113 protein-coding genes, 4 tRNA genes and 4 pseudogenes (1 of these 121 running past the window's edge) are annotated in these 110,579 nt (G+C 66.1%); 52 read left to right on the top strand and 69 right to left on the bottom strand.

The window, feature by feature from the left end; all coding sequences use genetic code 11:
* The 26 genes from C477_RS12545 to C477_RS12670 all read right to left on the bottom strand — a co-directional run.
* Nucleotides 1-1,028 (bottom strand): thiolase family protein (locus tag C477_RS12545; protein WP_083870289.1); only part of this gene is annotated, 1,028 nt, incomplete at its 3' end.
* A gap of 450 nt (nucleotides 1,029-1,478) precedes the next feature.
* The gene (gene secY / locus C477_RS12550; protein ID WP_008894872.1) at nucleotides 1,479-2,981 is read right to left on the bottom strand and encodes a preprotein translocase subunit SecY; all 1,503 of its coding nucleotides are present in this window, start codon (nucleotides 2,979-2,981) and stop codon (nucleotides 1,479-1,481) included.
* A gap of 3 nt (nucleotides 2,982-2,984) precedes the next feature.
* Nucleotides 2,985-3,488 carry an uL15m family ribosomal protein gene (locus tag C477_RS12555; protein ID WP_008894873.1) on the bottom strand — a complete coding sequence of 168 codons (504 nt, stop codon included), beginning with the start codon at nucleotides 3,486-3,488 and terminating at the stop codon, nucleotides 2,985-2,987.
* 2 nt (nucleotides 3,489-3,490) lie between these two features.
* Nucleotides 3,491-3,958, bottom strand: coding sequence for a 50S ribosomal protein L30 (locus tag C477_RS12560; protein ID WP_008894874.1), 468 nt, complete (start codon nucleotides 3,956-3,958; stop codon nucleotides 3,491-3,493).
* Complete coding sequence (locus tag C477_RS12565) at nucleotides 3,958-4,614, bottom strand: 30S ribosomal protein S5 (RefSeq protein WP_008894875.1); 657 nt, start codon at nucleotides 4,612-4,614, stop codon at nucleotides 3,958-3,960. The genes C477_RS12560 and C477_RS12565 overlap by 1 nt, the downstream gene beginning before the upstream one ends.
* Nucleotides 4,611-5,159: a 50S ribosomal protein L18 gene (locus C477_RS12570; RefSeq protein ID WP_008894876.1), complete on the bottom strand. Its 549-nt coding sequence runs from the start codon at nucleotides 5,157-5,159 to the stop codon at nucleotides 4,611-4,613. Before C477_RS12570 ends, C477_RS12565 begins: the two co-directional genes overlap by 4 nt.
* The gene (locus tag C477_RS12575) at nucleotides 5,159-5,608 is read right to left on the bottom strand and encodes a 50S ribosomal protein L19e (RefSeq protein WP_008894877.1); all 450 of its coding nucleotides are present in this window, start codon (nucleotides 5,606-5,608) and stop codon (nucleotides 5,159-5,161) included. Before C477_RS12575 ends, C477_RS12570 begins: the two co-directional genes overlap by 1 nt.
* The gene (locus tag C477_RS12580) at nucleotides 5,601-6,311 is read right to left on the bottom strand and encodes a 50S ribosomal protein L32e (RefSeq protein ID WP_008894878.1); all 711 of its coding nucleotides are present in this window, start codon (nucleotides 6,309-6,311) and stop codon (nucleotides 5,601-5,603) included. Before C477_RS12580 ends, C477_RS12575 begins: the two co-directional genes overlap by 8 nt.
* 3 nt (nucleotides 6,312-6,314) lie before the next feature.
* Nucleotides 6,315-6,848, bottom strand: coding sequence for a 50S ribosomal protein L6 (locus C477_RS12585; RefSeq protein ID WP_008894879.1), 534 nt, complete (start codon nucleotides 6,846-6,848; stop codon nucleotides 6,315-6,317).
* A gap of 2 nt (nucleotides 6,849-6,850) precedes the next feature.
* The gene (locus C477_RS12590) at nucleotides 6,851-7,243 is read right to left on the bottom strand and encodes a 30S ribosomal protein S8 (protein ID WP_008894880.1); all 393 of its coding nucleotides are present in this window, start codon (nucleotides 7,241-7,243) and stop codon (nucleotides 6,851-6,853) included.
* Nucleotide 7,244: 1 nt separating this feature from the next.
* Nucleotides 7,245-7,439: a 30S ribosomal protein S14 gene (locus C477_RS12595; protein ID WP_008894881.1), complete on the bottom strand. Its 195-nt coding sequence runs from the start codon at nucleotides 7,437-7,439 to the stop codon at nucleotides 7,245-7,247.
* On the bottom strand, nucleotides 7,432-7,971 hold the full coding sequence (locus C477_RS12600) for a 50S ribosomal protein L5 (RefSeq protein ID WP_008894882.1): 540 nt from the start codon (nucleotides 7,969-7,971) through the stop codon (nucleotides 7,432-7,434). Before C477_RS12600 ends, C477_RS12595 begins: the two co-directional genes overlap by 8 nt.
* On the bottom strand, nucleotides 7,968-8,669 hold the full coding sequence (locus tag C477_RS12605; protein ID WP_008894883.1) for a 30S ribosomal protein S4e: 702 nt from the start codon (nucleotides 8,667-8,669) through the stop codon (nucleotides 7,968-7,970). The genes C477_RS12600 and C477_RS12605 overlap by 4 nt, the downstream gene beginning before the upstream one ends.
* Entirely contained in the window at nucleotides 8,666-9,022 is a 357-nt protein-coding gene (rplX, locus tag C477_RS12610) for a 50S ribosomal protein L24 (RefSeq protein ID WP_008894884.1), read from the bottom strand. The genes C477_RS12605 and rplX overlap by 4 nt, the downstream gene beginning before the upstream one ends.
* 2 nt (nucleotides 9,023-9,024) lie before the next feature.
* Nucleotides 9,025-9,423 (bottom strand): 50S ribosomal protein L14, encoded by a 399-nt coding sequence (locus tag C477_RS12615; protein ID WP_008894885.1) that lies wholly within the window; start codon nucleotides 9,421-9,423, stop codon nucleotides 9,025-9,027.
* A complete protein-coding gene (locus tag C477_RS12620; protein ID WP_008894886.1) occupies nucleotides 9,423-9,857 on the bottom strand; it encodes a 30S ribosomal protein S17 in 435 nt (144 codons plus the stop codon). Before C477_RS12620 ends, C477_RS12615 begins: the two co-directional genes overlap by 1 nt.
* The gene (locus tag C477_RS12625; RefSeq protein WP_008894887.1) at nucleotides 9,848-10,315 is read right to left on the bottom strand and encodes a ribonuclease P protein component 1; all 468 of its coding nucleotides are present in this window, start codon (nucleotides 10,313-10,315) and stop codon (nucleotides 9,848-9,850) included. Before C477_RS12625 ends, C477_RS12620 begins: the two co-directional genes overlap by 10 nt.
* Before the next feature lie 7 nt (nucleotides 10,316-10,322).
* Nucleotides 10,323-10,541: a 50S ribosomal protein L29 gene (gene rpmC / locus C477_RS12630; RefSeq protein ID WP_008894888.1), complete on the bottom strand. Its 219-nt coding sequence runs from the start codon at nucleotides 10,539-10,541 to the stop codon at nucleotides 10,323-10,325.
* A complete protein-coding gene (locus tag C477_RS12635; RefSeq protein WP_008894889.1) occupies nucleotides 10,541-11,497 on the bottom strand; it encodes a 30S ribosomal protein S3 in 957 nt (318 codons plus the stop codon). Before C477_RS12635 ends, rpmC begins: the two co-directional genes overlap by 1 nt.
* A complete protein-coding gene (locus C477_RS12640) occupies nucleotides 11,497-11,976 on the bottom strand; it encodes a 50S ribosomal protein L22 (protein WP_008894890.1) in 480 nt (159 codons plus the stop codon). Before C477_RS12640 ends, C477_RS12635 begins: the two co-directional genes overlap by 1 nt.
* Nucleotides 11,977-11,983: 7 nt before the next feature.
* Nucleotides 11,984-12,406 carry a 30S ribosomal protein S19 gene (locus tag C477_RS12645; RefSeq protein WP_008894891.1) on the bottom strand — a complete coding sequence of 141 codons (423 nt, stop codon included), beginning with the start codon at nucleotides 12,404-12,406 and terminating at the stop codon, nucleotides 11,984-11,986.
* Nucleotides 12,403-13,125, bottom strand: a complete 723-nt coding sequence (locus C477_RS12650; RefSeq protein WP_008894892.1) for a 50S ribosomal protein L2 — start codon at nucleotides 13,123-13,125, stop codon at nucleotides 12,403-12,405. Before C477_RS12650 ends, C477_RS12645 begins: the two co-directional genes overlap by 4 nt.
* Before the next feature lie 2 nt (nucleotides 13,126-13,127).
* Entirely contained in the window at nucleotides 13,128-13,382 is a 255-nt protein-coding gene (locus tag C477_RS12655) for a 50S ribosomal protein L23 (protein ID WP_008894893.1), read from the bottom strand.
* Nucleotides 13,379-14,131 carry a 50S ribosomal protein L4 gene (rpl4p, locus tag C477_RS12660; RefSeq protein ID WP_008894894.1) on the bottom strand — a complete coding sequence of 251 codons (753 nt, stop codon included), beginning with the start codon at nucleotides 14,129-14,131 and terminating at the stop codon, nucleotides 13,379-13,381. The genes C477_RS12655 and rpl4p overlap by 4 nt, the downstream gene beginning before the upstream one ends.
* A gap of 3 nt (nucleotides 14,132-14,134) precedes the next feature.
* Nucleotides 14,135-15,154 (bottom strand): 50S ribosomal protein L3, encoded by a 1,020-nt coding sequence (locus C477_RS12665; protein ID WP_008894895.1) that lies wholly within the window; start codon nucleotides 15,152-15,154, stop codon nucleotides 14,135-14,137.
* A 4-nt stretch (nucleotides 15,155-15,158) separates the two neighbouring features.
* Nucleotides 15,159-16,064 carry a putative RNA uridine N3 methyltransferase gene (locus C477_RS12670; protein ID WP_008894896.1) on the bottom strand — a complete coding sequence of 302 codons (906 nt, stop codon included), beginning with the start codon at nucleotides 16,062-16,064 and terminating at the stop codon, nucleotides 15,159-15,161.
* A gap of 267 nt (nucleotides 16,065-16,331) precedes the next feature.
* On the opposite strand from C477_RS12670, the gene C477_RS12675 reads away from it, so the two are divergent.
* From C477_RS12675 to C477_RS12685, 3 genes are all read left to right on the top strand, one after another.
* On the top strand, nucleotides 16,332-19,472 hold the full coding sequence (locus C477_RS12675; RefSeq protein WP_008894897.1) for a PAS domain S-box protein: 3,141 nt from the start codon (nucleotides 16,332-16,334) through the stop codon (nucleotides 19,470-19,472).
* 127 nt (nucleotides 19,473-19,599) lie between these two features.
* Nucleotides 19,600-19,670 (top strand) — tRNA-Gly (locus C477_RS12680).
* 452 nt (nucleotides 19,671-20,122) lie between these two features.
* Nucleotides 20,123-20,193: transfer RNA gene (locus tag C477_RS12685), tRNA-Gly, on the top strand.
* A 292-nt stretch (nucleotides 20,194-20,485) separates the two neighbouring features.
* Here the strand turns inward: C477_RS12685 and C477_RS12690 are convergent.
* Nucleotides 20,486-20,932 (bottom strand): DUF4112 domain-containing protein, encoded by a 447-nt coding sequence (locus C477_RS12690; protein ID WP_008894898.1) that lies wholly within the window; start codon nucleotides 20,930-20,932, stop codon nucleotides 20,486-20,488.
* A gap of 122 nt (nucleotides 20,933-21,054) precedes the next feature.
* Here C477_RS12690 and C477_RS12695 point away from each other — a divergent pair, with 122 nt between their 5' ends.
* From C477_RS12695 to mch, 4 genes are all read left to right on the top strand, one after another.
* Nucleotides 21,055-21,246 carry a DUF7836 family putative zinc-binding protein gene (locus C477_RS12695; RefSeq protein ID WP_008894899.1) on the top strand — a complete coding sequence of 64 codons (192 nt, stop codon included), beginning with the start codon at nucleotides 21,055-21,057 and terminating at the stop codon, nucleotides 21,244-21,246.
* A gap of 394 nt (nucleotides 21,247-21,640) precedes the next feature.
* Nucleotides 21,641-21,988, top strand: coding sequence for a HalOD1 output domain-containing protein (locus C477_RS12700; protein ID WP_008894900.1), 348 nt, complete (start codon nucleotides 21,641-21,643; stop codon nucleotides 21,986-21,988).
* A 119-nt stretch (nucleotides 21,989-22,107) separates the two neighbouring features.
* The gene (locus C477_RS12705; protein WP_008894901.1) at nucleotides 22,108-22,446 is read left to right on the top strand and encodes an MTH1187 family thiamine-binding protein; all 339 of its coding nucleotides are present in this window, start codon (nucleotides 22,108-22,110) and stop codon (nucleotides 22,444-22,446) included.
* A 67-nt stretch (nucleotides 22,447-22,513) separates the two neighbouring features.
* On the top strand, nucleotides 22,514-23,446 hold the full coding sequence (mch, locus tag C477_RS12710; RefSeq protein WP_008894902.1) for a methenyltetrahydromethanopterin cyclohydrolase: 933 nt from the start codon (nucleotides 22,514-22,516) through the stop codon (nucleotides 23,444-23,446).
* Between the two features lie 587 nt (nucleotides 23,447-24,033).
* Here the strand turns inward: mch and C477_RS12720 are convergent.
* The gene (locus C477_RS12720) at nucleotides 24,034-24,603 is read right to left on the bottom strand and encodes a hypothetical protein (RefSeq protein ID WP_008894904.1); all 570 of its coding nucleotides are present in this window, start codon (nucleotides 24,601-24,603) and stop codon (nucleotides 24,034-24,036) included.
* 81 nt (nucleotides 24,604-24,684) lie between these two features.
* On the bottom strand, nucleotides 24,685-26,286 hold the full coding sequence (locus C477_RS12725; RefSeq protein ID WP_008894905.1) for a GTPBP1 family GTP-binding protein: 1,602 nt from the start codon (nucleotides 26,284-26,286) through the stop codon (nucleotides 24,685-24,687).
* Between the two features lie 225 nt (nucleotides 26,287-26,511).
* Here C477_RS12725 and C477_RS12730 point away from each other — a divergent pair, with 225 nt between their 5' ends.
* Together C477_RS12730 and C477_RS12735 are read left to right on the top strand one after the other, a co-directional pair.
* The gene (locus C477_RS12730; protein ID WP_008894906.1) at nucleotides 26,512-26,703 is read left to right on the top strand and encodes a hypothetical protein; all 192 of its coding nucleotides are present in this window, start codon (nucleotides 26,512-26,514) and stop codon (nucleotides 26,701-26,703) included.
* A 5-nt stretch (nucleotides 26,704-26,708) separates the two neighbouring features.
* Nucleotides 26,709-26,969 carry a hypothetical protein gene (locus C477_RS12735; RefSeq protein WP_008894907.1) on the top strand — a complete coding sequence of 87 codons (261 nt, stop codon included), beginning with the start codon at nucleotides 26,709-26,711 and terminating at the stop codon, nucleotides 26,967-26,969.
* A gap of 73 nt (nucleotides 26,970-27,042) precedes the next feature.
* On the opposite strand, the gene pyrF is transcribed toward C477_RS12735, so the two are convergent.
* On the bottom strand, nucleotides 27,043-27,843 hold the full coding sequence (pyrF, locus tag C477_RS12740) for an orotidine-5'-phosphate decarboxylase (protein WP_008894908.1): 801 nt from the start codon (nucleotides 27,841-27,843) through the stop codon (nucleotides 27,043-27,045).
* Nucleotides 27,844-28,077: 234 nt separating this feature from the next.
* Between pyrF and C477_RS12745 the strand changes: the two genes are divergently transcribed.
* Nucleotides 28,078-28,359 (top strand): hypothetical protein, encoded by a 282-nt coding sequence (locus C477_RS12745; protein WP_008894909.1) that lies wholly within the window; start codon nucleotides 28,078-28,080, stop codon nucleotides 28,357-28,359.
* A gap of 60 nt (nucleotides 28,360-28,419) precedes the next feature.
* On the opposite strand, the gene C477_RS12750 is transcribed toward C477_RS12745, so the two are convergent.
* From C477_RS12750 to C477_RS12765, 4 genes are all read right to left on the bottom strand, one after another.
* The gene (locus C477_RS12750; RefSeq protein WP_008894910.1) at nucleotides 28,420-28,839 is read right to left on the bottom strand and encodes a VOC family protein; all 420 of its coding nucleotides are present in this window, start codon (nucleotides 28,837-28,839) and stop codon (nucleotides 28,420-28,422) included.
* A gap of 252 nt (nucleotides 28,840-29,091) precedes the next feature.
* On the bottom strand, nucleotides 29,092-29,925 hold the full coding sequence (locus tag C477_RS12755) for an alpha/beta fold hydrolase (RefSeq protein WP_008894911.1): 834 nt from the start codon (nucleotides 29,923-29,925) through the stop codon (nucleotides 29,092-29,094).
* A gap of 140 nt (nucleotides 29,926-30,065) precedes the next feature.
* Complete coding sequence (locus C477_RS12760; protein ID WP_008894912.1) at nucleotides 30,066-30,344, bottom strand: MarR family transcriptional regulator; 279 nt, start codon at nucleotides 30,342-30,344, stop codon at nucleotides 30,066-30,068.
* 158 nt (nucleotides 30,345-30,502) lie between these two features.
* Nucleotides 30,503-31,195: a haloacid dehalogenase type II gene (locus C477_RS12765; RefSeq protein ID WP_008894913.1), complete on the bottom strand. Its 693-nt coding sequence runs from the start codon at nucleotides 31,193-31,195 to the stop codon at nucleotides 30,503-30,505.
* Nucleotides 31,196-31,333: 138 nt separating this feature from the next.
* On the opposite strand from C477_RS12765, the gene C477_RS12770 reads away from it, so the two are divergent.
* Nucleotides 31,334-32,215, top strand: a complete 882-nt coding sequence (locus C477_RS12770) for a halocarboxylic acid dehydrogenase DehI family protein (RefSeq protein ID WP_049914534.1) — start codon at nucleotides 31,334-31,336, stop codon at nucleotides 32,213-32,215.
* A gap of 37 nt (nucleotides 32,216-32,252) precedes the next feature.
* Here C477_RS12770 and C477_RS12775 read toward each other — a convergent pair whose 3' ends face one another.
* Nucleotides 32,253-33,053: a class I SAM-dependent methyltransferase gene (locus C477_RS12775; protein WP_008894915.1), complete on the bottom strand. Its 801-nt coding sequence runs from the start codon at nucleotides 33,051-33,053 to the stop codon at nucleotides 32,253-32,255.
* A 126-nt stretch (nucleotides 33,054-33,179) separates the two neighbouring features.
* Here C477_RS12775 and C477_RS12780 point away from each other — a divergent pair, with 126 nt between their 5' ends.
* From C477_RS12780 to C477_RS12800, 5 genes are all read left to right on the top strand, one after another.
* Nucleotides 33,180-33,875: an SDR family NAD(P)-dependent oxidoreductase gene (locus C477_RS12780; RefSeq protein WP_008894916.1), complete on the top strand. Its 696-nt coding sequence runs from the start codon at nucleotides 33,180-33,182 to the stop codon at nucleotides 33,873-33,875.
* Between the two features lie 59 nt (nucleotides 33,876-33,934).
* Nucleotides 33,935-34,303: a methylglyoxal synthase gene (locus C477_RS12785; protein ID WP_008894917.1), complete on the top strand. Its 369-nt coding sequence runs from the start codon at nucleotides 33,935-33,937 to the stop codon at nucleotides 34,301-34,303.
* 88 nt (nucleotides 34,304-34,391) lie between these two features.
* Nucleotides 34,392-34,880: a cation:proton antiporter regulatory subunit gene (locus tag C477_RS12790; RefSeq protein ID WP_008894918.1), complete on the top strand. Its 489-nt coding sequence runs from the start codon at nucleotides 34,392-34,394 to the stop codon at nucleotides 34,878-34,880.
* 35 nt (nucleotides 34,881-34,915) lie between these two features.
* Nucleotides 34,916-36,199, top strand: a complete 1,284-nt coding sequence (locus C477_RS12795) for a cation:proton antiporter (protein ID WP_008894919.1) — start codon at nucleotides 34,916-34,918, stop codon at nucleotides 36,197-36,199.
* A 126-nt stretch (nucleotides 36,200-36,325) separates the two neighbouring features.
* A complete protein-coding gene (locus C477_RS12800) occupies nucleotides 36,326-36,985 on the top strand; it encodes an HAD family hydrolase (RefSeq protein WP_008894920.1) in 660 nt (219 codons plus the stop codon).
* Between the two features lie 45 nt (nucleotides 36,986-37,030).
* Here C477_RS12800 and C477_RS12805 read toward each other — a convergent pair whose 3' ends face one another.
* The gene (locus tag C477_RS12805; protein WP_008894921.1) at nucleotides 37,031-38,518 is read right to left on the bottom strand and encodes a flippase; all 1,488 of its coding nucleotides are present in this window, start codon (nucleotides 38,516-38,518) and stop codon (nucleotides 37,031-37,033) included.
* 249 nt (nucleotides 38,519-38,767) lie between these two features.
* Here C477_RS12805 and C477_RS12810 point away from each other — a divergent pair, with 249 nt between their 5' ends.
* The 4 genes from C477_RS12810 (at nucleotide 38,768) to C477_RS23555 (ending at nucleotide 44,163) form a co-directional block, all read left to right on the top strand.
* Complete coding sequence (locus C477_RS12810; RefSeq protein ID WP_008894922.1) at nucleotides 38,768-40,222, top strand: sulfatase-like hydrolase/transferase; 1,455 nt, start codon at nucleotides 38,768-38,770, stop codon at nucleotides 40,220-40,222.
* A gap of 69 nt (nucleotides 40,223-40,291) precedes the next feature.
* On the top strand, nucleotides 40,292-41,272 hold the full coding sequence (locus C477_RS12815) for an alkaline phosphatase family protein (RefSeq protein ID WP_008894923.1): 981 nt from the start codon (nucleotides 40,292-40,294) through the stop codon (nucleotides 41,270-41,272).
* Nucleotides 41,273-41,501: 229 nt separating this feature from the next.
* On the top strand, nucleotides 41,502-43,631 hold the full coding sequence (locus C477_RS12820) for a hypothetical protein (RefSeq protein WP_239641876.1): 2,130 nt from the start codon (nucleotides 41,502-41,504) through the stop codon (nucleotides 43,629-43,631).
* Entirely contained in the window at nucleotides 43,612-44,163 is a 552-nt protein-coding gene (locus C477_RS23555; protein ID WP_152423321.1) for a hypothetical protein, read from the top strand. Before C477_RS12820 ends, C477_RS23555 begins: the two co-directional genes overlap by 20 nt.
* Nucleotides 44,164-44,214: 51 nt before the next feature.
* On the opposite strand, the gene C477_RS12825 is transcribed toward C477_RS23555, so the two are convergent.
* From C477_RS12825 to C477_RS12835, 3 genes are all read right to left on the bottom strand, one after another.
* Nucleotides 44,215-44,619: a hypothetical protein gene (locus C477_RS12825; RefSeq protein ID WP_008894925.1), complete on the bottom strand. Its 405-nt coding sequence runs from the start codon at nucleotides 44,617-44,619 to the stop codon at nucleotides 44,215-44,217.
* A gap of 23 nt (nucleotides 44,620-44,642) precedes the next feature.
* Entirely contained in the window at nucleotides 44,643-45,107 is a 465-nt protein-coding gene (locus C477_RS12830) for a DUF2240 family protein (RefSeq protein ID WP_008894926.1), read from the bottom strand.
* A 74-nt stretch (nucleotides 45,108-45,181) separates the two neighbouring features.
* On the bottom strand, nucleotides 45,182-45,820 hold the full coding sequence (locus C477_RS12835) for a ribonuclease H family protein (protein WP_008894927.1): 639 nt from the start codon (nucleotides 45,818-45,820) through the stop codon (nucleotides 45,182-45,184).
* A 231-nt stretch (nucleotides 45,821-46,051) separates the two neighbouring features.
* Between C477_RS12835 and C477_RS12840 the strand changes: the two genes are divergently transcribed.
* The 7 genes from C477_RS12840 to C477_RS12870 all read left to right on the top strand — a co-directional run bounded on the left by C477_RS12840 (nucleotide 46,052) and on the right by C477_RS12870 (nucleotide 53,874).
* Nucleotides 46,052-47,617, top strand: a complete 1,566-nt coding sequence (locus tag C477_RS12840) for an ABC transporter substrate-binding protein (RefSeq protein ID WP_083870284.1) — start codon at nucleotides 46,052-46,054, stop codon at nucleotides 47,615-47,617.
* A gap of 71 nt (nucleotides 47,618-47,688) precedes the next feature.
* Complete coding sequence (locus C477_RS12845) at nucleotides 47,689-48,678, top strand: ABC transporter permease (RefSeq protein ID WP_008894929.1); 990 nt, start codon at nucleotides 47,689-47,691, stop codon at nucleotides 48,676-48,678.
* Nucleotides 48,675-49,670, top strand: coding sequence for an ABC transporter permease (locus tag C477_RS12850; protein WP_008894930.1), 996 nt, complete (start codon nucleotides 48,675-48,677; stop codon nucleotides 49,668-49,670). Before C477_RS12845 ends, C477_RS12850 begins: the two co-directional genes overlap by 4 nt.
* On the top strand, nucleotides 49,667-50,950 hold the full coding sequence (locus tag C477_RS12855) for an ABC transporter ATP-binding protein (protein ID WP_008894931.1): 1,284 nt from the start codon (nucleotides 49,667-49,669) through the stop codon (nucleotides 50,948-50,950). Before C477_RS12850 ends, C477_RS12855 begins: the two co-directional genes overlap by 4 nt.
* Complete coding sequence (locus C477_RS12860; RefSeq protein ID WP_008894932.1) at nucleotides 50,947-52,260, top strand: ABC transporter ATP-binding protein; 1,314 nt, start codon at nucleotides 50,947-50,949, stop codon at nucleotides 52,258-52,260. Before C477_RS12855 ends, C477_RS12860 begins: the two co-directional genes overlap by 4 nt.
* A gap of 180 nt (nucleotides 52,261-52,440) precedes the next feature.
* Nucleotides 52,441-52,806: a DUF7344 domain-containing protein gene (locus C477_RS12865; protein WP_008894933.1), complete on the top strand. Its 366-nt coding sequence runs from the start codon at nucleotides 52,441-52,443 to the stop codon at nucleotides 52,804-52,806.
* A gap of 135 nt (nucleotides 52,807-52,941) precedes the next feature.
* Nucleotides 52,942-53,874, top strand: a complete 933-nt coding sequence (locus C477_RS12870; RefSeq protein WP_049914525.1) for a DMT family transporter — start codon at nucleotides 52,942-52,944, stop codon at nucleotides 53,872-53,874.
* A 181-nt stretch (nucleotides 53,875-54,055) separates the two neighbouring features.
* Here the strand turns inward: C477_RS12870 and C477_RS12875 are convergent.
* Nucleotides 54,056-55,303: pseudogene (locus C477_RS12875) on the bottom strand (AAA family ATPase); the annotation flags it as partial.
* Nucleotides 55,299-56,537 (bottom strand): annotated as a pseudogene (locus tag C477_RS12880) (AAA family ATPase); the annotation flags it as partial. The pseudogenes C477_RS12875 and C477_RS12880, both read right to left, overlap by 5 nt.
* Nucleotides 56,538-56,785: 248 nt before the next feature.
* On the opposite strand from C477_RS12880, the gene larC reads away from it, so the two are divergent.
* Nucleotides 56,786-58,195 (top strand): nickel pincer cofactor biosynthesis protein LarC, encoded by a 1,410-nt coding sequence (gene larC, locus C477_RS12885; RefSeq protein ID WP_008894936.1) that lies wholly within the window; start codon nucleotides 56,786-56,788, stop codon nucleotides 58,193-58,195.
* A 57-nt stretch (nucleotides 58,196-58,252) separates the two neighbouring features.
* Here the strand turns inward: larC and C477_RS12890 are convergent, their stop codons facing one another.
* The 3 genes from C477_RS12890 to C477_RS12900 all read right to left on the bottom strand — a co-directional run bounded on the left by C477_RS12890 (nucleotide 58,253) and on the right by C477_RS12900 (nucleotide 59,971).
* Nucleotides 58,253-58,885: a hypothetical protein gene (locus C477_RS12890; protein ID WP_008894937.1), complete on the bottom strand. Its 633-nt coding sequence runs from the start codon at nucleotides 58,883-58,885 to the stop codon at nucleotides 58,253-58,255.
* Between the two features lie 364 nt (nucleotides 58,886-59,249).
* Nucleotides 59,250-59,603: a hypothetical protein gene (locus C477_RS12895; RefSeq protein WP_008894938.1), complete on the bottom strand. Its 354-nt coding sequence runs from the start codon at nucleotides 59,601-59,603 to the stop codon at nucleotides 59,250-59,252.
* A 14-nt stretch (nucleotides 59,604-59,617) separates the two neighbouring features.
* On the bottom strand, nucleotides 59,618-59,971 hold the full coding sequence (locus C477_RS12900) for a toxin transporter (protein WP_008894939.1): 354 nt from the start codon (nucleotides 59,969-59,971) through the stop codon (nucleotides 59,618-59,620).
* A gap of 1,167 nt (nucleotides 59,972-61,138) precedes the next feature.
* Here C477_RS12900 and C477_RS12905 point away from each other — a divergent pair.
* A complete protein-coding gene (locus tag C477_RS12905) occupies nucleotides 61,139-62,584 on the top strand; it encodes a hypothetical protein (protein ID WP_008894940.1) in 1,446 nt (481 codons plus the stop codon).
* A gap of 221 nt (nucleotides 62,585-62,805) precedes the next feature.
* On the opposite strand, the gene C477_RS12910 is transcribed toward C477_RS12905, so the two are convergent.
* The gene (locus tag C477_RS12910) at nucleotides 62,806-63,630 is read right to left on the bottom strand and encodes a hypothetical protein (RefSeq protein WP_008894941.1); all 825 of its coding nucleotides are present in this window, start codon (nucleotides 63,628-63,630) and stop codon (nucleotides 62,806-62,808) included.
* Nucleotides 63,631-64,113: 483 nt separating this feature from the next.
* Here C477_RS12910 and radB point away from each other — a divergent pair, with 483 nt between their 5' ends.
* Both radB and C477_RS12920 read left to right on the top strand, forming a co-directional pair.
* A complete protein-coding gene (radB, locus tag C477_RS12915; RefSeq protein WP_008894942.1) occupies nucleotides 64,114-64,821 on the top strand; it encodes a DNA repair and recombination protein RadB in 708 nt (235 codons plus the stop codon).
* A 66-nt stretch (nucleotides 64,822-64,887) separates the two neighbouring features.
* Nucleotides 64,888-67,226: pseudogene (locus C477_RS12920) on the top strand (beta-glucosidase).
* A gap of 39 nt (nucleotides 67,227-67,265) precedes the next feature.
* Here the strand turns inward: C477_RS12920 and C477_RS12925 are convergent.
* The gene (locus tag C477_RS12925) at nucleotides 67,266-68,423 is read right to left on the bottom strand and encodes a CBS domain-containing protein (protein WP_008894943.1); all 1,158 of its coding nucleotides are present in this window, start codon (nucleotides 68,421-68,423) and stop codon (nucleotides 67,266-67,268) included.
* Between the two features lie 105 nt (nucleotides 68,424-68,528).
* On the opposite strand from C477_RS12925, the gene C477_RS12930 reads away from it, so the two are divergent.
* The 4 genes from C477_RS12930 to C477_RS12945 all read left to right on the top strand — a co-directional run bounded on the left by C477_RS12930 (nucleotide 68,529) and on the right by C477_RS12945 (nucleotide 71,677).
* Nucleotides 68,529-68,828 (top strand): lycopene cyclase domain-containing protein, encoded by a 300-nt coding sequence (locus C477_RS12930; protein WP_008894944.1) that lies wholly within the window; start codon nucleotides 68,529-68,531, stop codon nucleotides 68,826-68,828.
* A gap of 112 nt (nucleotides 68,829-68,940) precedes the next feature.
* Entirely contained in the window at nucleotides 68,941-69,708 is a 768-nt protein-coding gene (locus C477_RS12935; protein ID WP_008894945.1) for a CAP domain-containing protein, read from the top strand.
* Nucleotides 69,709-69,831: 123 nt separating this feature from the next.
* On the top strand, nucleotides 69,832-70,614 hold the full coding sequence (locus C477_RS12940; protein WP_008894946.1) for a YihY/virulence factor BrkB family protein: 783 nt from the start codon (nucleotides 69,832-69,834) through the stop codon (nucleotides 70,612-70,614).
* 85 nt (nucleotides 70,615-70,699) lie between these two features.
* A complete protein-coding gene (locus tag C477_RS12945; protein WP_008894947.1) occupies nucleotides 70,700-71,677 on the top strand; it encodes a prolipoprotein diacylglyceryl transferase in 978 nt (325 codons plus the stop codon).
* Between the two features lie 110 nt (nucleotides 71,678-71,787).
* Here C477_RS12945 and C477_RS12950 read toward each other — a convergent pair whose 3' ends face one another.
* The 5 genes from C477_RS12950 to C477_RS12970 form a co-directional block, all read right to left on the bottom strand.
* A complete protein-coding gene (locus tag C477_RS12950) occupies nucleotides 71,788-72,696 on the bottom strand; it encodes an AEC family transporter (RefSeq protein ID WP_008894948.1) in 909 nt (302 codons plus the stop codon).
* Nucleotides 72,697-72,859: 163 nt separating this feature from the next.
* Nucleotides 72,860-73,888, bottom strand: a complete 1,029-nt coding sequence (locus tag C477_RS12955) for a hypothetical protein (protein WP_008894949.1) — start codon at nucleotides 73,886-73,888, stop codon at nucleotides 72,860-72,862.
* A 116-nt stretch (nucleotides 73,889-74,004) separates the two neighbouring features.
* On the bottom strand, nucleotides 74,005-74,544 hold the full coding sequence (locus C477_RS12960; RefSeq protein ID WP_008894950.1) for a hypothetical protein: 540 nt from the start codon (nucleotides 74,542-74,544) through the stop codon (nucleotides 74,005-74,007).
* Between the two features lie 37 nt (nucleotides 74,545-74,581).
* The gene (locus C477_RS12965) at nucleotides 74,582-74,794 is read right to left on the bottom strand and encodes a hypothetical protein (protein ID WP_008894951.1); all 213 of its coding nucleotides are present in this window, start codon (nucleotides 74,792-74,794) and stop codon (nucleotides 74,582-74,584) included.
* A gap of 181 nt (nucleotides 74,795-74,975) precedes the next feature.
* On the bottom strand, nucleotides 74,976-75,782 hold the full coding sequence (locus tag C477_RS12970; RefSeq protein WP_008894952.1) for a helix-turn-helix transcriptional regulator: 807 nt from the start codon (nucleotides 75,780-75,782) through the stop codon (nucleotides 74,976-74,978).
* A gap of 338 nt (nucleotides 75,783-76,120) precedes the next feature.
* Here C477_RS12970 and C477_RS23560 point away from each other — a divergent pair, with 338 nt between their 5' ends.
* Nucleotides 76,121-76,597, top strand: coding sequence for a PH domain-containing protein (locus C477_RS23560; protein WP_152423322.1), 477 nt, complete (start codon nucleotides 76,121-76,123; stop codon nucleotides 76,595-76,597).
* Between the two features lie 377 nt (nucleotides 76,598-76,974).
* Here C477_RS23560 and C477_RS12975 read toward each other — a convergent pair.
* Nucleotides 76,975-77,049: transfer RNA gene (locus C477_RS12975), tRNA-Val, on the bottom strand.
* 183 nt (nucleotides 77,050-77,232) lie between these two features.
* Between C477_RS12975 and trpD the strand changes: the two genes are divergently transcribed.
* Genes trpD through trpG form a run of 4 tightly spaced genes read left to right on the top strand, consistent with a single transcriptional unit; the run spans nucleotide 77,233 to nucleotide 81,224 of the window.
* On the top strand, nucleotides 77,233-78,249 hold the full coding sequence (trpD, locus tag C477_RS12980; RefSeq protein ID WP_008894953.1) for an anthranilate phosphoribosyltransferase: 1,017 nt from the start codon (nucleotides 77,233-77,235) through the stop codon (nucleotides 78,247-78,249).
* Complete coding sequence (locus C477_RS12985; protein ID WP_008894954.1) at nucleotides 78,246-78,896, top strand: phosphoribosylanthranilate isomerase; 651 nt, start codon at nucleotides 78,246-78,248, stop codon at nucleotides 78,894-78,896. Before trpD ends, C477_RS12985 begins: the two co-directional genes overlap by 4 nt.
* A gap of 7 nt (nucleotides 78,897-78,903) precedes the next feature.
* Nucleotides 78,904-80,562, top strand: coding sequence for an anthranilate synthase component I (gene trpE, locus C477_RS12990; RefSeq protein WP_008894955.1), 1,659 nt, complete (start codon nucleotides 78,904-78,906; stop codon nucleotides 80,560-80,562).
* Complete coding sequence (gene trpG, locus C477_RS12995; RefSeq protein ID WP_008894956.1) at nucleotides 80,559-81,224, top strand: anthranilate synthase component II; 666 nt, start codon at nucleotides 80,559-80,561, stop codon at nucleotides 81,222-81,224. Before trpE ends, trpG begins: the two co-directional genes overlap by 4 nt.
* Before the next feature lie 165 nt (nucleotides 81,225-81,389).
* Here trpG and C477_RS13000 read toward each other — a convergent pair whose 3' ends face one another.
* The gene (locus C477_RS13000) at nucleotides 81,390-81,578 is read right to left on the bottom strand and encodes a hypothetical protein (protein WP_049914527.1); all 189 of its coding nucleotides are present in this window, start codon (nucleotides 81,576-81,578) and stop codon (nucleotides 81,390-81,392) included.
* A 432-nt stretch (nucleotides 81,579-82,010) separates the two neighbouring features.
* On the opposite strand from C477_RS13000, the gene C477_RS13005 reads away from it, so the two are divergent.
* Complete coding sequence (locus C477_RS13005; RefSeq protein WP_008894958.1) at nucleotides 82,011-85,139, top strand: adenosylcobalamin-dependent ribonucleoside-diphosphate reductase; 3,129 nt, start codon at nucleotides 82,011-82,013, stop codon at nucleotides 85,137-85,139.
* Nucleotides 85,140-85,224: 85 nt separating this feature from the next.
* Here C477_RS13005 and C477_RS24740 read toward each other — a convergent pair whose 3' ends face one another.
* Nucleotides 85,225-85,359, bottom strand: a complete 135-nt coding sequence (locus C477_RS24740; protein WP_275040468.1) for a hypothetical protein — start codon at nucleotides 85,357-85,359, stop codon at nucleotides 85,225-85,227.
* Nucleotides 85,360-85,576: 217 nt separating this feature from the next.
* Here C477_RS24740 and C477_RS13010 point away from each other — a divergent pair, with 217 nt between their 5' ends.
* Entirely contained in the window at nucleotides 85,577-85,768 is a 192-nt protein-coding gene (locus C477_RS13010) for an HVO_2523 family zinc finger protein (protein WP_008894959.1), read from the top strand.
* Between the two features lie 135 nt (nucleotides 85,769-85,903).
* A complete protein-coding gene (locus C477_RS13015) occupies nucleotides 85,904-86,431 on the top strand; it encodes a response regulator (RefSeq protein WP_008894960.1) in 528 nt (175 codons plus the stop codon).
* Between the two features lie 3 nt (nucleotides 86,432-86,434).
* On the opposite strand, the gene C477_RS13020 is transcribed toward C477_RS13015, so the two are convergent.
* Entirely contained in the window at nucleotides 86,435-87,187 is a 753-nt protein-coding gene (locus C477_RS13020) for a VTT domain-containing protein (protein WP_008894961.1), read from the bottom strand.
* 92 nt (nucleotides 87,188-87,279) lie between these two features.
* Here C477_RS13020 and C477_RS13025 point away from each other — a divergent pair, with 92 nt between their 5' ends.
* On the top strand, nucleotides 87,280-87,678 hold the full coding sequence (locus C477_RS13025; protein WP_008894962.1) for a DUF5830 family protein: 399 nt from the start codon (nucleotides 87,280-87,282) through the stop codon (nucleotides 87,676-87,678).
* A 4-nt stretch (nucleotides 87,679-87,682) separates the two neighbouring features.
* Here the strand turns inward: C477_RS13025 and C477_RS13030 are convergent, their stop codons facing one another.
* On the bottom strand, nucleotides 87,683-88,879 hold the full coding sequence (locus C477_RS13030; RefSeq protein ID WP_008894963.1) for a DUF7115 domain-containing protein: 1,197 nt from the start codon (nucleotides 88,877-88,879) through the stop codon (nucleotides 87,683-87,685).
* A 103-nt stretch (nucleotides 88,880-88,982) separates the two neighbouring features.
* Between C477_RS13030 and C477_RS23565 the strand changes: the two genes are divergently transcribed.
* Nucleotides 88,983-89,134 (top strand) — tRNA-Met (locus C477_RS23565).
* A 189-nt stretch (nucleotides 89,135-89,323) separates the two neighbouring features.
* Complete coding sequence (locus C477_RS13035) at nucleotides 89,324-89,602, top strand: HalOD1 output domain-containing protein (RefSeq protein WP_008894964.1); 279 nt, start codon at nucleotides 89,324-89,326, stop codon at nucleotides 89,600-89,602.
* Nucleotides 89,603-89,813: 211 nt separating this feature from the next.
* Here C477_RS13035 and C477_RS13040 read toward each other — a convergent pair whose 3' ends face one another.
* The 5 genes from C477_RS13040 to C477_RS13060 all read right to left on the bottom strand — a co-directional run bounded on the left by C477_RS13040 (nucleotide 89,814) and on the right by C477_RS13060 (nucleotide 95,682).
* Nucleotides 89,814-90,113: a HalOD1 output domain-containing protein gene (locus tag C477_RS13040; protein WP_008894965.1), complete on the bottom strand. Its 300-nt coding sequence runs from the start codon at nucleotides 90,111-90,113 to the stop codon at nucleotides 89,814-89,816.
* Nucleotides 90,114-90,226: 113 nt separating this feature from the next.
* A complete protein-coding gene (locus C477_RS13045) occupies nucleotides 90,227-93,412 on the bottom strand; it encodes a PAS domain-containing protein (RefSeq protein WP_008894966.1) in 3,186 nt (1,061 codons plus the stop codon).
* 69 nt (nucleotides 93,413-93,481) lie between these two features.
* On the bottom strand, nucleotides 93,482-93,811 hold the full coding sequence (locus C477_RS13050) for a cupin domain-containing protein (protein WP_008894967.1): 330 nt from the start codon (nucleotides 93,809-93,811) through the stop codon (nucleotides 93,482-93,484).
* Nucleotides 93,812-93,889: 78 nt separating this feature from the next.
* Entirely contained in the window at nucleotides 93,890-95,005 is a 1,116-nt protein-coding gene (locus tag C477_RS13055) for a DNA-methyltransferase (RefSeq protein ID WP_008894968.1), read from the bottom strand.
* A gap of 98 nt (nucleotides 95,006-95,103) precedes the next feature.
* Nucleotides 95,104-95,682 carry a hypothetical protein gene (locus C477_RS13060; protein WP_008894969.1) on the bottom strand — a complete coding sequence of 193 codons (579 nt, stop codon included), beginning with the start codon at nucleotides 95,680-95,682 and terminating at the stop codon, nucleotides 95,104-95,106.
* Nucleotides 95,683-96,137: 455 nt separating this feature from the next.
* Here C477_RS13060 and C477_RS13065 point away from each other — a divergent pair, with 455 nt between their 5' ends.
* A complete protein-coding gene (locus tag C477_RS13065) occupies nucleotides 96,138-96,788 on the top strand; it encodes a hypothetical protein (protein ID WP_008894970.1) in 651 nt (216 codons plus the stop codon).
* On the opposite strand, the gene C477_RS13070 is transcribed toward C477_RS13065, so the two are convergent.
* From C477_RS13070 to C477_RS13080, 4 genes and pseudogenes are all read right to left on the bottom strand, one after another.
* Nucleotides 96,789-97,376 (bottom strand): NADPH-dependent FMN reductase, encoded by a 588-nt coding sequence (locus tag C477_RS13070; protein WP_008894971.1) that lies wholly within the window; start codon nucleotides 97,374-97,376, stop codon nucleotides 96,789-96,791.
* 131 nt (nucleotides 97,377-97,507) lie between these two features.
* Nucleotides 97,508-99,349: a PAS domain-containing sensor histidine kinase gene (locus C477_RS13075; RefSeq protein ID WP_394295433.1), complete on the bottom strand. Its 1,842-nt coding sequence runs from the start codon at nucleotides 99,347-99,349 to the stop codon at nucleotides 97,508-97,510.
* A 66-nt stretch (nucleotides 99,350-99,415) separates the two neighbouring features.
* Nucleotides 99,416-99,793: pseudogene (locus C477_RS24915) on the bottom strand (response regulator); the annotation flags it as partial.
* A gap of 111 nt (nucleotides 99,794-99,904) precedes the next feature.
* Nucleotides 99,905-100,870: an HhH-GPD family protein gene (locus C477_RS13080; protein WP_008894973.1), complete on the bottom strand. Its 966-nt coding sequence runs from the start codon at nucleotides 100,868-100,870 to the stop codon at nucleotides 99,905-99,907.
* A 514-nt stretch (nucleotides 100,871-101,384) separates the two neighbouring features.
* Here C477_RS13080 and C477_RS13085 point away from each other — a divergent pair.
* Entirely contained in the window at nucleotides 101,385-101,708 is a 324-nt protein-coding gene (locus C477_RS13085; protein WP_008894974.1) for a hypothetical protein, read from the top strand.
* A 72-nt stretch (nucleotides 101,709-101,780) separates the two neighbouring features.
* Here the strand turns inward: C477_RS13085 and C477_RS13090 are convergent, their stop codons facing one another.
* The 3 genes from C477_RS13090 to C477_RS13105 all read right to left on the bottom strand — a co-directional run bounded on the left by C477_RS13090 (nucleotide 101,781) and on the right by C477_RS13105 (nucleotide 106,837).
* The gene (locus C477_RS13090; protein ID WP_008894975.1) at nucleotides 101,781-102,248 is read right to left on the bottom strand and encodes a response regulator; all 468 of its coding nucleotides are present in this window, start codon (nucleotides 102,246-102,248) and stop codon (nucleotides 101,781-101,783) included.
* Between the two features lie 238 nt (nucleotides 102,249-102,486).
* Nucleotides 102,487-104,391 (bottom strand): DHH family phosphoesterase, encoded by a 1,905-nt coding sequence (locus C477_RS13100; RefSeq protein ID WP_008894977.1) that lies wholly within the window; start codon nucleotides 104,389-104,391, stop codon nucleotides 102,487-102,489.
* Between the two features lie 193 nt (nucleotides 104,392-104,584).
* Nucleotides 104,585-106,837 (bottom strand): NADP-dependent malic enzyme, encoded by a 2,253-nt coding sequence (locus tag C477_RS13105; RefSeq protein ID WP_008894978.1) that lies wholly within the window; start codon nucleotides 106,835-106,837, stop codon nucleotides 104,585-104,587.
* Nucleotides 106,838-107,043: 206 nt separating this feature from the next.
* On the opposite strand from C477_RS13105, the gene C477_RS13110 reads away from it, so the two are divergent.
* Nucleotides 107,044-107,538, top strand: a complete 495-nt coding sequence (locus C477_RS13110) for a Mov34/MPN/PAD-1 family protein (protein WP_008894979.1) — start codon at nucleotides 107,044-107,046, stop codon at nucleotides 107,536-107,538.
* A 111-nt stretch (nucleotides 107,539-107,649) separates the two neighbouring features.
* Entirely contained in the window at nucleotides 107,650-108,081 is a 432-nt protein-coding gene (locus C477_RS13115; protein WP_008894980.1) for an adenylyltransferase/cytidyltransferase family protein, read from the top strand.
* 23 nt (nucleotides 108,082-108,104) lie between these two features.
* On the opposite strand, the gene C477_RS24140 is transcribed toward C477_RS13115, so the two are convergent.
* Entirely contained in the window at nucleotides 108,105-108,260 is a 156-nt protein-coding gene (locus tag C477_RS24140) for a hypothetical protein (protein ID WP_008894981.1), read from the bottom strand.
* A 294-nt stretch (nucleotides 108,261-108,554) separates the two neighbouring features.
* Between C477_RS24140 and ilvD the strand changes: the two genes are divergently transcribed.
* Both ilvD and C477_RS13125 read left to right on the top strand, forming a co-directional pair.
* On the top strand, nucleotides 108,555-110,291 hold the full coding sequence (ilvD, locus tag C477_RS13120; protein ID WP_008894982.1) for a dihydroxy-acid dehydratase: 1,737 nt from the start codon (nucleotides 108,555-108,557) through the stop codon (nucleotides 110,289-110,291).
* Between the two features lie 235 nt (nucleotides 110,292-110,526).
* Nucleotides 110,527-110,579, top strand: the 5' portion of a protein-coding gene (locus tag C477_RS13125; protein ID WP_152423323.1) for a hypothetical protein. The gene runs 334 nt beyond the window's last position; the window shows 53 of its 387 coding nt (coding positions 1-53); its start codon is at nucleotides 110,527-110,529; its stop codon lies beyond the right edge, outside the window.

Here is a 110,579-nt window from a genome sequence, read left to right on the forward strand (position 1 = left end):
GCGACGTCGATGTCGTCGGGACCGTAGCCGCTCATCTCGTAGGCCCCGTTCCCGCTCTCGACGACGCCGCCCATCACGGTCGGATCCTCCCGTTCGTGGACGACGTGCGTATCGGTGGCGCCGTCGACGCCCGAAATGACGACGTAGTCGTCCGTGTACTCTCGCGCGGTCTCCTCGGAACAGAGCAGGAGGGCCGCCGAGCCGTCGGTGACCGGACAGAAGTCGTACAACCGCAGCGGGTCCGCGATCACCGGCGACTCGAGGATGGTGTCGACGGCGACTTGCTTTTGGAACTGGGCGTTCGGATTGTCGACGCCGTTCTCGTGGTTCTTGGCGGCGACCGTCGCCAGACTCTCTCGAGGCGCGTCGAACCGCTCGAGGTAGTGCCGAGCGGTGAGACCGGCGAAGGAGGGGAGGGTGACGCCGTGTTTGTACTCGGCGGGGTGGGTGACCGAGGCGATGATGTCGGTCGACTCGCCGGTCGTCCGGTGGGTCATCTTCTNGAGGGTGACGCCGTGTTTGTACTCGGCGGGGTGGGTGACCGAGGCGATGATGTCGGTCGACTCGCCGGTCGTCCGGTGGGTCATCTTCTCGCCGCCGACGAGCAGCGTCAGGTCGCTGGCGCCGCTGGCGATCGACTGCCAGGCGGCGTAGATCCCCGCGCCGCCGCTGGAACTCGTCTGGTCGACGCGCTGGGTGTACGCCGGCATCGCGCCGAGGTCGTGAACGAGGGCGTTCATCACGCCCGTCATCCCCTCGAACTCGCCGCTGGCCATGTTCGAGACGTACAGGTGGTCGACGTCGCCGGCCTCCGCACCCGCGTCCGCGAGGCACTCCAGCCCGGCCTCCGCGAGCAACTCGAGGATCCANGAGACGTACAGGTGGTCGACGTCGCCGGCCTCCGCACCCGCGTCCGCGAGGCACTCCAGCCCGGCCTCCGCGAGCAACTCGAGGATCCATTCCTCCTCGCGTTGCCCGAACTTCGTCATCGATGCGCCGATGATTGCTACCTCTTGCGCTGTTGTCATCCCGTAGACCGAGTAAGACGAAGTTCGGGGTAAAAATACGGCCCTTGCGACAGCAGGTGAGACGCCTCGGCAGCTATTTACTTCCGTTTCGAAACCGCCCGATTACTGCTGACAATAGGTCACGAAAGAGAGGAACTCCTGGTAGATGGGATATGGGGTGTAAAGATAGTACTTCTATCACACCGGTCGATGAGGACCGACGACGCCAACGGCCGTTTCACAGACAACGCGTAGGACTTTGCGAATCCCCTCTCTGTGGACGGCCGTCCGTGAGCGCGTCCTACGGCTTTAGTCTGTCACGCACGAGTTGGGAGTAAGCCTCGAGTTCGCGGCTCTGGGGCCGGAGGAACTGCCGAGCGGTCATCCCGCTACGCATCGTCTCGGGGTCGGCTAGAACGGGACAGATGGCTCTCGAGAGTCGAAAATAACGGAGAAGGCCGCAGGTATTTCTCAGTCGCCGCCGCCGAACATCTCGCGCATCATCGGGTGCATCTCCATCATCTGCTCTTCGGCGATCTCCTCGTAGAGCTTGTAGGTGATGGAGACGGCCAGCAGCAGGCCGGTCCCGGTGACGCCGCCGATGGTACCGAGCATGTTCGCCCAAACGGCCAGCAGGCCGACCAGCGCGCCGCCGATAACGGTCACCTGCGGGATGTACCGCTCCATGACCTTCTCGATGACGCCGACGTTCTGTCGGAAACCGGGGATCTGCATCCCGGAGTTCTGGATCTGTTTGGCGGTGGCTTCGGGGCCCATGTCGGTCGTCTCGACCCAGAAGATGGCGAACACTGCGCCGCCGACGACCATGAACACCACGTCGATGGACATCCGGATCAGTACCTGCCACGCCTCCTGGCCGACGTCAGCCGTAAACCACATCCAGTCGCGCGGCGAGTAGATCGGCGCGACGTAGTAGAAGAACCCGCCGTCGGGCTGGCCGTTGGAGTACGTGCCGAGCCACGCGAGTTCCTGGCCGAACAGCTGGATCGGCCCTTCGCCGTTGGCGCCACCCTGCATGGCGAGGATCTGGCCGATGAACTGCAGGTTCGCCTGCAGCGCGCGAACGAGGATCATCGGCAGGACGCTCGCGTAGATGAGCTTCACGGGGAAGCGACCGCGAGCGCCCTTCACGCGGGCGTGACTGAGCGGGATCTCGACCCGCACGGACTCCGCGTAGACGACGATCCCGAAGATCAGCAGCGTCGTCAGCAAGGCGATGAGCTGTCCGCCCTGGTCGGTGACCAGCAGCGTCATCAACCCGTCGCTGGAGACCAGCGAGCCGACCTGAATTTCGCCGGTGAAGATCTGGTACCAGTTGTAGAAGAACCCGCCCTGGGTCGGTCGCAGGAACCCGGTGACGAGGCTCTGGCTCACGCTGGCGATGATGAACAGGCCGATCCCGCTCCCGACGCCCCATTTGCTGACGACTTCGTCCATGTACAGCAGGAGAATCCCGCCGATGAAGATCTGGGCGAAGATCAGCGCCTGGACCTGCGTCTGGTTGAATTCGAGACCGCCGAGACTCAGCGATTGCATGGCCGGAAGGAAGTCGCCGGCGAACACCATCGGGAGTGCGGTCAGCACCGTCATTATGACGACGAGCAGCTTCTGCAGCCCCTGGTAGAGCACCTGATCCCGCGGGTCGTCCGTGTCGAGACCGAGTAGGTTTGCTCCACCGAGCAACTGCAAGACGATGCTCGCGGTGACGATCGGTCCGATACCGACATGCAGGATCGATCCCTGCTCGCCGGCCAGCACCGAACGGAACTGACCGAAGAGGTCGGTAGCTCCTCCGCTTTGAACCCCGAGCAACGCGATGTTCGTCAGGAAGAAGTACAGTACGAGGATGCCAGCTGACCATGTCAGCTTGCGCTTGAAGGGAACGTGTCCCTCCGGACGGCGCACTGTAGGCATCCGCGTCAAGACCGGTTCGGCGGCTTCCTTCCATCCCATATTTTATTCCTCGTCCTGTTCGGCGTCGGCTTCTGCTTCGGATTCGTCCGCAGCGTCAGCCTCCTGACCTCGTTCCGAGAGCACCGCCTCGCCGCCGGCGGCCTCGAGTTTCTCCTCGGCTGCGTCCGAGAAGGCGTCCGCCGTCACCTCGAGGGCGTTGCGGACCTGTCCCGAACCGAGGACTTTCACCTTGTCGACCTCGTGGCCGTCCTCGACGACGTCACGGACGTCGATCGCGTAGCCGTCGTCGGTCTCCTCGGCTTGCCCCTCGGCGACGTAGAGGATCGCGTCCTCGTCGAGCTTCTGGACGTCGATCTCCGCGACCTCTTCGCGGATGTCGTGGGGGCGCTTGAAGCCGTGTTTCCCCTTCGGTTCGTAGTTGTGGAATTCGTGTTTGCTGCGTCCGGCACGGCCGCGGCCACCGCGGTGGCCCGCACCGCGTCGGTTCTTGTGGGAACCGCCGCTGTGGGTGCGCGATCCGCGTTGGCGTCGTTTTTTACTCGTCATGGTTATCGCATCGATTCTAGCAGGTCGTTAATCTGCCCCGTTGTATGCTTTCCGAGTTGACCGCCCTCAGCCGTCGGTTTTTTGATGCCCTCGTGGCCTCCACGCGGGGGGTGGAGTCGCAACGTCGGCGACAGTCCCTGCTCGCGCAGCGTCGTCTCCTCGGCGAGCAGCGCCTCGGCGAGCGCACCGAAGTCGTCGTAGTCGGCGTTCTCGGCCAGCCACTCCTCGTCGACGTCGGACTGCTTGCCCTCGAGGGGCTCGGCGCGCTTTTCGAGCACGGTCTCGAGCACCTCGGCGTCGGGTTCGCCGTGGGCGACGTAGTCGTTGACCTTGTGGACCATCCCTGTGTAGGTGTCGGTCTCGGGGACGAGCGCACAGTGGTTGACGCTGTGGATGTTGAGCATCTGCAGCGTGTCTTCGACGTCTTCGTGGCGGTTCACCTCACCGCGTACCTGCACAACAGCCTTCATTACTCACTCACCTCGGCTTCCTCTCGGTTCGGTCGCCGTCGCGGGTGACGCGACTGGGACGCGTTCTCGAGCGCGTTGAACGTCGCTTTCGCGAGGTTGACCGTCGTTCGAGTGTTGCCGTGACTCTTGGTCCAGGCGTTCTCGATGCCGGCCAGCTCGAGGACGTGTCGAACCGTGTCGCTGGCGGCCAGTCCCAGCCCTTCGGGGGCGGGGATGACCTCGACCTCGACGGAGCCGGCCTTGCCGGTCGTCCGTCGGGTCAGCGAGTGTGGTCGGTCCGAACGGTCCTCCCACGACCCGGAGCCGCGGGGAACCTTGATCATGTTCAGCTTCGCGATACCGATCGCCTTCTGAATGGCGGAGCCGACCTGATCGTCTCGGCCTTCCGCGTAGCCGACGTAGCCGTCGCGGTTGCCCACGACGACGACACATCGGAACTTCACGCGGCGTCCGGAGTCGGTCATGCGCTGGACCATGTTGATGTCCAGCACTTCGTCGTCCAGTCCGGGGAGGAGCTGGTCGACGATCTCGGGCTCCTTCAGCGGGAGGCCCGAGCTGAGGGCGTCGTCCATCGTGTCGATGTCGCCCTCCTGGACCATCCGACCGAGACGGGTGACGGGTTCCCATCCGCTGTCGTTGTAGTTGTTTCCACTCATTCGAGAATCTCCTCTCGTACCTCGTCGAAGTGTTCTGGTAGGTCCGTTGCGTCGAAGTCACCGCTGTAGAGCGGCTCGTCTCGCTGCTCGGCGTACTCGGCGATGTGTTCGCCGCGGGTACGCGACCAGTCTGCGAGCACACTGTCGTTGTGCGGGATCTCGAGGCCGGCGTCGATGGCCCCCTCCTGCACCGCGAACACCTTGTTGCCGGGCGTCGCGGTGTTGAGACCGATGTCGAGTACCGCTTCCTCGACGCCGGCCTCGACGGCTCGCTGGCCGGCCAGCAGGCCGGTCAGGTACGCCGCGGAAATGTTACTCGTGGGGGCTTCCCAACCGTACTCCTCGAGATCGCTCGAGTGTGCGCTCGCGAGCGTCTCGTCGCCCTGTGGTCCGGGGGTTATCAGCTGCGCCGTAGTGTGCTTGTTGCTCTTGCGAGCGACGAGGCGCGGTTTGCCCGATTTCAGCAGGCGCAACCTCTGATGGTAGTCCGTCCGGACCTCACGGCGACGCCGCATCGGAACTTTGTATCGTGGTCCTGTCGCCATTATTGGTCACCGTAGTTGTCGTCGATGTAGTTCATCAGGTACCGGACGCTACGGAACTCCCCGCCGCCAGCTTTCTTGTAGAGCTCGCGGTACTGCGTGGGCGTGATTTCGCCCTTGTCGCGGAGGTCACGCAGCTTCCGTCGCTGTGCGCGAATCTTGTCCTGCCACTCTTCTTTCTCGTTCTGGCGGGCGCCCTTCTTGCCGCGGCGCTTGCCCGGGCCCTTGCGGTGGCCGTAGGCGCGCTTCTCGTTGCGCTCTCGAGCGCGGCCGCGGGAGTTGCCCTTCGCGTCGTCGGCCTGAATGCGACCCTCGTCGACGAGTTCGCGGATCTCGTCGCGAGTGATCGCTTCGGCGATGTCGCTCTGGGCTTCGGGGTCGAGCCAGACGCGGTTCTCTCCGACGTCCAGGACGTCGGCTGCGAGTCGCTTCTGTGCGGAGAGATCAGTCATTGGATTCCACCTCGACTTCCTCGTAGGTCGGGTTCAGGACGCGAACGCCCTGGTCCTCGGCCTGTTCTTCGATCCGTTCGCGCTTGCGCGCGCCGACCGAAGAGGCGATCCGAACCGCCTCGGTGTCGCCGTCGACGCCCTCGAGGTCGTCCGTGTTCTCGACGTAGACTTCCTCGAAGCCGCTGGGGTGTTTGCCCCGAACGGGCTTCGGCGTTCGGTAGCCGGCCTGGACCTTCGGGCCCTTGCCCTTGATGCCGCGGCGCTGCTTGGACAGCGTGCCGCGGGGTCGGCGCCAGGATTCAGGCGTCCGCTTTTTCTTGTGGTAGTCCTGTCGGTTAAACTGCGGCTTGCCCTCGCTCTTGCGGCGGTTGAGCAGCCGCTGTTCTTCCTCGGAGAGATCGGGCGTCTTCTCGGTCAGCCCGCGGGGCTGAAGCTCCGTTTCGACGTCCTCTTCCGGCTCTTCTTCCTCGGCGCCCTCGTCTTCGATCTCGGCCTCGGTCTCCTCGGTGACCTCGAGGTCACCGACGTCGGCCTTGATACGCGCGGCGAGTGCGTTCCCGATGCCCTCGGCCTTGGCCAGGTCGTCCTGGTCGGCCTCTTTGACGTCCTCGATGGACTCGAAACCGGCATCGCGCAGCGCGTCGGCCTTGCTCGCGCCGACGCCGCTGATGTCCTCGAGTTCCTGTGGTTCTTCGTCTGCCATCTATCAGGCACCTCCGGTCGCGGGCTTCTCGGTGATGTAGACCCCGTCCTGGAAGACGCGGGTGTCCTTGCCGCTGACGCGCGTCAGCTGCTCGATGTCCGCCGCCGTCTGGCCGACGTCCTCCTTGTTCGGACCGGAGAGCGTCAGCGCCTCGTCGTCGACGGAGACGTCGGTGTCACCGTGGATAGTCGTTCGTCGCGCTGCCTTTTCGCCGAGGAAGTTCTCGATGACGACCTCGTCGCCCTCCACGCGGACCTGCATCGGGAAGTGAGAGTAGAAGACTTCCATCTTGTACTCCCAGCCCTCGGTCACGCCGTGGAAGGCGTTGGTGAGGTGGCTCTCGAAGGTGCCGACGGTCGCGTTGGTCTTCGCGTCCTCGGACTCGCTTTCGATTACCACGGTGTCGCCTTCGACGTCGACGCTCACGTCGGGGTACCAGAGGCGTCGCGTGACGCTCCCCTCCGGTCCCTCGACGGTTACGTCGAGGTGGTCGATCTCGACGGTTACGTTGTCAGGGGTTTCCAGTTCAACTCGCATTGTTAGTAGACGTATGCGATCACCTGGCCGCCGATTCCCTGCTCACGCGCCTCGTAGTGGCTCATGATGCCACTGCTCGTCGTGACGACGAGCGCACCGAAGTCTCGAGCGGGGAGATAGCGCTTCTCCCACTTCTCGAAGTCCTCGGCACCGACGCTGTAGCGGGGCTTGACGGGGCCACACTCGTTGATCGCTCCTTTCAGTTCGACCTCGAACTGACCGGCTTTGCCGTCGTCGACGTACTCGAAGCCGTCGATGTACCCGCGGTCGTAGAAGACCTCGAGCACGCTGCCGATCTCGTTCGAGGCGGGCGTTACCTCGTGGGTGAGATGTCCCACGCTCTCGGCGTTGTCGAGCCCCGAGAGCGCGTTACTGAGTGGATCGTTTCCAGTCATGTTATCGATACTTCTTGAATCCCATGTCGCGAGCAATCTCACGGAAGCACTGCCGACAGAGGTTGATGTCGTACTTGCCGACCAACCCCTGCTTGCGGCCACAGCGCTGGCAGGCCTCTTCCTGCCCGGTGCGCTTTGCGGCGTGCTCGCCCGTGCGCTCGTTTTCTACGTCGCTTTCGGTTTCGCTTTCACTCATCGTCTGCCTCCTCGACGGTCACGTCGAAGTTCGCCTCGAGGAACGCGATCGCGTCCTCGGGGGTCAGTCGGTGTCGCGACGGAATCGAGCGGGTGGCTTTGTCGCGCTTGGAGACGCGGTAGCCCGGGCGCACCATGTTGACGGTGACGTCCAGCCCGTAGATCCCGACGTTCGGGTCGTACTCCTGGCTCGGGAACTCGGTGTGTTCCTCGACGCCGAAGCTGAAGTTGCCCGTGTCGTCGAACTGTTTGGCCGAGATGTTCGACAGCGGCAGTGCCGTCTCGAGGAAGTCGTAGGCGTCGTCGTCGCGAAGGGTAACCTTCGTGCCGATCGGGTCGCCCTGGCGAATGCCGAAGTCGGGTTCGGTCCGTTTCGCCTGGGTCCGGACGCTTTCCTGACCCGTGACCTCTTCGATGATGTCCTCGGCCTTGCCGAGTTCTCGACCGCCCTGACCGACGCCCATGTGGACGACGACCTTCTCGACGCGCGGTTCGCGCATCTCGTGGAACTCGCCGGCGTCAGCTTCGCTCATTCGTCATCACCCGTGAAGTTCTCGTCGATCACGACGATGTACTCCTGGATCGTCTCGAATCCGTCGTCGTCCGTGGAGACGCCGACCGTGTTCGGGCCGCTGCCCGGCGTGATGTCGATCGCGTCGATCTCGCCGATCTTGCCGCCGTGGTTGCCACGGACGGCCGTCACGAGCGCGCCCTCCTCGAACGGGAAGTGGGCGACGATCGACTTGTCGTCGTTGTCGACGACGATCGAGTCGGTCGTCTCGTACTCGCTGCCGTCCTCGACGAGGACGTTGGTCCCGTCGTGGAGGGTCAGCTGCGTGTCCCCGCCGGGGACCTGCTGCTTGCCCTCGATCTTGCCGAGGCGGCTTCCGGCGGCGTCCTCGTCGATTTCGGTCAGCGCGAGCCGACCGCCTTCGTCGGGGAAGACGCGGAAGTATTCCTCTCGACCGGGGAACGCGACGATGTCGAAGATGCCGATCGGTCGCTTCTCGTCGTTGATCGGCTCCCCATTGACGAGGATCGCGTCCTCGCTCAGGGCGTATCGTGCTTCCTTCTTCGAGTCGACGTAGCCGAGGACGTCCCGCAGCAAGACGACGAGGGGGACACCCTCTTCGCCGTGCGGACCGGCGCCGGCCTTGACCGTGAACGTCTCCGTCTTGCGCTCGACCGGCCAGGACTTCGGTACGGACAGTCGTTTCTGGTGTTTCGTCATTCGCTATCACCTTCGAGGCGTGCCTCGCGACGCTCGTCCTCGAGGTCGAGCTCCGTGATACGGACGTTCGACGGGTCGAGCGGTCGCGGCACCTCTTCGCCGTCGGCCGTCTCGACCGTCACGTCTTCGACGTGAATCGTTCCGTCCTCGAGGATCGCGCGCAGGACCTCGCCTTCGTCGCCGGCGTGGTCGCCGCGCATGACCTCGACCGTGTCGCCCGCGTTGACGCGGGTTCGACGGGTGTCGTACTCCTCTCGGAGCTCGTCGGACAGCGTCGCGTGAAGCTGCTTCTGTCGCTTGTGCAGCGGTGCACGCTCCGTCTGATTTCGCTGTTTAGATGGTTGTTCGCTCATATCTATACGATCATCGTCGCCGTAGAGGCGATTGCTCCGAAGCGCTCTGCGACTTCGCGGGCGATCGGCCCCTTGATCTCCGTCCCGCGGGGCTCCTCGTTCTCGTCGATGATGACGGCCGCGTTGTCCTCGAACTTGAGGCGGGTGCCGTCGGGCCGGCGGATCGACTTCCGCTGGCGGACGATAACTGCCTCGAGAACCTGGCGGCGCATCTCGGGGGTACCCTTCGTGACCGAGACGGTCACCTTGTCACCGAGTCCCGCCTTCGGCTGGCGGTTCTTGGTGCCGTGGTAGCCCGAGACGCTGATGACCTTCAGTTCGCGCGCGCCGGTGTTGTCGGCACACGTGATCAGGGATCCCTTCTTGAGTCCCTGAGTGACGTCGGCTTTCATCGCCTCCATCACTGATCACCCTCGTCTTCGCCCGCGAAGTCCTCGGCCGACAGCTCCGGCTCGGGTTCGGCCTGGCCGGTGAGGTCGGCGACGTCCTCCGCGGTCGCTTCCTGGGTTATTTCGACGACCACGTGCGATTTGGTCTTCGACAGTGGTCGGGTCTCTGCGATCTTGACCGTGTCACCGACCGAGAGCGGCTCGAGCACGCCCGGCACGTGAGCCGGGATGCGCGAGCGTCGCTTCATGTAGCGGTCGTACTTCGGAACCGCTACGTCGTACTCTCGTTCGACGACTACGGTCTTGTCCATGTCCGTCGAGACGACGGTTCCCTCGAGGATCTGCCCTCGAACGGGAAGCTCGCCGTAGAACGGACACTTCTCGTAGTCGTATTCCTCCGGGTTCTCTGGTTCCGGAGGGGTTTCAACGTCTAGTCCTATTGCCATGGTGAGTCACCATTCGTTTCCGTGCGTCGGGCGGGTCGTGAGAGCAGCCGCAATCCATCGACCGTAACGTAGGCCACGCCCTCGCCGGCAGCGTGGTGGCGATCCCGCGAGGGATCGTCACCACGACAACTGGCGGCATCGCCGCCAGCTCGGTCTGCGGGGGCGGACGATTCGTCCGCCGCTGCAGGTTGAGTGTCGGCCAGTTTGGACGCGGTCCCCGACCCCTTCTCGAGGTCGGCGGCGTCATCTGTGATCGCGAACTCGAACGTCGAGCCCGATTTCGGTACCATCACCACCCGAGACTCACCGTTCTCACGAACCTCTACGGAGAGGGTGTTGGTCGTCTCGATGACGACCCGCCCCTCGAGACCCTCCCGGGAGGCGTCGTCGCTCTCGACGACGCGGACGGGAAGTCCGTTGAGCTCGTGTCGCGGCAGTGTCTCGGGTGTCAGTGGCATCTGTGTGTTATTCGTCGGCTTCGTCCAGGTCGCCCTCTTCACGCTGGATCGTCTTGATCCGCGCGATGGTGCGACCGAGCTCGCCGATGCGGCCCGGATTCTCCGGGGCGCCACCGGCGGCGAGGACGGACTTCTGGTTCAGCAGTTCGGTCTCGAGTTCCTCGAGCTCCTCCTGCCGTTCGGCGGGCGTCATGTCGCGGATCTCTTCGACGTGGAGAATCGCCATCAGGCGTCACCTCCCTCGTCTTCGTCCGCGTCAGCGTCGGCGTCGGCTTCCTCGTCCATCTCGGCGACGAGTTCTTCAGCCTCGGCTTCGACGTCCTCTTCGAGTTCGTCCAGGTCCTCTTCAATCGGCGACTCGTCGGGGACCTCGACGTCTTCCTCGTCCTCGCCAGCGACCTCTTCCTCGATGACTTCCTCGACGGATTCCTCGTCGATTTCGGGTTCGGTCTCGGCGGCTTCGTCGGCCGAGGCTTCGGCGTCCTCGGCGCTGGCCTCGGCGTCCTCGGGTTCGCCCTCGAGGAGTTCCTCGACGCCCTCGGCCTCGTTGGCCTCGACGGCATCGGGGACGAGCTCCTCGGGGTCCATCTCTTCGTGGATCTCGAAGTCGTCGGGGAGTTCGGCTCCCGGCGGGATGATCTTGACGTCGACACCGATGGTGCCGAGTTTCATCACCGCGACGCCCTGACCGTGGTCGACGACCTCTTCGGCGGGCTCGCCGTTGTGCTTGATGTAGCCGCGGTTGAACTTCTCGACGCGCGATCGGGCGCCGGTGACCTTCCCGGAGAGGACGATCTCGGCGCCGAGCGCGCCGGCTTCCATGATCCGGTCGATCGTCGTGTGACCGGCCTTGCGGAAGTACCAACCGCGCTCGAGCGCGTTGGCCAGTCGGTCCGCGACGATCCGCGCGTTGAGGTCGGGTTCCTCGACCTCCTGGACGTCGATCTGGGGGTCCTCGAGGTTGAACTTCTCCTCAAGGGCCGTCGTGACCTTCCGGATGTTCTCGCCGCCCTTGCCGATGACCATCCCGGGCTTCTCGGCCTTGAGGACGATCTGGGTTCCCATCGGCGTCTTGGCGACGTCCATGCCACCGTAGCCCGCGCGGCCGAGCTCTTCCTGGAAGAACTCGTCGATCTGGGACCGCTGCAGGCCGTTCTCGATGAATTGGTGTTCGTCAGCCATTAGCTATCGTCCTCCGTTGTTTCGTCGACTTCCTCGACGACGATCTCGACGTCGACCTCCGGCGTGTTCCACGAGGACGCCCGCCCCATCGCACGGGGCTTGCGGCCGACGGACTCGCCGACCTTGTGGGCGGCGACGTGGACGATCTCCATCGAGGCACCGTCGAATCCCTGATGGTCGGCGTTGGCCTCGACGTTCTCGAGGAGGTCGAGGAACTCCCCCGAGACCTTCTCGGGGTACTTACCGGCGTCCCAGCCGTCGATGTCCGATCGGTGACCGGCACCGGCGTTGTGGGACTTGAACGGAACCGACTGCTCTTCGTCGATGACGCTCTGGAGATACTCCTGGGCCTCCTCGACGGTGCGACCCTTGATCGCGCGAGCGACCTCCTTGCTGTGCTTGTTGCTCATGTGACGCTCCCGGAGCATCGCTTTCGCGGTCTTGTCCGGGTCCGCGTCGACTGAGTAGTTGATTCCCATACGATGATCACTTCAGTGGGACGAACTTCGAGGATCGAGTCGCGCCGATCCCGGCCTGTCCGTGCTCGACGGACGTGCGGGTCAGCTGGAACTCGCCGAGATAGTGACCGATCATCTCGGGCTCGACGCGGACGCGTTCGAACGCCTGGCCGGTGTAGACCTCGAAGGTCAGCCCGACGAACTCCGGCAGGATCGGCATATCCCGCAGGTGCGTTCGGATCGGCGCGTTCGCCGTCTCCTCCTCTTCTTTCTCGCGGGCCTCCTCGAGCAGCTTCTGCTTCTCGACGGAGAGACCGCGTTCGATACTTCGCCGCTGGCGAGCGGGGAGCAGTTCCGCAACTTCCTCGAGCTCCATCGCCTGCAGCTCCTCGAGCGTGTGACCGCGGTAGGTGAACTCACCTTCGCGGCCGGTTCGGTACTCCTGACTCATTTGTTTCCACCTCGGCCGGTACGACGCGAGGAGATGTCACCCACCTTCCGTCCCGGCGGGGCGTCCCGCGAGACGGACTTGGGTTTGCCGGGGTGCTGTCGGCCGCCACCACCGAACGGGTGGTCGACGGCGTTCATCGCGACACCGCGGACGCGGGGCCACTTGGTGCCCCGAGCTTTCATCTTGTGGTGCTTGTTCCCTGCCTTGACCATCGGCTTCTCCGTGCGGCCGCCGCCGGCGACGACGCCGATGGTGGCTCGACACTGCGGATCGAGGCGCTTGACCTCGCCGCTGGGAAGCTGGATGACCGCGGCGTTGCGGTCGTGGGTGATCAGGTCTGCGTTGACGCCCGACGCGCGGGCGAACCGACCGCCGTCGCCGGGGTTGGCTTCGACGTTACAGACCGGGACCCCTTCCGGAATCTCCGCGAGCGGGAGCGTGTTACCCGGCTTGATTTCCGCGGAGACGCCGACCTGAATCTCCTCGCCGACGCCGATGCCTTCCGGCGCGAGGACGAGGCGCTGGTCGCCGTCCTCGAACTCGATTGCGGCGACGGGAGCCGATCGCGCGGGGTCGTGTTCGATATCCACGACCGTCCCGCGAACGACGTCGTCGTCCTCGGACTTCTTGTGCTCGAGTTCCGCCTTGTAGCGGTGCGAAGGGGCACGGAACGTCGAGGTCCCGCGACCGCGTCGCTGTCCTTGAATGCGTCGTCCCATTCTCAGAACACCCCGATTCGCGAAGCGACTTCCTGTGCGTCGTCCTCCTCGTCGAGGCGGACGATCGCTTTCTTTTTACCCTTCATCGTTACTTGCGTGTTGATATCCTGCACCGAGATCTCGAAGCGCTCTTCGATCTCGTCGCGGATCTCCGGTTTGGACGCGTCCGGGTTGACGACGAACTGGAGCTTGTTCTCGAAGTCCATGTCGTTCATCGCCTTCTCGGTCACGAGGGGGTGTTCGATGACCGAACTCATCGGTCGGCCACCTCCTCGAGTGCGCTCTCGGTCCAGACGGTCAGTCGACCCGGCTGTGCGCCGGGCGCGAGATCCTCCGCGTTGACTTCCGCGGACGTCGTCACGTCGGCACCGGCGAGGTTCCGGGCCGCGCGGGACGGGCCAGTCTCGCTGGAGGTGACGAAGAGGATCGACGTCGGCGTCTTGTACTTCCGGCCGCGGGCTTTCCCCTGGCCAGAACGGACGCTGCGACCCTCGTCTGCGCGTTCGATGTCGTCCGCGAGGCCCGTTGCCTCGAGGAAGTCGACGACCTCACGGGTCTTCTGGAGGTCCTCGAACTCGTCGTCGACGACGACGGGCAGTTCGAGGTCACCATCGAACTCGTGGCCGCGTTCGGCGACGAGCTCGGCGTCGGTCGTCGCAGCGATGGCGCTGCGGACGGCCAGCTTCTTTGCTTTCGTGTTGATCGATTCGGACTGGTCCTTCTCGGCTTTCGGCGGGTGGGCCTTGCGTCCCTTGACGGTCTGGGGAACGCGGCGACCGCGTCCTTCCTGTCGGGGGACGTGGGCCATCCCGCGGCCGCTACCGAACGATTCGGCCGGCGTACGGAGGCCGGCGAACTCGTCGGCGCCGTAGTCCTGTTTCCGGTTTGCCTGGGCGACGCGAACGGCGCGGGCGATCAGGTCCGGGCGGTAGTTGGTCTCGAAGACCGCCGGGAGCTCGACCGAGCCCGCTTCGGCGCCGTCCAGGTCGCGTACTGTTGCTTCCATGTGTTATCCCTGGTTAGATGCGGTGGAGACGTACCGGACCTCGGGATCGAGGCGCGGCTGGTCTCCGGGTCGGATCGCCGGACGGAAGCGCACGAGGCGCTGTTGTGGTCCGGGGAGCGAGCCCTTGATCAGCGCGTGCGGTCCGTCGACTTCGCCGTAGTTGACGAAGCCGCCGTCGACCGTCGCGTCGGCGCCGTCGCCGATGTCGACGAGGCGCTTGTTCAGTTCCGTCCGCTGGTGGTAACCGGTCTGCCCCTGCTGGGGGACCGTCGACCGAACCCGGGACGGGTTCCAGGGACCGAGGTTCCCGATGCGGCGGCGCCATCCCTGCCGGGCGTGCTTGCCCTTTCGTTTCTGGACGCCCCATCGCTTGACGGGACCCTGCGTCCCTTTCCCTTTCGTGACGCCGCTCGCGTCGACGTACTCGCCGGCGCGGAAGACGTCGTTCATGACGTGCTCGCCACCGTCTGCGACGGTCTCGAGCGCGAAGTCGACGCGGTCCTCGACGGAACCGCCGCCGACGCGCGTCTCCATCACGTCCGGTTTCTTCTTGGGGACCGAGGGAATCTCGGACGGAACCGTGTGCGTGATGACGCGAACGTCGTCGACGCGTCCCTGCTCGAGGAGGCCGCGAAGCTCGTCTTCGGCGGCGTCGGTGTCGTAGTCATCACCGGGAATGTCGAGGACGCGATCGAGTTCGGGGACGAACTCGTCGGTCCAGACCTCGGTGACCGGCTTCATGCCGTACGGCGTTTCTTCGTACGCTCGCAGAGCGACGGCGCGCATGGGCGGCGTCTCCACGATCGTCACGGGGACGGTCTGTTCCATCCCCTCGGTCGGCGAGTTCGCTTTATCGTCGACCATGACGACGTGGGTCATGCCGGCCTTATAGCCCGCGAAACCCTGGAGCGTCGGCTGTCCTTCGTCGTCCGGCCACGAGTTGAAGCGCGGGACCTCGCTGGTCGCACGCTTTCGTGGGCCGAACCCGAGTGAGCCTTTGCGTGGTGAATTTGCTTGTGGCATTCTATCACTCTCTCAGTGAGAGGGGCGCGAGGGTAGCGAACAGAGCCTCCTCCGTTCGCACGACCTCGCTCCCTTGGTCCGGAACCGTGTTTAGCCAGAGGTCGAACCCCGGATCGGCTGTGGGTTCGACTCCGTCATCGGCTGCGTCGTCCCGGTCGGACGACGGTTCGATCACGTCGCCTTGTCCCGACGACGCTTCGATGGCCGATGCCTCGATTCCGAGGATAGCAGGCAGCCCTCTCTCGGGCGCGCCGAAGGCGACGGTCATCCCGTCACCCTCGATACGTCCGGCCAGCGTCCCGAGCCGCCCGACGGTGAGCTCTTCACCGAATCGGGAGGCCGCGATGCGGACGCCGGCGTCCTCACGGCCGAGTGCTGTCTGCAGGTCCGTCCGCTCGACGGAAAGCCCCGGAAGGGGCTCGTCGACGAGCTTCGCCCGGACCGGTCGTCGCGAAGAGATCCTGACGGTCACGCGCTCCCCCTCGTCGACCGCCATTTTCGGCGGTACGTTGAGGGAGATCGGGTGTTGCAGTCCGCAATTGACCCGGACGCGCCCTTCAGGTCCGACCTCGGTCACGATCCCTTGTCTTGACGACCCCGAACCGGTAGATTCGGAGCCGGTCTGTGACATGGCGCGGAGCGGCGGCAAGACGCCCGCGTACTCCAGTTCGTCCCGCATCCCCCAGGCCTCGTTGCGGAGGTAGGGGGGCGTTGCGGCGTACCGCAAGACGGTGCTTACGAACCCGCCGTCGAATCGCCCGGTTTCGCCGTCCCGGTCTGGGTAGACGATCAGGCGATCGGCCCGGAAGATCGTCGCCGCGCGGGCGACGTATCCGAGTTTGCGAGTTGCCTCGCGTTTGTCCTCGGCTTCCCGGGAGAGTGACGACGGAACGAGTACGCTGACGGTCATGCCGAAACGCTTCGGCGCCGCGTCACTAGACTGTAGCGATGTCTTGCGGAGGGGATCTTAAAAGGATAGCGGATTCGATTGCGGCTGATAACGCCTCACACCCCCGAATTCGTGCCGTGCGGGCACACACTCATCGTCGATGATAGGTAACTGTCAACACGTCTTCGACGGCCGTCGCGAGCGCGCGGGCAGCGAAGCGTTACCGCGGCGGGCCGAACGACCCATTCCGAGGAATTTTACCGCTATGTCACACACGGTCACGGTAGCATGGAATCGCCCTCCCCGACCGAGGCGGAACTCGAGAGCCGAATTCGGCAACAGGAGGTGGTCGCGGAACTCAGCCAGCGGGCGCTGGAACCGGCCGACCTCGACGGGCTGATCGACGACGCAGCCGCGGCCGTCAGCGACGCGCTGGGTGCCGAGTACTGCGGCGTGCTCGAGATGCACCCGGACAGGGACGCGGCCTCGTTGCGAGGGGGCGTCGGCTGGCGTTCGGGCGTCGTCGGATCGGCGACCGTCCCCGCGGGTCGAGAATCGCTGGTCGGCGTCACGCTGTGCACCGACGATCCGGTGATCGTCGAGGACCGACGATACGACGGGGCCGTCTTCGACACCGAGTTGTTCGCCAGTCACGACGTTACCAGCGGCATCAGCGTCGCCGTCGGCTCGGGCGGCGAGCCGTGGGGCGTCCTCGGGGTCTACTCGAGCGACCAGCGGACGTTCTCCGAGCGCGACGCGACGTTCCTCCGCGGCGTCGCGAACGTCATCGCGGGAGCGATCGGCCGCGCAGCAAAGGACCGACGCCTGCGCGAGCGCGAGGCGCGACTCGAGCGATACACGGAGTACACCGACGGCATCCTCGACGCGGTCGACGACGTGTTCTACGTCGTCGACGAGACGGGGGCCTTCCAGCGGTGGAACGAGACGCTGAACGTGGTCACCGGCTACACTGACGCGGAGATCGAATCGATGCGGCCCCTGGAGTTCATCGTCGAGGAAGACCGTGAGCGAACCGCGGAGGAAATCGAGGAGGTCTTCGAAACCGGAAGCGCCGGAAGCGCGCGACACGAGGTGGAACTGCTGACCACGGACGGCGAGCGGATCCCCTACGAGTTCGTCGCCGTCGGACTCGAAAATCCCGAAGGGAAGCGCGTCCTGGCCGGTATCGGTCGCGACGTCACCGAGCGGAAGCAACGCGAACGGGAGCTGGCCAAGTGCGAGACGATCGTCGAGACGATGTCCGACGGGATCTACGTGAAAGGCGAGGACGGCCGGTTCACGATGGTCAACGAGGCGTACGCTCGAATGACCGGCTACGACCGCGAGGAACTGGTCGGCGAACACGCCTCCCTCGTCGTCGACGAGGCCGCGATCGAGGAGTCGAAAAAGCGACTGACGACGGGTAACGAGGGGGAGTCGACTGCCGAGAATCCGGCCATGGAAGCGAAACTGCAGCGGGCCGACGGGGATCGCGTTCCCGTCGAGGGGACGTTCGCGACGCGACGGACGGCAGACGGTCGACAGGAGGAGATCGGCGTCGTCCGGGATATCACCGAACGGAAGCGCCGAGAGCAGGAGCGGCGACGCGTGGTACGGGCGCTTGCGGCCGCCCGCGAAGGGATCAGCCTGTTAGACGAGAACGGCGAGTTCATCTACGTCAACGACGCGTACGCGGAAACGCTTCGATACGAGCCCGAGGAGATGATCGGCGAACACTGGGACGACCTCGGGATCGAAGCCGGTCCGTCCCGCTTCGCCGACGACATTCTGCCGCGTATCTCGGCGGAGGGACAGTGGTCTGGGACGACGACCTGCGTGCGCAGCGACGGCACTACCTTCCTCTCCCAGCACTCGCTGACCGAGACCGACGACGGCAAACTCATCTGCCTCGTTCGGGACATCACCGAGAAACGGGAGCGCGAGCGGGATCTACGGACGGTCCGAACGCAACTGGACGTCGCGACCGAAGCCGCGTCCGTCGGGATCTGGACCTGGGACGTTCGGGAGGACGTCGTCACCGCCGACGACTACTTCGCGTCGACCTACGGCATGGATCCGGAACTGGTCGCCGACGGCGCGCCGATGGACGCCTTCTACGAATCGATCCACGAGGACGACCGGGCCCGGACGCGGGAGCGACTCGAGCGCGCCGTCGAAGAGACCAGCGAACTCGAGGCCGAATACCGCGTTCGGAACGCGGACGGCGACCTCGTGTGGATCGCCGCCCGCGGCGAGGTCGAGTACGACGACGGCACCCCCGTCCGACTGGACGGGGCGATCTCGGATATCACCGAACTGAAACGCCGCGAACGGCAGCTCGAGGAGTCCGAACGCCGCTACCGGACGCTGGCCGAGCACTTCCCGAACGGCGCGGTCGGCGTGTACGACGAGAACCTCCGGTACACGCTGATCGAGGGCGCGGTCCTGGGCGACACGCTGCCCGAGGCGGAACAGATGGAAGGCGAACGAATGTCGGCGGTCTTTCCGGACGACGTCAGCAGACAACTGGCCCCGCTGTACCGGGCCGCCATCGAGGACGGCGAGACCGACAGCACGACGATCACGTTCGAGGGCGATCACTGGCAGATCTGGGCGGCGCCGCTACGGGACGCCGACGGCGAGATCTTCGCCGGGCTGAGCCTCGCACAGGAGATCACCGAACAGGTCGAACGCGAGCGGCGGTTCGAGGAGCTGATCGATCGACTCGAGGAGTCAAACGAGCGATTAGAGCAGTTCGCCTACGCCGCCAGCCACGACCTGCAGGAACCCCTGCGGATGGTCTCGAGCTATCTCCAGTTGATCGAGAGCCGGTACGCGGACGTCTTGGACGAGGACGGCCGGGAGTTCATCGACTTCGCGGTCGACGGCGCCGAGCGCATGCGCGACATGATCGACGGCCTGCTGGCGTACTCCCGCGTCGAGACGGGCGGCGATCCGTTCGAACCCGTCGATCTGGACGGCGTTCTCGAAAACGTCCTCGAGGATCTCCAGGTCCGGATCGAGGAAACGGACGCCGAGATCACCGTGGAGGAACTGCCGCGCGTGACCGGCGACCGCGATCAGTTGCGCCAACTGTTCCAGAACCTCCTGGAGAACGCCCACGAGTACAGCGGCGACGACCCGCCGCGCGTTCACGTCTCCGCCCGGCGACGCGCGGGCAGGGACGACCGCTGGGAGATCGCCGTCCGGGACGAGGGGATCGGGATCGATCCCGACGACGCCGACGAGATCTTCGAGGTGTTCGAGAGCCTCCACTCCCGGGGCGAGCACGACGGTACCGGCATCGGACTCGCGCTGTGCGAGCGGATCGTCGAGCGCCACGGCGGCGAGATCCGTCTCGAGTCCGAGCCCGGCGAGGGGGCGACGTTCGCGGTGACACTACCGGCGGCGGACGAACGCGAGCCGTGAGCCCCGCTGGCCCGTCGTCCGATTTCGCAACCCGGCATCGGGGTCGAACGCGTGTGTCTCCCTACCGATATCGGGTCGATTCGCAACCCTTATACATCCATCCCGGTGTAGGTGTAAGTGTAGCAGGGCGCTGGTAGTGTAGTGGTATCACGTGACCTTGCCATGGTCACAACCGGGGTTCAAATCCCCGCCAGCGCATTTTTCGATATCCAACACCGACAAGCGAAGCGAGTCGTCTGTCCAGCGAAACTCGTTTTGGATTTGAATCAGGGCGGTCGCAGCGCCGAGCGACGCGAGGCGATCGTCTGCCCGTGGGTCAACTCCCCGCCGGCGCACTTCTCTCAATTCCCACGGGCGAAGCGAGCTGGTCCTCGGACGCAGTTTCCATTTCAGTCAGCACGTCGCTCCGATCGTCCCACCCGGAACGCTCCGTCGCGGTGCGAGTATCTCACTCGAAGCCCTCGTTCGAGTTCGAGCGGTGGGAACGGATGTCGGATGTCAACCGCGATTCGACCAGTATAGCTTCTGTAGCCACTCTCGAGGCCCTCCCCCACTACCGAAGCTAGATGGCTTGACACTCTCGCTTTCGACATTTATAAGTGATCGTGGTCCATCCGTTCGAGTGTACTCGAGACCGAGTGCACGTGTGCGCGCTGGTAGTGTAGTGGTATCACGTGACCTTGCCATGGTCACAACCGGGGTTCAAATCCCCGCCAGCGCATTTTTCGATATCCAAAACGACGAGCGAAGCGAGTCGTCTGTTCAGCGAAACGTCGTTCTGGATTTGAATCAGACCGAGGTTCTGCGAGCGTTAGCGAGCAGGTTCTCGGGCGTGGGTCGACTCCCCGCCGGCGCACTTCTCCGAATTACTTCCGCGAGCGACTGCGAAGCGTATTGCTAGTCGGCGATTCATTGAAGCGTATATCACCTACCGTCTGTTACTCGTCTCGAGATGCAGACGCGATGGCGTCAGCCGGTAAAGAAGAGCGGCGCGAACCCGTAGACTCAAGTCGTTAGTCGATGACGACGGTTTCCGGTCCGGATTCCGACCCGTCGCTCGAGTCTGCGAGTTCCTCGATCGCTAGCTTGACGTTCCACTTGTTGGACTTCCAGAAGGCGTCGAAGATGACGCCGAGTATGGGAACCGAGCCGCCGATGGTGTCGACGGCGATGTTCGCCAGCATGCGCAGGAGCGTCGACTGGGAGACGCCCATGCGGGCGGACTCGCCGACGATGTACAGCGAGACGAGCGCGGTCGCGGTGTCGCCGGCGCCGGGGAGGATCCCGACGATCGGATCGAGTCCGAACCGGAAGTTCGTCCCCGGAAGGCGGAATCCCTCGTCAAGGGCGCGAGCGACGGTTTGCATGCGGTTGATCGCTGCCTCGTCGACCTCGGCGGGAAGGTCGTCGCCGAACTCCTCGAGGGCCGCCTCGATGTCGTCGGTCGAACCAGTAGCCATACGTCGCCATCGGGCACGCGGCGGAATACGTTCGTGGACGGCGATGGCAAGCCGCCAGCGGCGGCATCGACTGTTCGGACCCGAGGTAAGATTAAGTCGATAGATTACGTACTGGCACGCGTATGCGAGAGGGTTGGATTCGACTCGAATGCGCCGATTGCGGGGAACAGTGGACCGCCGATCCGGCCGCCCTCCCGGCGCCCGGAAACCGGTTCCGGTGTGACCACTGCGGGTCGGAACGACCGATCGCGGCGTTCGCCAAGACCCGGCGCGGACTCGACATCCTCGAGTCGTTCCACCGGCAACCGGCGTAGCGCGGTGGCGACCGACGTCACGCGTCGACAATCGCTCGGAGTCATTTTTCGCGCGGCACTATCGACACTAGGACTCGGAACCGAGTGAATCCTTCCGCTGTTCCGTCGCTGCTCGGTCGCTCGCCGATCCCCGTCGGGAGAGAATCGTCGGCAATCAACGATTAGACACGGGATCGGTCGCTCAGTGGCGAGTAATTCGCTCTTACGTCGCCGCCGTCTCGGTATCGGTTCTGCGACTAGTTCCCGTACTCGACTGTCATACGTAGTCGAGAATAACGGTGTTTGAGCTATTCTCCGGGTGTTTAGTCGCGTTCGTTTACCAATATTGGCTGCGATTGGCTTTTATACTCCGAGTAACTACGAATCAATAGACGATTGATCTCCGAGACCTCCTATGCAAACTGAACTTTCAACCACCGACGCCGACGACCTGCAGTACGACCAGACCAACGACCGCTACGTCTTCAACCACGATCCCGACGGCACCGCGACGATCACGACGACGATCGTCCACGCGCTCGCCTCGATCGCGGACACCGACGTCTCCCAGGGCGAGTTCTCCCTCTACGACAGCGTCGACCCCGACGCACTCGATCGCATCTTCAGCAAGAAGGCCGACGGCACCGAACGCACGGGCGGGCACATCGCCTTCACCGCCCTCGAGCACGAGGTGTACGTCTACGCGAACGGCGACGTGATCATCTACCCGCCGACCGACTCCCCGCACCCGCGAGCGGACTGAGTCGCCCGACAGGCCCCAGTCACTGTTCTCACCGGTCCGGTTTCGGTTTTCGCGCCCCCTCGAGTCGCGACGCCGCGAATGGCACGGATTTAGGGGCTTCCTCGTCGACGCTTCCGGTAATGACGGTAATCGCACTGCTGAGCGTCGCACCGGTGATCGAGGGCAGCATGTCCGGCGAGGTCGCGAAGGCCGTCGACGCGCTCGAGGCCTACGACGTCGAGTACGAGACGAACCCGATGGGGACGGTGATCGAAGCCAACGACGTCGGGGAACTGTTCGCGGCCGCCCAGGCGGCCCACGAGGCGGTCGACGGCGACCGGGTGAGCACCGTGTTGAAGATCGACGACAAACGGTCTCGGGACGTTTCCGCCGAGCAGAAGGTCGAGGCCGTCGAGGAACACCTCGGCCGGCCGGCGACGAACTGGGACGAACGCGAGGACGAGGCAGAGGCGGAGTAGCGCCGCCGATCGCCCTCGCGGCTCCGAACTAACAAACTGTTTTACGGCGGGGAGCGAACGCGTCGGTATGGAAAGTCTCAACCGGATGGCGATCGAGTTGGTCGACGAGGCCCTCGATTACGCCGAGGAGTTGAACATCGGCGGCTACGACCTCGACAACGAGGCCACGGTCCTCGACTTCGGCCTCGAGTTCGAGGGCGGAATCGAGGCCGGACTGTTGCTGACGGAGATCCAGACGGCGGGCATGGCGACGCCGAGTCACCACTTAGGCGAGATCGGCGACGCCCCGATTCCGTACGTCCAGCTCGCGACCGACCAGCCGGCGCTCTCGCTGCTGTGCTCGCAGAAGGCGGGCTGGGAGCTGACCACCGATGACTTCGAGGGACTCGGTAGCGGCCCCGCGCGGGCACTGGTCGCCGAGGAGGAGGAGTTCCGCCGCGTCGGCTACACGGACGCGTTCGACCTGACGGCGCTGGCCGTCGAGACCGAGCAGGAACCGACCGCGGCCGCCGCCGCACAGGTCGCGGAGCTCGCGGAGGTCGAACCCAGCAGCGTCTTCCTGCTCGCCTACCCGACCGCGAGCCTCGTCGGCTCTATTACGAACGCCGCTCGAGCGGCCGAGCTCGCGACGTTCCGCCTCTCGGAGCTGGGCTACGACCCGCTCGACATCGTCTCCGCGACGGGCCGGGCGCCGGTCGCTCCCGTCACCGGCGACGAGCAGACGGCGATCGCCCGCACGAACGACGCCATCGCCTACGGCGGCACGGCCCACCTCACGGTCCGCGAGGACGCCGACGTCTTCGACGACGTACCCTCGACGGCCGCCGAGGACCACGGCCGACCGTTCGGCGAGGTCTTCGACGATCTCGACTGGGAGTTCTCCGAGGTCCCCTCCGACCTCTTCGCGCCCGCGAAGGTCACGATCGACGTGGTCGGCGGCCCGACCTACGTCCACGGCGAGACCGACGAGGAGCTGCTCGTCGACTCCTTCGACCTCTGACCGCGCGCTTCAAACCGGTTCCCGAACTGCGACCGATCTCGAGGCCGTCGTGTCGATCCTCGAGGCCGTCCCGGAGACGGACGGGGCCGTCGACGACTGCTGTGGGCATCTCGTCGCCGAAACCTGACTCGAGTCCCGCGACGCGGCGGAGGCGTGGTTGGTATTCCTGCGAGCGCTCGACCTCGTCACCGAGGAGTCGGCCGGCTACCGTCGCGCGACCGGGCGATCGCCGTCCATAGGGTCACTCGAATCTGCGGACCCTGGGCTCCGGGGGCGTTCCGAGAGCGCGTCTACGGCGCCGACGCGGTTCTCGAAGCTCTCGAGCGAGCCGACGAGCGCTCATCCCTCGAGGATGCTGTCGACGCGGTCCGCGACGGGTGTCAAGCCGTCTCGCGTGAGACGGCTAACGGGCCCCGCGAGGCGGCCCAGACCGAACGAGCCGACGACTGCTCGAGTGGACCGTCCTGCTCGGACTCGTCGAACGGACGGCCGACGGCGACCGGTAGAATAGCGATCGAACGCGCGTACGCGACGGCTCGACGATCGGACTGGACGGTTTCGGACGGCGACGCGACGGGATCGACCGGTTAGCTCGCGACCCCACGACGTCGCCAGCGGCGGTCCCAGAACGCCGCGCCGGCGATCGTACCGATCGCGTACAGCGCCAGCAGCCACGGCGAGTATCCCGCGGCCAGAACGAGGTAGAGGGCGAGAAAGCCTCCGACGACGCCGCCGAGGATCGCGATCAGCAGTTGCCCGTCTCTCGTCTCCACTTTGAGATCGAGACCGGTCCGCCGTCGGATCGCGATCATCGCGACGGTCAGACCGAGCGCCGTGAGTACCGGGAGTCCGAACGCGGTCGCCGGTGTCACCGGTACGGCGGCCGACGACGTGACGACGACCGACCACCCGACGAGGCTCCCGAAGTACCAGGCCACGCCGCGGAGGAGTTCCTCGCTCAGGATGTGATACCGCGGCTTCTCGTAGAGGACCGCACCACCGAAGTAAAACCCGCAGAGCGGCCCGAGGAATCCGAAGAATAACCCGAGAGCGCTGTTGGCTCCGTTCACGGCGAATCCGATGGCCCCCGCGACGGTCGCGACGAGCGAGACGATCGCCCCGTACCTGTGGATTGCCCGCAACGTGCTAGCGTCCATATTTCACCGTACCGACTCACAGCGTAAATATGGCGTGGGTGGTTTGACAGAATATCGGTCGATTCGAGACAGGGGGGACGGTTACTCCATCGGATGGACGTCGGTCACCGTCCCGACGCCCTTGCTGCGGCCCTCGCGGAAGACGAACTTCTGGCCCTCCTCGACGAGGTACGGGCGGAACTTGAACCGGACGGTGGTCTCGCCCGAGTCACCCGGCAGGAGGCGGCCGTTCTCCGGGTAGAAGGCGGCTGCCTCGCCGATCGTCTCGAGGTGGACGACGGGTTCGTACCCCTCGCCGATCCGGGTGGGGTGGTTGAGCACCATGACCTCGGCCTCGAACTCCCGGACGGGGTCGGGGTCGGTCTCTCGCGGGAGCAACACCATGCCGCGCTCGATAGCGCTTTCCTTGACGCCCTTCAACGCGATGCCGACGATCCGGCCCGCCTGGGCCTTGTCGACGCGGTGGTAGTGCATCTCGATCGAGCGGACCTCGACCTCCTGGAACCGGCCGTCGGGCATCGGCCCTAACAGGAGTTCGTCGCCGGCCTCGACCTCGCCGGACATGACGGTGCCGGAGGCGACCGCCCCGACGCCGGTCACCGAGTAGCTCCGGTCGACGTACATCCGGAACTCGCCGGTGTCCTGGGCGGTCTTCGGGAGCCGGTCGAACAGTTCGTCCAGCGTCTCCAGGCCGTCCATCGTGATGGCGCTGGTCTCGACGATCGGCACCACGCGCTCGTTGATCTCGTCGATCGCGGCGTCGACGCCGTGGCGGGACACCCGCAGCGGCGACTTGTCGACCTCCCGCAGGAGGCGTTCGACCTCGCGTTCGACCTCCTCGATGCGCTCCTCGTCGACGGTGTCGGTCTTCGTGATCGCGACGATCGTCGGCAGGTCCGTCGCGAGCAGGACGCCGAGGTGTTCCCGGGTCGTGCGCGTGGGCCCGTCGTCGGCGGCGACGACCAGCAGCCCGTAGTCGAGTTTCTGGCCGACCAGCCCGCGGATCGTCGTCCGGAGCCACGGCTCGTGGCCGACGGTGTCGACGAACGAGACCAGCCGGTCGGCCTCCTCGACGACCGCGGCGCGGTCCTGCTTTCGGTTCGGGTTTCGCACGCGGACCGGTCCGTCCTCGTCGAAGCCGTAGACAGCGTAGGAGAGATCGGCCGAGAGGCCCCGTTCGACCTCGTGGGGCTGGACGTCGAGGTACGCCCGCGTCGCGCCGTCGCCGTCGTCGGGGTTGCCCGTGACGAGCGACCCGACGAGCGTGCTCTTGCCGTGGTCGACGTGGCCCGCCGTCCCGACGACGACGTGTTCGTCGTCGGTCTCGAGGACGCCGCCCTCCCGAATGAGCGCGACGCCGACGAGTCCGTCCTCGACGCCCCACGTCTGTACGTCGTCGATGTGGGCGTCGGCCTCCTCGGCCAACAGGGAGAGAACGTCCATCGTCTCGGAGAACGTGTCGGGATCGATGCCGGCGAGACCGCCGTCGTCGGTGACGCCGACGACGTACGTCGCCTCGCCGTCCCCGGAGAGCAGTCGGTGGCGCAGTTGCGCGGCCAGGCTCTCCCGTCGTCCACCCTCGAGGTGGACGTTTCGTGACAGTCGTTCCTTGAATTCGACGTTGCCACCGTCCTGTTCGCCACGGTCCAGGGCTCGCTCGAGGAGAGCCCGGTCACGGCTCATATGGAACGGTAGCGGTCCGCATGGCAAAAACCTTCCCGTACAGTGGCACCATAGCACACAGTATGTATCCGTACGGCAACCGCTGGTCACGGAGTCAACGGGACAGACTCGAGGCAGCAAGCCGGTCGCGACTGCGCGTACAGGCTGGAGCGCCGCCGGCCGATCCCCCTCTCGACCGGGGTGTTCCGGCCGCGGTTTCAAGGCGCTCGAGACGGTATCTCGGGTATGAGCGTCAGCGGCCTCTGTCAGATCTGCGAGTCCCGGCCCGCACAGGAGCGGTGTGGGAACTGCGGCACGCTCGCCTGTGACGTCCACTACGAGGACGGGAAGGAACTGTGCGTCGAGTGCGCCGCGCAGGCGGATCCGACCCAACCGTCGCCGTCGGAGTCCGAAGACGTCGACATCAACCGGTTCTGAACGCCGTGACCTCGATCCGCGACGTCCTCGGCGACTCGCTGGCCGTCGGCGAGCGGTTTCGACTCTCCCTCGAGGAGCGCGACGGCCGACTCGTCGCCGACCACCCCAACGACGCGAGCCCCCTGAACATCGCGGTCGTCGAAGGACTGGAATTGCTTGAGGAGCGACCGCCGGCGGAGCCGGTCACGGTCGAGATCCTCGGCCGGACGGTCGACGGCTACATTGCGGGCCGCGTGGTCGATCCGGACCGAAACGGAACCACGTAACGCGCATCGAACCGCGTCCCGGTAACGCCACCTCCTCGAGTTGATCGGACGGGCGTATCGGTATGTGGTGTGCTCAGTCGCGGTACTGATTCAGCCGCTTCTTGAGCCGCTTCGCGGCCTGGCCGCTGGCTTTCGCGAACTCCTCCCCATCGTCCTCCCCGGCGAAGATGATCCCGCGCGAGGAGTTGACCAGTCCGACGCCGTCGGCGAGTCCGTACTCTACGGCCGCCTCGGCGTCGCCGCCCTGTGCGCCCACGCCGGGGACGAGGAAGGGGAGATCGGGCACCTGCTCGCGGAGGTCCTCGAGTTCCTCGGGTTTGGTCGCGCCGACGACGAGGCCGACGTTGTCGTTCTCGTTCCAGAGGTCCGCCAGCGCCGCGACGCGCTCGTAGACGGGTTCGCCCGTCTCGAGTTCGAGGTCCTGAACGTCGGCACCGCCGGGGTTCGAGGTCCGACAGAGGACGAAGACGCCGGCCTCCTCGTTCGACAGGAACGGCTGCAGCGAGTCCCGGCCCATGTAGGGGTTGACGGTGATCGCGTCGGCTTTCTCGAGCAGTTGTGCGTACTGACGTGTCGTGTTCCCGATGTCGGCGCGCTTGGCGTCGAGCAGGACGGGGACGTCCTTCCCGTGGGCGTAGGCGATCGTCTCCTCGAGCGCTCGCCAGCCGTCGGGGTCCTCGTAGAAGGCGGCGTTTGGCTTGTAGGCGGCGGCGTGCTCGTGGGTGGCGTCGATGATCCGGCGGTTGAACGCCCACCGCGGAAGGTCGTGCTCCGCGAGGTGGTCGGGGAGTCGCGACTGGTCGGGGTCGAGCCCGACCGAGACGACGCTGTCGACCGTCCGAATGCGGTCGTGCAGCCGATCGAAGAAGTTCATGCCTGCGAGTGGTCCCCCGCCGCTCGAAAAGGTTGCTATCCCGTCGGCGCTCGCGATCGCGGCCGTTCCGCAAGCGAGTTCGACCGGGTTCGTCCGGGAGATCGAGACAGTCATCGGATTGAGAAGATCGTGCGCGTTCAACGGTGACGAGCCGGAATATCCCGAATGCGAACGCTTCCCGTTCCAAATACTTTAGACATCAGCTACTTCGCTATTATAATCGTCTGCTACAGTATGGCCATTCGAACCAACGAGAAATCTAACTCGCATCTCGGTCGACTTCGCGACCGCATCCGCTCGACGCTGTTCGCGGGCGACGGCCGGTCTGCGGACGACGCCGACGTTGACGGCGTCGAAACGGACGACGCCGCACCGTCGCCGAACGCCCCCGGAAACCTCTTCCAGTGCTTGCGGTGTGGGACCGTCTACATCGACTCCGAAAAGACCGCCTGCTCGAACTGCGACGAAGCCGTCGAGCAGGTCCAATCGGACCTGAAGTCGTCGCTCGCTCGGTAATCCGTCCGTCTCTCGGCGGTATCGATCGGTCGATACAGTGTTGTCCGGACTCCCCTCTCCTCACGCCTCGAGCACTTCGATCGGGTTGTTCTCCGGGTCGCGGAGGAACAGGATCGACGTTCCGCTCTCCGTCGTCCGCGGCTCGCTGATCGTCGGGACGTCGTCGGGAAGCGCCGCGTAGAACGCGTCGAGGTCGTCGACCGCCAGTCCGACGTGTTTCGCGCCGGGCTGGTTGATCCCCGCCGCGGGCGAGCCCCGCGCTTCGGGGTCGTACTCGACGAGTTCGATCCGAATTCCGTCGGCCTCGAGGTGGGCGAACTCCCCGCGGGCTCCCTCGACGCCCACGGCGTCCGAAAACTCCTCGCCGCCGACGCTGAACCGCTCGACGACGTCGAGTCCGAGGACGTCGCGGTAGAAGGGAAGCGTTTCGTCGAGGTTGTCGACGGTGATTCCGACGTGGTGTGCGCTGAGTGATGTCATCGAGTGGACCTACGAGTCCGGGAGAAAAACGCTTCCGACTGCACTTCAGGCCGAGACGCTGACCGGAGACGGGCGATTCGTCGAAACGAGCCGAACGCTACACGAAACGACGCCCGAGCCGACGCGACTCGAGGCGTTTTCGGGCGAGGTCACGGCCGGCGGTTGTTCGAGACCGACCGCGGCGAGGATCTCGAGAACCGGATCGACGACCCGATCGAAACCGCGTGCGACGGCAGATTGTCACACCGCGGTTCACGCGTCGAGGAACTCGCGGAGCCGATCGGTGTAGGCGTCGGGCCGGTCGGCCATGACCCAGTGAGACGCCTCGTCGAGTCCGACGAGTTCGGCGTCGGAGATATCGCCCTCGAGGCGCTCGGCGTACTCGATCCCCTGGAACTCGTCCTCGGCGCCCCACAGCAGGAGCGTCCGGGCGGGGATCTCGCTCGGATCGATCTCGGTCGTGTGGCTCGTGTTGGTCCCGATCGCGTTGCGCGACAGCGAGACGGCCGCCTCCTCGGAGTCCCACGGGGCGAGCATTCCATCGACGAACGCCTCCTCGGGGTCGTCGTACCGGGTGTCGCGGAAGACCCCCTCGAGCGTCTCGCGAACGTCGTCGACGCCCATCTCGTTGATCGTTGCGGGCAGTCCGAGGTCGACGATTGTCTCGATGGGCCACGAGTCGTAACAGACCGCGTTCGACAGGACGAGTCGGTCGACCGCGTCCGGCTCGTGAACGGCGTAGCGCAGGGCGACGCCGCCGCCGAGGTCGTGACCGACGAACGTCAGCGACTCGAGACCCAATTCCTCGACCAAGCCGTCGATCATCGCCTCCTGGGCCCTGATCGAGCGGTCGAACCCGTCGTGCATCGCCGAGTTTCCGTAGCCGACCATGTCCGGGGCGATCACCCGGTAGTCGTCCGACAGCGCCGGTGCGACGTCGCGCCAGAGGAACGACGACGTCGGAATGCCGTGACAGAACAGGATCGGCTCCCCGTCGCCGTCGTCGTAGTAGGCGACCTCGAGGTCGTGTTCGTCGACGGCGACCGTCGTCGTCTCCTGGTTCTCGGACCACGTATCGTAGTCCATGCGTCTCGCTGCTGCCACGCCGACGCCATTAGAAGTTCGCGTCCGTCGGTATTCGGACGTGTAAGCTGTCGTAACCGGTAGCCGATCGGCGCGATCCGCGCAGAATAGCCCTCGAGTCCGAGCGGCGGGGGCCGTCCCGGTTACCGAGCGTTCGACTCCGCGAACCGCTCGCCGTTGATGGAGTAGACGTGCTGTCTGGCGTCCGCAAACGAGATCTGGGAGTCGACGAGGTCGTGTTCCTCGAGTTGCTTCAGGGCGTAGCGGACCGTTCGGGCGGGGAGCATGGTCTCCTCGGCGAGTCGCGACTGCGTGAGAGAGCCCTCGTGTGCGAGGACGGTCAACACCAGTTTCGCGCTCGGCGGAACGTCGTCGACGGCGTCCGGGGCGGTGTTCGACGTGAGAACGACCTGTTCGCTCATTATCCCCCCTCTGGCCGCGGAGCCTCTTTAATGGTTCTCTATACTATATTGGATGGGCGGCCGCTGCGAAACCAACCGGAAGAGAGTCGCGCTCGCGGCTGACCGGTGACGCACGTCTCCTCGAAGACCGCTGTCACTCGAGAGTCGCTGCGCCTCGATCAGGTCGTCTCGAGTTCCTCGGCCAGGTCGTGGAAACTGTCGATCGTCAGGTCCGGTTCCGTCTCGTAGGGTCCCCAGAGCGTGTCCGACCGGTTGATCCAGACGCCCTGCATCCCGGCGTTCATGGCACCGGGGACGTCCCACCAGCCCGCGGCGACGAACGCGATCTCCTCGATCGGCGTCCCGATCTCGTCGGCGGCGTGGCGGTAGAGTTCGGGCTGGGGTTTGAACTGCTCGATCTCGTCGGCGCTGACGGTGTCCTCGAGGACGTCCTCGAGGTCGGCGCCCTCGACCAGCGACTCGAGCATCTCTTCGTTTCCGTTGGAGACGACGTAACAGTCGTATCCGAGGTCCCGGAAGCGCTCCATACCGTCGCGGACGTCGTCGAAGACCGGCAGTTCGTGGTACGTCGAGAGGATCTCCTCGCGTTCGTCCTCGGAGAGGTCGACGTCGATCGTCTCGAGTGCGACCCGCAGGGCGTTGCGGTTCATCTCGTAGAACGCGTCGTACTCGCCGATCGCGTTGCCGACCATCGCGTTCGCCAGCGAGCGCTGGCGCCAGATTTTGGCGACGAGCGAGGGGTCGAAGTCGTCGACGCGCTCCGAGATCGGTTCGGCGACCGCGGAGACGTCCACGAGCGTACCGTACGAGTCGAACGCGAGCGTCTCGACCGCGTCGGGATCGAACGACATGACGGTCTCGGTACCCCGCGAACGGCGAAATAGCTTGGCCCGACGGCGAGTTCGGTTCCGGCGAGTCGAGTGCGGTTCGACTCCGTTCGAACCGCTGCCGGCCCGAGACTGATGGTCGTCTCCGTCGTGGCAACTCGCATGGACCCGAGCAAACAGCTGTACGAACGGGAGGCGACGGGATGGCGCCGCGGTCTGTACGAGGACGTCAAAGAGACGTTTCGCGCGCCGATCGTCAACTGGTTCTTCCGGACGCTGACGGCCAACGAACCCGAATTCACCCGGCACCTGTGGGCCCAATGCAAGCCGCTCTTCCAGACGCGCGCGTTCGGCCGGTACACCGTCTCATACAGAGACGCGGTGCTCTCGTCGCTCGAGGACGCCCCCGCGGACGTCCCGCGCTACCGGCGTGCCGACCTCGATCTCCGACCGGCCGAGTGGCGCGAACTCCGCGGCCAGATCGCGACGTTCGACGTCGTGGCGCCGCGGCTGGCGTTTACGTTCGCGGTCTGCGATCGGGCGATGAACGACGAGCTTCCGGACCCGGAGCCGACCGGCGAGCCGTCGACGGCGCCCCTTCCCGAGTGGCTCGACCGCGATCGCGGCCTGTCGGTGACGATGCTCGACGACGGTGCGATTCCGGCGGATCTCGAGCCGACCGTCGACGAAATTCGCGACTTTCACGGCCTCGAGGGCGGGCTGCCGAGCATCTATCGCTGTCTCGCCCAGTGGCCGAACTATCTCGAACCGGCCTGGTCGGACCTCGCGGACGTCCTCGAGAGCGACGCCTTCGAGCGCGGCTGTGAGGACGCCGACGGGGTCGTCGACGATCACTGCGCCGAGCTTCCGTACGTCCCGCAGCTGTCGCCGTCGGCCCTCTCCGAGCGCGGGTTCGACGAGTCGACGATCGACGACCTCGGCGAGTTCGTCCGGCAGTTCAACCGCGGCGCTATCGAGTCGGTGCTGCCGGCGCTCGTCGTCTACGCGGCGACGCTCGACGCCGCCGGCGAGCGATCGCTCTGACCGCGCCGGTCGATCGAGGGCCCGCCGGTGCACGTCGTCACTCGAGGACGGCCCGCACCTGCAGGTACTCGACGCGGATCGCGTTGTCGCCGAACCACTCTTCCAAGGCCGCGACAGCGTCCCGGCGGAGCGCGTCGCGAGACTCGTCGTCGTCCATCCGCCGGAGGACCGGCGACAGCGGGCCGGACTCCTCGGCGAACTCCCGCCAGAAGTGATGGGGCGTGGCGTAGCGGAACTCGAGGTGTCGTCGCTGGAACGAGAGGTCGGCGACGTCGGCGAACTGCTCGCGGACGAACGCGGGATCGCCCCACCGGAGGTGTGACCATGGGTCGCTGGGCGACTCGTCGACGTGGTCGGTCAGCACCTCGGTGAGATCGCCGACGACGCCGTTGGGCGACCACGCCGTGAAGCAGACCCGGCCGCCCGATTTCGTCGCGCGGCACAGTTCCGCGCCGGCGGCCGTCGAGTCCGGCGCGAACACGTGGCCGAAGTTCGAGAGGACGACGTCGAACGCGCCGTCGGGGACCGGGAGCGCCTCGGCGTCGCCGGCGAGCCAGCCGATGTCGTCGTACCCCGCGAGCGCGGCGTTCTCGCGGGCGAGTTCGAGCATGTCGTGGGCGAGGTCGAGGCCGACGACCTCGGCGCCCGATCGGCGGGCCGTCAGCGCGGCGTTGCCGGTCCCGCAGCCGACGTCGAGGACGCGGTTTCCGGGATCGATCCCCGCGGCGTTGACCAGCCGCGCGATGGCCGGCAGCATGTTCGGCGCCATCGCGGGATAGCGGCCCGCCGACCAGACATGTCTCGCCGATCGGTCGTCGGTCTCGCTCGAGTCGCTCATACGTCGTTTGCGGTCGCCACGGACAAAAATCGGCCGTCGGCGGTTCCGTTCGCGAGTTCGCCTCGCTCGAGCGACCCCGCGAATGCTGGCCCCCGAACGGAGGGGGACGCGACCGTCACTCGTCCCATGACACGAACGGCCGTGATCGCCGGCGTTGGCCCCGGGCTCGGGGAATCGCTCGCCCGCAAATTCGTCGCCGAGGGCTGTCGAGTCGGCCTGTTCGCCCGGTCGGCGGACTACCTCGAGGACCTGGCGGACGACCTCGGCGACGACGCCGTCGCCGTCCCGACGGACATCACGGACCCCGAGCAGGTCGAGGCGGGCTTTCGCGCGGTCCGCGACGCGTTCGGGCCGGTGGACGTCCTCGTCAACCACGCCAGCGGCGGCTCCTGGCAGGGGCTGCGGGAGATCACTCCCGAGGAGTTCGAACGAGCGTGGCGCGTCTCCGCCGCCGGCGCCTTGCTATGCTCGCAGGCGGCCGTCGACGACATGCTCGCGGGGGACGGCGGCACGATCGTCTTCACCGGTGCGACGTCGGCGGTCCGCGGCCGCGAGGGCGCGATCGGTTTCAGCGCGGCCAAGTTCGCCGTCCGCGGGATGGCCGAGTCGATGGCCCGCGAACTCGGCCCCGAGGGGATCCACGTCGCCCACGTCGTGATCGACGGGGGGATCCGGCCGCCGGACGTCGACGAATCCGATCGCGACGCAGCAGCGTATCTCGATCCGGACGCCATCGCCGACTCCTACTGGCACCTCGTGACGCAGGATCGGTCGTCGTGGACCCTCGAGTTGGATCTCAGACCCCACGTCGAGGAGTTTTGACTCGCCGAATCGGGCCAAGCGGAGCCTAGCGTTATCCCGTCGGGGATCTATCGTTCGCTATGACTCGCGTCGCGCTGATCGCCCACGACGAGAAGAAGCCCGATCTGATCGAGTTCGCACAGACCCACGAGGCCCAACTCCGCGAGTACGAACTGATCGCGACCGGCACGACCGGCAAACGGCTACAGGAGGAGACCGACCTCGAGGTCGAGCGCAAGGAGTCGGGGCCGCTCGGCGGCGACCTGATGATCGGCGCCGAGGTCGCGGAGGACGAACTCGACGGTATCGTCTTCCTCAGGGATCCGCTGCGGGCCCAGCCCCACGAACCCGATATCTCGGCGCTGTTGCGGATCTGTGACGTTCACGACGTCGCGCTGGCGACGAATCACTCGTCCGCGGAGTTTCTCATCGAGGGGTTGGCCGACTGATCGCTCACTCGCCCTTGTCGCGGCCACAGCGGCCGGTTTCGGACGCTGTACAGCCGCCCTTTAATATCTGCGCGGCTAACGTCTCCATATGACCGTATACGAGAGCGACCTCCCCGGCGTCGGGAAGAAGTTCGAGGTCGAACTCGAGGACGGGGAGCGACTCGTCATCGTGACCCACAACACGGGGAAGCGAGAGGTGTACCTGAAGGCGAATCCGGACGCGGACGGGGACAAGCTGTTCGAGGTCTCGGACCGCCTCGCCCGAAAGATCGGGACGATTCTGGAGGGGGCCTACTTCCAGCCCGTGCAGGCCGAGGCGGTCGAGACGATGCTCTCGGAGGACACCTATCTCGAGTGGTACACCGTCTCCGAGAGCGCCGAGATCGCCGGCCAAACCCTCGAAGAGGCGGATGTTCGGAATCGAACGGGCGTCTCGATCGTCGCGATCCAGCGCGGCGACGACCTGATCTCGCCGCCGACGCCGGAAACGGTCCTCGAGGTTGACGACACGCTCGTCGTCATCGGCGAGCGCGAGGAGTGCGCCGAGTTCGAAACCCTGCTCGGTGACGAGGTCTAATCGATCGATGACGGTTCCGTCGGAGGTGACCGCGAGTGGCAACTGCTGAATCGACCGCCCTGATCGACGTCGGGATCCTCTTCGGGGCCGTCGCGCTGGCCGGCCTCGTCGCGAACCGGATCAACCAGTCGGTGATCCCCTTTTACATCCTCATCGGAATGCTGTTGGGCGACTACGTTCTCGGTAACATCGACTTCCCGGCGCTGCTCGGGACGGATCTCGTCCCGCACGGCGCCGAACTCGCGCTCGCGGATACCGACTTCGTTCACGTCAGCGCCGAGATCGGGATCGTCCTCCTCCTCTTTTTCCTCGGCCTCGAGTTCAACCTCGACCGCCTGATCGCCTCGAAGGAGCGGATCGGGAAGGCGGGCGTGGCGGATCTCGCGATCAACTTCGGCGTCGGACTCCTGCTCGGCTACTCGCTGTTCGGTTCGTTCCTCGCCGCCTTCCTCACCGCCGGGATCGTCTACATCTCCTCGAGCGCGATCATCACGAAGTCGCTGATCGATCTGGGCTGGATCGCCAACGACGAGTCCGACGCGATGCTCGGGACGCTGGTCTTCGAGGACCTCTTTATCGCCGTCTACCTCGCGGTCGCGACCGCGCTGGTGCTCGGCGGCGGCGCCGTCGGCGAGGCGCTTGGCCAGATCGGCGTCGCGGTCGGCTTCATCCTCGTCCTCCTCCTGCTGGTCTACCTCGGAACGGAGTGGTTCCAGCGCAGCCTGGAGACCGACTCCCACGAGTTCGTCGTGCTCCGGGCGCTGGGGATCACGGTGTTGATCGCCGGGATCGCCCTGTCGATCGGCGTCAGCGAGGCGGTCGCCGCCTTCTTCGTCGGGATGGCCTTCTCTTCGACCGACCACGTCCACGATCTGGAGAACCTGCTCGAGCCGTTGCGGGACGCCTTCGCGGCCATCTTCTTCTTCTGGATCGGGCTGTCCACCGACCCGTCGCTGTTCCTCGGCGTCGCGGGACTCATCGCGGTCGCGGCGGTGGCGACGACGCCGACGAAACTGATAAGCGGCTACCTCGGCGGCCGGATCTACGACCTGAGCGAGCGCCGATCGGTTCGGGTCGGCCTCGGGATGACCACCCGCGGCGAGTTCTCGCTGATCATCGCGAGCCTCGCGCTCTCCGGCGCCGGAACGGCGCTCCCCGAACCGATCGCGGAGGACGTCTACGCCTTCGCCGTCGGCTACGTCCTGGTGATGAGCATCGTCGGGACGACGCTCATGCAGTACTCGAGCGCGATCGAATCCGTCGTCGTCCCGCGACTCGAGGCGGGGATCGGGTCGACGTCACCGTCGAGTGACGACTGAGCGCCGACCGAACGCCAGTCGGGTGACGGCTGAGCGACGGCCGGACGACGACCGACGGTCAGCGAGTTCGGGTCCCGACCGCTGAAAAGGGATAGTTTCAACCTCCTCGAGTCCCCCGTGACGTCTATGCTACGGGCGGTCGTCTTCGACCTCGATTACACGCTGGCCGTCCCCACGCGGGATCGAGCGACGCTGCTCTCGGAGGCGACGACCGCCGCCGACGCGCCGTCGCTCTCCCGCGAGGAGTACCTCGCGGCCCACCGTCGGAACCTTACGCGTGAGACGCGCGAACCGATCTTCGCGGACCTGCTCGACGACCGCGAGACCGACGCCGATCCCGGCGCGGTCGCCGACGCCTATCGGGAGACGATCGCCGACGCCCTCGAGCCCCTGCCCGGCGTCGAGTCGATGCTCGCGGACCTCCGCGGGGAGTACCGCGTCGGCCTGCTCACCAACGGCCCCGTTCGCGCCCAGCGGGACAAACTCGAGACGCTGGGCTGGGAGGGCGCCTTCGACGCCGCACTCGTCACCGGCGAACTCGAGGCCGGCAAACCCGACCCGCGCGCGTTCGAGGCCATCGCCGCCGAACTGGACGTCGACCCCGATGACGCCGTCTACGTCGGCGACGAGGTCGAGGCCGACGTCTCGGGGTCGACCGACGCCGGCATGGACGCGATCCAGGTCCTTCTGGCGGACGGCCCCGGCCCCGACCCGCGGGCCGTCGCTCACGTCGAACAGGCGTCGATCGCGACCGAACTGCCGGCAATTCTCGCCGACCTCGCATAGCGGCGGCGAGCAAGCGGCCTCGATCCGGCGGTCGATTCTCGCCGCTTACGAGACCAGGCCGAGGTACTCATCCGCGATCTGGATGTCCTGCTCGTCGAGCCCGAGCAGGTACAGCGTCCCGAGGAAGGCGGCGGTGCCGGCCGCCCCGCCGACGAAGACGACGACCGTCCCGCCGAGGTATAGCCGGAGTCCGTACATGACGGCGGCGCTGACGGCGGTTGCGACGCAGGGCTTCCACAGCGCCAGCGAGTAGGCGAACAACCCTTCCAGATACCACACCTCGAGGACGCGGACGACGTTCAGGGTCGCCAGGACGGTGGCCGTCGCGAGCGCGGCGCCGATCAGTCCGAACTCGAGGATGAAGTAGTAGTTGAGGACGACGTTACAGACGCCGAAGACGAAGTGGTTTCCCATCACGAGGTACTGGTGGTCGGTCATCGTCAGGAGGTCGTTTGCCGGCCCGGCGGCGGCGTTGAACAACTGCCCGGCGATAAACAGCGTGACGACGAGCGTCCCGGCGACGAATTCGGGACCGAACAGCGTGAGCACTTCGGTCCGGTAGACGTACAGCGGGAGTGCGATGGCGACCGAGGCCGTGATCGACCAGCGGGTGACGGTCGCGTATATCGACTCGAGCGTGTCGTACTCCTCGTTCGAGTACAGCCGCGAGGCCACCGGAGGGAAGAACTGGTTGAAGCCGGCCAGCGGCATCGCGATCACGCCCGCGAGCAGGACGGCGATGTTGTAGATCCCGACGTCGGCCGACGCAAGCAGGAAGCCGACCATGAAGACGTCGACGCGTTTGAACAGGAACGACGAGGCCTTCGAGAGCGTCAACGGCGCCGAGAAGTTGTAAAACTCGGTCGTCTCGGACCGAGAGAAGCGCCCGGACGGTCGGAGGTCGGTTCGCGACAGCGAGTAGCCGACCCCGAACAGCGCGGCCATCACCGCCGCGACCGCGAACGCCGCCGCGATACCGAGCAGCGAGTAGCCGAGCGCCACGGCGGCAGCGATCGCGACGAGCCTGATCGTCGGGGCGACGACCATGATGACGGTCTTCTCGGTCGGTTTCTCGAGGCCCCGAACTGTGCTCGAGGCGATCTTGCCGAGCGCCTGAAACGGCAACGCGATGGCGAAGATTCGGAGGGCGGTCGTCAGCATCGACTCCTCGAGCGTGTGGGCGGTGATCGTCGGGGCGGCGATGTAGACGATCGCCGCGGTGACGAGACTGCCGACGATCGTCGTCAGGTAGGCCAACCCGAGCATCCGACGCTGGTAGGCGGGATCGTCTCGGTTCGCCGAGAGGTACTTCGTGATCGAGACGTCGGTCCCGACGGTGGCGAACAGCAACACCGCGTTGAGGATCATCGTCCCGTAGGCGTAGATCCCGTACACGCTGGCGCCGAGCAGCCGGGTCAACAGGAGGTTCAACAGGAATCCGACGACGTTGACGACGACGGTGCCGAGATAGTGCAGCGACGCGCCGTCGGCGACGGAGCGGAGATCGGCGATTCCGGCGGAGTCGTTCGACATCGTCGATTGATTTTCCGACATCCCCTTTTGTAGTGGGCCGGTTACCGTCCCCACGGTCTCGAGACGGCACTTCGCTCTGCGCGCCGCTGGCGGTTCGCGCGGAGACGGAGCGACGGTCGGCCCAGCGGTCAGTATTCGACCGATGACTGTCGTCGTAACTCGTGATAATCGATCTGTAACAGGTTACTCGCTCCGGGGGATCGCAGATAACAGGTTCGTAACAATGAGTGTTCGAAGGGAGTGACCGCTATGCGAAACGTCGTTTTGCTCTGTCTCGACTCCGTCAGGAAGGACACGTTCGACGCGTACGCCCGGCGGCTCGGCGGGCGGGCCGACCTGTCGTACGAGCAGTGTCGGGCCGCGAGCTCCTGGAGCGCCCCGAGCTACGCCAGCATGGTGACCGGGGCGCTCCCGCACGAACACGGCGTTCACACCCACGACCCGTCTGTCTCCGGGATCGATCGCTCGGAGACGCTCTTCGGGGACCTCGAGTCACACCGGGCGCTGGGGGTGAGTACGAACGTCTTCGCCGGCTCGCCGTACGGCTTCGACGCGTTCTTCGACGAGTTCGTCGACGTCACCGAGGCCCACCGGTTTCCCGAGGGAGCCGATCCGGTCGCCGTTCGGTCGGCCAGCGACCGGTCGGGACCGGCCGTCTACCTCGACTTCCTCCGTACCGCGCTCTCCCACGATCGGCCGCTGTACAGCCTCGCCAACGGCGTTACCGGCTTCCTCGATACGGTCTCAGAGGACGCGCCGATTCCGAAGCTGTTCGACGACGGGGCGCGCGCCGTCACCCGCACCTCGAGGGGGCTAATCGACGACACCGACGGACCGTTCGTCCTGTTCGGTTCGTTCATGGAGGCCCACACCCCGCTTCGGGACCTCCGCGCGTTCGACCGATCGCTTCACGCGGCGTCGAACGCGTTCACGACGGCCGATCGGACCGTCTGGGAGCTGATGGAGACCCCCGAGGAACACCGCGAGTTCCTCGAGACGCGCCGCGAGCTGTACGGCGCGGCGATCGACTACCTCGACCGGACCATCGCCGACTTCGTCGACTGGGTGCGGGCGAACACGGCCCGCGAGACGACGGTCGTGATCACCGCCGATCACGGCGAGAATCAGGGGTACGAGTGCGAGGACGGACTCGTCCGCCACAAGAGCAGCCTCTCCGAGGGGCTGTTACACGTGCCGCTGCTCGTCGTCAACCCGCCCGAGGGCTACCCCGAAACCGAATCCGAGTTCGTTTCACACCTCGAGTTGCCGTCGCTGCTCGCGGCGATGGCCCGCGACGAAGTCGTCGATCCCGCGACCGACCGCGTCGTCGCGGAACACGTCGGCATGAGCGCCGGTCCCGAACCGCCCGAGCGACTGGAGTACTGGGATCGGCTGATGCGGGCGGCCTACGACGGGTCGACGAAGTACGTCTGGGATTCGCTGGGGAGCCGCCGCGAGTACGAACTCGATCGCGAGCGCCCGTGCTGGCAGCGTCGCGTCGGCGACGAGAGCAGGACCCAGGGTGAAACGGACGGCTCGAGCGTCGACGAACCGCGAGGGACCGTCCCCGACTGGGCGACCGACCGGTTCGAAACCGACGCGATCGAGTCGAAGCGACGGGCGCTCGAGGACGTCGACGACGGCTCGACCGACGACGTCGACGCGGGCGTACAGGACCGTCTCGAGAAACTCGGCTACGTCTAAGGTAATAGCTGGATAATCGGTCGTCACGGGAGACTAACAAAGGACGATGTGAGTCACGGGTTCGAACACATGGCTACTCGATCCGTTCTCCCGGAGCGATACTCGCTCGAGAACCTCCAGAAGGTCGTTCGAAATCCCAGGCTCCTCCGGAAGGAACTGTTCACGCTTGGTCTGCGGATCAACTCGCGGGCGGCCCAGTTTCGAAACGAGCGCCGGGGAACCGACGACGGTGTCGACGTGATGGGCGCCGACTGGGACAACCTGCTCATCCTCGACGGCTGTCGGCACGATATGTTCGCCGCCCAGTCGGACCTGGAAGGGACGCTCTCCCGGAAACGATCCCGGGGCAGCGATAGCTGGGAGTTCATGGAGGCGAACTTCGCGGGAAAGGACCTCCACGATACGGTGTACGTCACCGCCAACCCCCACGTCTACGAACTCGAGGGCGATGTGTTTCACGCGGTCGTCGACCTCCTGGATCGCTGCTGGGACGAGGATGCTCGGACCGTCCGGCCGGACGCGGTCGTCGAGGAGGCGATCGCCGCCCGCGATCGGTTCCCCGACAAGCGGCTCATCGTCCACTTCATGCAGCCCCACTTCCCGTTTCTCGGCCCGACCGGGGAACAGTTCTCGCACATGGGTCTCGAGCACCACCTGGACGACGACGAGCGCTCGAGCGCGCCCAACCCCTGGTTCGGACTCATCCACGACCAAGACATCGACGTCGAGACGGTCGTGGCCGCCTACCGGGAGAACCTCGATATCGTCCTGCCCCACGTCGAGTCCCTCCTCGAGGCGCTCGACGGAAAGAGCGTGGTGACCGCCGACCACGGAAACCTGATCGGCGAGCGGGGCGTTCCCGTGCCGATCCGGCTGTACGGCCACCCGCGCGGACTCCACGTCGATCAGTTGCTGACCGTTCCGTGGCTCGAGGTCGACGGCGCCACGCGCCGGGAGGTCGTCTCGGAACCGCCGGTCGCGGCCGACGACGCGACGGACGCCGACGACGACGCGGTCGAGGATCGGTTGAGCGCGCTCGGCTACGTCTAGTCGCGGCCGGGCGTCCGTCGAAGCGACCCGTCTACCGCTCGGATAGACGCTCGCTGCGAGAGACAAACGCCTCCCGGCGGCTCTCGTCGTACCGTCTCCCTCTCTATCAAAAATATCTCTACAATATCAATCATAATTATACATTTGACCATGGTACAATGATATTCTGGTTATTTTATTCAATAATTAAGAGAAGACTTATATAGGAAACGGAGAATTACAGCATCGTATGGCACGCGATCCTGCAGTATTGGATGATGGTGAATCCAGCGGCACGAACCCCGAGAGAGCGGATTACGGGAATAATAACACGTTACTTGACCGTCGCTCGTACCTGAAATTGGCGGGGGCAACGACGGCCGCGGCGACCGCAGTGACCGCAGCGACCGGCGCTGCGAGCGCGGCCGACTACGACGTGATTCGGGCCCAGGGACAGACGATCAACATCGGCAGCGGGGAAACGTTCGAGAACAAACTGATCGATCTCACGACCGGCAGCAGCGTGCTGTTGATGGTCAACGGAGCGAACTCGACGATCCGGAACGTCGGCTTCAAAGGCCTCCACCGGGGCGACGGGTTCATGATCTCGATCAACGCCGGCCGCGGCGACGTGCTCGTCGAAAACGTCTATCTCGGCGACGGGTCGACGAAGGAAGGTGCGGATTTCGTTCACGGGCCCGGCGCGGTCTTCATGCACCGGAACAACGACGCCGACGTGACGTTCCGCCGCTGTAACGTACAGGGGTGGCCGAATAACGCCTTCTACTGTTCGAACACCGCCCACGGCGGCAGCGCCCGGTTCGAGTACTGTTTCGGCAAGAACAACGGCGTTTCGACGTACCGCGTCGCGAGCGGGAACGACGCGATCATCGGTTGCGTCGCGTACAACGACAACACCGACTACGGACAGGGCTACGGCGGCTACGGCGAGACGAACGGCCGCCCCGTCTGGGTCTGGAACGGCGGCACCGTGACCATCCGCGACTCGAACTTCTCCGACGGCCCGTACCCGTACGCGCTGGTCGCCGGCGCGAACAACTCGCCCGGCCGCGCCACCTTCGAGAGCGGCGGCTACAGCGGCAACATCCGTCGGGGCGCCGGTTCGACCGTCACCGTCGGCAGCGCCGTCTCGAGCGATCCCGATCTCTCGATTCCCGACGGCGTTCCCACGTCGGCCGAGGCGGCGGCCTCGGGCGGCGAGCAGCGAACCCGCGGCGACCACGAGAACCTCCGGCACACCTACGAGTTCGTCGCCGAAGGCGAGAGCGAGCCGACCGACTACTACTTCGAGGTCGAAGAAGGACCGATCGAGCCTTCGTCGTACAACGGCGCGACGATCGAACCGGAGTACACGTGGGTCAACGACGACGGCACGCGCGCCGCGGGCCGCATCGTCGACGGCCGCCACGCCTGGGAGTTCGATTCGCCGCTCGTCGACGTCACCGTCGACGGTCCGGCCACCCCCCTCGTCAACGACCGGCAGTCGAACCTCGATCGTTACCCGCGTTCGGGCGCGGCCGGCGACGACTGGAAGGGCGACATGCCGTGGCACGGCACCGACAGCGGATCGTCGGACGAACCCACCGACGACGGTGGCGACGGAAACACCGACGGCGACGACGGCGAACGCGCGTTCGAACACACCTACGAGTTCGTTGCCGAAGGCGCAAGCGAGCCGACCGACTACTACTTCGAGGTCGAGGAGGGCCCCATCGAGCCCTCCACGTACAACGGTGCGACGGTCGAGGAGTCCCGCATGTGGGTCAGCGACGACGGCACGCGCGCCGCGGGCCGCGTCGTCGACGGCCGCCACGCCTGGGAGTTCGACTCGCTGCTCGTCGACGTCACCGTCGACGGCCCANGTCGACGGCCGCCACGCCTGGGAGTTCGACTCGCTGCTCGTCGACGTCACCGTCGACGGCCCCGCCGAGCCGATCGTCGACGACCGACAGTCGAACCTCGATCGCTACCCGCAGTCGGGTGCGACCGGCGACGGCTGGAAGGGCGACATGCCGTGGCACAAGTCGTTCGAACACACCTACGAGTTCGTCGCCGAGGGCGAGAGCGAGCCGACCGACTACTACTTCGAGGTCGAAGAAGGGCCGATCGAGCCCTCCACGTACAACGGTGCGACGATCGAGGAGTCCCGTATGTGGGTCAGCGACGACGGCACGCGCGCCGCGGGTCGCGTCGTCGACGGCCGCCACGCCTGGGAGTTCGACTCGCTGCTCGTCGACGTCACCGTCGACGGCCCGGCCGAGCCGTTCGTCGACGACCGACCGTCGTATCTCGGCCGCTATCCGCTTTCGGGCGCGACCGGCGACGGCTGGAAGGGCGACATGCCGTGGCACGCCGCTGACGACCCCGAGCACACGCTGTTGATCGACGGCGTCGGTATCATCGGGAAGACCAGCTACGACTTCCGCGTCAGCGGCGACGCCGAACCGACGAACTACCAGGGCGCGTCGATCAACGACGACACGTCGATCGTCGACGGGCGCGTGAGCGGTTCGCTGCGGGGCTGGCGCGACGCCTTCGAGTTCAGCGGCGATCTCGAGTCGCTCACGATCAACGGCTCGGCCCGCGTCTACCTCGACGACGAGCGGGTCGACCCCAACGAGTACGGCGAGGAACTCGACCACGTCCTCACGGTCGTCAGCAACGGCTCGCCCGCGAGCTACGAGGTGAGCGTCGACGGACGGATCGCGGCGATCGCCGGCGACGACTCGAGCGAGGCGGCCTCGATTCGGGACGGACGGACGGCCGTCGGCTCGATCGACGCCGGCTACCACCGGTTCCGCTACTCGGGATCGGTGACGGATCTCGCGTTCGACGAGGGGACGGCGTTCGTCTACGCCGATCAGGACCGAATCACCCCCGACGACTACTGAACCGAGTCGGCGAGGATCCGCCGCCCGAACCGCGGGCGGTCCGCGATAGAATTATTCCGTTTTTTCCGACCGAACCACCGCTTTCACGACGTTCGTCGCCCGTTTGACGGCGGCGCCGCTCTCGACGAACACGAGCGTTCGCGGCGGTTGCGTCGCTTTCGGACGGACGCGTAACTCGAGGTCCTCGGCAGCCTCGGCCGCGACGTCCTGTCCCGTCTCGAACTCGAGTCGGGCCCTGTCCTCGTGGACGAAGACGCGCGCGATCCGTTCGTCGTCGGCCGAGCGAGGGGACGCGCGCGCCACGTCGTAGGCGCGCGCACCGTCGGTCGTCGGCTCGACGTCGCGGTCGGCGTTCGCGACCGCGATCGACGCGAGTTCGTCGTCCTCGCGGCCCTCGAGTTCTGAGGCGAGCAGTTCGGCGATCCGGCGACCGTCGGTGATCCGCTCCTCGACCATACACCCGATCGGGCGGCCGGGAACTAACGCCCTTCGGCTTCCGCATCGGCGAGGGCCTCGCGCGCGACGGGGACCAGGTCGCTCACGTCGACGCCCTCTCGCTGGGCGTAGACGACCGCGGCGGTTTCGATGGTCAGGCCCAGTTCTTCCTGGAGCTGATTGATGGCGCCGACCGCCTCGTGTTTCTCCATCCCCTCGGCGACGAGCGCGTCGAGGACGCGTTCGAACGCCGAGCGCTCCTGTAAGAGTTCCTCGTCGGGGACGAACTCGTCGGGGACGGTCACCTCGCCGGGATCGAACGTGGCCTCGAGGGCGTCGTCGGTGCGCTCGAGGAGGCCGTCCTGGGTGGCGACGTCGATCAGGCGTTTCGACTGGTCGGGCGAGAACCAGTCGCGGTCGAGCGAGAGCGCGACCACGAACTCGTTTTCCTGGAGGCGCCGGGTGCCGTTCTGGATGAACGGGGCGGCGACCGCGACGCGGAGGCTCATAGAATGAGGTCGCCGGAACGGCGAGATAACGGTGGCGGTTCCGCGTCGCCGTCGCGGTCGCGGACGCGACAGTGTCAGTCGGAGGCGCGCCCGCTCCCGCCGTTGCGATCGGCTCGAGACGGCGGCGGGAACTCGGCGGCGGCCGGTTCCGGCGTCTCCGGCAGGACGCAGCGCTCGGGTTCCTGGTTGACGTGCCGGTAACGGTCGGGGGCGTTCGCGAGCGGGTGGGCCGGGTTCTGTCCGCTGTCGATGCGCGCGGCCCTGACCTCGCCGAACCCGGTGAGTCGGGCTTCGATACCGCGCCAGTGGTGGCGCGACGCGGGCGGGATCGAGACCGGACGCGGCGGTTTGCCGTCCGGATGGTTCGTCGCGAGAATGGTGCTGTTGACGTTGCTGGCCAACGAGTCGTGGTCCACGAGCACGCCGACGCAGGCGTCTCGCGGCGCGCGAGCGGCGAGGACGTCGAGACCGAGGTGGAGCGCCCGATACTCGGCGACGTTGTTGTCCGGGGGCGCGTCCGCGGTCGCGACGCGAGCAACGCGGGTGCCGTCGCGCGTTTCGATGACAGCGCCCAGTCCGCCGCCCGACTCTCGGAAGGAGCCGTCGGTGGCGACGTAGAAGTCCCGGTGATGGGTGCGCGGGGGGTGGGCGATGTGCGGTGTGGGCGACTCGTCGAACAGGTCCCGCAGGTTGGACCGGCCGTGAGCGGCCATACGAACGACTAAGCCACTCGCCGACTTAACTATTCTGTCCGCGATAACAAATGCCACACATCGGGCTACCGTGCGCTACTGTGCCAAACATCGGTCGAACCGTTTACTAATGCGTTCCGACGGATACTAGCGTGGAGACTCTCAGCGGCGGTGAGAGTCATCGACGGCCGACCGTCATCGATCGCTATTTGTGTCACCATACCTATATATTTCCGAACGGTATGTGGGATCATGGCACGGAAGGTAAAGGGACGGGCGACGCGGCGGTCGTTCCTGATGACAACGGGTGCAGCGTCAGCGGTGGCGGTTGCCGGCTGTCTCGGTGGTGAGGGGCCGGACGACGACGAGTTCGTAATCACGCTCTCGCAGTTTCCGGACACCGTCGACCCCATCGACCACATCACGGGCGACTACTTCGACGTCTTCGATCACGTCTACGAACCGCTGTTCGACGTTCAACCGGGCGAGGAGCCCGAGACGCGAGTCGTCGAAGACTGGGAGCACGGCGACGGCGCCGTCGAACTGCGTCTCCGCGACGACGTACAGTTCCACGACGGCCAGGACCTGACCGCCGAAGACGTCGCGTTCACCCTCGAGCGCCAGATCGATCCGGAGGTCGGCCCCGCCTCCTCGCAGGTCGCCGGGTTGGGGTCGATCGAGGGGGCCGAAGCGGTCGACGACTCGACCGTTCGGTTCGAGTACTCGGGAGCGCCCGCGCTCGCGGAGTACGAGTTCGGGAACTACGCGCGAGCGATGAGCCGCGAGTGGACGGACGACCAGGAGAGCGCCGAGAGCGGCGAGATCGTCGGCAACTCGGCGGACGTCTTCAACGGGACTGGCCCCTACGAGGTCGTCGACTTCACGCCGGACACCGAAATCGTCCTCGAGCCGTTCGACGACTACTGGGGCGACGAGCCGCCGTTCGATCGGCTCGTGTTCAACGCCGACGAGGAGTCCAGCGGCCGTGTTGCCGCGCTCGAGACCGGGGAGAGCGATCTCACCATCAACGTCCTGCCGGAAGACGTCCAGACGGTTCAGGACACCGAGGACGCCGAGGTCCGGACGGTGACGAGCTTCCGAAACATCTTCTGCCCGATGAAAAACGAGGCGGAGCCCTTCGACAGTCGAGAATTCCGGCAGGCGATGAACTACGCCGTCGACAACGCGGGGATCATCGACGACGTCCTCAGCGGCTTCGGCGAACCGATGAGCCAGCCGGTCCCGCCCGGTGTCAACGGCTACAACCCCGACCTCGATCCGTACCCCTACGATCCCGACGAAGCGGCGAGCCTCGTCGAGGAGAGCGGCTACGGCGGGGCGGAGATCGAACTGGTCGCCCCGCAGGGGCGGTACCTGAACGACGCCGACGTCGCACAGACCGTCGCCGACCAGATCGACCAGCTCGAGAACGTCTCCTGCGACGTCGACGTCGTCGACTTCGGGGTCGTCTCCGACGCGAACTCCGCGGGAATGGACGACTACGAGATCCCCTTCTTCATGATCGGCTGGGGGGTCATCACCGGCGACACCGACTACGGCGTCTCCGGGTTCTTTCAGGAGGGCGGCGGCGTCCAGACGTTCCGCGACGAGGAACTCGATCAGGCGATCGAGGAGAGCAAGGGGATCGACGATCCCGAGGAGCGCGAGCAACAGCTGCAGGCGGTCAACGAGCTGGCCCGGGAGAAGGCGCCGTGGATCTTCCTCCACTTACAGGAGAGCATCTACGGCGTCCGCCAGGACGTCCAGTGGGAGCCCCGCGAGGACGAGACCATCTGGGCCTGGGAGATGAGTCAGTAGCTCACCGCTCGGTCGGCACGCGGCGTCCGACCGAACTGCCTCCGTAAGGGGGCAAACGACGTTACCATCAGATGGCACTCGGAAAATTCCTGGTGAAACGGCTCCTTCAGGGCGTGTTCGTCGTCTGGGGAGTCGTCACCGTCATGTTCACGCTGCGGGCCGTCTCGCCGGGCGATCCGGCGAACCTGATCGTCGGCGAGGCCGCCGACCCGCACCTCCGCGAACAGGTCAGAGAACAGTACGGACTGAACGAACCGATATACGTCCAGTACGCCGACTACCTGCAGGGGATCGTCGTCGGCGACTTCGGCTACTCCTTCCAGTCGGGTCGACAGGTCGAGGCGATGGTGATCGAACGGGTCCCGGCGACCCTCGAGCTGGCGATCGCGGCGACGATCATCGCGATCCTCATCGCGGTACCGTTGGGCGTGATCAGCGCGTCCCGCCGGAACGAACCCGCCGACTACGGGGCGACGATGTTCTCGCTGCTCGGGATCTCGACGCCGAACTTCTGGCTGGGCCTGATGTTGATCCTGCTTCTCGCCGTGCAACTCGGGCTGTTTCCGACCGGCCGACGGCCGGTCGGTCTCGCGGAGGCCCTGACGGCCCTGGCGACGACCGGCTACGCCACCGGGCTCGTCGTGTGGCTCAAACACATCATCCTGCCGGCGATCACGCTGGGAACGTACTTCACGGCCCTGATCACGCGACTGACGCGCAGCGGGATGCTCGACGAACTCGGCAAGCCGTACGTCGACGCGACCGAAGCCAAGGGGTTACCGGCCGCGCTGATCCGGTACAAGCACGTCCTCCGGAACACGATGATCCCGATCGTGACCGTCCTCGGCCTCCAGCTGGGGACGCTGATCGGCGGCGCGGTCATCACGGAGACGGTGTTCAGCTGGCCCGGTCTCGGCGACCGTCTCATTCAGGCGCTGAACGCCCGCGACTGGCCGCTCATGCAGGGGATTATCGTCTTCATCGGCATCTCCTTCGTCCTAATCAACATCGTCGTCGACGCGCTGTACGCCTCGCTCGATCCGCGGGTGATCGACGAATGATCCCCGAGCGACTGCGATCGAACCTGAAGCGGGAGTTCGACCGGAGCCTCCTGGCGAAGCTGGGACTGGTGCTCCTCGTCGGCGTCCTGCTCATGGCGGTGTTCGCCCCGATCATCGCGACCCACGATCCGACGCGGACCGGCTACGTCGACGAGAACGGCAACGAGTACCCGCCGCGGGGCGCGGAGTACACCACGCAAATCGGCGAGGACGGCGAATTCGTCGAGGTCGAGGTCGAACCGAACGAGGAGCATCTCCTCGGGACGAACAACATCGGCCAGGACGTCTTTTCCCGGTTCGTCTACGGCGCGCGGACATCGCTGCTGGTCGGACTCCTCGGGACCGGACTCGCCGTTCTCATGGGCGTCCCGTTCGGCCTGATCGCGGGCTACTACGGCGGCCGCGTCGACGACGTGATGATGCGGATCGCGGACGTTATGCTGGCGTTTCCCTCGCTGGTCCTCGCGCTCGCCCTGATCGGCGTCTTCGGCACCTCGGGGATCGGCGTTCCCGATCCGATCGTGATGGCGGGGCTGGCCGACGGGATGCCCGAGAGCACCGCCATCCCCGGTACCGTCACGATCGTCGTCGCGCTGGTCACCTGGGTCTGGTTCGCCCGCGTCGCCCGCGGCGAGGCGATGTCCGTCCGCACCGAGGAATACGTCAAGGCGGCCAGGAGCATTGGCGCGAGCGACTGGACGATCCTCCGCAGACACGTGCTGCCGAACAGCCTGACGCCGGTGATCGTGCTCGCGACGATTCAGGTCGCCGCGGTCGTCCTGCTCGAGAGTTCGCTCTCGTTTCTCGGCTTTTCGGGAACGACGCTCTCGTGGGGCTACGAGATCCAGCGCGGCCAGGACTACCTCCGGACGCGCTGGTGGATCGCGACGATTCCGGGGATCGGGATCGTCCTGTCGGTGATCGCCGTCAACCTGTTGGGCGACTGGCTGCGCGACGCGCTCGATCCGAACATCGAAGGTGAACGAGGATGACGACACCAGACGACATACTTCGCGTTCGCGACCTCTCGACGCGGTTCTTCACGCAGGAGGGACAGATCAACGCGGTCTCGGAGCTCGACGTGCGGATCGAACGCGGCGAGGTCTTCGGGATCGTCGGCGAGAGCGGCAGCGGAAAGAGCGTCACCGCCCGCTCGATCATGGACCTGGTCGAATCGCCCGGTCGGATCACCGACGGGGAGATCTGGTTCGACGACGCCGAGTTGGCCGATGCGGTCGGCGACGATTACCCCGACGCCGTCGACGGAACGCTCGTGAACCTGCTCGAGCTCCCCGAACGCGTCCGGGACTCGCTTCGGGGCACCGCCTTCAGCATGATCTTTCAGGATCCCGAGAGCAGTTTCAATCCGACGCTGACGGTCGGCGAGCAACTCGCCGAAGCCGTCGAAGTCCAGCGTCGGGCCAGCGCGAACCCGCGGTCGACGCGGGCCCGGACCCGGGAGTACTCGCTTGCCTCGTACGCGCTCTCGACGGTGCTTCCCTCGAGGAAGTACGTCACGCCGGAGAGCCGCGAGCGGGCGATCGAACTGCTCGAACTGGTCGGTATCCCGGACCCGGTCAAGCGGGCCGACGAGTACCCCCACGAGTATTCGGGCGGAATGCTCCAGCGGGCGATGATCGCCCAGGCGCTGGCCGGCGAACCCGACGTCTTGATCGCCGACGAACCGACGACCGCGCTGGACGTCACCATCCAGGCCCAGATCCTCGACCTGCTCGACGACTTGCAGGCCGAAACCGGCATGACCATCCTGCTGATCACCCACAACCTCGGCGTCATCGCCCGGATGTGCGACCGGGTCGGCGTGATGTACGCCGGCGAGATCGTCGAGCGGGGGACCCTCGCGGACGTCTTCGACGACCACGTCCATCCGTACACCGAGGGGCTGCTCGGGTCGATCCCGGATCTCGAGGGCGCGCGCGGTCGCCTCGAGCCGATCCCGGGGAACGTGCCGAGCCTGCTCGACGAGGAGATGGCCGACCGATGTCGGTTCGCCGACCGCTGCCCGAAGGCCATGGAGGACTGTCTCGAGCATCCGCCGGAGTACCCGGCCGCGGGAAGCGACCACCACGAGGCCCGGTGCGTCCTCGCCGAGACGACGTACGACGAGACGCGGGCGCTGTCCGAGGACCACTTCGGCGAGACGGAGCGACCCGCCGCCGACAAACACGCTGGGCCGGAGGAACCCGACGAGGAACCGCCGGAAGAGCAGTCGCACCCGCCGACCGAGACGACCGGGGGTGAACACCAGTGAGCGTCGGCGACCCGCTCGTCCGCGTCGACGACCTCCGCAAGTACTTCTGGGAGCACGACTCGCTGCTCGACCGGCTGTTCGGCGACGAACCGGTCCCCGTCCGCGCCGTCGACGGCGTCAGCTTCGAGATCTACGAGGGCGAGACCCTGGGTCTCGTCGGCGAATCCGGCTGCGGCAAGTCGACGGCCGGCGAGACGATGGTGCGCCTTCAGGAGCCGACCGACGGCCGAGTCGAGTTCGACGGCGAGCCGGTCTTCGCCCTCGAGGGGGAGGCCCTCGACGCGTTCCGGCGCGCGGTGCAGATCGTCTTTCAGGACCCGTTCTCGAGTCTCGATCCGCGGATGACCGTCGGCGACACCGTCAGGGAGCCCCTGGACGTCCACGGCGTCGGCACCGAGAGAGAGCGGCGAGACCGCGTCCGCGACCTTCTCGAGCGCGTCGGCCTCTCGGCCGACCAGTTCGACCGCTACCCCCACGAGTTCTCCGGCGGACAGCGCCAGCGGATCGGCATCGCCCGCGCGCTGGCCGTCGAACCCGAGTTCGTCGTGCTCGACGAACCGACCTCGGCGCTGGACGTCTCCGTCCAGGCCCAGGTGCTAAACCTGCTCGACGACCTCCAGGACGAGTTCGACCTCACCTACCTGCTGATCAGTCACGACCTCTCGGTGATCCGCCACGTCTGCGACCGCGTCGCCGTGATGTACCTCGGCGAGATCGTCGAAATCGGTCCCGTCGACGAGCTGTTCGGGGCGCCGAAACACCCCTACACGCGGGCCCTGCTCGAGAGCGTTCCCAGGGCGTCGACCGACGAGCGCGAGCGCGACCGGGAGACGCTGGCCGGCGACGTGCCATCGCCGCGGGACCCGCCCAGCGGCTGCCGGTTCCGGACCCGCTGTCCGATGGTGATCCCGCCCGAAGGTCTCGACATCGAACGGGAGACCTACCGCGAACTCATGACCCTTCGCGAGCGGATCGAGCGGCGAGACGTCTCGCTCGAGACGGTCGATACCGACGAACAGTTCGATATCGACGACGGCGCGTCCGACGAGGACGTTCCCGCCGCGACCGCGGCGCTGAAGGATCGGTTACTCGAGAGCGAGTTGCCGCCGCGTCACGAGGCCGTCGTGGACGAGGCGCTCGCGGAACTCACGGCGGGCAACTGGGCGGCCGCCGCCGACCGGTTGCGGGCCGAGTACGAGAGCGTCTGCGAACGGGAAGCGCCCGGCCTCGGCGACGGCTCGCATCCGGTCGCCTGTCACCTCCACGGGGCGGCCGCCGAACGGACGGACGGCCCGAGTTCGTGGACGTGATCGACCGCGGTCGAACTGCGCGGCTCCGGCCGACCGAAATCGGTCGGTGCTATCAGTCGGTGATATGGGGCAGTCGCCCGCAGTCGGCGGGTTTCGGGACGGCCCGAGCCGACTGTTCAGCCGATCGCCCCTATCTGTGTTGGCAGTAGGTGTAATATGGCCGGATGCCTTCATCGAAGTATGAACGACGCGAACGCCACCCGGATGGAAGCGGCCTGCTCCCTTCTCGCCGAGTCCGAACGCCGATTCCTGCTCTACCAGCTCGCCGAGAACCGCGGCGCCCACCTCGAGGACGTCGTGAGCCGAATCGCCGCCTGGGAGTTCGACGTCCACCCGGTCGAGATCGACAAGGAGGACCGACAGCGGGTCTACGTCTCGCTGGTTCACAACCACCTCCCGCGACTCGCCGACTACGACATCATCGAGTACGACCTCCGCAACGGCGACATCGTCCTCGCCGACGGGTTCGACGACATCAAGCCGCTGCTCGAGCAGTTCCGGCAGACCGAGGAGGAGCCGGAGATCCGCGAACTGCCGTCGCTCTAACCCTCGAGCGTCGCGGTAACGCAGCTCGTCGTACAGCGGCCGTCCATTCCGTACAGCGTCCGATCTTTTTCGATCCCGTTCGTCGACCCCGTTTCGAATCGAAACGCGTAGAACCGTGCCGACGAGACGGCCGATATGAGTCGTTTTCGCGATCTCGTTCGCTTTCTCGCGCTCGCGACCGTCTGGGGCTCCGCATTCGTCGCGATCAGCGCCGGCCTCGACCACTTTCCGCCGGTGTTGTTCGCCGCCTTTCGGTACGACATCGCGGGCGTCCTGATGCTCGCCTACGCCGCCGTCGCGGTCGACGACTGGCGACCCCGCGGCCGCGGCGAGTGGTCGCTGGTCGCCGTCGGCGCCGTCCTGTTGATCGCGGCCTACCACGCCTTCCTCTTCGTCGGCCAGCAACACACGACGGCGGCCGCGGCCGCAATCGTCGTGAGCCTCTCGCCGGTGCTGACCACCGGGTTCGCCCGCCTGCTCGTCCCCTCGGACGCGCTCTCCCCGGTCGGCGTCGGCGGCCTCCTGGTCGGCCTGCTCGGCGTCGCGGTCGTCGCGCGCCCCGATCCGTCGAACCTGCTGTCGGTCGACGCCGTCGCGACGGGACTCGTCTTCTGTGCGGCCGCCGCCTTCGGACTGGGCAGCGTCCTCACCCGCCGGATCGACGCCTCGCTCCCGATCGAGACCATGGAGGCCTGGTCGATGATCGGCGGCGCGCTCCTGGTGCACGCCGTCAGCCTGGCGCTCGGCGAACCGCTCGAGCCGTCGACGTGGACCCATCCCGAGGCGCTCGGCGCGCTGGGCTACCTGTCGCTGGTCGCCAGCGCGCTGGGCTTTCTGCTCTACTTCGATCTGCTCGAGCGACTGGGCGCCGTCGAGATCAACATGGTCTCCTACGTCGCGCCGATCGTCGCCGCGCTGGTCGGCTGGCTCTACCTCGGAGAAGTCGTCGACGCGACGACGGCCGCCGGCTTCGGCTTCATCGCGGTCGGCTTCGTCCTCGTCAAGCGACGGGCGCTGCGCGAAGAGTTCGGGCACGCGCTGGATCTGGGTCGATCGTCGAGCGAGTGAGCCGACGACCGATCGGAAACGCCCGCGGCCGGCGTACGGCGCGGGTCGGGAGAGCGGAGACTCGAGTCGCTATCGGCTGGTCTCCCATCGATAGCGAGGCCCAGTTCAGACGCCGCTCCGAGAGGCGACCGCTCGTCGGTCGAAAACCGCGAAAAATAACGCGTCCAGCCCGAGGGTGCGATTACTGGAAGCCGATCCGACTGTCGCGGCGACCCGTCGGTCCGGGGCCGCCCGATCCGCCGCCCTGGAACTCCTCTTCGATCTGCTCGTAGTAGTCGAGGATGTCGTCGGTAATCGTCGGCCGGACGTTCTCCATGGCCTGCCGGAAGTGGCGCATCTCGACGATGTCGGCCTCCTCGTCCTCGCGCAGCGCCTCGATGGCCGCCTCGCGGGCGATCGACTCGAGGTCGCTGCCGACGTAGCCGTCGGTGATCTCGGCGATCTCGCGCAGCGTGACGTCCGCGGCCAGCGGCGTGTTCTGGGTGTGGATCTCGAGGATCCGCTCGCGGCCGTCGACGTCAGGTTCGCCGATCATGACCAGCCGGTCGAACCGCCCCGAGCGCAGCAGCGCGGGGTCGATCATGTCCGGTCGGTTGGTCGCGCCGATGACCATCACGTTCTCCATCTCCTCGAGCCCGTCGAGCTCCGTCAGGAGCTGGTTGACGACTCGCTCGGAGACGTTCGAGCCGGTTTCACCGCCTCGGCCCGGCGCGAGCGCGTCGAGCTCGTCGAAGAAGATGACCGTCGGCGAGACCTGCCGCGCCTTGCGGAAGGTCTGCCGGATGGCCTTCTCCGACTCGCCGACCCACTTCGAGAGGAGTTGCGGGCCGCGCACCGAGATGAAGTTCGCGTTGGTCTCGTTGGCGACCGCTTTCGCCATGAGCGTCTTCCCGGTGCCCGGCGGCCCGTACAGCAAGACGCCGGCCGGCGGATCGACGCCCAGCCGGTCGAACCGCTCGGGGTTCGAGAGGGGCCACTCGACGGACTCCTGGACCTGCTCCTTGGCGGAGTGGAGCCCGCCGACGTCGTCCCAGGAGATCTTCGGGAGTTCGACGAGCACCTCCCGCATCGCCGAGGGTTCGACCTCGTTCAAGGCGCCGCGGAAGTCCTGGCGCTTGACGATCATCCGGTCGATCAGGCTCGGCGGGATGTCCTCCTCGTCGAGATCGATCTCGGGGAGGTACCGGCGCAGGGCCTTCATCGCGGCCTCCTTCGTGAGGCTCTCGATGTCGGCGCCGACGAAGCCGTGGGTCTCGTCGGCCAGGTGGCCGAGGTCGACGTCGTCCGAGAGCGGCATACCGCGGGTGTGGATCTGCAGGATCTCCTCGCGGCCGACCTCGTCCGGGACGCCGATCTCGATCTCGCGGTCGAACCGACCCGGCCGGCGCAGGGCGGGGTCGACCGAGTCCACGCGGTTGGTCGNTGGGACGGATGCGCCGGAGGGCGTTCATCGCGCCCTCGCGGGTGAGGCTCTCTAAGTCGGCCCCGACGAAGCCGTGGGTATTCTCGGTGTACTGGTCGAGGTCGATCGACTCCTGGAGGGGCATCCCGCGGGTGTGGACCTGCAGGATCTCCTTGCGGCCGTCCTTGTCCGGGACGCCGATCTCGATCTCGCGGTCGAACCGACCCGGCCGGCGCAGGGCGGGGTCGACCGAGTCCACGCGGTTGGTCGCCGCGATGACGATGACCTGACCGCGGGACTCGAGACCGTCCATCATGGTCAGCAACTGGGCGACGACGCGGCGCTCGACCTCGCCGGTGACGTCCTCCCGTTTGGGCGCGATGGAGTCGAGTTCGTCGATGAAGATGATCGACGGCGACTCCTCGGTCGCGTCCTCGAAGATCTCCCGTAACTGCTGTTCGGACTCGCCGTAGTACTTCGAGATGATCTCCGGCCCCGCGATCGAGAAGAAGCTCGCGGAGGTTTCGTTGGCGACGGCCTTCGCGAGCAGCGTCTTCCCGGTGCCCGGCGGCCCGTGGAGCAGGACGCCCTGCGGGGGCTCGATGCCGAGCTTCTTGAAGATCTGCGGGTGTTTCATCGGGAGTTCGACCATCTCCCTGACCCGCTGGATCTCGCTTTGCAGACCGCCGATGTCCTCGTAGGTGATGCCGCCGCCGGTCTTCTCGAAGCCCGAAATCGGCTCCTCGCGAAGCTCGACGTCGGTGTCCTCGGTGATGAGGACCACGCCCTCGGGTTCCGTCTCGACGGCGATGAGCGGAATCGCCTGGCCGGGCGACCGCATGAACGGATGGTTCGTCGAGGACATGACCGGGACGATGTCGCGACCGACGACCGGCCGCTTCAAGATCTGTCGTTTCACCATGCCGGCGGCGTCGGAACCGAACTGGACCGACGCCTCCTCGGGGGGTGCGAGGGTGAGCTTATCCGCCTTCGTGGCTTCCGCCTTGCGGATCGTTACGCGTTCGCCGATCCCCACGTCGGCGTTCTGACGGGTGAACCCGTCGATGCGAACCGTATCGGTGTTCCAGTCCTGCCGGTCGGCGCGCCACACCTTCGCGGCGGTGGTGTCGGCGCCTTCGATTTCGATGATGTCGCCCGGACTCAGCTTCAGATGCAACAGCGTGTCCGGGTCGAGTCGGGCGATACCACGACCCGAGTCGTTCGGGTACGCCTTCGCAACCTCCAGTTGAACTTCGTTCATGATTCGGGATGGACGGCGATGTCAGTGATTCCGCTTCGTGAGCGGATAGGTTTTTTGCTAGCCTACGTCGTTGCCTGTGCCACTTGATACCACATCTAACTGGTACGGCAGCGCACATAGATGTACCGGCATCGGTCGGTTTTGGTGGTACCGACACTGCCTCGAGAACGCGGCGCGGGACCGGTCATCCTCAGTGGAAGTCGCGCCGAGAGGATGCCTTTTTGATCGTTCCACCCGGCGACCTAGCTATGCAACTCCTCGCGTTCGACGGCCGCATGGGCGCAAGCGGCGATATGATCCTCGCCGCCTTGCTCGATGCCGGCGCCGATCCCGACGTCCTCGAGGCCGTGACGGACGACCTCGCGGTGGCGTACGAAATCGACGAGACGGTCAAGTGCGGTATTTCGTCGACGACGGTCGACGTGTTCCTGACCGACGATTCGGCGTCGGATCCCGGCGGGCACGACGGCGACGGGGAGTCCGGTGGCGACGGCGGCCACGGACACGATCACGGCGATGCCGACCACGACGATGTCGACCACCACGCACACGAGCACGGCCACAACCACGCACACGAGCACGGCGACGACGGCCACACTCACGCCGACGCGGACGCTCACGCTCATTCCGACGGAGATGACGTCCGCGCCGAGGGCCACGGCCCCCACCGGAGCTACCGCGAGGTCCGCGACATCGTCGCGGGGATGGACCTCGAGCCGGCGGTCGAACGCGACGCGCTCGCCGTCTTCGAACTGCTCGGCGAGGCCGAGGCCAGCGTCCACGGCGAGTCTCTCGAGGAGATCCACTTCCACGAGGTCGGGGCCGACGACGCCATCGCCGACGTGGTCGGCGCCGCCCTGCTCGTCCACGACCTCGAGCCCGATCGGATCGTCACGACGCCGCTCGCGACGGGCGGCGGCAGCGTCTCGATGAGCCACGGCGAGTATCCCGTCCCGACGCCGGCCGTCGTCGAAATCGCCGAGCGCGCGGACTGGTCGCTTCGCGGCGGCCCCGTCGACGCCGAACTGCTGACTCCCACCGGGGCGGCGATTCTGGGCCACTTCGCCGACGGCGTCGACTCGTTGCCCTCACTCGATCTCCGCGGGGTGGGCTACGGTGCCGGCGGCTACGACCTCGACCCCCATCCGAACGTCCTCCGGGTCCTGGTCGGCGACGCGCAGGGGGAACTCGTGAAGGACGACATCGCCGTCCTCGAGACGAACCTCGACGACGCGACGCCGGAGGTGCTGGGCGGCCTACAGGAGACGCTGGCCAACGCGGGCGCGCGAGACGTTTCGATCTTGCCGGCGACGATGAAGAAGTCCCGTCCCGGCCACCTCGTGAAGGTGATCTGCAAGCCCGCGGATCGGGAACGGGTCGCTCGAGCGCTGGCCGAAGAGACCGGAACGCTGGGTGTACGGGACGCCGGCGCGACCCACCGGTGGATCGCGAACCGGGTGTTCGAGACGGTGACCCTCGAGATCGACGGCGAAACCTACGAGGTGACCGTGAAAATCGCCAGCGACGCGGACGGCGAGGTATACGACGTGAGCGCGGAGCACGACGACGCGCTGACGGTCGCACGCGAGACCGACGTCCCGATCCGCGAGGTCACCCGCCGCGCGGAGCGAGCGGTGCTGGACGAACAGGACCACTAGAAAAGCGGAATCAGCGGCGCTCGGAAGCCACATCCCGGAGCGGCGTATCCGCTCGAGTTAGTCGTCCTCCGTCTCGGTATCGATATCGATCTCGATCGAGTCGTCGTCGGTCCAGTTCGACGATTGCGTGACGTCGGTGGAGCTACTGGTCACTGACGAGCTGGAGACCGTCGTCGACGAAACGGTCGACTGCGAGACGCTCGTCCCGCTCGTGCTCGTTTCGCTCGTGGACGTGACGGACGACGTCGACGTCTGAGCGCCGTTTTCGGAAACCGACGTCACGGAGACTGAGACGTCATTATCGGCGTCGACGATCACTTCGATATCGGTCGCACCGGTGTCGGAATCGGTCGCATGGATCACTGCCCCCCAGGGGAACGACTCGACGGCTGCATCGTCCGCAGTCGCTTCGTCGTCGTGCATATCCGTCGCATTGGGGGCCGTTATCGTCGATATCGAGACGTCATCGTCGGCGTCGACGATCACTTCGACGTTGGTGTCGCCGGTTTCGGCGTCGGTTTCGTGGATTACCGTACCCCACGAGAATTCGGTTTCTGTCATGTTTTCTGATGTGTTTTCGGTCGAATCGCTTACGGGGTCGCCGGGTGCAGCGATCACCGTTGCACCCACGGCGACGACCGCCGCTGCCGCGAGTCCGATCGTTAGCGCCATCGCGGTTCGTTGGTTCATAGTTCAGTTAGACACCGAGGCACGTTACCCGTCCCCAGCGACTCACTCGTCGACAGATTCGGGCATTAATCAATAGAACTGTTTCGCCGATATGCGTCTGCTAACCGACGGCTAACGCGACGGCATCGGTTCGCGAGACCGGCGTAGGAAACGACTCTACGGCGTGTTATTCGACGTTTTTCGCGTCCGAACGTGAGTCGAACGCGGTCCCGGATCGGAGAGCGTGTTCTCGCTGTGCTTTCGGACGCGACTCGATCGTTACTCATGACCTATTCCGACGAACCGTCTACCGTTGGCTGCTCGGAGCACAACTGCGGTACGCGGCGATCCGGACGGCGAAAAATAAGTGACGAGCCGGGCGTCTCTAGAACAAGTCGACTTCGAACTCGTTCTCAGCGTCTTGGTTGGCGTCCTGGTTGATTTCGCCTTCGTTCTCGGCCTCGGCCTCACCGTATTGGAGGTTGTTGTTGGTCTGGTCTAGGTTGTTCTCGGCCGTGGCGTCGCCGAACACTGCGTACGCGGCGTTACCGCCCTGCAGGCCGACGTTCGTCTGGTCGACGTCCTGGTACTGCTTGACGTCCGCGTCCGCCTTCTGGTAGAGGTCCGCGTCTTGGTCGATATCCTGATCGGCGTCGTTGACCTGTGCAGCCGCACCGCCTGCGAACACGAAGCTACACGCCAGTGCGATCGCCAGCAGCATCGAGATTGCGCGTTTCATTGTTGATCAGGTAGTTAGAAGACGTCGAACTCGAACTCGTTCTCGGCTTCCTGGTCGGCGTCCTGGTCGATTTCGCCTTCGTTCTCGGCTTCAGCGATACCGATTTGCGCGTTGTTGTTGGTCTGGTCTAGGTTGTTCTGGGCCGTGGCGTCGCCGAACGCTGCGTACGCGGCGTTACCGCCCTGCAGGCCGACGTTCGTCTGGTCGACGTCCTGGTACTGCTTGACGTCCGCGTCCGCCTTCTGGAAGAGGTCCGCGTCTTGGTCGGTATCCTGATCGATGTCGTTGACCTGTGCAGCAGCTCCGCCTGCGAACACGAAGCTACACGCCAGTGCGATCGCCAGCAGCATCGAGATTGCGCGTTTCATGGTTGATCATGGGCACCCACACACGCATGGACGCTCGAGCACCACTCCATCGTGACCGATTCGCGTCGCACGGCTCGCGAATCCAGCCGTCTCGAGCGTCCAACGTGCCGTGTTGCCCAGTCGGGACAACAGCCGGGTTCCGTATTAAACCGCCCAACGGTTACGATGTATAGCCGATATTGCGGACAGTTACAATCGTTAGGATGGGTAGGAAATCTAATGGGACGTGTGTAATATTTACGCAGACGCGGATAGATATTCGCTACTACCGGAATTTCCCGCAGAACTGATTCCGTGCCGTCTTCGAAATAGCCCGTGTAGAACGGTTGTAACTTTGATCGCGACGTCGTAATAGTCTCTGCGACGAGAACAGTTCGTCGCCGTGAACGAGCGTGCGCTCATCGATACCGTCGGTTCGACGGCTTCGAGAGTCGATTACTCACCGCTCTGAGGTCGCGTGATGCCGGCATCGTCGCGTCTACACACTGGGACTCATCGCGCGGGAATCGCAGATCAGGCAGCGGTGACGGATCGATCGGCTCTGAGACCCGCGGCTCCCGTCCCCGGCGCTGATCGTCGGTGTCCGCTCTCGGCCCGTCCGGCGAGCGTCGACCGCATCGCGTCGGGAGGCGCCGCGAGCTCCCACGACAGCCGTCGCGCCGTGCCGATCGCGGCGGTCGTTGAAGCCGGCGTCTCCTCGCCGTCGATGACAACCGTTCACGTTCACTGTCGATTACCGTGCGCTGGATCTCCCTTCGATCGTGAAACGGTCATTCGATCACTACGATCGTCGGTAGTTTTGGGTTTCGCTATCGAAGAAGCGTCTCGAACCAAAGAATTTCGAGTGCGAGTCGACTGTAGTGGCGTATCGCGTATCGATCCGTCGACACCTCCGGACGGCGGCGCGTAATCGTCCGTCCGAGCGGTCGTCTGACGGTGGTAGACGGTCGTTTCCGCGAGTAGCGGCGGAGTTCTAGTTAGTAGGGCGACTAATACGTTTTCCAACCTGTAGATAACAAAGTCTGTCTTTGGAATAGGACCGTTCGCGTCGAATCGTCCAACAACAGAACAAACTCACGATCGAAAATCAGAGCTACCATGACAGAGGAAGACACGAGACGCTCACGGTATACGACAGTATTGATGGCCTGTATCGTTTCCATATCGATGCTGGCCGCCGGCGCGCCAGCCGCGATGGCGGGCGGCAACGACGACGTTCAGGCCGATTCGGTTCACGCGCTCGAGGACGGCGAAGACCTCTACCTGGTCTTCGGCGCCGATCTCAACGAAACGAGCCTCGAGGAGTATATCGACGCTCACGCGTCCGAGGAACTGAACGCGGATCAGATGAGCAACACCGAGGTCGTCCAGCACCAGAACGTCGACCAGGTGAACATCAACGAGCAGGGTGAGGCGGTGTCGATCGCGATCGACGGCGGCGAGGCGACCGCCATCCAGGAGGCCAACCAGCTCAACGCCAACTCCCAGACCGGCGAGGCGTCGGCCGAGAACAACGTCGTCAGCAGCCAGACGACTCAGTTCGAAGACGTCGGCACCGTTTACATGATCATGGGCGACGGCGGCAGCCAGCAGTTCAACGGCTGGGGCGTCGCCACGGAGAAAGGCGACAAAAAGACCGTCACGCAGTCCGCCGAGGCCAGCGTGACCCAGACCCAGGACGTCGCGCAGGGGAACTACAACGAACAAAGCGTCGCCTTCGCCCTCGCTGCGGAGAACAGTTCGGCGACGGCCCTTCAACAGACCGACCAGCACAACCAGAACCTGCAGGAAGGTGCCGCCAACGCGTCGAACATCTACGCCGGCCAGGGTGAGTACACCGAGCAGAACGCGAACAGTTGGCTGACTCAGCAACAGGCCGTCGAACAGACGAACGTGAACGAACAGGGTGCCGCCGTCGCCATCGCCGTCGGCGAGAACAGCACCGCGACGGCGATCCAGGTCACCGATCAGACCAACCTCAACGAACAGACCGGCTCCGCCAACGCCGCCAACCTGCTCGCCTCGATGGGCGAGATGAACGTCGCGTCCGCCGGCGACAGCAGCGTCGTCGACACGGAGACGCCGTCCGAGAACAAGAAGGACAAGGACGACTCCCAGACCGCGACGACCAGCGTCGAGCAGGAGCAGGCCGTCGAGCAGCTTAACATCAACCTCCAGAACACGGCGGTCGCCATCGCTGTCAACGACAGCGAGGCCGAGGCCGTCCAGATGGCCTCCCAGCGGAACTACAACGCACAGATCGGCACCGCCGCTGCGCTCAACGTGTACGCGTCGCCGGGGTACACGTACGACTCTGAGGCGCAGACCTCGAGTACGACCGTCACCGTCGGCGGCAACGACGTCGAGAACGCGCCGGGGATGTCCTACGACTACGACACCAGCGCCGAGCAGAACAGCGACGTCACGCAGGACGCGACGGCCGCCCTCGAGCAGACCCAGTTCGTGACCCAGGAGAACGTCAACGAACAGCACTCGGCGATCGCCGTCGCCGAGGACGACGGGGACGCCGCCGCGACGCAGGTGAGCATGCAGGAGAACGAGAACGTCCAGATGACCGCCGTCGCCGCGACGAACGTCTGGATCGCGCCGTAACGGCGATTCCCGAGCGATCGCTTTTTCTCTTCGACGACCGCGTCGCCGACGTCGTGTCTCGAGTCGCGTCGACCTGACTCGAGTCGAACCGAGACGAGCCCGACCGAGCCGATCGTAATTGAGACGGCTCCGACTCGAGTCGATCCTGGCCGAGTCGATCCGAACCGGGACGAGTGAATCAGTCTCGATCGTCGGCAGTCGGTTATCAGCCGCTGTTACTCTCAGTCTCCGTCTACGTCCGCATTCGACGGCTTCGCCGTCGCGTCGTCGCCGGTGTCGTCCGTATCGTCCTCGGTGGTGCCGGCGTCGTCGCTATCGTTATCGGTGCGGTGCTCCGAGAGCGCTTCGTCGATCGTCAACTCGCCGGCCGCGACCCGTCGAGCCAGTACCTCGTCGATCGCCCGGTTCTCCTCGCTTTGCTCGCGCGAGCGATCCTTGATCACTTGGAGCTCGCCGGCGGTCGGTTCGATATCCCGCGAGTCGACGACCTCCCCCTCGAGCCGAGCGATGTTGGCCGCCGCGAGGACGTCGCCCATCCCCCGCGAACCGGTTCCGAGGTACGGCGTCGTCCCCGTCTCGTCGACGAGTTCGACCGTCACGTCCTCGAGATCGTTGACGAGTTTGGCGCTCTGAAGGCGGGCGCCGTCCCCGACTCGAACCACCGGATTGGTCGCCTCGTCGGCCTCGCGCTGGATCACGTCCACGGCGTCGGAAAGGGGCACCTGAAAGGCGGCGACGACCATCTCCCCCGCGAGGACGGCGATGCCGGGTTTCCGGCCCGGATCGACGCCGATGATGGTTCGGCCGCCGTTGCCCCGAACCGCGGTCAGGGCCTGGTCGACGGCGCGTCGCGGGTGGTCCGGATCGGCGACGACGGTCGTCACGGTCGCGAAGTCGTCGGCGTGGTCGGCGCCGGTGACGACCACCGTCGTCCGCTCCGGGAGTTCTTCATCGGGCTCGACGGTCGTGAACTGGGTCCCGCGCTCCCGGAGCTCGTTGACGACGCCGTGGTACACCTCGAAATCTGCTGTGGCGACGACGATCACGCCTCGAGGTTCGTCTTCCGGAGGAATAAACGTACAGCAACCGCTCACGCGTCGTTCGACGCGCCCGTCCGCGGCTCATCGCTCGATATCGTCTCAACGTATATATCCTGACTCGGCGACTTTCCACTACAGATGACCGTCAGCGAGATCAGCTACTGTCCTTTCTGCGGATCCGCCGAAATCAAGCGGAGCGAAACGGCACATCGAGGGCCCGAAACGTACTATAACTGCCCGAACTGTGGTCGCGTCGGAACCACCGGCATCGGTCGTTCACCCGGCCGGCTGAACGAGTAATCGTCTTCTCGCGAGCGCTCTCGCGTCCGCTAGCGAACGCGTATCGGTTCCGCCGAAGCATCCGTTCGGTCCTCCGTCGCGACTCGGCGATCGGGACCGTCTCACGTTTGCTCGAGGCCGCTCGACCGTCCGCGATCGCTCACCGGCCCGTTCCGGGGGCTTTTTGCGGGCCACCTGCCAACTCGAACCGTGAACGACGAGGCGATACCGACCGGCTGTGGCCCGGTCGACGAGTTACTCGGCGGGGGGTTCGAACGCGGAACCGTCACGCAGGTGTACGGCCCGCCCGCGGCGGGGAAGACCAACCTCGCGCTGTCGGCGGCCGTCGAGACGGCCGTCGCCGGCGGGACCGCGGTCTACGTCGACACCGAGGGCGTCTCGGTCGACCGCTTCCAGCAACTGCTCTCGGCCCGAGTCGACGACGAGGACGTCGAGGCCGTCGCCTCGCGGATCGTCATCGAGGACGCCGTCGACTTCGAGGAACAGTCCGAGGCCGTCCGGGACACCGAGGAGTTCGCCGAACGCGCGGACCTGATCGTCCTCGACAGCGCGACCGGTTTCTACCGACTCGAGCGCACCGGCGAGAGCGACGGCGGCGAGGCGCTGCGCAGCGTCGCCCGACAGGTGACCCACCTCCTCTCGCTGGCCCGCAAGCACGACCTCGCGGTGGTCCTGACGAATCAGGTCTTCGCCGATCCCGACGCCGATCGCACGCGTGCGCTCGGCGGGAACACGTTAGAGCACTGGACCGGCGTCGTCCTCCGCCTCGAGCGCTTTCGCGGCGGGAACCGGCGGGCGACGCTGGAGAAACACCGCTCGAAGGCGGTCGGCGAGTCCGTCCAGTTCCGAATCACGGATCGGGGACTCGAGGGCGGCGACGAGTCGATGCGCCAGTAACGCGAGTTTTCGGTTACGATAGCCGCCTCCCAAACAGTTACCGGGCCGACGAACCAACTAGGTGACATGAGTGGCGGTTCCGGATACGTCGAGGAATTACTCGCATCGATGACCCGCGAGGAGAAACTGCGCCTCGTGAGCGGCCGCGACGATCCCGCGGGGATGGCGACGGGCTACCTGCCCGGCGTCGAGCGACTCGACGTTCCGCCCTTCCGGCTGGTCGACGGCCCGCTCGGGGTTCGCGCCGAGGGAGAGCGGGCGACGGCGTTTCCGGCGTCGATCGCCGTCGCGGCGACGTTCGACCCCGACCTCGCGCGCGAGAAGGGCGCGGCGATGGCCAANAGGGAGAGCGGGCGACGGCGTTTCCGGCGTCGATCGCCGTCGCGGCGACGTTCGACCCCGACCTCGCGCGCGAGAAGGGCGCGGCGATGGCCCGCGAAGCGCGGGCGCTCGAGCAGGACGCGCTGCTCGCGCCCGGCGCGAACCTGATCCGGATCCCCCACTGCGGACGGAATTTCGAGTACTACTCGGAGGAGCCGCTGCTGGCCGCCGAAACGACGGCGGGCGCAGTCGAGGGGATCCAGAACGAGGACGTCGTCGCGACGGTCAAACACTACGTCGCGAACAACCAGGAGACCGACCGCGTCCGCGTCAGCAGCGAGGTCGACGAACGGACGCTCCGCGAACTGTATCTGCGACCGTTCCGGGCGGCCGTCGAGGCCGGTACCGGGTCCGTGATGACCGCCTACAACCGCGTCAACGGGACGTACATGAGCGACCACGACCGCCTCGTCGACGACGTGCTCAAGGGCGAGTGGGGGTTCGACGGCTACGTCGTCTCGGACTGGTACGGCACCGAAAGCACCGTCGGCGCCGCGAACGCCGGCCTGGACCTCGAGATGCCCGGGGTCGCGATCGAGGGCGGGTTCGGCGGCGACGGCGACGACGGAGACGAGGAGGACGGCTCGTTCGACGGGGCCGACTTCGAGGGCGAGGCCGCCGAGATAATGGGCGGACTCCCCGACGGAACGAGGGGCGACCTGTTCGGCGACCCGCTGGCCGACGCGATCGACGCCGGCGAGGTGCCGGCCGAGCGGCTGGACGATATGGTCCGGCGGATCCTCGGGCAACTCGAGCGGATCGGCCGCCTCGAGAGTGCCGACAACGGTGATCGAGGTGCCGACGACGCTCGAAGTGACGGCGACGACGATGACGGGACCGGAGCCATCGATACGCCCGCCCACCGCGACCTCGCCGAGCGGATCGCCGCCCGGGGGACCGTCCTGTTCGAGAACGACGGCGTCCTCCCGCTCGAGGACGGGGCCGACGTCGCCGTCGTCGGCCCGAACGTCCACGAGGCGAAACTCGGGGGCGGCGGCTCCTCGGAGACGACGCCGTTCCGGTCGACGAGTCCGGCGGCCGGGATGGAGTCGCGAGCCGACGGCGCGGTGACGGTCGCCCGCGGCTGCGAGCCGATTCCGGATCTCTCGCTGTTCGACGCGCTGCCGTTCGTCGACAGCGAGGTGCCCGACGAGCCGGAGGCGGACGCGGGAGTCGGCATCGACGCCGACGAGCCCGATATCGACGCCGCGGTCCGGGCCGCCGGCGACGCCGACGTCGCGGTCATCTTCGTCCGCGACCGGACGACCGAAGGGAAGGATCGCAACTCGCTGCGGTTGCCCGGCCGGCAGGACGAACTCATCGAGGCGGTCGCCGGCGCGGCCGCGAAGACGGTCGTCGTGGTGCAGTCGAGCGGCCCCGTCGAATTCCCGTGGCGCGAGGACGTCGACGCCGTCCTCGAGGCGTGGTACCCCGGACAGGCCGACGGCGCGGCGGTCGCGTCGGTGCTGTACGGCGACCGCGATCCGTCGGGGCGCCTGCCGGTTACGTTCGCCCCCGAAGGGACGTACCCGACGGCCGACGAGCGCCGGTACCCCGGAATCGACGACGAAGCGCACTACGAGGAGGGACTGTTCGTCGGCTACCGTCACTTCGACCGCGACTCCGTCGACGCCGAGCCCACGTACCCGTTCGGCCACGGGCGCTCCTACGCCGACTTCGCCTACCGCGACGCGGCAGTCGTCGACGACCGGACGGTCCGCGTCACCGTCGAGAACGGCGCCGACCGGGACGGCCGCGAGGTGGTGCAGGCGTACGTCCGGCCCCCCGAATCGACCGCGGTCGAGCGGCCGACGCGAGAACTCGCCGGCTTCGAGTCGATCGCCGTCCCCGCCGGCGAGACGCGGACGGTCGAAATCGACCTCGCCGACCGGGCGCTCGGTCGGTACGACGCGGCCGACGGCTGGGTGATCGATTCCGGAACCTACACCGTCGAACTGGCCCGCTCGGCGCGGGACGTGCGAAAAACGGTCGATCTCGAGTTCGAGGACGGCGCGACGCCGTAACGCGCGGTCCGCGGGAGCGACCGCGGATGCAACCGCGCTCTAGAGTTCGTTCAGCTTTCGGAGCAGCTGGCCGCGGTACTCCTCGTCGCTGGTGACGCCCTTGACCTCCAGGACGTTGCGCTCGAGTTTATCGATGGCGACGCGGAAGGCGTTCTCGGAGCCGTAGCCTTCGCCGGTGCCGGCGATCTGTCCCTTGTTGGTTCGCAGGCGGATCTGGCAGTGGACCAGCGGCGTCCCGCGGAGCTTCTCCTGGTGTTCCTTGAACCGGACGTGGGCGTGCTGGACCTGCATGTCCTGGTACTTGTCGACGACGTCCTCGATGTTCTCGACGATCCCCTCTCGAGTGATGGTGTCGAGCATCGAGATGTTGGTGATCTGGACGTCCATGCGCTGTTCCTCGGTGAACGTCAGCGCGCGCAGGACGTCGGTCTTGGTGATGACGCCGATGACCATCCGGTCGTCGTCTTCGGGGGTGACGATCAGACCCGCGTAGTCCTTCTCGAGCATCGTCTCGACGGCCTCCTGGGCGGTGGTGTCGAGCGTCGTCGTCTCGACGGGACTGGCCATGATGTCGTAGACGGGAACGTCGAGCAGACGCTGGGTGTCGCCGACCCGGTCGCCGGTCGTCGTCGTGTGGTTTTCCCGGATGACGAAGTCGGCGATGTCGTGGGTCGTCACGACACCCGAGAGGTAGCCGTTCTCGTTGAGCACGGGCAGTCGGGAGATGCCGTGTTCGCGCAGCTGGTTGATCGCCCGCCCGATCCCGTCGTCCTCCTCGAGCGTGACCGGATCGGCGGTGTAGATGTCCTCGACCGTCAGCGTATCGAGGTTCTCGAGGACCGCCTCGAGGATGGCGTCGTCGGTGATGACGCCCCAGAGATCGTCGTTCTCGAAGACCGGGGCGACCTTCGCGTTGCTCTCGACGAGCACGCGGGCCGTCTCTCGGACGTCCTCGTTGCGGTCGACCTGCGGGGCCGGCGCGTTCCGACTGGGTTTCATGAGCGCCGCCACCTTGGCGTCGTCTTCGACGTGGGACTGGAGGACCTCGCGCTCGCTGATGACGCCCTCGTACTCCCCGTCGTCGGTGACGATGATCCCCTTGGGGTTGCCGTCCTCGAACATGGATCGGACTTTCCCCATTCGCGTCCCGACGTCGACTTCGATGAACTCCGTGGTGGCGATATCAGCGATATTCATCCTTCTGGGGGAGTATACTGCCGCCGGGCTTTTGAACATACCGCACGTTTTAGCCGGGTGGGCGCAGGGGTGACCATTTTGAGGACTGGAATGGCTATCTTCCGTATGGTGCCCGATATCAGCGTCTGCGGCCGGTACACCTACCTCGCGACGGAACTGTTCTGGGGAGCCGTCGCCGCCGTCCTCCTCCGCCGGGCGAACGCGCTCCGGAAAGCCGGCGTCACGATCCTCGCGCTGTACCCGATCGCGTACTGCTGGGACCGCTACACGCTCGCCGTCGGCGTTTTCGACATCAAGCTCCGAACCGGGATCGATATCGCCGGCATCCCGCTCGAGGAGCACCTGTTCATGGCGGTCGTTCCCGGCCTCGTGATCGGGATCCACGAGACGATCTTCGGCGAGTGACCGCGGGATACTCGATACCTGACGGTTACGCTTACAGTCTCTCTTCCAGTAACGTATCAACGGCTGCAATCGAACGCGGAACACTTACCCTGCGATCTATTCGTTTCGAACGATGTGTCCCCGGTCCCGGTCGACCTCCGGATCCAATCGTGCTGATTCCGACGATAGGGCCGTTCTGCGGTCGCTGTTTCGCCTGCTCGTCGCCGTCGCCCTGATCGGCGTTCTCGCCTTCGGAACCACCGTCCTCGCCCCGGGAATCCTCGAGAGCGTCGACACGGGCGATTTCGAGGGGCCCAGCGGCATCGGTAGCGAGGTGACGCCGAGTTCCGACCCGCCGCCGGCGGGCGAGCGCAACCCCGCCGTCACCGATCCCGACGACCCGGGGAACTCGAGCTACGAAACCGACGTCGAGACCGTCGGCTCGGCGACCGTCGAGGACTTCGTCCACGCCGAGGTCAACGACCGCCGGGCCGAACACGGCCTCGAGCCCCTAGAGTGGGACGGAACGATCGCCTCCGTCGGCCGCGCCCACAGCTACGACATGGCCCAGCGGGAGTACTTCGCCCATATCAATCCCGACGACGAGGCGCCGATGGATCGCTTTCGAGACGTCGATAACTACTGTCGGGGCTACGGCGAGAACATCGCCCTGACGTGGATCGACCGCCCGGTCGAGAATTCGGAGACGGGCGAGACCGTCCGCTACCGGACTGCAGAGGGGCTCGCCGAGGGACTGGTCAACCAGTGGATGAACTCCACCGACCACCGACGCGCGATCCTCGAGCAGGGGACGCCCGATTGGGATCGCGGCGGCGTCGGCGTCTACATCGCCGACGACGGCGCGGTCTACGCGTCGCACAACTTCTGTCGCGAGCGGTGACGCCGGGAGCGAGTCGCGATCGGAGCGCGCATACGAGCAGACCTCTCATCCGGCGAACCGAACAGCGATTCTGAAACTGCGGTGGACTGATAGTCATTTATCCGTGGCCGTTCTCGGTCCGGCATGAACGCTCGAGAGACGCTCACTGCAGTCTATCGAACGGCGAGCGACCGCGACGTTTCCTTTCTCGCGGCCGCCTTCGCGTACTACGCGTTCGTGTCGCTGATCCCGCTGGTGTTGCTCGCGCTCGTCGTCGGGTCGCTGCTCGGCGGCGAGGACGCCGCCCAGCGGTTGATCGTGGTCGCCGGCGACTTCCTCCCGGCGGCGGGCGAGGAGCTGGTCACCGACGCGTTGACGACCGAATCCGGCCGCGCGCAGGCGACCGTCGTCGCGCTCGCCGTCTCGGCCTGGGGCGCGCTGAAGGTCTTTCGCGGGCTCAGCCTCGCCTTCGACAAGGTCTACGACGAGGTCGTCGACGAGTCGCTGGTCGACCAGCTCAGGGACGGCCTCGTCGTCATCGTCGCGGGCGCGGGCGCGATGGGACTGATGATCGTGATCGGATGGGTCGTCGGCTTCGCGGCCGCAGTCCTCCCCTTCGCCGGCGTCCTGAGCTGGCTGACGCTACTGATCGGGCTCGTCCTCGTATTTCTACCGATCTACTACGTGTTGCCGCCGATTTCCGTCGCGTTCGCCGACGTGCTCCCCGGCGCCGCCTTCGCCGCGGTCGGCTGGACGATCCTGCAGGCCGGTTTTCAGCTGTACGCATCCAACGCCGGCCAGTACCAGGCCTACGGCGCCGTCGGCGCCGTCCTGCTGTTCGTCACCTGGCTCTACTTCGCCGGCATGCTCATCCTCTTCGGCGCGGTGCTCAACGTAGTTCTCTCGGAGCCGCCGCTGGCCGAGTGACGACTCGGCCGCCGGCGCCGGACCTGGACGCCGAACCGACTGCAGGGGGGAAAGATTATGGTCTCGGCACGGCCAGACCTCCACAATGAGTGACCAGTCTTCGAACCAGCCCTCCGCGGCCGATTCGGCCGCTGACTCGAGCGAGTCGGCCGACGACGCCGGTGCCTCGAGCGGAAGCCTCGAGCCGGGCGGCGGCCCGCAGCGGGTCGTCTCCGACCAGAGCGTCGACGATATCCTCGACTCGCTCGACGCGACGAAATCCGGGTCGGCGAACGCGGACGCGGACGAGGACGCGACCGACGGGGACGAGCCGACGGGAGCGGGGAACGAATCCGAGTCGGACGACGCCGCGTCGGCGGCCGACGAACCGACGGCTGCATCGGCGCCGAGCGAACCGACCGATAGCACGACGGAAGCGGACGACGAAACGGCCGCGACAGAAGACCGGCCGACCGAGACGGACGGCGACGTCACGACCGCGTTCGACGAGGAAGAGATCCCGTCGACCGACGAGCGAGGAGCCGACGAAGTCGCCGTCGATTCCGCAGCGGAATCGGCGGACTCGGTGGACACGATCGAGTCGACCGAAACGGCTGCGTCCGCCGACGTGACCGACGCTGCGAGGACGCCGGACTCCGCGAGCACGACCGGGAGTAGCGCCGGCGAGTCGTCGATCGACTCCGCCGCGACATCGCTCGAGGATCTCTCGGACGACGCTGCGTCGCTCGAGGACGTCCCGGACGACGATGCCTCCCTCGAGGAACTGGCCGCCCGCATCGAGGATGGCGCCGTCACCGGGGCGGACGTCCGGGCCGCCGAAGCGGGCGAGGGACGCGAGTCCACGCCCGACGTCGACGAGATCGAACTCTCGATGGACGACTTGGAAGAGACCCAGGCGGCGACGGCGTCCACGGGTGGAAGCAACAGTGCACCCGACGTTCCCGACGACGCCGGTCCGCTCGCGGGGTCGGTCGGGGCCGACGAGGACTCGAGCGACGACGACGCGGACGGCGACGGCTCGCCGGGCTTGCTCGGTCGGATCAAACGGTTCTTTGGCGGCTAGCCGTCGGGATCGCAGCGATCAATCGGTTCCGTTCTCCGAGTGTTCGAACCTCGCGTTCGCCGTTCTCGAGTCCCCCAGAGGTCGTTCGACCGCGCCACGCTCGAGTGGGCCTAGCTCACGAGCGTGATCAGCACGAACAGGGTCAGCATCGAGACCAGCGTCGTCGCGAAGACGTTCAGCGACGCGAACTCCTCGTCGCCGCCGAGTTCGGCCGCGAAGACGAACGTCGAGACGGCCGTCGGCGTTCCGAGCATGACGACCGCCGCGGTGAACGTCGCCGCGTCGACGGCGAGTACCGAGAAGACGGCCCACGCGAGCGCGGGCATACAGACGATTTTCAGCCCGATGACGGCCCCGGTCGCGCCGAGATCGATCGATGGGAGATCCACCTCGAGCGACGCGCCGACACAGAGGAGGGCCAGCGGGAGGGCGACCGAACCGAGGAGGTCGAGGCCGGTCGCGGCCGGCCCGGGAAGCGTGATCCCCAGCGAGCCGACGGCGAGTCCGGCGATCAGCGACCCCAGGACGGGGTTTTTCGCCAGCCCCAACAGTTCGTCGCCGATCGCGGCGTCGGCCCCGTTGAGCATCGAGAGGAGGAGGACCGACAGGGGCAACTGGGTCAGCGTGACGACGCCCAGAACGACGCTCGCGGTCGCGGTCACCTCGGCGTCGAACGTCGCCGCGACCAGCGGCAGGCCGAGATAGCCGAGATTCGAGTGGTACGATTGGACGACCGCCACGCTCCGCCGGCCGATCGACCCGTGGTTGCAGTGAACGAGCCACGCCAGCCCGACCGTCGCGAACAACACGAACAGCAGGCCGCCCAGCAGCGTCAGCGAGAGCAACTCGCCGATCGCTCGGTCGTACGTCGAGACGAAGATCAGCGCCGGCAGGGCGACGTAGTAGGCGACCGCGTTCAACCGCGTCGTCCGTCGGGCGTCGAGCAGCCCCGTCGTTCGGAGCCCGGTTCCCAGCAGGAGCACGACCAACAATCCCGACAACCGGACGAACAGCTCCATACGACCCTCGAGTCGATTCGGACTTTTCTACCGTTCGATCGGCGAGGTCTCTGTGTCTCGGTAGCACCACTCGAGTGATTCGCCCGCGCTTCCGTCGTTTCGATCGGGAGTCCCCGCCGACTTTGACGCCCGAACTCGAATCGGCGGCCGGACGTCGATGCGGTTACTCGTCCCAGTCGATCGCCTCCGTCCGTTCCGCGCGGCGGAGGATGAACGGGCCGAGCGAGCCGGTCCGCTTCGATATCGTCGCGATTCGAAGGACGTAGGTCGTCAGCAGGAAGAACGGAACGAGACTGATCGTCGCGCTGGCGCTTACGAGCCACACCAGATTATCGACGCCGACGGTGGTCCCCTGGACCAGTCCGGGGTCGAGATAGAGCACCGTCGCCGTCGCGGCGACGACGCCCGGGAGCCCCGAGTAGAGCATCGACCGCGTGAGGTGGACGAGTTCCCACTGGAAGTACAGCGACTTGAAGTGCTCGAGAGCCGGCCCGAACAGCCGTAGACTGTCAATCAACTCGTCGAACGCCGCCAGTTGATCGTCGTCGAGGCTGTCGCCGTGCTCGTCGCGCAGCCGACGGACCGCGTAGATCTTCCAGGAGTAGTTGTAGTTCAGTCCCGACCGGAGGACGCCGAACTCGCCGAACCGGGACGTCTCGAGTTGGGACTCGATCTCCTCGGAGTTCCGGCAGACGTTCTCGACCAGTCGGTCGGTTCGCCGGCGAAGGACCTCGTCGTCGCCGTCGGCGACGGCCTCGCGAAGCGCTTCGGCGCGGTCGCTGCTGGTCCGTACGAGCGCCTGCAGGAACTGTGCGGGGTCGGGCGGGCCGACCGATCCGAACAGCTCCTCGACGTCGTGCCGGTAGGCCATCGCCTCGTTCATCCACGTGTGCTGGTCGCCGAGCCGCCCGAGCTCCTGGGAGAGCACGAGCTGGTTGATCGAGACGACGAGCGTCACGCCGGTGAGAACCGCGGCGATCAGCGCCTGAAACGTCGTATCGACGGGAGTGCCGCTCTCCATCGCCTCCCGGAGGGGAATCGATACCGCACCGAGAACGACGAACGTGGCGAAGGCGACGGCCGACAGCAGTCCCGCCAGCAACCAGCGGTTCGCATCGAGCAAGAACCAGTGTGCGACGGGGTTTTCACCGGTTCGCCCGCGAAGCGTATCCCTCGAGAACGGACCGTCCATACGGTTCGTTCGGTCGCGGGACGAAAAGCGGTTGCACCTGCATCCGTCCGGGGCCGAGGGCCGGATTCGCGGGCGAGTGAAACGGCGAACTGCCGTCGAAAATTCGTAGCGGACCCCTAGGCTCCGGCGTCGTCGCCGGGATCCGACAACTGCGGATCGGCTCGCAGTCCTCGGAACGCGAGCGCGGCGCCCGCCACGAACACGATCGTCGCGAGGTAGATCGGTCCGAGGTGGGTCAGCCAGTCGTGCGCGAAGAGGTCCATGTAGTGCATCGGGAGCGCGAGCGCCAGGCCGGTCACGGCGGCGACGACCGCCGTCGCCCACGCCCACAGCAGGCCGGCGCGAACGCCGTACCACGCCAGCGCCGCGACGGCGATCCCGGTCGCGATGATGAACGCCGCGGTCGCGACGTGGAGGTGGTTGATGTAGTGCATGATCGCCGGATCGATCGCGTTCAGTTCCGCCGGCGTGATGCCGTTGAGGGTCGCGACGCCGAGCTCGAAGCCGGTGCCGAAGAACGTCCTGGCGAGGAACACGACCCCGTAGCCGACGAACGCGACGCCGGCGAGCGCCATCAGGAGCGCTCCGGTCCGCACGCCGCGTCCGAGTTCGTAATCGGTCTCGTGGTGGTCGACAGTCGCTTGGTCTGTGCTCATAGGTAGATCGGGTCGTCGTGGATCGTTTCGCGTCGGTTCAAACCTCGACTTCGGTCACGTGCTGTTCGTCGATCTCTTCGAGGGAGTACTCCGTGCCGTGCCGTTCGCTGACGTGGTCGCGCGTGATCTCGAGCAATCGGTCCCGGTCGTCCACCTCCGTCCGCATGCGGAAGACGCAGCCCGACACTTCGGTATCGCACGCTACTTCCAGGCCCGTCAGTCTCTCGTCGCTCTGGCGTGTGTCTGCCATGGTTTGGTTTCGCCTCCTCGAAAGAGCGTACACTGCGTAGACCTATGGAGGCATCTAGCGGGTTTCGGGCAACGGATGACAGCCGTGCAGACGATGCACGGCAGTCGCCGGCTGCAAGCCGGCGACCCGGCCGCTCCTCGCACCATCGCGGCTGGACGCTCACTGCGACGGCGGGGCCGAACTATCCGACCGCCGGCTCGAGCGCGAGCGGCCGGGCGTCGCGTCGGTAGGACGCGAACGTCGATTCCGCCCAGTCGCGCGCCTCCGGCGCGTCGCTGTCGATCAACAGTCGAACCATCCCGCTGTCCGGATCGTAGCCGCTGACGGCGATCCGATCGTCGAAGAGACTGACGCCGTACGGCGGCACGTCGTCGTGGACGCTGACCGAGAGGTTGCCGCTCTCGAGGGCGGCCGAACAGTGCTCCCGGTAGTTCGAGAGGATGTATTCGGCGACCGCCGGCGGATCGATGATCTCCGCTTCCATGCCGTCGACGATCGACCGCCGAAGCTCGTCCTTGCAGGGCTCGAGCAGGGCGACGTCGGTGCCGACGAACCGGAACCGGTTCGTCCGCTCGAGCAGCGCCGCGAATCGGTTCACCGGCCGGTACGGGGCGTCGGGCTCGGCGACCGTCACGATCGCACGGCTGGCCATCTCGACGGTGAACCCGCTCTCTTCCGGGAGAAACTGCCAGCTGTCGCGGAGCGCCCGCTCGATCTCGAGTCGGGCGAGCAGCTCCCGCAGTCCGGCCGCGACGAACGCGCCCAACTGCGTCGCTTCGTACCGGTCCCCGTCCCGTCTGATCCAGTTGCGTTCGTCGAACGCGCGCAGCGTCCGTCCGATCGTCGACGCCGACGCTCCCGTCTTCGTCCGGAGCTCGGCTCGACTCGTCGGCCGCTCGGCCAGCGCCTCGAGCACGGCGACGCGGTGTTCCGACCGCGCGAGGAACTCGATCTCCTCGAGCGGCTCGGAAGTGGTACTATGTGTCATGGGCAACGTACGCACGCTGGAGGTATAGCTGTTCCAGTAGGGCGTCCTTACGGCATCTCCGAACGGGTTCCCGAGCGGTCGTGGTCCCGCACTGCGATCGCTCTTTGCGCTCGAGTAGCGGACTGGACAGTACTGGCGCGGTCGAAGAGCGTGTTTGCTCGAGTTACCAAGAAGCGGAGGGAAGATTTGAACTGCCGGCCCCTCCACAGTCGGTGTCGGTGGCTGGGAACAACTGGAATAGCTCGCGCGCGTTTCAAAAATCGAAATTTGGTTTCAATGAACAAGTTGGGAAAGAATAAATCAAAAATATGATATATATGTGGACGGGAAAAGAAATTATGCCACTCAAAAACTATCTTGGAGACAATGAAGAACTTCTCCTCTCTTGGGGAGGAAAGCCAGATGAAGACGACGAATTTTTCTCTACATCTGGCACAAACTTGGAGTTTGGTGCAACTGATAAAAGATTGATTTTTTATGATGATAATGGGTCTTTCAAAGATATAGAATATACTCATATTAGCTCGATCGAAGCAGAAACAGACAAAGAAGTTAAAGATATAAGCGATTTTGATGATAACGGCTTGCTGTTAGGTGGACTTGGCGCCATAGTTTCTGTAGTAGGTGTTCTCATAGAAATTATGCCAATTCTTCTAATTGGTATTGTCCTAATCATGATAGTTATGTTTCTGAATTTGGAAGATGTACAGAAGGTAAAAATCATTACGGGTGATGAAATGCCATCAAGAGTTAATTTCAAAACTACTGAGAACATCTCTGGAGATCTGAGTAAAATAATTCGAGATAACAGTTGAAGTACAACAGTTCTCGCTTCTTGTCGATCTTCGTTTATCCGAAACATTATATTCTCAAAGGACTATATTGAAACCAAATACAAATCATCGTGTATCGGGAACCGCCCTTGCAAATGGCAATGAATTGAGAGCGAAATACCCCGCTCTCAGCAAAGAAATACTGTGGAAAAGTTCCCCGTCGTGCGATTCACACGACCGGAAGGAGTGTAGTGGGTTGGGGCAGATTTGAACTACGCCGAGACGTGCTCGCTCACTCGCGTTCGCTGCGCGCGACTCGTCTAGTTCAAATCTCCCGTAACAATTTCTACGGAACGAACGACTCGCGTCGCGTGGTGGTATCGCCACGCTCCGCTCGTCGGTTGTTGTTCCGTCAGAAATGGGTTGGGGCAGATTTGAACTGCCGGCCTCCTCCATGTCAAGGAGGTGTCATAACCAGACTAGACCACCAACCCGCCTGGTTTCGCTTGTGTGGCGTCCGTCGCCACCTCGCCTGCACTCAATCGTTGCCGGCCACCATAATTGAAGGTTTCGAATCGGACGCCGTACGCGACACCACCGCACGATGACCTCCGACACGCTTAAGTCGATGTACTCATTTGGACATTACAAGACAACTACGTACATTGGTGTTCACTATGCAGGAGTACGTCGAACGGGTGACCGAAGGCGAGGATCTCACACAGGAAGACGCTCGAGCGGCCTCGACGGCCGTCTTCGAGGGCGCGACGGAGGCGCAGATCGGCGCGCTGCTGGCGGCGCTGCGAGCGAAAGGCGAGACGGAAGCCGAAATCGCCGGCTTCGCCGAAGGGATGCGAAACGCGGCCAGGACGATCACGCCGGACCGCGAGCCGCTGGTCGACACCTGCGGGACGGGCGGGGACGACTACGATACGATCAACGTCTCGACGACCAGCGCGATCGTCGCCGCCGGCGCCGGCGTCCCGGTCGCCAAACACGGCAACTACTCCGTCTCGTCGTCGTCGGGCAGCGCGGATGTCTTAGAGGAAGTTGGGGTCGACGTCGAAGCCGAACCCCCCGCGGTCGAGGAAGCGATCGAACGCGACGGCATCGGCTTCATGCTCGCGCCGGTGTTCCACCCCGCGATGAAGGCCGTCATCGGCCCGCGCAAGGAACTCGGCATGCGGACGATCTTCAACGTTCTCGGCCCGCTGACGAACCCCGCCGGCGCGAACGCGCAGGTCGTCGGCGTCTACGATCCCAACCTCGTGCCCGTCCTCGCGGACGCCCTCTCGCGGATGGACGTCGAGCGCGCGCTGGTCGTCCACGGCGCGGGCACCGACGAGATCGCCGTCCACGGCGAGACCGTCGCCGCCGAAGTGACGGGCGCAGACGTCGAGGAGTACACCCTCGAGCCCGCCGACCTCGGCCTCGAAGAACACGACATCGAAGACATCTCGGGCGGCTCGCCGGAGGAAAACGCCACCGACATGCGCGGTATCGTCGAGGGGACGGTTACGGGCGCGAAACGGGACGTCATCCTCGCGAACGCCGGCGCGGCGATCTACGTCGCCGGCGAGGCCGACTCGCTCGAGGCCGGCGCCGACGCCGCCCGCGAGGCGATCGAGTCCGGCGACGCCGCGACGAAACTCGATCACCTCCGGGGCGAAGTGGCCGAACCCGGTGGACGATGACGCGGGTGAAGATCTGCGGGCTGACCAACGAGGACGACCTCGAGACGGCCGTCGCGGCCGGCGCCGACGCCCTCGGGATCATCTGCGACGTCGCCGTCGACACCCCGCGGGAGGTCGCGGTCGAGCGCGCCCGCGAACTCGTCGACGCCGCGCCGCCGTTCGTGACGACCGTCCTCGTGACGATGCCGTCCGGCCCCGAGCGCGCGATCGAACTGGCCGACGAGATCGAACCCGACGCGATCCAGTTCCACGGGAGCATTCGACTTGGCGATCTGGCGTACCTGCGCGCGAACGTCGACGCGAAACTCCTGCTCGCCGTCGATGCCGACGACGCGGTCCGGGCCGAGACCTACGACGACCTGGTCGACGGCCTGCTCGTCGACACGCCGGCCGCGGACGGCGGCGGCGGCACCGGCGAGACCCACGACTGGGACCAGACGCGGGTGGCGACCGCGGACCTCGAGTCGCCGCTGATCCTCGCGGGCGGACTCACGCCCGACAACGTCGCGGACGCCGTTCGAACGGTCGAGCCGTTCGCGGTCGACGTCGCCAGCGGCGTCGAGGCCGAGGGCGGCGTCAAGGATCCGACGGCCGTGCGATCGTTCGTCGACCGAGCCAAGAACGCTCAACGGACGGCGGAGCCGTGATCCACCCATGAGTGACTCCGACACCGAACCCGACGTCTCGCCGACGCTCGACGTCGACCGCGAGACGTTCCGCGAGCACGCGGGCGAAGACGAGGACCGACCGGTCGTCGTCCGCGCCGTCGCGACCCTCGACGTGGAGACGACGCCCCTCGAGGCCTACGCCGCCCTCACCGGCCGCTCGGCCTCGAGCGACCGGGAGCGATCGCCGTACGCCTTCCTGCTCGAGAGCGCCGAAAAGACGGCCTCGAGCGATCCGGACGGCGCCTTCCGGCCGAGTTCGGCGGACGCGGACCGCCACGCGCGCTACTCTTACGTCGGCTACGACCCCGACGCCGTCGTCACGGTCGATCCCGAAGAGACGACGGTCGAGCGACTCACGGACGACGCGCCGCGGGATTTGATCGAGACCGATCCCGAGGGCGACACCGTCGACGCGCTCCGGGCGGCGATGCCGGACGTCCGCTTCGCGAACCCGCCCGAACACGACCGCCAGCACCTGACCGGCGGGCTGGTCGGCTTTCTGGCCTACGACGCCGTCTACGACCTCTGGCTCGAGGAGGTCGGCCGCGAGCGCCCCGAGTCGCGGTTCCCGGACGCGCAGTTCGTCCTGACGACGAAGACGCTCGCGTTCGACGAGCGCGACGGGACGGTCTCGCTGGACTGCACGCCGATCATCGAGGCCGACGACGACCCCGACGCGGTCTACGACGCCATCCTCGAGGAGGCCGAGGCCGTCGCGGAAACGCTGCGGGCCGCGTCGGCGCCGGAGACCGGCGGATTCGCCCGGGAGGACGAGGTCGTCGGGCCGAAAGCCGAGTACGAAGAGAGCGTCCGCCGGGCCAAGGAACACGTCCTCGACGGCGACATCTACCAGGGCGTCGTCTCGCGAACCCGCGAACTGTACGGCGACGTCGATCCCCTCGGCTTCTACGAGGCGATGCGCGAGGTCAACCCCTCGCCGTACATGTACCTCCTCGAGCACGACGACCTGACCGTCGTCGGCGCGAGCCCCGAGACGCTGGTCTCCGTGCGCGGGCGCGAGGTCATGTCGAATCCGATCGCCGGCACCTGTGACCGGGGCTCGAGTCCCGTCGAGGACCGCCGGCTGGCCGGCGAGATGCTGGCCGACGAGAAGGAGCGGGCCGAGCACACGATGCTGGTCGATCTGGCGCGAAACGACGTGCGCCGCGTCTCGGAAGCGGGCTCGGTCCGCGTCGACGAATTCATGAACGTGCTCAAGTACAGCCACGTCCAGCACATCGAGTCGACGGTGACGGGCGACCTCGCGAGCGACGCGGATGCCTTCGACGCGACGCGGGCATCCTTCCCCGCCGGCACCCTCTCGGGCGCGCCGAAGATCCGGGCGATGGAGATCATCGACGACCTTGAGGCCGAGCCGCGAGGCCTGTACGGCGGCGGCGTCGGCTACTACTCGTGGTGTGGCGACGCGGACTTCGCGATCGTGATCCGGACCGCCACCGTAGAGGACGAAGGAGACCGGGATCGGATCACCGTCCGCGCCGGCGCCGGTCTGGTCGCCGACAGCGATCCGACCGCCGAGTACGAGGAGACCGAGAAGAAGATGGGCGGCGTCCTCGCCGCCCTCGAGGCGATCGAGAACGACGCACCCGACGAACTCGAGTCCTCGCCGGAGGTGAGCCGATGAGTACGACGGGCGACGAGCGGTCCGCCGACGCGGCCGAAACCGAGAGGTCGGACGCGGGCGGCGAGGCGGAGCCGCTGACGGTGCTGTTCGTCGACAACTACGACTCCTTTACGTACAACTTAGTCGAGTACGTCAGCCAACACGAGGGCACCGAAACCGCGGTGCTGAAGAACACCGCCTCGCTCGCGGACGTTCGCGCGGTCGACCCGGACGCGATCATCGTCAGTCCGGGGCCGGGCCACCCGAAGAACGACCGCGACGTCGGCGTCACGATGGACGTGCTCCGAGAGGTGAGTCCCGAGGTGCCGACGCTGGGAGTCTGTCTCGGCCTCGAGGCGGCCGTCTACGAGTACGGCGGGACCGTCGGCCGGGCGCCGGCGCCGATCCACGGCAAGGCCTCCGCCGTCGATCACGACGGCGAGGGAGTCTTCGCGGGCCTCGAGCAGGGCCTTCGCGCCGGCCGGTACCACTCGCTGATCGCGACCGAGGTGCCCGACTGCTTCGACGTGACGGCGACGGCGGAACACGACGGCGAGACGCTCGTGATGGGAATTCGCCACCGCGAGCACCCTATCGAGGCCGTCCAGTTCCACCCCGAGAGCGTGCTCACGGCGGTCGGCCACGACGTGATCGAGAACTTCCTCGAGTCGATCGACGGCTGAGCCGTCTCCTCGAGCGGGCCGTAGCGGAGTGTCGGTGTACCGAGTTCGAACCCGAGAGAACGATGGACATCTCGAGACCACGCAGCGTCGAGACAGAAACTGACAATGTACCGGCTGAAACCCGTCGCTTCGACGCGATACCTACGGACCGGGTCCAATACCGAGTTAGAAGAACGGCAGGAACGACAGGTCAGTGACGCCGGCCGTGTAGAGGCCGGCGAGGACGATAGCGGAGACGATACCGACGCGGATCGCCAGTTTGATCGCGATTTTGATTGCGACGACGGCGACCGCCAGCGCGGCCAGGCCCGCCAGCACGAGCAGAACGGTCGACGAGGTCAATGGTTCGACCATGGGAGATCCTGCGTATTGCAGGGACGTAATCTTTCTGGATAGAATGAACGAATCGATCACGTGACTCTTCGAAGCGCGGAGAGGTCGGTTTGGAGCCGAAAACCACACGACAGCGCGATGAATATACCCGCTGAAGATTACTTTCAGGACGCTCTGAAAATCGTTAAGACCGTCGGCGTTGTAGGTGTTGATAGCCACGGTTACGGCCGTCTCGAGTAGCCGTGATCGAACCCGAAACGATAGGATACGAAAGGAACCCAGAGACATCTATCCAACTGAAGTTGTCCTAATACAAGAAAAGTAGGACAACAACACCACGTTTTAAGATGGACCGATGTCTACCGAACCTTCGTCACGAATGATGCGAGCCAGCACTCGGACCCACGCTAGAATCGCCACCCTGCGGCGGGGGAACTACGAGGTGACCCGCGCATGAGCGAATCGGAGCTCTCCGCGGAGGATCTGACCCTCCCGATCAAGCGCACCGACGGCGACACGCTCGAGGAGCGCCTGACCGGCAACGCCTACCACAACATTCTGCCCGCGCGATACCTGCGCAAGGACGCCGACGGCGAACTCATCGAGGATCAGGAGGATCTCTTCGACCGCGTCGGCAAGAACATCGCCCTCGCCGAGGCCGTCTTCGAAGCGCGCAAGCGCGACGCCGAGATTACGGTCACGCCCGACCAGCTCAAGCCCGACCACCCGCGGCGCGACGAACTCGCCGAGGAAGTGTTCGGCGCGGGCACTACCGCCGAGGACGACGACGAGACGGCGCTCTCTATCTACAACGTCAACAAGTTCGCCTACGACACCGTCGTCCCCGAACTCCCCGACGAGATCCGCACCCACGTCGAGGACGTCGCCGAGGAGTTCCAGGGCATGATGGAGAATCTCGACTTCATGCCGAACTCGCCGACCCTGATGAACGCGGGCGACGAGCTCCAGCAGCTCTCTGCGTGTTTCGTCGACTCTCCCGACGACGACATCGACGACATCCACCAGACCGCCAAGGAGGCCGCGCAGGTCTTCCAGAGCGGCGGCGGCATGGGCTATGCCTTCTGGCAGCTTCGCCCCTACGGCGACGCGGTCGGCTCGACCGGCGGCATCGCCAGCGGCCCGATCACGTTCATGCGCACGTACGACCAGATGTGCGAGACGATCGCCCAGGGCGGCGCCCGACGGGGCGCCCAGATGGGCGTCATGCGCGTCTCCCACCCGGACGTCATCCAGTTCATCCACGCCAAGAACAAGGACGTCTCGCTGGCCGAGACGCTGCGTCTGAACGACCCCGACGACTTCACGCACAACTCCTTCCAGGAGGCACTCGACGAGGCCCGCGAACTCATCGACGACGAGGGCAAGGTCCCCAAACACCTCCGGAACGCCGTCGAGGGCCACCTCTCGAACTTCAACATCTCCGTCGGTATCACCGACGACTTCATGGAGGCCCTGCAGGACGGCGAGGAGTTCACGTTCACCAACCCCCGTACGGGCGAGCCCCACATCGCGACGGAAGAGACGAAAGAGCTCTACGACATGTTCGGTCTCGGCGACTACGTCGAGGTCGGCGAGGCGCTGTCGATCCCGGCCGAGGAACTCTGGGACGACATCGTCGAGGGCGCCCACGAGAACGGCGAACCCGGCGTCATCTACCTCGAGCGGGTCAACAAACAGCACTCCTTCGACGTCGAGAAACACCCCGACCACCGCATCCTCGCGACGAACCCCTGCGGCGAGCAGCCCTTAGAGGAGTACGAGGCCTGTAACCTCGGGCACATCAACCTCTCGACGCTCGCAGACCTCGAGGCGCCCGACTGGCGCGTCTGGTACGACGAGCACGGCGACGAGTACGACTCGCTGGAAGACGCCGTCGACGCCTTCCTCGAGGAGGCGATCGACTTCGAGGAGTTCGACCGCCGCATCGAGATGGGCACGCGGTTCCTCGAGAACGTCGTCACGATGAGCGACTTCCCGGTCGAGAAGATCGAGCAGAAGGTCCGGGAGATGCGCAAGATCGGCCTGGGCATCATGGGGCTGGCACAGCTGTACATCCAGCTCGGCATGGAGTACGGCAGCGAGACCTCCAACGAGGTCGCGCGCCAGCTGATGCGCCACATCAACCACGGGTCGAAGTGGGCGTCCCACGAGCTCGCCGAGGAGCGCGGCAGCTTCGACGAGTGGGACAACTCCAAGTACGCGAACCCGACCGAGTACCGCGAGTGGTTCGAGAAGCAGACCGGTCTCGACGCCGACGAGTGGGAAGACGGCTTCTCCATCCGGAACCACAACACGACGACCATCGCGCCGACGGGCACGACCTCGATGGTCGGCAACACCACCGGCGGCTGTGAACCGATCTACAACGTCGCCTACTACAAGAACGTCTCCGACGACGTCCAGGGCGACGAGATGCTGGTCGAGTTCGACGACTACTTCCTCCGCGTGCTGGAGGACAACGACATCGACGTCGACGCCGTCAAGGAGGAGGCCCAAGAGCAGATGGCGACCAACCAGTTCAACGGCGTCGAGGGCCTCTCGACGGTGCCCGACGCCATCGGCGAACTGTTCGTCACGACCGGCGACCTCTCGGCGAAAGAGCACGCCGGCGTGCAGGTCGCCTGTCAGCAGGGCGTCGACTCCGCCATCTCGAAGACCGTCAACGCGCCCAACGACTCCACGCTCGAGGACGCCAAGGACGTCTTCGAGTACATCTACGAGCACGGCGGCAAGGGCGTCACCTACTACCGCGACGGCACCCGCAGCAAGCAGGTGCTGACGACCCGCGCGAAGAACGCCGACTTCGCCGACGAGACCGAGGCCGCCGAGGCCCTCGCCGAGCAGATCGAGGAGATCTTCGGCGGCTTCGAGGCGTTCCTCGAGAACGAGGACGTCCAGGACGTCCTCGAGACGGACGTCGAGCCGCTGGCCGGCGACGCGGACGACGCCGAGCCCGTGCAGATCGACTTCACCGAGAAGCGCGAGCGCCCCGACGCCCTGCAGGGCGTCAGCCAGCGCATCGACACCGGCTACGGGAAGGTCTACGTGACGATCAACGAGGATCCCGAGACCGGCCAGCCCTTCGAACTGTTCGCCAACATCGGCCACTCGGGCGGGTTCACCAACTCCTTCACCGAGGCGCTGGCGAAGGTCATCTCGACCTCGCTGCGCTCGGGCGTCGACCCCGAAGAGATCGTTGACGAACTCTGTGGCACCCGCTCGCCGAAGGTCGCCTGGGACAAGGGCGAGCAGATCCAGTCCATCCCGGACGCCATCGGCACCGCGATGCGTCGCTACCTCGAGGACGAGATCGACAAGCCGTACCCGACGCAGGCGACGCTCGAGGAGTCCGCCGACGCGGACGCCATCGAGTACGACGGGCCGAAGACCGACGGCGGCGCGGCGGCCGCTCAGGGCGGCGCCGGGGACGCCGAAGACGACGCGACACAGGACCTCATCGAGGCCGGCGAGTCGCCCGAGTGTCCCGACTGCGGCTCGATGTCGCTGTACTTCTCCGAAGGCTGCAAGACCTGCGAGTCCTGTGGCTGGAGCGAGTGCTGATCCAGTCTAACGGCTGAAATCAGCCGAATCGTTTCGAACCGTCTTTCTTGTCGACGCGTTTCGTTTTCCACCGTTTTCGAAGCGATCAGGCGACGGACCGATCCGGCTCAGGGACGGTCGTCGTCCGGTACCACGGCAGGCCGACGGCGGTCTCCGCCAGCACCAGTCCGCCCGCGACGGCACAGGCGAGCAGGAACCTCTGCCGGGCCGCACGCGCCACTGATCGTCGGGCGCGTCCGCCACCGCCGGCAGCGTGAGGATCGGCAGGACGGCAACGGTGGAGCCGAGCGCACACGCGTGCAGCCACCGATCCGATATGCCGGCGATACTCGAGCGCACCCACAGAAAGGGGCGACTCCGATCGCGATCGATCCCCGACGGCGGCGTCGCTCGAGCGGACCGCCAGGACTTAGCGCCGGCCGATCGATGGGATCCGTATGGCAGCCGACAGCGACGAACCCGACGCCGGGACCGCGGCCGAGACCGACGCGGACGGCGGCGGAGCGACCGCCCGGTCGAACGGCCCGACCTGTCCGCACTGCGACGGCGAACTGTTCAAACGCCACTGCAAGTACGTCTGCCCGCAACACGGCGTCATCTTCGACTGTGCGGATACGTTCTGGACCTGAGCCGGGTCGCCGGTGCGGGAGCGACGGCCTGATCCTCCCGTGAGCGCGGGACGTCCGGTTCGGCGCCCGACTCGAGGCGTGAGTCGCCCGGAACTGCTACAAGACGACGCGCTGTGGTCTCGGACAACGATCCGTATGTCTACGTCTACGAAACCGACGATTCTCGTCGTCGAGGACGAGCGCGAACTGGCCGATCTCTATGCGACATGGGTGAGCGAGGATTACGAGGTTCGCACCGCCTACGACGGCCACTCGGCGCTCGAGGCGATGAGCGGGACGGTCGACGTCGTCCTGCTCGACCGACACATGCCCGATCTGACCGGCGACGAGGTGCTCAACCGAATCCGGGCCGCGGGCCACGACTGCTGGGTGATCATGGTCACGGCGGTCGACCCCGGACTCGATATCGTCGAGCTCGATATCGACGACTACGTCACCAAACCCGTCTCTCGCGCGCAGCTGACGCGGATTATCGAGAACCTCCGGGCCCAGTCCCGGTACGGCGGCGATGGCCGGCGCGAGCTCGCCGCCCTGTCGAACAAGATGGAGACCCTCGAGGACGAACACGGGCCGGACGAGCTAGCAGAGACCGACGCCTATCAACAGTTGGAAGCGGACCTAAAAGACATGAGCGAGTCGCTGGTCGACGACGGCGACCGCTGATCGTTACCTGTCCGTCGGTCGGCCGGTCGTTCGGCTTTGGTCTCCTCGACCCCGAACGAGTCTATACGCCGGCGCGGCCAGCAGGGCGATCGCAGCCGCCAAACAGGCGAGCGTGAGCGCCGCTCCGAGGTCGCCGACCCCGCCGGTCCTGACCGTCGCCGCCGACGCGCCGACGACGACAGCGGCGATCGTCCAGGGGAGTTCGCCGATCGCCGTCCCGATCACGAGGTGGCGGAGTCGCACCTCACTGACCGCCGCCGCACAGGTCGCCACGTCCGACGGGATCGGCGCCAGCCGCGAGGCGACGACGCCGCGGACCGGGCCGGCCGTCTCGTAGTACCGCCCGACGGCGGTTCCGGCTCGCTCGAGGAGCGATCCGAACGGGCCGGGAGCCGATGCAGAGATTGATGCAGGCTGAACGCCGGTATCGTCGTCGGGCGAGCCGACGGCGATCCAGCGGACGGCGAGGAAGACGGGGACGACCGTCACCACGACGCCGAGCAGCGCCACCGGAACGCCGACCGCGACGCCGTAGCCGTAGCCGACGACGGCGGCCAGCGGCGTCGTCGGCAAGGCCAGCAGCGGTCGCCCGAGGTAGAGACCGGTCACGACGAGACCGAACAGGAGCGGATCGGCCGACACCGGTTCGACGGTCGCGAGCAGCACCGACGGCGAGACAAGCGCGACCGTACAGAGGATCGCACCGATCGCGACCGCGGCGGCGACCGCGCGCGTTCGCACCGAGGGGGACGACATCGATCGAAGTTTCCCACCGAGCGTTGAAACTTTTGTGTCTCTGGACGGTCGGGACAGAACGTTTATTCGGTCGGAGAGACCACCACTCACCGATGGATCGGGAGGACCGTCGGGTCGAGACGGGAGCCGACGCCAGCGACGACCGCGTCGAACGCGGGCTGGCGTTGCTCGAGCGACTCGAGCACGAATCGCTCGCGCTGGCCGACGTCGTCGACCGGATCGAGATGGTGACCAGCGACCCCGCGGTGACGCGGACGATCCTCGACGAGGCGGAACTGCGGGGAATCATCGAGCGCGACGACGGCATCGTCCGCCCGAAGAGCCGCCAGTACGTCAGCTTCGATCAGGACGTGATCACGAAGGAAGGGGAGTTCTCCTGTCAGCGCTGCGGGTCGGGGCTGTCGACCGGTTACTTCATCGACCTCGACGCCGGCGAACTGGGGCCGTTCGGCTCGTCGTGTATTCGGAAGGTGACGGGACGGGACGGGTGAGGCCTCAGCGACCCTGCCGGAGTTCGGCGATCAACTGTTCGATCGTCTCCTGTTGTCGTTCGATGAGTTCGGACTGTTCCTCCACGGCCGCCTCGAGCGTGTCGATCCGTTCGGCGAGTTCGGCCGGATCGTAGTCGGCGTTCTCGGCGGCCGCGGCGGACGTTGCGGACGCGGACTCGGCCGCCGCGTCGGCGACGAACCCGCTGTCGTCCCGCGTCGATACGGACTCCGGTTCGTCGTCGGTCGGTGCGTCGGACGCACCGTCGAAGGCCGTCTCGACGTCGTCGGTCGGAGCGTCTGCTTGGGTCGCGGCGGCGCGCGCCGACTGCTGGGCGGACTGCTGTTGCGTGCGCTGTGACTGCTGCGGTTCGCCGGCGGCCGCGAGCGGATCGGTCGACTGGGACTGAGACTGGGACTGGGGCTGGGAGTCGTCCGAGTCGCCCGCCGTCTCGGTCGCCGCGACCGCCTCTCGGTCCTCCGGTTCGGGCGGGTTGGCATCGAGCGGATCGACGCCGTCGCCGAAGTCGACCGCGCCGCCGTTCCGGCCGCCGCCGTCCTCGCCGACGCCGACCGTCTCGTTGAATTCCGCGAGCGACGTCACGCCGTGGTACTCGAAGAGGGCCCGTTTGAGGCGCTCGCGCAGATCGTTCGCCTCCTCGTTGGGCGCTTTGATCCGCTCCGGGCGGCCGGCGACCGTGAGCACGATCTGGGTGGCGACGCTCCCGTCTTCGAACGCGAGCTTCGTCACGTCGTCGAAGTGGTAGCCCTCGTAGTCGCCGTCCCAGACCGCCCCGCCGATGTGTTTGACCAGACGGTCGCTGGTGATGATCAGCGTCAGTTCGCTGAAGCGGTAGGTCTTGACGACCGTCTCGCCGGGATCGGTGATCCCGTTGCCGTTCAACACGCCGGCCAGCACCGGATGCAAGACCGCATCGGTCTTGTCCGAGGGGACGGTGAACTCCTTGGTTCCTTCGAGAGGGTACTCGAGGGTGAACTTCGTCTTGCGCCGGCCCTCGGAGAGGGTCAGCCGGTCGGCCTCGTGGGGGTATTCTTCGACCGATTCGTCGCTCAAGATGCCGTCGGATCGGTAGACGAGGGAACTCGAGGACGTGATGAAGAGTTCGTCTTCGCCGCCCAGAGAGACTCGAGCCGCGATTTCGTCGCCGTTGAGAGTAGATTGGACGATTTCCGGAACGCTCATGCGCGGGTAGTTGGGAAGGGCATGTGATAAATCCGTGGGTCGGCGTTACAGGGCAGGCGGGAATGAGAAGGTTAAAGAAACACAGCGCACAATCGAAGAGTGAGCCCGGGTGGCTTAGCTGGACATAGCGCCGCACTCATAGGGTTCAGAGATTCGGTGCGGTACGCCTTGGAAGCCTCCGTGTCCCCCACGAGGACCGCCGAGCCTCGGACCTGGGACATGCGGAGATCGAGGGTTCGGAGCCCTCCCCGGGCACTGGCTTTCTACGCGACGTTACGAACGGAGCGAGTGGCGTCTGTGGCGAACGCGAGGCAGGAGTGACTCGCTTCGCTCGTCTCTCCGCGGATCGGAGCCCTGGTTTTCCACACACTCGAGTCGAGAAACCGGAACGAACCGTCAATTCGGCCCGCATCACCAGCTTTATCCGACATACCATAGCGGCGTATGGGGACGGGGGTCTCATCGAAACCGAGTCACAGCATCGTCACGCAGATCGCCGAAATCGAGGACGTCGATCCGACTGACCTCGAGCCGCCGCTTCACGCCGTCGTCGATCTCGATGCGCTCGAGCGGTTGATCGACTCGAGCAGGGCGGCGCTCTCGATTTCCTTCCCGTATCGGGGCCATCGCGTTCGCATCGACGGCTCCGGAGCCGTCGAGATTACGGCAGCGAACCACACCGACCCGAGCGGCGAGTCGTCGGAGGAGTCACACGGCGACTGAGTAGTCTCTGTCGCCGACCCGACGGACGGGAGAGTAGCGGTCGTGTGATCGAGACGGTCTCGTTCTGCGTCGAGAGAGCGACAGCAACCGGAATCCGCCCTCGAGGGGAGGGCCGCGGCTATCGACTCGAACGGAGTAGCGATGCAACCGGTCGATAGGCGCTGTCGAGGTCGCGGATAAAGAGGCGGAAAACGCGTCAGCAGGTGTCGATTTACGCCGCTTCGACGCGGATCTCACCGCCGGCGGTGACGGTGACGAGATAGTCGAGGTACTCGAAGGAGACGGACCCCCCTGATCGAACCCCGTCCGTACGTGGTTCGAACAGTCGCTCGAGTGCGTCGGTGTTGATCGTGTAGTGAAGCGGTTCGAGTTCCGTTACCGATTCGTTGCCGAACGTCGCGACCGCGTTGACGATAGCGACGCTCAGTGGTTCGTCATCGAGTCGATCGTACTGCGAAACGTACTCTGCGTCCGCTTGCGCGGACGGTGATCGTGTAGTCATCTCAGTCATTGATTACGCGCACCCCCAGTGCGGTCTGTGGGAAGACAGCCGTTCTTCACCGGTCGTCGTAAAGAATCTGATCGTTATCTGTATAACCGGCCGAACGTGAGTGGGTTATATAGTTAACCATCCAGTGAGCGGCCGTCGAACAGCGCGGTGAAGAGCTTCCGCTCGGTGGCTCGGACGTGTTTCTGGAAGGCAGGGGAGGAGATTCCCAGCGAGTCGGCGATCGATTCTCCCGTCGTTTCCCGCGGCCACTCGAAGAAGCCGCCGTGGTAGGCCGTCTGGACGACCTCGCGTTGTCTGTCGGTCAGTTGCTCGAGCAACGCGTTGCGGGCGGCGGCGTCGATCGTCGACCGCGCCCGCGTCGCGCCCTCGCGGCGGGCGACGAGCGAGACCGCGAATTCGCGGCGGTTGAGTTGCGACAGCACGTTCCTGACCTCGACCGTCTCCGGAACCTCGACGACCGCTCGCGTCCCGGTATCGTCGGCGACGAGCGACCGCAGCGTCCCGCCGTGGGCGTCGACGGCGGCGCCGAGAAACGGATCCGCGTACTGGAGTTGCAACAGCGTCTCCCCGTCGGTGTCGGCGATCACGGACGCGTCGTCGATTCCCTCCAGTTCGGCGACGGCGGCCGGATCGACGCCGTCCGTCTCGTCGACGACCGCGAACACCGTCGGCGTCCCGTCGTCGAGGATCGCCCCGCCCTCGAACTCGACTCGCGCGTCCAGTCGGTCGGCGAGGCGACCCAGCGGATTCGGCCCCTCGAGGGCGAGTTCGAGTTCGACCGCGGGAACGCTCTCGCCGTCCAGCGGGGTCTTTCGTTTGACGGCGTCGATCGAGTAGCCGACGGTTTCGCCGAGTTCGGCGAGCATGGATCGGAGCGGCTCGTCGAACGCGTCCCGATCGTCGCTGTACAGCGTCAGGACGCCGTAGAGGAAGTCGTCGTAGACGAGCGGCACGGCGTATACCGATTGGAAGCTCCGGGAGAGGGCGTCGCCGCGCCAGGTCCCCTCGCGGATCGAGTCGGCGACGTTCTCGACGAACACCGGCGACCGCGTCCGCGCCGTTCGACCCGCCGGTTCGGCGGCGGAGTCGTCGACGGTCGTCACCGAAACCGCGTCGAGATACCCGCGCTCGTGGCCCGCCCGTCGGCGGGGCAACAGCTGATTCCCGCCCGGGTCCGGCTCGCCGATCCAGGCGAACGAACAGCACTCGAGGTCGGCGAGGCGCTCGCAGATCCCGCGTTCGATCTCGGCGCGGGAGTCGGCCATCAGGAGCAACTGTTCGAGGTCCTGACGAACCCGACCGGCCGCGTTGAGCCGCTCGAGGTGTTCGTTCTGGCGCTTGAGCTCCCACTCGTGGCCGTGGAGCCGGCGCGTTCGAGTGATGCGGTCGAGCGCCGCTTCGGCCGTCCTGGCGAACAGTTTGGCGAGTTCGAACGTCTCCTCGTCGTAGCGCCCCGGTTCGGAATCGAGAGCGACGAGGACGCCGTGTTCGCCGATCGGGACGTAGAGACCGCTGCGAGCGTCCGTGGTCGGGTCGAACACCTGCGGAGCGTCCCTGACGTCGTCGAACCGGGCCGGCCTGTCGTCGACGAACGCCCGCCAGGCGAGGCTCTCGCCAGGACGGAGTCGCGGGGGCGATCCGACCGTCGACTCGAGGCTCGGCGAGTAGGCCGTCGGCACGAGTTCGTTTTCCCGGTCGTCGAACCGGTAGACGACGGTCTCGAGATCGAGAACGTCGTTCGCGACGTCGACCACGTACTCGCAGGCGGCCTGCTCAGATTCGACGGTCAGCAGATGGCTCGTCGCCTCGTGGAGGGCGTTCAACGCCGTCTGATACTGGGCGCGTTCGGTGACGTCGGCGGCGATACCGATCACGCGGTCGACCGCGTCGTCCTCGACGATCGGCCGACACCACTGTTCGAAGACCCGGCCGTCGAGTTCGATCGAAGAGTGGGTCGACACGCCATCGAGAGCCGCCCTGAAGTCGGCGCGGATCGCGGGCTTGTCGTCGAAGACGTCGAACGCCGACTCGCCGACGATGTCGTCGGCGACCGCCTCGCTGCGCTCGAGGGCGCGCCCTTCCGCCAGCGCGATCGTCCCGTCAGCCTCGAGCTCGAAGAGAACGACGGGGACATTCCGGATGATCGTCTCCAGCTGTTCCGTCCGGTCCTGCAGTTTCCGTTCGCGCTCGACCCGATCGGTCACGTCCTGGAAGTACACCGAGAGTCCGGACGGCGACGGGTAGAGGCGGACGTCGTACCAGCGCTCGGCCGGTTCGTAGTAGTGTTCGATCGACGCAGGCTCTTGGGTTTCCATCGCCTCGGCCGCGGCCGTCCGGAACGGCGTCTCCCGGAGCTCCGGGAACAGCTCGAGGATCGGATGGCCGATCACCGTGGCGGGATCGACGCCGAGGAGGGTCCCCGCACGGTCGTTGACATACGTGAACCGCAGCTCCGAATCGAGCGCGTAGAACGCGTCGCTGACCCGTTCGAGCGAGCGCTCGAGTTCGCGTTCGACCTGGTGGACGGCCGTCACGTCGCGGATCGACGCGACGATCCCGTCGATCTCGGCGTCCGACTCGCCGCCGGCGCGGTCCTCGGCGGCCAGCCGATTCGTGAGTACGGCCTCGTGGACGTACCAGGCGTCGTCGGCGTGCTGACAGCGGTACTCGACGGTCGTCGTCGTCCCCGGCTCGCTCACACAGAGGTCGTCGAACGCGGTCCGAATCGACGCGACGTCGTCCGGGTGAACGAGGTCCAGATAGTGGGTTCCGACGAGCGTCTCGGGTCCGTAGCCGGCGATCCCCTCGGCCGACGGCCCGACGGCCGAGATCGTGCCGTCGTCGTCGACGACGAGCACCGCGTCCGAGGTGTGCTCGAGCAGCGCACGGAACCGCGTCTCCTGACGCGCGGTCGTGCGACGGACGGCGTCGAACTCGGCGGTTCGGCACAGCCGGTTGGCGAGCAGCGACGACCGCTCGGCCGCGGCTTCGGGGATCACGTCCGTCGCCCCGTCGGCGCGGAGCCGATCGATCGACTCGTCCGCGGACGAGTCGAGCGCGTAGACGACCGGACACTCCCCGTCGACGCGCTCGAGGACCGTCGGGTCGTCGGTGAGCAGGCAGTCCGTCTCGTCGAGGGCAGCGTCCTCGAGTTCGGTCGCCGGATCGAGCGGCCCGCGAATCGCGATTTCGTCGTCGTCCGCGTCGATCCCCGCCGTCGCCCGTTGCAACCACGTCGACGTCCCGACCGCGAGGACTCGTACCGGGGTCGATTCGGGAACCTCGAGGCCGCGATGCATAGCTATCGATGGGAGCGGCGCGAATAAAAACTCGTGGGGCGGACAGGTCCGGCCGACGAACGCCGACGGTCAGGACGGGAGCGGACAGAGGCTGGCCGTGAACACGACGCGCTCGTTGGTCTCGTTTCGCGCGCCGTGGACGGCGCCGCGCTCGTGGTGGACGACGCCCGGCGCGTCGACCGTCTCGCTCTCGCCGTCCTGCACGACCGTGACCGTCCCCTCGAGGACGTGGAAGACGTTCGTACTCTCCGGGTGGTCGTGGGCCTCGAGTTCGGCGTCCGGGCCGAGCGCGAACGCCTTGACGAGCACGTCGTCGCTGACGATCAGTTCCGCCGTTTCGACCTCGCCGTCGGCCGGCTCGAGCGCGTCGACCGCATTGGGGTATTCGTCGAGCGTCATACCCGGCGATTCGACGCAGCGTCCCAAATGTCCATCGACGCGGTAAACCCAACCAGATAGACGAGCCTGCCGAGGCTGTCACTCGAGGGTCAGCGGTGCGTGTTCGGCGCGGTACCCGTGTACAGCGTTCGCGTCCGCAGCGGCCTCGTCGGTGGACCTATCGTCCGTCCCCTCGTCGGCATCCTCGAGCGTGTCGACGGCCGCGACCTCCCGGAGCTGGAGGTTTCGCTCCATCTTCGTGACGACCGGCGTCTCGTAGTTCGCGGCCCGGTACTCGAAGGACTTCCCCTCCTCGCGGCGGCGAGTGACGAACTCCCGGTGGCGCTCGAGTCGCCGTCGCCCGACCGACCGCGAGAGCGCCGGCACCTCGTCGAGGCGGTCGTCGAACACCTCGAGGAACGACGACTCGAGTTCCGAGCCGACGGAGTTGCGACCGGCGCACATCGCCGCGAGCGTGGTCGTGCCGGTCCCCCAGAAGGGGTCGAGGACGGTGTCGCCGTAGGCGGAGTACATGCAGATCAGCCGGTAGGGGATCTCGAGAGGGTAGGCCGCCGACCGGTTGCGGAGGTCGTCGTGATCGTCCGAAAGCGCCTGCAGTTCGCCGCGAACGTCGGTCCAGACGTCGGTGAACCAGCGGTTGCGCTCCTCCCAGAAGTAGGCGGCCTCGTAGCGCCGGTCGGCACCGGGTTCGAACGACCGGCTCTCGCCGCCCTTGCGGAAGACCAGCACGTACTCGTGTTCGAGGGTCACGTAGGCGTTAGGCGGGATCATCCCGCTGCCCATGAACTTCGCGGCGCTGTTGGCCGGCTTGCGCCAGAGGACGTCCGGCAGCGGATCGAACCCCCGCGACTCGAAGGCCTCGAGGACCCGCGCGTGGTTGGCGTAGACCCGGAAGCTGTCGTCGACCGACCGGGTCGCGTCGCCGACGTTGATACAGGCGATGCCGCCGTCGACCAGCACGCGCTCGAGTTCGTCCCAGACGCGGTCGAGCTGGGCGTGCATCGCGTCGAAGGCGCGGCGGCCGTCGCCGACCTCGAGCGCGTCGCCGATAGCCGGATCGAGGCGGGTAAAGAGGTCGTCCCACATCTCGATCATGGGATAGGGCGGAGAGGTGACGACGAGTTCGACGGAGTCGTCGTCGATCGCGGCGAGGTCCCGGGAGTCACCGACGAAGACGCGGTGGGTCGTCTCCATTGCCTTGACCTGTCGGCGTCGCCCCCTTAGCTTCTTCGTCAGACGGCGCCGCCGATGAAAATCGAACGCGTCGGTCGGCGACGGGAAAAACAGCCGGCTTACTCCTCTTGTTCCTCGTCCGCGTCTTCGGACTCCGTCTCGGCTTCGACCGGCTCCTCCTCCTCTTCCTCGTCCTCACCGCCCACGATATCGTCGCCCGTCGCGGGTTCGAACTCCTCGATCGGCTCCCACTCCTCTTCCTCGCCGCCGGAGAGGCGGCGGCGAAGCACGGCGACGGCGGCGATCGCGCCGACGGTGATCAGGAGCTGCACCAGCCGACTCGAGCCGCCCTCCGATTCGGGTTCGTCCGCCGTCTCAGAGGTCATCTCGGTGATCGGCTCCTCCTCGTCGCCGCCCGTTTCCATGACGTCCTCGATGATCTCCGGTTCCTCGATGTCCTCGAGGGACGTTTCCTCGAGTTCTGGGGACTGGCGACCCACGAGGAAACCGAGTGCCGCGCCGGCGCCGAAGAGGGCGCCCGCCAGCGGCAGACCGGAACCGCCTCCGGAGTCCGCTCCGCCGGCCTCGTCGACGGCTTCGACGATCGAGTCGCGCAGCGGGGACTTCATGCCCAATCCGACGGCTTCCTTGACGATAGTCTCGGACAACATCTTCTCCTGTTGCTCGCTTTCGGCCATAATCGCTCCCGACCACATCCCCGTAAATAGTTCTGTCCACCGTTTCCAGTGAACGAATCGGTTCCTGACCAGTTATGGCGCGGCTACCGATCGACGAACGTCGTCGTAACTGCTCCCTACGTTCGGGCCTCGCGGCTCGAGCGGCGGAGCGTTCGTTGACCGCGATCGATACCGCGTTTTCGACCGACGGCGTAGCGGTCTCGAACCCGATGGTTCGTCGGATGGCTTCGGTTCCGGAACGCTATCGCCGTCCCTTCCGGCCCGTACCTGTTCGCCGATTGTCCCGTCTCCGCCTCGGTGTCGGTTCGTTCGCGGACTCGTTCGCGAAACCGGTTCGAGAAACGGACTATTAGCGCCCTATATATTCGGCTCGGACGAACGCGTCGTTACGAATGCATTACTATGTGATATAATGACTTCCATAACGAAAGGGCTCGCCTGTGACGAAGAGTGGTATGAGTGTCATCCGACAGCCCGGCGTCCTCGGTCGAACGACCCGACGCCGCGTCGTCGGGGTGACCGCGGCGCTCTCGACGGCCGCCGTCGAAGCGGTCGCCGTCGGACTCTGGTTTACGCTCGTCGTCGGGTCGCCGAGCGCGTCGACCGCACTCGCCGCGCTCGGAATCCTGTTCTGCGGCTCGCTGCTCCGAGCGAGCGTGTTCGGGGCGACCGTCAGCGACATCGGCGACGTCCTCTGTCCCCAGCGGCTCGGCGTCGCCCTCCTGTTGACTGGGAGCTGGATCGTCTGGCTGCTCGCGGCCCAGGGGATCGGCGGCGTCGGGGGAATCGCCGTCGCGACCGTCTTACACGCCAGCCTCCTCATCGGGCAGTTCGTCCTCGAGCGACGCGCCTTCTGCTTTCAATCCTCGTCCCTGACGACGCGTGCACCGATCGTGCCCGGCCTGTTGCTGGCCGTCGGCGCGGCGGCGCTGCTGGCGTCGGCCTGGTTTACCGACTGGGCGGTCGCCACGCCCCCGCTGTCGCTCGAGGCGACGACGATCGTCCTCCGAGTCAATGCGGTGCAGGTCGGCGTCGTCGTCTTCGGCCTCATGGCCTTCCTCGCCCACCAGCGGCGGTTCGAACGGCTTCTCGAGCCCTGCCCCTGATCACTTCCCCTCGGCGCCGACGTTCTGGTCGCTCTGGAACGAGTCCGGATCCGGCTCGATCGTGGCGTACTGGACCGCGCGCCGACCGAGCGTCGCGACGCGCTCCTCGAGTTTCTCGTCGGCGAACGCGCCGTCCTCGATCGCCGAGTGGGAGTTCGGGACGGCCGCCTCGTGGGGGATCACCCACGCGTTCAGCGCCCGGCAGACCGACCGCATGTGCTCGAGGGCGGTGACGGGGAAGGCGCCGCCGGAGACCGCCAGCAGTCCGACGGTCTTGCCCCGAAACTCGTCGAACCCGCAGTAGTCGATCGCGGTCTTCAGCGGCGAGGAAAAGGAGCCGTGGTACATCGGCGAGCCGAGGACGATCGCGTCCGCCTCGCGGAGGCGGGCCGCCAGTTCCTCGGCGTCGCCCGCGTCCTCCCGATCGCGATCCGCGTCGAACGTCGGCAACTCGAACTCGCGCAGGTCGAGCAGTTCGGTCGTCGCGCCGCCGCGCTCGGCGGCCTCGAGGACGCGCTCGAGGGCGGCGCGGGTCGTACTCGCCTCGCGGAGACTGCCACAGACTGCGGCGACGTGAACGTCGGCCATGTCGGTTCGTCGGCCCCGAGGCACATATAAGCGGCCCAACCGGTGATGCGGGCGGCGTTCGGAACGACGAGAATTCTGCAGTCGCAGTAGGAGAAGCCGCCGTCTCGGCTCGAGCGCCGTCGTCGAGTCCGTTAGGCGTCGTCGACCGCCGGGAGCACCACCGAGAACGTCGCCCCTTCGCCGGGGGTCGAATCGACGCGGATCTCGCCGTCGTGGCGCTCGACGATGCGCTGGCAGAGCGCGAGGCCGATCCCGGTCCCGTCGTACTCCCCGCGGCTGTGAAGACGTTCGAACACCTCGAAGATGCGCTCCTGATCCTCGGGATCGATCCCCAGTCCCTCGTCGCTGATCGAGACGATCCAGCGGCCGGACCCTCGAGCGGCGCTCGCGGCGTCTGCCGACTCCCGTTCAGCCGAGACGTGAACCCGCGGCGGCTCGTCGCCGCTGTACTCGATCGCGTTCGACAACAGATTCTGGAACACCTGCCGCAACTGGCTGCTGTCCCCCCGGACCCGGGGCAACGAGTCGACGGTCACCTCGGCGTCGGACTCGGCGATCGGAAGTCGGAGGTCCTCCCGAACGTCCGCGATGACGGCGTCGAGGTCGACCGCCGCCAGCGGCTCGCCGCGGGTCTCGACGCGGGAGTAGGTCAGCAGGGCGTCGATCATCTCGCGCATGCGGTCGGCGCCGTCGATCGCGTACGCGAGGAACTCCTCGCCGTCCTCGTCGAACGCGTCAGCGTATCTGCGCTCGATCAGCTGCAGGTAGCTCGAGACCATTCGCAGCGGCTCCTGCAGGTCGTGGCTGGCGGCGTAGGCGAACTGCTCTAACCGCTCGTTGGACTCCTCGAGCCGGTCGATCGTCTCCTCGAGGCGGCGCTGGTACTCCTTGCGCTCGGTGATGTCCTGGGCCATCGTCATGCCCGCGAAGACGTCGCCGCGCTCGTCGGTGATCGGCACCGCGTGGAGGATCCACTCCCGACCAGCGTAGGAGAGTTCGACCGATCGCTCCTCGCCCTCGAGCGTCCCCAGAACGGCGGGCACGAGGCCGTCGGCGGTCGCGGCGGGCCAGACGTCGTAGAAGTTCGCCCCCTCGAGATCGGCGGGTTCGACGGGGATATCGTCGAAGCCCCGGCCGGCCGCCAGCGTGTACTCGAGGTCGTGGTCGAACAGCGTCACGATGCCGTTCGGGAAGTACTCCGCGAGCGTCCGGTAGCGCTGTTCGGACTCGCGGAGTTGGCGCTCTCGCCGCCGGCGCTCGGTGACGTCGCGGGCCATCGAGAGGACGTAGCCGCGATCGAGTTCGACGTAGGTCGCGTTGACTTCGACGGGGAACGTCGCGCCGTCGCGGCGCCTGTGGACGCCGTCGAACGTCGTTTGCCCGTCCGCCCGGAGGTCGTCGACGAACGATCGCCAGTCGTCTCGGCCGGTGAATTCCGCTTCGAAATCGATCACCGATCGGTCGAGCAGTTCTTCGCGGGAGTAACCGAGCTCGCGACAGGCCGTATCGTTGACGTCGAGGGGTGTCCCGGTCTCCGGATCGAAGACGAAGACGCTGTCCGTCGAGTGATCGAGCAGCGTTCGGAACAGCTCGAGGTCGCGTTTGCGCTCCTTGCGCTCGCTGATGTCCCGGACGACGCAGACCAGTCCGCCATCCTCGATCTCGGTCAGCGAGTGCTGTTCGGGAAACGTCGTCCCGTCGGCGCGCAGGCCGGTCGTCTGCCCTCGCCAGTGACCCTCCTCGTGGACCTCCGGGAGGATCTCCTCGTGGACCTGATCGGTCTCGTCGGCCGGATAGAGGATCTCCCAGTGTCGGCCGAGCATCTCCTCGCGATCGTAGCCGTAGTTGTCGGCGTACACCTGATTGACGTAGGTGAACTTCCCGTTCTCGTCGAGGAGACTGATTCCCTCCTGGGCGGTCTCGAGCGCGGCGTAGGTCCGTCTGGCGTCCAGTTCGGACCGATACTGATCCACGGCCGCCTCGATCCGGTCGGATACGTCGACCGCGTTCTCCGTCCCGTCGCCGCGCGGGACGTAGTCGGTGATCCCCGCCGAGATTGCGCGACTAGCCAGCGCTTCGCTTCCCGCCCCGGTCAGCATGAGCACCGGGAATTTGGGGTCACGGTCCCGAATCGATCGCAGGAGGTCCAGCCCGGTCGTCTCGCCGAGGTCGGCCTCGGTGACGACGCAGTCGACCGCCGCGAGCGACTCGAGGACGGCCGCACTCGACTCGACGGTTCGAACGGTCAGCTCGGTATCGCCCTCGCAGTCCCGAAGCTCCGCGGGGATTCCCCGCTCGGCGCCGTCGAAGCCGACGCAGCAGACGCGGATCGTCGCCGTCTGGCGGCTGCGGATGGACGTCGATTCGAGGCGGTCGGAGACGGTTCCGTCCGGTCCGGAGGGCGGTTGACTGGTCATGTGAAATGTGGGGAGAGAGCGGTCGCACGAGCGGTACCGACTGACTGCACGTAATTGCTCGAAGTGACGAAACCAAATAACGGTTCTGGGACCGCGTCTCGACGTGGGCCGCTACCGGCGGAGTCGAGCCACGAGCCCTCCGTTTTCGCCCTCCTCGAGGTCGACCAGCCCGTCGGACTCGAGGTCGGTCAGCAGCCCCGTGAGCCACTCGCGCCCGTACTTGCCGTCGGGGGCGTAATCGACGCGGATGCGGTGACCCAGGGTGTCCAACTCGAGTTCGTCGTACTCCCGTAGCGTCCCGATCACGCGGCCGCGGAACTGGCGGCGGCTTCCCTCGAAGGAGGGCTGAGTTGGGACGTCCGGCGCGGTGAAGTCGCCGCTGGCGTAGGCGTCACACCACTCGCGCCAGGGGCAGCCGACCTCGTCGCACTTCGGCGTCTGGGTGCAGGCGACGCCGCCCAGTTCCATGATCGCGTTGTTCCAGACTCGCGACTCGCCGTCGGGCATGAGTTCGCTCGCGGCCGTCTCGAACGCCGTGTCGTCATCGGGGATCGAAAACGCCCGGTAGGCGACCCGCTTGACGTTCGTGTCGACGACCGCGTCGCCGTTGTTGAAGGCGAAACTCGCCACGGCGTTGGCGGTGTAGGGGCCGACGCCCATCAGTTCCTGCAGTTCGTCGGGCGTTTCAGGGAAGTCGCCGCCGTACTCCGACTCCACCTGCCCGGCCGCCTCGTGGAGGTACTTCGCCCGGTTGTTGTAGCCGAGGCTGTGATCCGTCCAGAAGCCGACGACGTCCGCTCGATCCGCGGCGGCGAGGTCGGCCGTCGTCGGCCAGCGCTCGAGGAACTCCTCCCAGGCCTCGACCACTCGATCGAGTTGGGTCTGCTGGCTCATCACCTCGCTGACGAGGATCTCGTAGGGATCGTCGGTCCGCCGCCACGGGAACTCGCGGTGGTCGTCCTCGTACCACGCGATCAGGGCCTCGCGGACGGCCTCGAGGTCGTCGGGGAGCGACCAGTCCCCGTCGCCCGCACCCGAACCCGAACCGGCGTCGGCATCGTCGTCGCTCTCACTCATCGGTCGATCTAGCGACCCGCCGGTCTTACTGGTGGCGGTTCGGGATCGATTCCAGCGGTACTTCGATCGCCGGATCCGTCTCGCTCCGACCGATGATTCCACGTGCGGTGGCGCGCGCTGACGGAGCGCCTGAGTAGAGCGAGGTGCGAGCTATGCGAGCACCTCGGAAAGTGAACGGCGAACGAAGTGAGCCGTGAGCACTGCAAAGGCGTGCCGGTGACTGCGTGCGAGGTCTTCGCGAGGTGTACGAGCGAATGGCTTGGAAGACGCGGAGCGTCTTCCAGTGGATGAGTGAGCGACCAACGGGAGCGATCGAATCGGCTGGGGCGGATCGTGGGACTCCCCGTTGCCACGATAGCAGCGCGTTCGACATCGACCTCACGAGTGGTCTCGTTCCAGTTATCGTCTGTTTGAGACGGAACCCGAACGCAGTGACTCGAGTACGGTCGGTTGTGTTAGCACACGATGAGTCGACCACGAAAGCCCTATCCCGTCGGCTCGAGTCCCCTCCCGTATGAGCCTCGACGATCTCAACGACGACGTGACGGACGCCTACAGCGCGCTGGACGAGGACCTCACCGTCTCGCTCGATCGGGAAACGCGAAACGAACTCGCCTTGCTCGAGACCGCCCTCGAGCCCGAAGAGACGGACGAACTCGTCCGGCGGGCGATTCACATGCTCTTCCAGTCGACGATCGATACCGGAAAGCTGGACTTCCAGCTGCGAACGGCCTACGACGTCACCTACGACGAGTACCTCTCGGGGATGACCTTCGAGGAGATGACCGGCGCGGATCAGTATCCGTCGATGGACGACGAGCGGCGCTATCAATTCTAACGTCCAGTTGAATCGCGCAACTGACGCGGTACGCTGCGATTCGAAAGTAGTCGCTCTGCGGAACTGACTCCCTCAGAGCCGATCGATCCGGTTGGGGAGCCGCGCGGTCGCGATCCAGAACTCGGCGACTCGCGCCATCGTCTCGGCGAGCGCCGCGGGTTCGGACGGCGTCGGCAGGACGGCGTTAGCGCCCCGGTTGTAGGCATCAGTGACGACGTCGTCCTCGGGCTCGTCGACGGTCGCGACGACCGGAATTCGGGCGAGCGTCGTTTGCTCGGCCATTCGCTCGAGCACCGCGAGTCCGTCCGGGCCCGGGGCCGGAAGCCCCAGGCGGAGCACGACGAGACAGGGAGCCGGCGCGTCGGCGTGGTCGTCGCGCCCCTCGAGAAACGCCAGCGCCTCGTCGCCGTCCGAGACCACGTGCATGGTCGTCGTCGCCCCCGTGTCCGAAAACCCGTCTCTCGTGTGGCGAGCACGCTCCTCGGACGGCTCGACGAGTAACACGTCGGCCGGTTCCGCTGATTCGCTTCGGTCGATCATCGAGTCCTGCCACCTCGGTCCCGTCGCCCGTCTCGGCGCTCGTCTCGGCGCTCGCTCTCGACCGTCGGCGAGACCGGGCGCTCGAGGCCGGTAGCCCGGTCTCGAGAGCGCTCGTCAGTCTGGGGTGGGACAGTCATGCTACAGTCGATCGATGGCCGCTGCTCGGAACCGCGTCCGTCTCGGTTCGAGTCCGGTCGACGCTCGACGGCGACGGTCGGACTCGAGTCGCGGGTCACCGTTAGTCGTCGATCGGCGCCGCGCTCGAGAGCGCTTCGTCGATCTCCGCGTCCTCCATCTTCTCGACCAAGGCGTCGATGACGTCCTCGCGTTTGCCCTTGACGAACTTGATCGAGCCGACGACGAGGTGGCCGCCGCCGGAGACGCCGCCGCCGGGGACCTCCTCCTCGAGTTCCGAGACCATGTTCGGAATGTCCAGTCGCACGCCGTCGCTCCGGAGGACGGCGAAGTCCGGCCCGTAGCCGACCGTGATCACGGGATCGCCGGTCTCCTCGATCTTCCGGTCGTGGATCTCGCCGGTCGTTTTGCCCGGCGCGGGGTAGGTAAAACGGTGGGCGTAGTTCTCGACGTCGATGCGGTAGAGGTGGGCACCGTTGTCCAGGTCCTCGTGCTCTAAGTGGGGCATCGCCGCGTCGAGTTGCTCGTCGACCTCCTCGCGGGCCCGGTCGGCGAAGAACTCGACGAGTTCGCGGTGGCGGTCCTCGTCGGCCGAATCGATCTGGAGCAGGTCCTGAATCAGTTGGTCGCCTGAATTGTAGCGCAGCCAGAAGGCGGCGTAGTCGAGCGCCTCGCTTACGTCCTGCAGGCGGTCCTCGTCGTAGCCCTCCTCGGCGGCCAGCTCGAGGTAGTCGGTCATCGCGTCGGCCTTCGAGCGGTCCGAGAGGCCCGCGACGGCGGGGACGTGGCGGAGTTCGTCGCCGAGGTCAGGGTAGATCATCCGCGCGAGTTCGACGCACAGCATCCCCGTCGTGATCCGGTAGTCCTCGTCGTGGAGGTAGGGGTTGACGTGGGCGTCGAGTAGATCCTCGACGGCGTCGGGATCAGGGTGGTGGTGGTCGACGACCGCGATCGGGATGTCGTAGTGGGCCAGCGTCTCGTAGGCCGGGACGTCCTCGGCCGTCGAGCCGTTGTCCAGCATGAGCAGGAGCGGGAGCTGCTGGCCGTGTTTCTCGCAGTCCTCGAGGGCGAAGTTCAGGTCCCGCGTGGCGTCTTCCATCTCGTAGAACGGCGCCTTGGCGGGCAGGCGCTTGATGAGGTGGCGCGGGGCGTTCTCGTCCTCGTGGACGTCCGCGATGAATCGCTCGAGGGCGATCTGGACGGGGACGGCGGCGCACATGCCGTCGCCGTCGGCGTGGTGGCGCACCCGGATGGGCCGTCCCTCGAGGACGGTCCGACGCAGCAGCTTCGCGACCTCCCGCAGGTTCGGGCGCAGTTTCTCGAAGGCGGGCCAGTCGATCAGCGGCTCGACGTCGTGGGGTTCGGCGCGCTCTTCGAGGGCGTCCTCGAGGCGGTCGCGGGCCTCGTCGGCGTCCTCGTCCTCGAGTTTCGAGAGACCGTCGACCTCGATCTGGATCGAACCCTCGCGGCGCTCGGGCGTGCCGGTCACGCGGACGACGTCGCCGACCTCGGTGGCGGGGTAGGCGCGGACGCCGGCCTCCTCGAAGGCGGCACAGGGGACGACGCCGTACTCGTCGGCGACGTGGAAGATCGTCGGGCCGGCGGTCTGTTTGACCTGGACGACCTTCCCCTCGAGGTGGATCTGGTCGCCGATATTCGCCTTGAGCCGGTCGGTGCCGGTCAGGGCGTAGTCGTGGCCGACGTTCTCGAGGGTGTACTCCTCGATGTCGACCGGCTCGAAGGCCATGTCGCCGTTGTCTCGGACGCTCTCGAGTTCGACGACGAGCTCGTCGCCGACGGCGAAGGTGCCCTCGAGGACCGATTCGTGGACGAGCCCGGAGACGGACTCGGAGAGATCGACGAAGACACCGTAATCGACGATACCGTTGATTTCTGCGAGATACGGTCGGTTTCGCTCTACATCTTCTGCCGTACACTCGGCAGCGAGATCGTAGACGACGGAATCCCCGTCATCTGCGCCGGGTTCCCCGGCGGACTCACGTGTCATCTTGAACCGTAGTTTGGGCCGGTCGCGTATAACCCTTGTCAAGAAGGGAGACGACGGCTCGAGAACATCTTCGACGACGGCGTCGACGGCGAACTGACTGCGTGACTGTCACGTCTGGACATCGGTGACCCGCACGTCCATCGAAAACGGCCCGTCGGGGCCGAAGAGCAGCGCCGGAGTCCGATCGGTACCGCTACTCGCCCTGCGCGTCGACGGTCGCGACGGCCGCGAGGTTCACGATGTCGCTGACCTCGTCGTCCCGTTGGAGGACGTGGACCGGGCGATCCATCCCGACCAGCATCGGCCCGATCGCCTCGGCGCCGCCCAGCCGCTGGAGCAGCTTGTAGCAGACGTTGCCCGCCTCGAGGTTGGGGAGGACGAGCACGTTCGCGGGCTCGTCGAGCTCGGCGAACTCGTAGTTGTCCTCGAGCAGTTCCTCGACGACGGCGGTGTCGGCCTGCATCTCCCCGTCGACGGGGAAGTCGACGTCGGGATCCGCTCGGAGCCGCTGGGCCGCTCGTCGGGGTTTGCGGGTGCCCTCGTTGTCGACGCTACCGAAGTCCGAGTACGACAGGAGGGCGGCGCGGGGCTCGACGTTGAACCGCCGCGCGAGGTCGGCCGTGTGGCGCGTGATCTCGGCTAACACGTCCTCGTCGGGGTCCTGGTTGACCGTCGCGTCGGCGAGGAAGACGACGCGGTTCTTGAACGTCAGCATGTAGACGCCCGCGGCGTAGTCGGTGTCGGGCGCCGTGCCGACCACCTGCAGCGGCGGCCGCAGCGCCGAGGGATAGTGGTTCGTCAGCCCGGTGAGCATCGCGTCGGCGTCGCCTTGGTCGACCATCACCGACGCGAAGTAGTCGCTGTCCCGGATCCGTTCTCGCGCCTCGGTCCTCGTCACGCCCTTGCGCCGGCGGCGCTCGTAGAGCGCCTCGGCGTACTCCTCGTAGTCGCCGGTCGACGGATCGACGATCTCGGGGTCGAACTCGAGGTTGAGATCGGCGACGGTGGCCCGGATCTCTTCGGCGTCGCCGATCAGCACCGGCCGCGCGAGGTCGCGGTCCTCGAGCTGGGCCGCCGCCCGGATGATCTTCTCGTTGGTCCCTTCGGCCAGTGCGAGCCGCTTCGGGTCGGTCTTGGCCTTGTTGAACACGGTCCGCATCATCTCGCGGGACTTGCCCAGCCGCGCCTCGAGGTCCTCGACGTAGGTCTCGAGGTCGAGGTCGGTGCGGGCGGCGCCGCTCTCGACGGCGGCGCGGGCGACGGCGGGCGCGACCTCGAAGAGCACGCGCGGATCGAGGGGCTTCGGGATGATGTACTCGGGGCCGAACTGCAGCGGCTGGTCGCCGTAGGCCTTGCGGACGGCGTCTGGAACGTCGGTCCGCGCGAGGTCGGCGATGGCCTCCGCGGCGGCGACCTTCATCTCCTCGTTGATCTCGCTGGCCCGGACGTCGAGCGCGCCGCGGAAGATGAAGGGAAACCCGAGGACGTTGTTGACCTGATTCGGGTAGTCTGAGCGGCCGGTCGCCATGATGACCGTGTCGTCCCGGGCGTTCTTGGCCGTCTCGTAGTCGATCTCCGGGTCGGGGTTGGCCATCGCGAAGATGATCGGATCCGCGGCCATCGAGCGCACCATCTCGGCGTCGACGATCCCGCCGACGGAGAGGCCGACGAAGACGTCCGCGTCGACGATCGCGTCGGCGACGTCGCCCGGGGGCACGTCGCGAGCGAACTCGCGGCTGTAGGGGTCGAGGTCGCCGGACTCGGCCCGCTCGGTCGTCAGGATGCCGTCGATGTCGACCATGGTGATGTTCTCCTTCGGGACGCCCAGCGAGACGAAAAACCGGGCGGTCGCGATGGCCGCCGCACCGGCGCCGGAGAACGTGACCGAGAGTTCTTCCATGTCCTTATCGGCGATGTCGACGGCGTTGAGCAGCGCCGCGCCGGAGATGATCGCGGTGCCGTGCTGGTCGTCGTGAAAGACCGGGACGTCCATCCGCTCGCGCAGTCGCTCCTCGATCGTGAAGCAGGCGGGCGCGGCGATGTCCTCGATGTTGACGCCGCCGAAGGTCGGTTCCATCGCCGCGACCGACTCGACGAAGGCGTCGACGTTGTCGTGATCGAGTTCGATGTCGAAGACGTCGATGTCGGCGAAGCGCTTGAACAGCACGCCCTTCCCCTCCATGACGGGTTTCGACGCTTGGGCGCCGATATCGCCCAGTCCGAGCACCGCCGAGCCGTTCGAGACGACGCCGACGAGGTTCCCTTTGGCCGTGTACTGGTAGGCGTCGTCTTCGTGATCGGCGATCTCGCGACACGGCGCGGCGACCCCGGGCGAGTACGCCAGCGAGAGGTCGCGCTGGGTGGTCGTCGACTTCGTCGTGCGGATCTCGATCTTGCCGGGGGGCTCTTCGCGGTGGTACTCGAGCGAATCGTCGTCTAGTGACATAAATGCGAATACGGAGAGCCGCCGGAAAAACAGTATGCTAGTAGGGATAGATAATATATACACACCTAGTTGACGATCGACAGATATCACGGACGATCGGGACGGACGATCGGCGAAGCCGCAGCCGCCGGCCCGACGCTCACCGCGGAGCCGTCGCCGAAACGACCATCGGAACGTTTAGCAACCGCAAGCACGCAGGTCGTGTCATGGGGCTGTTCGACGCGCTGTTTCGCTCGAGTTCGATCCTCGGCATCGCCGAGGAGACCCTCGAGTTCGCCCTCGAATCCTCCGAAGCCGCCCATCCCGACGAGTACATGGGATTCCTCCGGGGAACCGAGGCGGAGCGACTCGGGATCGACCGGGACGGACTCGTCATCACGGACGTTCTCGTGATTCCCGGCACCGAGTCGAACAGCGTCAGCGCGACCGTCAAGACGAGCCAGATCCCGAACGACGTGAAGGCGCTGGGCAGCGTTCACTCGCACCCGAACGGCGTGATCAGCCCGAGCGACGCGGATCTGGAGACGTTCGGTCGGGGCAGCGTCCACGTCATCATCGGCGCGCCGTATCGGCGCTCGGACTGGCAGGCCTTCGATTCGGGGGGCGAGCCGACCCAGCTGAACGTGATCGACGTGGAACTGCCCGAAACCGAGGACTTCTTCGATTTCACGCAGGCGGATATCGACGACGAACTTCGATAGTATGATGCTCGAGACGACTCCCGGTCCGATCCGCGGACCGACTGCGAACCCGAGACGACGAACCGATCGACCGACGACCGAGGGAGCCGCGACGGGGCTTCGGGGGGCGCGATGACGCGGACGGTCGTCGCCCAGGGGACCTTCGACATCCTCCACCCCGGACACGTCCACTACCTCGAGGAAGCCGCGGCGATGGGCGACAAACTGCTCGTCATCGTCGCCCGGAAGTCGAACGTCGACCACAAGAAGAAGCCGATCTGTCCGGCGGCGCAGCGCCGGGACGTCGTCGCCGCCCTCGAGGCCGTCGATGACGCGATCGTCGGCCACGAGGAGGACATCTTCGCGCCCATCGAGGAGATCGACCCCGACGTGATCGCGCTGGGCCACGACCAGCACCACGACGACGACGCGATCGAGGCCGAACTCGAGCGCCGCGGAATCGACTGCACCGTCGAGCGCGCGAGCGCCCGCGACCCCGAACGCGAAGACGAGATCCTCTCGACGCGGCTGATCATCGATCGGATCCTCGAGCGCCGCGGCTGAGGGCCGAACCGCGGGCGCTCCCGTCAGTTTTCCAGGATAACCGGCGGGGGGAGCCGCATCGAATCGATCGTGTGGCCGGTCTCGACGAAGTGTTCGATGGCCTGCTCCGAGACCTCCGCCTCGGTCGTGGCCCCGGCGGTGCTGGCCTGCCAATCACACTCCAGACAGTACTTATACATTCGTGGCTCTGTCAGTCACTCTGTGACAGCGGCGGGAAAGGTTCGTGCAGGAAATCGAAGGGCGCGAGCGTGTGCAGGGCCGAGAACGCCAGTGTTAGCATTCAGATGTTGTGTGCAAGTAAGTGAATCAGAACCGGTTTTCGGCAGTTCTGACAGTTTCGTTTACTGTCGGTATCGGTCGCGACGGTCGTCAATCGGGCCGCCACCGATCGCCCGAAGGTGTTCGCTACGAGCGTGATAGTGGCCGATACCGGTATCCGAGGACTTTAAGCGCCGAGGTAGCAATCTCCCGGTATGAGCCAACAGCCCGAGCAGCGGTCGCCCGCGGAGGGCAAACCGGACGACCTGCCGAGCAACGAGGTCACGGAAGGGGTCGAACGCGCGCCCCACCGTGCGATGTTCCGCGCGATGGGATACGACGACGAGGACTTCGACTCGCCGATGATCGGCGTCGCGAACCCGGCCGCGGACATCACGCCCTGTAACGTCCACCTAGACGACGTCGCGGGGTCGGCCTACGACGCCGTCGACGAGGCCGGCGGGATGCCCATCGAGTTCGGGACGATCACCATCTCCGACGCCATCTCGATGGGAACCGAGGGGATGAAGGCCTCCCTCATCTCCCGAGAGGTCATCGCCGACTCCGTCGAACTCGTCGCCTTCGGCGAGCGCATGGACGGGCTGGTCACCATCGGCGGCTGCGACAAGAACATGCCCGGCATGATGATGGCCGCCATCCGAACTGATCTGCCCAGCGTCTTCCTCTACGGCGGGTCGATCATGCCCGGCGAACACGAGGGCCGCGAGATCACGGTCCAGAACCTCTTCGAGGGCGTCGGCGCCGTCGCCGACGGCGAGATGTCCCGGGAGGAACTCGACGAGATGGAGCGCAACGCCTGCCCCGGCGCCGGCTCCTGCGGCGGGATGTTCACCGCCAACACGATGGCATCGATCTCCGAGACCATCGGCTTCGCGCCGCTGGGGTCGTCCTCACCGCTCGCCGAGGACGAGGACCGCTACGAGGTCGCCCGCGAGAGCGGCGAGCTCGCCGTCGAGGCCGTCGAGGAGCGACGCAAGCCCTCGGACTTCCTCACCAAGGAATCCTTCGAGAACGCCATCGCGCTCCAGGTCGCCGTCGGCGGTTCGACCAACGCCGTCCTCCACCTGCTGGCGATGGCCGCCGAAGCCGGCGTCGACCTCGACATCGAGGAGTTCAACGAGATCAGCGCCCGAACGCCCAAGATCGCCGACCTCCAGCCCGGCGGCGAGCGCGTCATGAAGGACCTCCACGAGGTCGGCGGCGTCCCCGTCGTCCTCCGCGAACTGCTCGAGGCGGACCTGCTCCACGGCGACGCGCTGACGGTCACCGGCGAGACGATCGCCGAGGGGCTCGAGCGCATCGATCCGCCGGCCATCGAGGACCTCGACGCGGACTTCCTCAACACCGTCGACGAACCGATCCACGAGCGCGGCGCGATCCGCATCCTGACGGGCAACCTCGCGCCCGACGGCGCCGTCATCAAGATCACCGGCGAGGACCACCTCCACCACGAGGGTCCCGTCCGGATCTTCGAGGAGGAGGAGAACGCGATGGAGTACGTTCAGGAAGGACACGTCGAGACCGGCGACGTCATCGGGATCCGCAACGAGGGCCCCCAGGGCGGCCCCGGTATGCGCGAGATGCTCGGCGTCACGAGCGCGGTCGCCGGCCAGGGCCACGCCGAGGACGTCGCGCTCTTTACCGACGGTCGGTTCTCCGGCGCCACTCGCGGCTTTTCCATCGGTCACGTCGCGCCGGAGGCCGCCGCCGGCGGCCCCATCGCGGCCCTCGAGGACGGCGACACGATCACCATCGACATCGACGACCACGAGCTCTCCGTGGACCTCACCGACGAGGAACTCGAGGCGCGACTCGAGGAACGCGACGAGCCAGAACCCAACTACACGACGGGCGTGCTGGCGAAGTACGGCCAGATGTTCGGTTCGGCGGCCAACGGTGCGGTGACGAACCCCGGTGCGAAGGACGAGTAATCGAGTACCGCGTTTTCCGCACCGAACATCGGTTTCGCTCGGAATCCCTGTTTTCGTCGACGACTGCGTTCTTCGGTGACCGATAGCGTAACGTAACTCGAGTGAGCGACGAGGCGGCCAGTTCGTGGTCCGAGCCCTTCCCCGAAGTAGTGTCGAACACAGCCGACGTTTCGTCTATAATCTCCGTCGTTATGGAAAAATATTAGTACGTTATGTCGTACTTGCTTTCCATATGATGTCAAAGATAGAACGATATCTGGCGCACGCAGTCGGACTGGCCGGACTAAT

Source organism: Haloterrigena salina JCM 13891, assembly GCF_000337495.1.
Taxonomy (GTDB): Archaea; Halobacteriota; Halobacteria; order Halobacteriales; family Natrialbaceae; genus Haloterrigena; species Haloterrigena salina.

Bases quoted from the DNA above. Each gene is read 5' to 3' on its own strand.
- C477_RS12890 (WP_008894937.1), bottom strand. From the start codon at position 58,885: ATGAACCAACGAACCGCGATGGCGCTAACGATCGGACTCGCGGCAGCG.
- C477_RS12900 (WP_008894939.1), bottom strand. From the start codon at position 59,971: ATGAAACGCGCAATCTCGATGCTGCTGGCGATCGCACTGGCGTGTAGC.
- C477_RS12935 (WP_008894945.1), top strand. From the start codon at position 68,941: ATGTGTCCCCGGTCCCGGTCGACCTCCGGATCCAATCGTGCTGATTCC.
- C477_RS13055 (WP_008894968.1), bottom strand. From the start codon at position 95,005: ATGGAGACGACCCACCGCGTCTTCGTCGGTGACTCCCGGGACCTCGCC.
- C477_RS12790 (WP_008894918.1), top strand. From the start codon at position 34,392: ATGACCGTATACGAGAGCGACCTCCCCGGCGTCGGGAAGAAGTTCGAG.
- C477_RS13035 (WP_008894964.1), top strand. From the start codon at position 89,324: ATGGGGACGGGGGTCTCATCGAAACCGAGTCACAGCATCGTCACGCAG.
- ilvD (WP_008894982.1), top strand. From the start codon at position 108,555: ATGAGCCAACAGCCCGAGCAGCGGTCGCCCGCGGAGGGCAAACCGGAC.
- C477_RS13115 (WP_008894980.1), top strand. From the start codon at position 107,650: ATGACGCGGACGGTCGTCGCCCAGGGGACCTTCGACATCCTCCACCCC.
- C477_RS12645 (WP_008894891.1), bottom strand. From the start codon at position 12,406: ATGAGTCAGGAGTACCGAACCGGCCGCGAAGGTGAGTTCACCTACCGC.
- C477_RS12865 (WP_008894933.1), top strand. From the start codon at position 52,441: ATGAACGACGCGAACGCCACCCGGATGGAAGCGGCCTGCTCCCTTCTC.
- C477_RS12695 (WP_008894899.1), top strand. From the start codon at position 21,055: ATGCGAGAGGGTTGGATTCGACTCGAATGCGCCGATTGCGGGGAACAG.
- C477_RS12785 (WP_008894917.1), top strand. From the start codon at position 33,935: ATGACTCGCGTCGCGCTGATCGCCCACGACGAGAAGAAGCCCGATCTG.
- C477_RS12965 (WP_008894951.1), bottom strand. From the start codon at position 74,794: ATGGCAGACACACGCCAGAGCGACGAGAGACTGACGGGCCTGGAAGTA.
- C477_RS12745 (WP_008894909.1), top strand. From the start codon at position 28,078: ATGGCCATTCGAACCAACGAGAAATCTAACTCGCATCTCGGTCGACTT.
- C477_RS12730 (WP_008894906.1), top strand. From the start codon at position 26,512: ATGAGCGTCAGCGGCCTCTGTCAGATCTGCGAGTCCCGGCCCGCACAG.
- C477_RS12585 (WP_008894879.1), bottom strand. From the start codon at position 6,848: ATGCGAGTTGAACTGGAAACCCCTGACAACGTAACCGTCGAGATCGAC.
- C477_RS13030 (WP_008894963.1), bottom strand. From the start codon at position 88,879: ATGAGCGTTCCGGAAATCGTCCAATCTACTCTCAACGGCGACGAAATC.
- rplX (WP_008894884.1), bottom strand. From the start codon at position 9,022: ATGAGCGAACAACCATCTAAACAGCGAAATCAGACGGAGCGTGCACCG.
- C477_RS12905 (WP_008894940.1), top strand. From the start codon at position 61,139: ATGCTGGCCGCCGGCGCGCCAGCCGCGATGGCGGGCGGCAACGACGAC.
- C477_RS13045 (WP_008894966.1), bottom strand. From the start codon at position 93,412: ATGCATCGCGGCCTCGAGGTTCCCGAATCGACCCCGGTACGAGTCCTC.
- C477_RS12765 (WP_008894913.1), bottom strand. From the start codon at position 31,195: ATGTCGTTCGATCCCGACGCGGTCGAGACGCTCGCGTTCGACTCGTAC.
- C477_RS12955 (WP_008894949.1), bottom strand. From the start codon at position 73,888: ATGGACGGTCCGTTCTCGAGGGATACGCTTCGCGGGCGAACCGGTGAA.
- C477_RS12760 (WP_008894912.1), bottom strand. From the start codon at position 30,344: ATGAGCGAACAGGTCGTTCTCACGTCGAACACCGCCCCGGACGCCGTC.
- C477_RS12930 (WP_008894944.1), top strand. From the start codon at position 68,529: ATGGTGCCCGATATCAGCGTCTGCGGCCGGTACACCTACCTCGCGACG.
- C477_RS13080 (WP_008894973.1), bottom strand. From the start codon at position 100,870: ATGAGTGAGAGCGACGACGATGCCGACGCCGGTTCGGGTTCGGGTGCG.
- C477_RS12640 (WP_008894890.1), bottom strand. From the start codon at position 11,976: ATGGGAATCAACTACTCAGTCGACGCGGACCCGGACAAGACCGCGAAA.
- C477_RS12855 (WP_008894931.1), top strand. From the start codon at position 49,667: ATGACGACACCAGACGACATACTTCGCGTTCGCGACCTCTCGACGCGG.
- C477_RS12700 (WP_008894900.1), top strand. From the start codon at position 21,641: ATGCAAACTGAACTTTCAACCACCGACGCCGACGACCTGCAGTACGAC.
- C477_RS12815 (WP_008894923.1), top strand. From the start codon at position 40,292: ATGGCTACTCGATCCGTTCTCCCGGAGCGATACTCGCTCGAGAACCTC.
- C477_RS12810 (WP_008894922.1), top strand. From the start codon at position 38,768: ATGCGAAACGTCGTTTTGCTCTGTCTCGACTCCGTCAGGAAGGACACG.
- larC (WP_008894936.1), top strand. From the start codon at position 56,786: ATGCAACTCCTCGCGTTCGACGGCCGCATGGGCGCAAGCGGCGATATG.
- C477_RS13105 (WP_008894978.1), bottom strand. From the start codon at position 106,837: ATGTCACTAGACGACGATTCGCTCGAGTACCACCGCGAAGAGCCCCCC.
- C477_RS12895 (WP_008894938.1), bottom strand. From the start codon at position 59,603: ATGAAACGCGCAATCTCGATGCTGCTGGCGATCGCACTGGCGTGTAGC.
- C477_RS23560 (WP_152423322.1), top strand. From the start codon at position 76,121: ATGCCACTCAAAAACTATCTTGGAGACAATGAAGAACTTCTCCTCTCT.
- C477_RS12800 (WP_008894920.1), top strand. From the start codon at position 36,326: ATGCTACGGGCGGTCGTCTTCGACCTCGATTACACGCTGGCCGTCCCC.
- secY (WP_008894872.1), bottom strand. From the start codon at position 2,981: ATGGGATGGAAGGAAGCCGCCGAACCGGTCTTGACGCGGATGCCTACA.
- C477_RS12620 (WP_008894886.1), bottom strand. From the start codon at position 9,857: ATGGCAATAGGACTAGACGTTGAAACCCCTCCGGAACCAGAGAACCCG.
- C477_RS12650 (WP_008894892.1), bottom strand. From the start codon at position 13,125: ATGGGACGACGCATTCAAGGACAGCGACGCGGTCGCGGGACCTCGACG.
- C477_RS12870 (WP_049914525.1), top strand. From the start codon at position 52,942: ATGAGTCGTTTTCGCGATCTCGTTCGCTTTCTCGCGCTCGCGACCGTC.
- C477_RS12925 (WP_008894943.1), bottom strand. From the start codon at position 68,423: ATGAATATCGCTGATATCGCCACCACGGAGTTCATCGAAGTCGACGTC.
- C477_RS12775 (WP_008894915.1), bottom strand. From the start codon at position 33,053: ATGAGCGACTCGAGCGAGACCGACGACCGATCGGCGAGACATGTCTGG.
- C477_RS12940 (WP_008894946.1), top strand. From the start codon at position 69,832: ATGAACGCTCGAGAGACGCTCACTGCAGTCTATCGAACGGCGAGCGAC.
- C477_RS12560 (WP_008894874.1), bottom strand. From the start codon at position 3,958: ATGAAGGCTGTTGTGCAGGTACGCGGTGAGGTGAACCGCCACGAAGAC.
- C477_RS12575 (WP_008894877.1), bottom strand. From the start codon at position 5,608: ATGACTGATCTCTCCGCACAGAAGCGACTCGCAGCCGACGTCCTGGAC.
- C477_RS12590 (WP_008894880.1), bottom strand. From the start codon at position 7,243: ATGACTGGAAACGATCCACTCAGTAACGCGCTCTCGGGGCTCGACAAC.
- rpl4p (WP_008894894.1), bottom strand. From the start codon at position 14,131: ATGGAAGCAACAGTACGCGACCTGGACGGCGCCGAAGCGGGCTCGGTC.
- C477_RS13005 (WP_008894958.1), top strand. From the start codon at position 82,011: ATGAGCGAATCGGAGCTCTCCGCGGAGGATCTGACCCTCCCGATCAAG.
- C477_RS13070 (WP_008894971.1), bottom strand. From the start codon at position 97,376: ATGGCCGACGTTCACGTCGCCGCAGTCTGTGGCAGTCTCCGCGAGGCG.
- C477_RS13100 (WP_008894977.1), bottom strand. From the start codon at position 104,391: ATGACACGTGAGTCCGCCGGGGAACCCGGCGCAGATGACGGGGATTCC.
- C477_RS13040 (WP_008894965.1), bottom strand. From the start codon at position 90,113: ATGACTGAGATGACTACACGATCACCGTCCGCGCAAGCGGACGCAGAG.
- C477_RS12615 (WP_008894885.1), bottom strand. From the start codon at position 9,423: ATGGAGGCGATGAAAGCCGACGTCACTCAGGGACTCAAGAAGGGATCC.
- C477_RS23555 (WP_152423321.1), top strand. From the start codon at position 43,612: ATGCCGTGGCACGCCGCTGACGACCCCGAGCACACGCTGTTGATCGAC.
- trpD (WP_008894953.1), top strand. From the start codon at position 77,233: ATGCAGGAGTACGTCGAACGGGTGACCGAAGGCGAGGATCTCACACAG.
- C477_RS12725 (WP_008894905.1), bottom strand. From the start codon at position 26,286: ATGAGCCGTGACCGGGCTCTCCTCGAGCGAGCCCTGGACCGTGGCGAA.
- C477_RS12580 (WP_008894878.1), bottom strand. From the start codon at position 6,311: ATGGCAGACGAAGAACCACAGGAACTCGAGGACATCAGCGGCGTCGGC.
- trpE (WP_008894955.1), top strand. From the start codon at position 78,904: ATGAGTGACTCCGACACCGAACCCGACGTCTCGCCGACGCTCGACGTC.
- C477_RS12750 (WP_008894910.1), bottom strand. From the start codon at position 28,839: ATGACATCACTCAGCGCACACCACGTCGGAATCACCGTCGACAACCTC.
- C477_RS13090 (WP_008894975.1), bottom strand. From the start codon at position 102,248: ATGATCGACCGAAGCGAATCAGCGGAACCGGCCGACGTGTTACTCGTC.
- C477_RS12670 (WP_008894896.1), bottom strand. From the start codon at position 16,064: ATGACCGTCAGCGTACTCGTTCCGTCGTCACTCTCCCGGGAAGCCGAG.
- C477_RS12845 (WP_008894929.1), top strand. From the start codon at position 47,689: ATGGCACTCGGAAAATTCCTGGTGAAACGGCTCCTTCAGGGCGTGTTC.
- C477_RS12565 (WP_008894875.1), bottom strand. From the start codon at position 4,614: ATGAGTGGAAACAACTACAACGACAGCGGATGGGAACCCGTCACCCGT.
- C477_RS12625 (WP_008894887.1), bottom strand. From the start codon at position 10,315: ATGCCACTGACACCCGAGACACTGCCGCGACACGAGCTCAACGGACTT.
- C477_RS12970 (WP_008894952.1), bottom strand. From the start codon at position 75,782: ATGACACATAGTACCACTTCCGAGCCGCTCGAGGAGATCGAGTTCCTC.
- C477_RS13050 (WP_008894967.1), bottom strand. From the start codon at position 93,811: ATGACGCTCGACGAATACCCCAATGCGGTCGACGCGCTCGAGCCGGCC.
- C477_RS12720 (WP_008894904.1), bottom strand. From the start codon at position 24,603: ATGGACGCTAGCACGTTGCGGGCAATCCACAGGTACGGGGCGATCGTC.
- C477_RS12960 (WP_008894950.1), bottom strand. From the start codon at position 74,544: ATGAGCACAGACCAAGCGACTGTCGACCACCACGAGACCGATTACGAA.
- C477_RS12570 (WP_008894876.1), bottom strand. From the start codon at position 5,159: ATGGCGACAGGACCACGATACAAAGTTCCGATGCGGCGTCGCCGTGAG.
- C477_RS12985 (WP_008894954.1), top strand. From the start codon at position 78,246: ATGACGCGGGTGAAGATCTGCGGGCTGACCAACGAGGACGACCTCGAG.
- C477_RS12665 (WP_008894895.1), bottom strand. From the start codon at position 15,154: ATGCCACAAGCAAATTCACCACGCAAAGGCTCACTCGGGTTCGGCCCA.
- C477_RS12770 (WP_049914534.1), top strand. From the start codon at position 31,334: ATGGACCCGAGCAAACAGCTGTACGAACGGGAGGCGACGGGATGGCGC.
- C477_RS12675 (WP_008894897.1), top strand. From the start codon at position 16,332: ATGGAATCGCCCTCCCCGACCGAGGCGGAACTCGAGAGCCGAATTCGG.
- C477_RS12835 (WP_008894927.1), bottom strand. From the start codon at position 45,820: ATGGCCGCTCACGGCCGGTCCAACCTGCGGGACCTGTTCGACGAGTCG.
- C477_RS12825 (WP_008894925.1), bottom strand. From the start codon at position 44,619: ATGGTCGAGGAGCGGATCACCGACGGTCGCCGGATCGCCGAACTGCTC.
- C477_RS12705 (WP_008894901.1), top strand. From the start codon at position 22,108: ATGACGGTAATCGCACTGCTGAGCGTCGCACCGGTGATCGAGGGCAGC.
- C477_RS12780 (WP_008894916.1), top strand. From the start codon at position 33,180: ATGACACGAACGGCCGTGATCGCCGGCGTTGGCCCCGGGCTCGGGGAA.
- C477_RS12840 (WP_083870284.1), top strand. From the start codon at position 46,052: ATGGCACGGAAGGTAAAGGGACGGGCGACGCGGCGGTCGTTCCTGATG.
- C477_RS13025 (WP_008894962.1), top strand. From the start codon at position 87,280: ATGGATCGGGAGGACCGTCGGGTCGAGACGGGAGCCGACGCCAGCGAC.
- pyrF (WP_008894908.1), bottom strand. From the start codon at position 27,843: ATGAACTTCTTCGATCGGCTGCACGACCGCATTCGGACGGTCGACAGC.
- mch (WP_008894902.1), top strand. From the start codon at position 22,514: ATGGAAAGTCTCAACCGGATGGCGATCGAGTTGGTCGACGAGGCCCTC.
- C477_RS12945 (WP_008894947.1), top strand. From the start codon at position 70,700: ATGAGTGACCAGTCTTCGAACCAGCCCTCCGCGGCCGATTCGGCCGCT.
- C477_RS13020 (WP_008894961.1), bottom strand. From the start codon at position 87,187: ATGTCGTCCCCCTCGGTGCGAACGCGCGCGGTCGCCGCCGCGGTCGCG.
- C477_RS13065 (WP_008894970.1), top strand. From the start codon at position 96,138: ATGAGTGTCATCCGACAGCCCGGCGTCCTCGGTCGAACGACCCGACGC.
- C477_RS12805 (WP_008894921.1), bottom strand. From the start codon at position 38,518: ATGTCGAACGACTCCGCCGGAATCGCCGATCTCCGCTCCGTCGCCGAC.
- C477_RS12605 (WP_008894883.1), bottom strand. From the start codon at position 8,669: ATGACGAAACACCAGAAACGACTGTCCGTACCGAAGTCCTGGCCGGTC.
- C477_RS12950 (WP_008894948.1), bottom strand. From the start codon at position 72,696: ATGGAGCTGTTCGTCCGGTTGTCGGGATTGTTGGTCGTGCTCCTGCTG.
- C477_RS12850 (WP_008894930.1), top strand. From the start codon at position 48,675: ATGATCCCCGAGCGACTGCGATCGAACCTGAAGCGGGAGTTCGACCGG.
- C477_RS12635 (WP_008894889.1), bottom strand. From the start codon at position 11,497: ATGGCTGACGAACACCAATTCATCGAGAACGGCCTGCAGCGGTCCCAG.
- rpmC (WP_008894888.1), bottom strand. From the start codon at position 10,541: ATGGCGATTCTCCACGTCGAAGAGATCCGCGACATGACGCCCGCCGAA.
- trpG (WP_008894956.1), top strand. From the start codon at position 80,559: ATGAGTACGACGGGCGACGAGCGGTCCGCCGACGCGGCCGAAACCGAG.
- C477_RS12755 (WP_008894911.1), bottom strand. From the start codon at position 29,925: ATGGACTACGATACGTGGTCCGAGAACCAGGAGACGACGACGGTCGCC.
- C477_RS24140 (WP_008894981.1), bottom strand. From the start codon at position 108,260: ATGTATAAGTACTGTCTGGAGTGTGATTGGCAGGCCAGCACCGCCGGG.
- C477_RS12655 (WP_008894893.1), bottom strand. From the start codon at position 13,382: ATGAGTTCGGTCATCGAACACCCCCTCGTGACCGAGAAGGCGATGAAC.
- C477_RS12595 (WP_008894881.1), bottom strand. From the start codon at position 7,439: ATGAGTGAAAGCGAAACCGAAAGCGACGTAGAAAACGAGCGCACGGGC.
- C477_RS13110 (WP_008894979.1), top strand. From the start codon at position 107,044: ATGGGGCTGTTCGACGCGCTGTTTCGCTCGAGTTCGATCCTCGGCATC.
- C477_RS13000 (WP_049914527.1), bottom strand. From the start codon at position 81,578: ATGGTCGAACCATTGACCTCGTCGACCGTTCTGCTCGTGCTGGCGGGC.
- C477_RS13085 (WP_008894974.1), top strand. From the start codon at position 101,385: ATGAGCCTCGACGATCTCAACGACGACGTGACGGACGCCTACAGCGCG.
- C477_RS12690 (WP_008894898.1), bottom strand. From the start codon at position 20,932: ATGGCTACTGGTTCGACCGACGACATCGAGGCGGCCCTCGAGGAGTTC.
- C477_RS12600 (WP_008894882.1), bottom strand. From the start codon at position 7,971: ATGAGCGAAGCTGACGCCGGCGAGTTCCACGAGATGCGCGAACCGCGC.
- C477_RS13010 (WP_008894959.1), top strand. From the start codon at position 85,577: ATGGCAGCCGACAGCGACGAACCCGACGCCGGGACCGCGGCCGAGACC.
- C477_RS12555 (WP_008894873.1), bottom strand. From the start codon at position 3,488: ATGACGAGTAAAAAACGACGCCAACGCGGATCGCGCACCCACAGCGGC.
- C477_RS13015 (WP_008894960.1), top strand. From the start codon at position 85,904: ATGTCTACGTCTACGAAACCGACGATTCTCGTCGTCGAGGACGAGCGC.
- C477_RS13060 (WP_008894969.1), bottom strand. From the start codon at position 95,682: ATGGCCGAAAGCGAGCAACAGGAGAAGATGTTGTCCGAGACTATCGTC.
- C477_RS12830 (WP_008894926.1), bottom strand. From the start codon at position 45,107: ATGAGCCTCCGCGTCGCGGTCGCCGCCCCGTTCATCCAGAACGGCACC.